The following is a 115343-nucleotide window of genomic DNA, read 5'->3' as shown; positions in this document are numbered from 1 at the left end:
GTATCATGTGCTGTTAAGTACAGGAGTCAGCGGATATATCCGCGAGGATAATGTAAAAGATTTAACGACCAAAACGGATGCGGGTTTAGCCAAAGTGACGGTTACTGCCCAAAATACCAATGTGCGTTCCGTTCCGTTAATTCAATCCAATGTTGATCCGGTAGCGAAAATGAATCCAGGCAACGAGGCTGTTGTTCTGGCCAAAGTGCCGCAGTCCAACGATTATGCTTGGGTAAGAGGGCCATTCACGTCAGCCCAGTTGGTTAAAACCCTGCAGGGTAAAACGACTTCTACTGTTCCATCTTCGATCTCAACGCTCGAAGTGACCAAGCGTGGGCCATCAGGAAGGGCACTTGAAGTTACAGCCAACGGCCAGCCCATGACGGTAAAATATGCAGATACATACCGCTCTGCTTTAGGTGGATTACCGAGTACTTTATTTGATATTGCAGGGACCGGAAGTTATACTGTATTAGGCGCTGACGGCAAAACAGCAAGCAAAACCGGCTCACAGGGTGCTGCTGTACTATCTGCCTCGGGCACAGGAACTTCATCCGGTAATGCTCTTGTGGTTATGAGTGGTGATGGTCAAGCTCGAGCTGTAACTCAGGGCCAAAGCTTCATGATCATCGGTCAGGGTAATGGGCACGGATTAGGTTTGTCCCAATGGGGTGCCAAAGGCATGGCTGATGAAGGGTATGATTACCAGGCAATATTGAAACACTATTATCAAAATGCGACTATTGTTAAGGAATGAATCTAATATGAATGTGAACTTATATGATTTTGAATTGCCGGAGCAATTAATTGCACAGACGCCACTGCTTGACCGCACGGCGTCCCGGTTGCTTACCTTAAATAAGGAAAGCGGTGAGGTTAACCATCACACGTTTCCTGATATTATCGACTTCCTTCAGCCTGGAGATACACTGGTGTTGAATGATACACGTGTTCTTCCAGCGCGTTTGTTCGGAACCAAAGAGGACACGGGGGCAAAGGCTGAAGTGCTTCTGCTCAAAAACGTGGAGGGCGATCGTTGGGAAGCTTTGGTTAAACCAGGCAAGAAGCTGAAAGCCGGTTCGGTTATCGTTTTTAGTGACGAGCTCAGGGCAGTCATTGATGAGGAAGGCGAAATGGGTGCGCGTTTGCTTACGTTCTCCTATGATGGGATTTTTCAAGAGATACTGGATCGTTTGGGTGAAATGCCGCTGCCTCCTTATATCAGAGAGACGCTGGACGACCGCGAAAGGTATCAAACGGTATATGCGAAACATGAAGGATCGGCCGCTGCCCCGACAGCAGGATTACATTTTACAGATGAATTGCTAAACCGGATTCGGGATAAAGGCGTTAATGTAGCTTTCATCACGCTTCACGTTGGACTCGGAACATTTCGGCCTATGTCAGTTGACAAAGTTGAAGAGCATGTCATGCATGAGGAATACTATTCTTTGTCTCAAGAGACGGCGGATCTAATTAATGAAACGAAAAAACGTGGCAACCGTATATTTGCTGTAGGAACGACAAGTTGTCGAACACTTGAAACGGTAGGAAGCAAGTTTGAAGACGGGCAGTTGCAAGAGAGCAGCGGCTGGACCAAAATCTTTATCTATCCGGGATATACTTTCAAAGTAATCGACGGGATGCTTACGAATTTTCATCTCCCCAAATCCACATTGGTCATGTTGGTCAGTGCGCTGGCGGGTAGAGAACAAATCATGCATGCATATGAGGAAGCAATTAAAGAACAATATCGTTTCTTCAGCTTTGGCGATGCCATGTTGATTTATTAAGATATGAAGGTATTACGATTAATTTTTAGAGGATGATTAAAACCAATGGCAGCAATTACGTACGAACATATCAAAACCTGTAAACAATCCGGAGCTCGTTTGGGACGTGTACATACACCTCACGGTATTATTGAGACACCAACCTTCATGCCTGTAGGAACACAGGCCACGGTGAAGACGATGAGTCCCGAAGAACTGAAAGAGATGGATGCACAGATTATTCTGAGCAATACTTACCATCTGTTCCTGAGACCTGGCCATGAAATTATTCGTCAGGCAGGCGGATTGCACAAATTTATGAACTGGGATCGCCCGATTTTGACTGACAGTGGCGGGTTCCAAGTGTTTTCTCTGAGTGAGATGCGCAAAATTACGGAGGAAGGCGTTAACTTCCGCTCCCATCTAAACGGAGATAAAAAATTCCTCTCGCCCGAAGTGGCAATGGAAATCCAGAATGCACTGGGCTCCGATATTATGATGGCATTTGATGAGTGCCCGCCTTATCCGGCTGAGTATGAATATGTGAAAAAATCACTTGAAAGAACGAGCCGCTGGGCAGAACGTTGTCTGGAAAGTCATGCTCGTCCCAATGATCAAGGGCTGTTTGCTATCGTACAGGGAGGCATGCATGAAGATCTTCGTCGCCAGAGCGCGGCAGATTTGACTTCCATGGATTTCCCGGGTTATGCTATTGGTGGACTGAGTGTTGGAGAACCGAAACATTTGATGTATGGTGTATTGGATTACACAATTCCTTTGTTGCCGTCCAATAAACCACGCTATCTAATGGGTGTTGGTTCACCCGATGCATTGATTGAGGGATCGATTCGCGGTGTGGATATGTTCGATTGTGTTCTGCCTACCCGAATTGCCCGTAACGGAACAACGATGACCAGCCAAGGACGTCTGGTAGTTCGTAATGCCAAGTTTGCAACTGATTTTGGGCCACTAGACCCTGAATGTGATTGCTATACTTGTCGTAACTATTCAAGAGCCTATTTGCGTCATTTAATCAAAGCGGATGAAACGTTTGGCTTACGTTTGACGACCATCCACAATCTTCATTTCTTGCAGAATTTGATGCGCAATGTGCGTAAAGCCATAATGGAAGATCGTTTGCTTGATTTCCGGGATGAATTTTTCGATCAATATGGTCTTCATGACAATGACAAAGGTTTCTGACCAGGTTTTTGCGGAACCGAAGTAACAAGCATTATCTGTACGTATAGTCGATAAGGGGGAATTTTACATGTTTCAGGCAATGACTGCATCAGCAACTCCAGCTGGCGGTGGAATTGTATCTTTGATTGTACCCTTGGTACTCATGGTTGCAATTTTTTACTTCTTGATGATTCGTCCACAGAACAAAAAACAGAAGCAACGTAATTCCATGTTAGGACAATTGAAAAAAGGCGATAAAATTGTTACAATCGGCGGTCTTCACGGAACGATTGCTGAAATCACGGATGATGTGGTTGTATTGCGTGTAAACGATGTTACTAAACTGACATTCGATCGTAATGCAATTAGCAGTGCAGTTGCACGTGAAACGGCTGAATAAATCATAGATGTTCAAAAAGCCTGTAAGGCTATGAGTACGTTTGCAGCGTATTTTTCACTATCAGAGAACTGGATCTCCATGGAGACCCGGTTCTCTTTTTCTTTTTCTCAAATAACCGTTACACCCCGATCTTCTATGATCTTCGTGTGTTGACTCCAAATATACCGCCTAGTGCAGAAATCAGAAATGCACTTGCAAGCTGCAGACTGTCTTTCCAATTGAACGAGGCGTCGAGTGCCAGAAACCCAATCAGCAATACAATAAGTCCGTAGACGATTCCGGTAATACCTCCGTGGTACCATCCTCGCTCACCTGACCTCTTGCCAGATACAAAGCCACCAACCAGCAAGGACAAGCCATGAACAACGTACGTATACAGGGAAAGATCCTGTTCCCGCATTCCGGTCATCCAGAGAAAGAAGGATAGAATCAGTGCGCCTAACATCATCCACACAAAAGCATGACAGAGGCCCGAAAGAATCGGGTTAGACATTCGAAATGAAACCATTCGGCGAATCAACTGCATGAAGCGACCCCCTTGTACAAGTTTGAAATTAATACAGTGTATGGTCAAGCCCTCTGACTTATGAACTGAATTTTCCATTAAATGAACGGATTATATTTGCATGAGCATGTGAGCTTCAGGCCAAAATAGGGATTACGCTTCAGGTACCTGTATAAAATTCAGATCCGAAGGAGGAACCCTGTTGTGAATTTCTCAGATGTCGGAGCACATATCTTTCGAACCATGCTCATGTACTTTATTGTCTATGGCTCAATTCGGATAATGGGTAAACGTGAGATCGGGAAGCTGTCCATGTTTGATCTGGTCGTATCCATCATGCTTGCAGAAATTGCGGCATTTGTCATTGAAGATATCAATAAACCGTTATTCCATGGTATTGTACCGATGCTGACGGTACTAGTAGTGCAGATTGCTATGGCATTTCTCAGTCTCAAAAGCCGCAAGCTTCGGTTAATGATTGATGGCAAGCCGACCGTGTTAATCTCCAAAGGGAAATTACATCGAGATGAAATGCGAAAGCAGCGTTACAATCTGGATGATCTGCTTCTACAGCTTCGCGAACAAAATGTAGACAGCATTGGAGATGTGGAATTTGCCATATTGGAGACCACAGGCAAGCTAACTGTTTTTCCGAAAGGTCAGAGTTCTTCGAGCGGCAACAGCGGCTCATCAGGATCTGGTTCGACAGGATCTAATTCCAAACAAAAAGCGGGAAAAAACAAAATAGAAGGGTTTGAAAATATCAAATATGAAGGGCTGCCATTGCCATTGATCATGGATGGCAAAGTTCAGGATCAAAACCTTGAGCTGATCCAAAAAACCAGATTTTGGCTTAAAAATCAGATTCAGCACAAAGGTATTATGGACTTTAAAGACGTGTTTATCTGTTCCATCGATCATAACGGAAAAATTTATGTAAGTTCCAAAGATGATAAAGATAACTGACGTTTAAGAACGGCGTTTAAACCAGGAACCAATAAAGGGCGCACGGGAAAGATCATGAAAATCAATCATTTTGGTCCAGCCCATAACAATGAAATAGACGATCAGACCAACAAGGGGCGCGAGAAGCATTCTGAGCCAAAATGGAAGCAAGGATGCAGTCTGTTCATAAATGACCAGAGTAGCGGCGCCCATGATGACCATACCAGTGCCTGTTTTGACCCAATCCATCATCTTGAAACGGAACTGTAACAGGCTGCGCACACTTCTTGCATGTAAAAGAGTAACGATCGTTGAATTCACACAAATGGCAATTACCGCTCCAAAAATACCGTATTCCGGCCGGGAGGCGAGTACCAAAATCAACGTAATTTTAATGACAGCACCAATAAATGTATTGAGTAGTGCCTTTCCTGGACGATCAAGTGCCTGAAGAGCCGCTTGAAGAGGAGCTTGAATGTAGATAAACAAAGCAAAAGGAGCCATGAGCTTAAGCATGCTTCCAATCGATGCATCATTATACAGAACAAGACACATCGGTTCGGCAAGCACATACATAAAAACAGAAAATGGAGCACCTGTTACGAGTGCTAGACGCAGAGCCTGATGCATCCGTTTATGTATGAGAGCACGGTCACCTTGCGCCGAGGCCTCAGACAATGAGGGGACAAGTGACGTGGCTAACGAGGAAGTTAAGGCTCCCGGCAGTAGAAGTAGAGGTATAATCATACCTTGTAATGCACCATACTGGGCCGTGGCGAGCCCTTTGGAGATACCTGCAATAGCTAGACTCTGTGCGGTTACAATCGTCTCAGCGAGATAGGAGAGGGAACCAACTAACCGCCCGGCAGTTACAGGTACGGAAATCGCGAGTAAACGACGAAGAAGTCCAGGTTCTGAGCCGGTTGAGTTTTTTGAAATAGCAGGTTTGGGTTCGATTGGAGATTCGAGTACGGGCAGATGTTGATCCATATATTTCTTCTGTCTGGCATAGTTCCACAATAATACGAGCATACCGATGAATTCACCAACAAGTGCTCCCAGCATGGCTCCTGCTGCAGCTTGGGCAATTCCTCGGGGCAAGAGGAGCCAGGAAAACCAGATCACACAGATAATACGAATGACCGTTTCTACGATTGATGAAACAGCCGTAGGCATCATGTTTTGCTTTCCCTGGAAATACCCTCTGTAGACTGCAGATACGGCGATGATGGCAATCATAGGGCTCATGCTGACAAACGTGTGATAGACTCTCTCATCGGTTAGAACATAACGGGTAACCCATGGAGCGAATATGATGCACAAAAACATAAACACAACGCCAAGGGTCAGTGTGAAGCTCAGGCTAATTTGCAGAATCCGTTGGGGTGAATAACGGTTGGCACCTGTATCCGCTTCGGCTACGAGTTTGGCTACGGCCAATGGAATACCGCCAGTGATCAATGTGACGAGTACGATGAAAAAGGGATAGCTCAGTTGGTAGATGCCAACACCTTCTGCACCGATAACTCGTGGCAGCACAATGCGCGGGATGAACCCGAGAATCCGATTAATAATGCCTGCGGCGAGCAGGATCATGGCTCCCTGGATAAAAGTTTGTTTCTTCAAGACTACCCCTCTTTCCCGGTTGGAGTACAGGTATTCATAAACGGGACAAAGCCGTCGTTCTTCATCCTATGCCAGTCCAATATCTTCTCATGACAACTTGGACACGATTAACAAAAAGATCCATCACCAGCAAGAAGGAATATGATCGGGTAAAGTCGAATGATGTAATATTGATGCCGCATAAAGGCTTGGATGTATGAAGGGAGGCTCCCCGTTGGAAGAAATGAATGATGTGGAGTTGGAACAGTCTATAGAGATGCTCTGCCGCAGCAAGGCAGAGGAATTAAGGCTTGTCGGTTACGAATATGTCACCAGCAAAGATGTCTGGAATTGCATCAGTCATAAATATGAAAAGCAGGGCATTCCACCGCTTCACCAACTGGTGAACGACATATTGTCACTGAAAGCAACAAGCTTTATGAACTTTATGACCGTGTCTGCATACCGGGGGTCCTCTTTCTAACGAAAGGGATCTTTTTTGTTGGAAATTGACTGCTTTTTACGGCATCGCTATAATAGGAATATTGAGAACGAAAGGGGATCTAGGAACGGCATGAAAAGAATCGTCAGTTTCATTTTGGTCGTGCTTGTGACCGCAGGAGTAATGTTGGGCACAAGTCCAGGGCTGCTCAAAAATATACGCTTGGGCCTTGATTTAAAAGGAGGCTACGAGATCTTATATGAAGCAGAGCCGCTGGAACAAGGACAACAAGTCACCAAAGCATCTTTGGTGCAAACAGCAAAAAGTCTGGAGAGCCGTGCCAATGCGCTCGGAACAAGCGAGCCGGAAGTAACAACTGAAGGAACGAACCGGATCCGCTTGAAGCTGGCCGGGGTTACCGACGAGGCTGAAGTCAGAGCGAAAATGAAAGAGCCTGCTGTCATGACCTTCCGCAGTAAAGCTGAGAATGACAAAGAAGGCGAATACACTAAAATCGAGCTTCGGGGAAATGAGTTCGTGGAGAATGGTGCCAAAGTGGTATTCAGCCAGTTGAACGCACCGATGATCGATATCCAGGTTAAAGACAAAGCCAAGTTTGCTGAAATCACCAAACGTTTGATTGGACAACCTTTGGCTATCTATCTGGATGATCAACTGCTATCCGCTCCAACCGTGCAGCAGCAGCTGAGTGATGGCTCTGCACAAATCACGGGTAACTACTCACGTGAGGAAGCCAATCAGCTTCGCGATACCATTAATTTGGGCGCTTTGCCGTTGAAACTGACAGAGAAGTACTCTCAAAGCGTTGGTGCAACGCTTGGTAAACTATCTCTGGACCAGACGATTAAAGCGGGATTAATTGGTTCCGTAATTATCCTGGTGTTCATGATTGGTCTGTACCGTATTCCGGGGATTATTGCGAGTTTTGCCCTAATTACACATACGTGGTTGGTACTTGCAATCTTCTATATGGGAGAATTCGTGCTTACCCTTCCGGGGATCGCGGCATTTATCCTGGGTATAGGGATGGCCGTGGATGCCAACATCATTACGTACGAGCGGATTAAGGAAGAAATGCGCAGTGGTAAGTCGATATTGTCTTCGGTTAAAGCAGGAGGTAAACATTCCTTCCGTACGATTATTGACTCTAACATTACAACCATCATTGCTGCAGCAGTTATGTTCTTCATGGGTACAGGTGCGGTTAAAGGTTTCGCACTGGTATTGATTTTTGACATCGTGACCAGCATTATCACGAATATTTTCTTCTCCCGCTTCCTGTTGACCCTGCTTGTGCGGGCTAACGTGTTGAAGAAGCCTAAGTACTTCGGAGTGAAGGAGAGTGAAATTCGTGCGCTTTAATTGGAATTTTGATTATATTAAAGGCAGTAAGATAGCCTATACCTTTTCCATCATTTTGACGATTGCAGGTATCATCAGCATTTTGGCTCTGGGATTGAATTATGCGGTAGATTTCCGTTCAGGTTCAAATGTTGATATTACGGTATCTAAAGCGATCACAACTGAACAAATTAAGCCCATCGTTAGTGATCTTGGTGTTGACACAAAAGATGTTCATATTACACCTGGTGCTGATCGGGTTAACGTTCGTTTCTCGAACGTACTGGATGAAAATCAGGAAAGCAAGTTTAAGCAAGAGTTCACCAAGCTGGATTCAACCGCTTCTTATGAAGTCAACACGGTTGATCCGGAGATGGCTAAAGAGCTTGAACGTAATGCCATATACGCGGTTCTTATCGCAAGTATCGGGATTATGATCTATGTAGCTATCCGATTTGAATGGCGGTTTGGTTTGGCTGCTGTCATTGCGCTCTTCCATGATGCATTTGTAGTTATTAGTGTGTTCTCGATCTTCCGACTGGAAGTGAATCTGACCTTCATTACGGCTGTACTGACCATTGTCGGATTCTCGATCAATGATACAATCGTTATCTTCGACCGGATTCGTGAGAATATGCGTTTTGCTAAAAAGACTTCGAAAGCCGATTTGCGTGAAGTAGTCAACCGCAGTTTGGCGCAAACGATGACACGTTCCCTGAATACAACATTCACCGTGTTTGTCGCTTCGCTCTGCTTGTTTATTTTTGGTGGAGAATCCATTCGCATGTTCTCACTTGCTATGGTCATCGGAACGTTGTTCGGTGCATATTCTTCGATCTACATCGCCGCTCCTTTGTGGCTGGCGCTCAAAGGTAAACAAACAGAGAAACCTAAAGCAGCTGTCAAAGCATCCAACTAAACATTGTATTGTCAAGCCGCGTCTGCTAGGCGCGGTTTTGCAACTTTAGGTAGAGTATTAAGGGGGGCATCGCCATGACCAGAGAACGTTTCCCTTCTGTTCACGCTGCCACGTGGAGCGGGATCGCCGGGAATTTGACACTTGCAGTAATCAAGGCTGGGTTCGGTTATATGGCAAACAGCAAATCGTTGCTTGCAGACGGCCTTCACTCTGCTTCAGAAGCTGCTTCTTCATTGTCCGGCCTCTTTCCCTCGAAGTCTGTACAAACAAAAAGAAAGGCTCGTAGGGAGCGGTCAAAGGAACATTCACGTATCGCGAGACCTGGAATTTCGGTATTATTATCTGTGCTCATCCTTATGGGAGGTTTGCAGATCGCCATCTCCGCTTTGAGTAGTCTGTCTGGAGATGAACCAGAATCGCTAGAGAAGTATACCCATGCACTTGTGGTAGCTTTTGCAGCATTGGCTGTGAAAGAAGCAATCTTTCAATATCAATACCGATATTTCCGTAAACGAAATCAATCGCAGGCTCTCGCTTATGCACAGCAACATCGTCGGGCACTTTACTGTTCACTTATCGTCTTAGTCGGTATTGTAGGTTCCATGACAGGAGAAACGATGGGGTGGAGTATTCTTCGATATATGGATCCCGCAGCTGCATTGATCGCTTCCTGTTTTGTGCTTCACAAAGGCTACAGAATGATTGTGGATACCGTATATGGTTCACTTGTTCAGGAACTGGAACAGGAAGAAGCACTTGACTTCAAAGAGACGGTGCAGCGTGTATATGGCATTATTACGATTGAACATCTGGTAGCACGTGAACAGGAACATGATGTTACGATTGAACTGGTCATTAGTGTGAACCCTAGAATTTCCGTGCTCGAGGCACAAGAGATTGCGAACCGGGCGAAGACACTTCTCTTAACTCGTTTCAGTCATGTGAAAGAAGTACAGATCCAGGCTGTACCTTATGATCCTGGATATCCTTATAAATCCAATCATGAACTGCCAGATCCTGAAGCGACATTAATTCAGTAATGAAGCTTGGTTCAGTAGATCAGGAAAGGAGCGTTATCATTGCTTTATTCGCAATACCGGTGGAACACACCGAATATCGATTTGGAGGCGGCTGCGGGACTCTCGCAGGCGCTTTCCGTTTCATCACTTGTTGGACGTTTGCTGGTCAGTCGGGGGGTTCATAATGAATCAGAGGCAGAACAATTTCTGCATCCTGATCTGAATCAGATGCATGATCCTTATCTGCTTCTAGGCATGAAAGAAGCTGTGCCCCGAATCCAGCAGGCTATTGAGCGTGAAGAACATATTTTAATATATGGGGACTACGATGCGGACGGAGTATCCAGTACATCTCTGATGATCCATCTGATGCGTTATCTCGGTGCTTCTTATGATATCTATATTCCTCATCGTTCCAATGAAGGCTACGGGTTACACAATCACGCCTTGGATTGGGCTCATCAACAAGGAGTCACGCTGGTGATTACGGTAGATACCGGAATCAGTGCGGTAGAGCAGATTGCTTATGCTGCAACACTGGGAATGGAAGTCATTGTGACGGATCATCATGAACCACCTGAAGTTTTGCCTGAGGCTTATACGCTCATTAATCCCAAGCTTCCGGACTGTCCTTACCCTTTTAAAGGGTTAGCTGGTGCGGGTGTAGCGCTGAAGCTGGCTCAGGCATTGATCGGAGAAGTGCCTGGAGAATGGATGGAAATTGCCGCTATTGGTACGGTTGCCGATTTGATGCCTTTGGAAGGCGAGAACCGGGTTATCGTCAGTTATGGTGTTGAGTCCATGCGAGGTACACGTCTGCCTGGTGTAAGTGCTCTGCTTGAAATTAGTGGTGTGGATCAAACTCAGGTCACCTCAATCAATATTGCCTTTGCAATGGCTCCGCGTATTAATGCAAGCGGACGTCTGGATCATGCCGGCCGAGCCGTATCGCTGCTTACAACCGAGGATCTGGATGAGGCACACACTCTGGCAGGCCAACTGGATTTGCTGAATCGTGAAAGGCAACAGGTTGTTGAGGGTATACTTCTGGAAGCGACAGCCCAGTTGGAGCAGAAAATCCAGCTTAATTCCGGAGCAGTGCCGGACGTCATCGTTTTGGCGGGAGAAGGCTGGAATGTTGGAGTTGTAGGTATCGTGGCTTCCAAGTTACTTGAACGGTATTATCGGCCAACGCTTATCCTGGGCATTGACCCGGAGAGCGGCGCTTGTAAAGGCTCAGCACGCTCCATAGAGGGGCTGGACATCTATGAGGCATTAACTGCTTGCAAACACACGATGGACCATTATGGTGGTCATCCAGCTGCAGCAGGAATGAGCCTTCATCGTGATCAACTTAAAGAGCTGGAAGCAGGATTGAATGAGTTTGCGGCATCCGTGCTGACAGAGGAGGACTTTGTGCCCCATCGTCTTGCAGATGACGAATGCAGAATCAGTGATGTACCATTGCAGGTTATTCAAGAGATCGATAGACTCCAGCCGTTTGGCATGAGTAATCCTTCTCCACGTTTTGTATTGCGCAATGTGACTGTAAAAGAAACACGAACGATGGGACGTGAAAAACGCCATCTAAAACTGGTTTTGGAGCAGGATGGTCAGCAATTGGAGACGGTCGCTTTTGGCAAGGGAGCTTTAGCTGAGTTTCTGCCTCCAGGCTCCATCATTGATGTTATGGGCGAGTTGTCCGTTAATGAGTGGAACGGGATGAGGAAACCACAATTAATGCTGCAGGACATCCAGGTTCCACATGCGCAAGTGTTTGATTTGCGAGGTAGTACGGAGCCTCTGAACGCGATGAAGCAGTTCTTGAGTTCGCTTGAAATACATCTACGATACAAGTCAGGCTCAATTGGTGCCATCGTTCGGAAAGAAACGAATGTTTCCGAGGGAAATTCATTGTATGAACCGTGCCTTTGGGTATATGATAGAAAGGTCGGTTTGTTTCCGTGCAATGCTGCCGCGCAGCATTATGGGCAGGAACAGGTCCGGACGTTATTTGTGTTTGATACGCCGGAAACCCCGGAACAACTTGATGCAATGCTGGCTTTATTCAGCGGAGCCGAGAATATCATCCTTCTGCACGGATCAGGCAACCGCCGAGATCGCCTTCAGATGCCCTCCAGAGAACTCTTCAAGCGTATTTATATGCTGGTGTCCAAATGGAGAGCTGAACCCGTGGAGGAACAAGAGATCACTCCTGTGCTCAGTCGTCAGTGTGGCTGCTCGCCGCGCATGATTACCATGATGTTGGATGTTTTTGAGGAGTTATCGTTCATTACCCGAGAAGCTGGAAAGATTGTGTTTGTGGATAACCCACCCAAGCGTGAGCTAACCGCTTCGCGTCGTTATCAGGCGCTGGAGAGCATGGCCGAGACAGAGCAGGTGATGCTGGATGCATCGACCCCTCAGCTGACACAATGGATGATATCCCGGATGAAGGGCGTATCTTAGATAGAAGTTGTGCTATTTATTTTAGGAGGAGATTATTTTGGATTTTAAAGATTATATTCGTGTCATTCCTGACTTTCCACAACCGGGAATCAGCTTCAAAGACATTACGACATTGTTGAAGGATGGAGAAATGTACCGCAAGGCGATCAATGAGCTGAAAGTAATGGTTTCGGATCTCAAAATTGACGTTATTGCCGGACCTGAAGCACGTGGATTCGTTGTGGGCGCTCCTCTGGCGTACGCTCTGGGTGTCGGTTTTGCTCCGATCCGTAAAAGCGGAAAATTGCCTGGAGAGACGATCGAAGTCGGTTATGATCTTGAATATGGCAAAGATACGCTTGCTATGCATACAGATGCGATCGAAAAAGGACAAAATGTCCTGATTGCGGATGATCTGCTGGCGACAGGCGGAACTATTGCTACCTCCATTAACCTGATTGAACAATTGGGTGGCAAGATTGTAGGTGCAGCATTCCTGATTGAGCTGTCTGATTTGAATGGACGTGCAAAATTGCCAGGAATTGATGTATTTACATTGATGAACTACTAGAATTCCGGCATTCATTGCTGTTAAATCACGTGAACTGGATCTCCCGTTTCCCGGGAAATAATATACAGCATTAACTATTTGCAAAAAAAAGCCTGTCTCTCAACCCGTAAAGGTTAGAGAGCAGGCTTTTTGCGTTGTACGATGTATAAAATGAAGAATGAATAAACATTGTTCGTTCAGACCGATCGGTAAGAAATCAATCCGGAGTTTTCTCGGTTAAAGGCTGTTTCTCCGTTTGATCATTCGACCAACCCAGTACTTCAAATAATTTAAACAACAAGCTCAGCAGAATTCCGACGATGGTTGCCAGAGCCATTCCCTTCAGATGAATACCATAAAACGTGATCTCAGTACCACTAAGTCCGATGACGAGTACAAGGGTAGTTAGCAACAGGTTGGTCGGTTTGGCAAAATCCACTTTCTGTTCGACCAGAATACGCAAACCGGATGCCGCAATAACTCCGAACAGAAGCAAAGATACACCACCCATAACCGGAACGGGAATGTTAGCTATAAGTGCCGAGAACGTACCTGAGAACGAAAGTACAATTGCGATAACGGCAGCGCCGCCAATAACATACGTCGAGTAAACCCGGGTCAGAGCCATAACACCAATATTTTCACCATAAGTTGTATTCGGTGTGGATCCTACAAAACCGGAAAGAATAGTTGAAACGCCGTTTCCGAGCAGGGAGCGATGCAGACCTGGGTCCTTGGACAGATCTTTGCCCACAATGCTGCTCGTTACAAGCAGATGTCCGATGTGCTCAACAATGACAACGAGTGCCACAGGCAAAATGGTGAATATGACAGACCAGTCAAATGTAGGTGTCGTTACGGTAGGCAGCGAGATAAAGTCAGCGTTCGCTATATTCTCGGTTTTTACCTCACCCATAAAGTATCCAAGCACGTAACCGGATACAATCCCGATTAGAATGTGAATGATCTTGGGGAACCCACGGAAGGTTACTGCACCAATAACAGTGATACCAAGAGTAACCATGGCTAAAATAATTGGTTTGGCTTGAGGTACCCAATCTGGGTTCTCAGCAGGGTTTGAATTGATCAGCCCAGCCATTCCGGCTGCTACAGGGACAAGCTCAAGACCGATTAGGGCAACAATGGCACCCATAACCGCTGGCGGGAAAACCACATTAATCCAGCCTGTTCCCGCATACTTGATGATGAGAGCTACAATGCAGAAAATAACTCCCGTTACGATGAACGCTCCAAGTGCCATGGAGTATCCGTTATCAGGGTGTGCGATTAACACAGAAGAAACAGGTGCGATAAAAGCAAAGCTTGACCCAAGATAGGCCGGAATCTTTCCTTTACACATGAGTATGTACAACAATGTTCCAATACCGTTCATAAGCAAGATCATACTTGGATCGACACCGAACAGGTTTGGCACGAGTACCGTACTGCCAAACATGGCGAACAAATGCTGGAGACTCAGCAGCGACCCTGAGCCAAGCGGCATTTTTTGATTAACCTGAATTTCACGTTGCAATGAATATTCATCTCCTTTTTTCCGAAACACAAATCTTCAATATAGTACAGAGTTTCTCTTCATTTAGCAATAACATTTTTCCACTAAGCATGGTGGAACCATTTTTATTTTGAGAATTGATCCTTCTATTTCGGCAAATAACGGTAATAATACATAGTAAATGAGGATGTTTTCCGACCTTTGTTGAATATCTGGCAACATCTTTGAGGAATGACACATATCGTATAAAAAAATTGGATATGTGCTCTTATTCGTCAGTAGTTGACGGGAAACGGGCGAAGCGTCATAATTATAGGAAATTACTTTTACGGGGAACCTGTGTTGATATTATGTCACGGGTTCCATTTTGTATAGAAAGGACACGGAACAGATCAGAATGGGCATAGAGCAATTACTCGAGAAGGCCGGGGCATATATCAAAGAACCCGATCTGGTGCGCATACGTGAAGCTTACGAATTTGCTGATCAGGCCCACCATGGACAGACGCGAAAATCGGGAGAACCGTATATTCTGCATCCGCTTGCGGTTGCCGATATTGTTGTAAACATGCAGATGGACACCATCTCCATAATTGCAGCGCTTCTTCATGATGTAGTAGAGGATACTACGGTTTCACTTGAAGAAATCCGCAATCATTTCGGCAATACGTGTGCCATGCTTGTTGACGGCTTGACGAAGCTGGAACGTATTCAGTTTCGCTCCAAGGAAGAACAGCAGAACGAGAACTACCGCAAAATGTTCATCGCCATGGCGCAGGACATCCGTGTCATCGTGATCAAATTGGCTGACCGTCTGCATAATATGCGGACACTCAAGTTTCAGTCGGAAGAAAGCCAGCGCCGGATTTCATATGAAACGTTGGAGATTTTCTGTCCGATTGCGAACCGTCTGGGTATCTCTGCGATCAAATGGGAAATGGAGGACATCGCCCTCCGTTATTTGAATCCGCAGCAATATTATCGTATTGCAAACCTGATGCACAAAAAGCGTGCGGAACGTGAGCAATATATTGATACGGTTATGGACGGTATTACGAGCAAGCTGGATGAGATGGGAATTCAGGCAGATCTGTCGGGTCGTCCTAAGCACATCTACAGCGTGTTCAAAAAAATGACAACGAAAAACAAACAGTTTAACGAGATTTATGATCTGCTTGCGATTCGTATTATTGTGGATAACATCAAGGATTGTTATGCTACCCTCGGAATTATACACACGTTATGGAAACCGATGCCTGGACGTTTCAAGGACTATATCGCGATGCCAAAGGCGAACATGTATCAATCGCTGCATACCACGGTCGTAGGTCCGAATGGGGAACCGACTGAAGTCCAAATCCGGACTTGGGATATGCACCGCACCGCTGAATTCGGTATTGCTGCCCACTGGGCCTACAAGGAAGGGGCTGCGAACGGAAACGGAAATAATTTTGAAGATAAAATTACGTTTTTCCGCGAGATTCTTGAACTTCAAAATGAAGCGCAGGATGCGTCTGAATTTGTAGAATCGCTTAAAATGGATTTCTTCTCGGATCTGGTGTTTGTATTCACGCCAAAAGGTGAAGTTATCGAATTGCCTACTGGATCTGTTCCATTGGATTTTGCATATAGAATCCATACAGAGGTGGGTAATCGGACGATTGGTGCCAAAGTAAATGGTCGTATCGTTCCACTCGATTATCATCTTAAGACAGGCGATATCATTGAAATTTTGACGTCCAAACATTCTTACGGACCGAGCCAGGACTGGCTTAAAATTGCTAAATCCTCTCACGCACGAGCGAAGATCAAGCAATGGTTCAAGAAGGAACGGCGGGAAGAAAACGTTGAAAAAGGACGCGACAGTTGTGAACGTGAACTCAAGCGCATGGGACTTGATCCATCTGCTTGGATGACGGACGATAAGTTGCAGGAAGCAGCCAAAAAGTATGCCTTCAATGATATTGAGGATATGCTCGCAGCTGTTGGATTCGGTGGTATTACGGCTGCACAGATCGTGACCAAAGCAACGGAGAAACTTCGCAAGGAGCAGGAAGAATCCAGCTTGCTTGAGCTGAACTCCGAAATGCGTGAGCTGAAGCCTGCACCTGAACGCAAAAACCGTCCGACGAATGGCATCCGTGTCAAAGGTATAGACAATTTGCTTGTACGTTTTGCGCGCTGCTGTAACCCTGTACCAGGGGATGCTATTATCGGGTATGTTACACGTGGACGTGGGGTTTCGGTGCATCGAACGGACTGTCCAAATATCCCGTCCAGTACGGATGGGGAAGAAGCAGCTCGCGTCATTGAAGTCGAGTGGGAAGAGAATATTGAAGCCAACTACAGTGTGGATATTGAGATTACGGGCCATGATCGCAACGGCTTGCTCAATGAAGTGCTTCAGGCTGTTTCGGAAAGTAAAACCAATATATCTGCCGTCACCGGACGTACAGATAAAAATAAATTAGCATTGGTGCATGTCACAATTCTGATTCGTAATACGGAGCATCTGCATTCGGTTGTGGAACGGATCAAACGAGTGAAAGATGTCTATTCTGTGCATCGAATTATGCAGTAAGGAGCCTGTAAGATGAGGGTGCTTGTACAACGCTGTAAAGAGGCTCAGGTGACCGTTGGAGAAGAACTGACGGGAAGAATTGAAGCCGGATTGATGTTGCTCGTGGGAATTACACATGAGGACACGGAGAAGGATGTCATATATTTGGCAGACAAAATCGCTGGACTTCGTATCTTTGAAGATGAGCAGGAAAAGATGAATCTCAGTCTGATTGATGTGGGCGGGGCTGTATTATCTGTATCACAATTTACATTGTACGGAGATTGTCGCAAAGGAAAACGCCCAAGCTTTGCAGCTGCAGCCAGACCTGAAGCGGCAGAATTGTTGTATGAAACGTTTAATCAGCTGTTACGTGATAAAGGAATTCAAGTGGAAACCGGGCGTTTCGGAGCGATGATGGATGTGACTTTCACGAATTGGGGACCGGTGACTTTAATGCTCGAAAGCCCTATTCGTCAAGAAACGCATGCATAATTGGTTGGGGAACAGGCCATAATGAGGGATAATTCGGTTCATTAACATAAGATGATCAAAGGAGTATCCCACCCATTATGCGCCAATCCGTCAAGGAAACACGTTCCCGAATAGAACCTTTGCTTCTGCCTGGAAACCTGTATGAGTCCCTTAAGCTTGCCCGCGCTGCTGCCGAGTGTACAACAACGGTTTGGGCCCTTCAGGATTCGGACAAAGGGGAGCAGAGCCGTCTTCCGCGTGACTGAGTGCTGACCATTTGGAATGAATGAAAAGTCTTGATTCGATCATCGAATCAGGGCTTTTTTTGTTATGGAACTTAACTGTAGCTGAATCAGATGGTCTGATCAAAGTCAAAATAATACAGGCTCGTCATGTTATAAACGGCTCTGGTTAGGGTAATAACAGAACGAGGCACGATGGCGTGCCAGGTTCAGTATTTATTACGGGCAATGAACAAGAAATGTACACCAACAATTTCTGCGAATACCCGATTTCAAGAAATTTCGAACACGGAAAGGAGAACATACGTTATGAGTAAAGTTGCTTTTTTATTGGCGAATGATTTTGAAGATTCGGAAATGCAGGTTCCATATGATGAGGTGAAAAAAGCCGGACACGACGTGGAAATTATCGGCTTGAAAGCAGGAGAGACGCTGAAAGGTAAAGGTGGTAAAGCCTCCTATACTTCGGACAAAGCGATCGCTGAGGTCTCGGCTTCGGATTACGACGCTGTTGTCATTCCTGGTGGATCTTCTCCTGAAAATTTGCGTACAGACGCACATATCCTGAAATTCGTAACGGAGATCAACAGTGCGAAGAAACCTATCGCGGCGATCTGCCACGGTCCGCAAATTCTGGCAAGTGCGAATCTGTTGAAAGGCCGTACGATTACAGCCTATCCTCCGCTCAAGGATGATATGGTGAACGCTGGGGCAGAATTCAAGGATCATGAAGCTGTTGTAGATGGAAATTATATTACATCCCGTACGCCTGCCGATGAACCGGCATTTGTCCGCGAGTTGTTAAAAGTCATTTAATGACTTGGGGCGGACCGTACGATAATGTGATTTCTGATTAAAATGAAGATTGAAGCTCAAAGCTTCTAAGTTTTCGTTACACCAAGCATTTATTCCGATAAAGGAGGGTTTGACATGACAAAACATATTCAGGCGTATTTTCGGACCGAGGACGAGGCAGAGGGGGCAAGAACCTCACTTCAGACGTTCCGTACAGAGCATTTGGAGGTAGGGCAACTGGATAGCGCGGTTGGCAGAGACAAACGGATTATGGTACCTCTGGTGCCTTATAACACAGCGGGTGGCGTAGGAACCAATGGAGCCATGGGAGTGGGTGCAGCACCTGGGGTTCCCGCCAGCGAAAATGTAATCCCGGTCGTCAGCAATGTGGATCGTGATACCGAGCGAGGTACCCGAGATAATGTTAATGGGGATGGCAATCTGTTGGATGCTGCGGATGTGTCCTCGACTGACTATGACGATCTGCATTATGTTTTGTCTGCCAAAGTAAGGGATGAGGATTATGAGGAAATCGTTCATAAACTTCGTTCCAACCAAGCTTATGTGGAAGAATTGAATTAATATGTAGTATGAAGCCCTTGCAGGGTCTGACTTCCATGTCAGGGCCATCTGCAGGGGCTTTTATAATGGAGAAAACAACAAATTATAAAGCGCTATCATTTTTGTAATATTACTGTAATATTAGTTACATAAGCCTTTAACATAGCCCGTTTATAATAACACACATGACCCCCTTTTTTTATATATCCTTTGAGCCTGCACACCGTGTGCAGGTTTTTTTTTTGAGATGAGAATTTGTATGTTTTGGATGAAGCTTACCCCTTATTTAAATTTTTTGCTAGAATAGAGAAATGGGTTAATGTATTTTAAAGCGCATTGTTTTCATAGTTGGGCTACATTGGACGGTAAATCAAGCTTCCAGCGATTGGGCTCAGGCAAATCCAATCCTATGATCGAGAGTATGAGGAATTCATCGCCAGAGTGATCGTTATATTCTAGATGAACATATACTCGCTGAAACGGCCCCGCGTTTATATAAGGGCGACAACCGTTTCTGCTTGATGCTAGAAATTGTAAGTTATATAGAATGCCTCGTTTGAGAAATGACACCTATAATGCTAAAGCAACAGTGTTCTCATGCGAATGGCTAGTGACAGATTTAAGGGGGAATTAGTTTTGAGTAAGGTTGGAAGAAATGATTTATGCCCGTGCGGAAGCGGGAAAAAATATAAGAAATGCTGTTTGGGCAAGGAGCCTTCTGCGGTAGAATCCATACTGGGGCTGATATCAACGGAGCAGCATGTCCAGGAAGCCTCGATTCAGCCTGAGAGCAAACTGACCTTGACCAAACTGAAAAAGATGGTGGAGCGCGAACTGAAATGGGAGCATCCGGCTCACGAACAGCTGGCCCTGCAGCTTATTGAGAACATGAGGAACCATTACGAGCGGGAGCTGATATTGGAAGCTCTGTTGCTATGGAATGGCTATTCCCGTCAGACCCGCCCTACTGTGAAGAAGACAGGCTCGTTCTTTGCTGCAATCGAGTACTTGCTGTCTGAGGAATACGGCTTCAATGTTTCGAAGGCTGAGCTGTCAGATAAATATGAGGTAACGACATCAACGATCTCCCGAAAGGTTAAGGAGATGTTCGAATACATCGAAGAATACGGCATGGGTGGAGAAACGGACGAGCTGATGATTCTGAACAGCCCAGGTACATCGAAGGACAAAGCGCAGGCTCTGCTACATAAGGCGATGGAAGCCAGTTCTTCCAAACGCAGAATACAGCTGGCGAAAACGGCCCTGGAGATGTATTCTGACAGCTCTGATGCGTATCGTATTCTGGCTGAGGAATCGGACAATGAGTCTGATGCACGAGCTTACCTCAAGGCCGGAATCGCTGCTGGCGAACGCGAATTGGGCGAACTGTTTTTTGAGAAGAACAAGGGGGACTTCTGGGCGCTTCATGAGACTCGTCCATATATCCGGATATGCAAAAGCTACGCCGAATCCTGCTGGTTTGGCGGAGATGCCAACGAAGCGGCACAAATCCTGGAGCATATTTTGGAGCTTAATACGGAAGACAATACCGGAGCGCGTTACCTGCTCGCTGCTGTGTATTTGTACAGCAACCAATTGGAGCAGGCAGAGCAACTGATGGAGAAGTATGGGAAAGATGACGCTGCAGCCGCCTTTGCCTATGACCAGATCATTCTGGAGTATAAGAAGAACGGAATCACCTCCCAGCTCAAAATGCTGTACCGTGTGGCCCGGGGTGTGAACAACCATGTGCCTGATTACCTGCTGGGTTTGAAGCAGCTGCCGTATAACCTCCCTGATTTTGTCGGAATGGGTAATTCCGACGAAGCGATTGAATACGTCATTATGCACTCCCGTTTATGGGCGAATGTGCCGGATCTGCTGAAGTGGATGCTGAAACAATAGAGATATAAGAAGGCAATAGAAGTTGGAATTCATTTGATGAGTCCAGCTTCTATTAGCCTTGATTTCTGTGTACTCCGCATTCCGTATGACGTGTGAATATTTTTTTCTAGTGCTATCTTTTTGTGTTAGCCCTTGACTTTAGCACTGCGGTTCATTACAATCAGAAAATAAATTAACTTTAAACGTTATATAATAACTTTAAACGATATAACTTGATGATTTGATGACGGGACCAAGTACTCCGTGCCCACATGAACAGAGAAGAATCCCTTGGCTGTAAGGATTCTCTTGATGAGCGGACGAATGACTTCCCCGAGAACAGACAGCGAACACATTAGATTTACATCTGATGGTTATTAGCTGGCCTGCGCAGGGCGTGCGTTATACGTAGAGCGGAATGATCTGTATGATCGGCTTGCCTGGAGCAACCTTAGATCATTACATGATCACCTGAACGGCGAAAGTGTCAGGGATTCCGGAATGTGGGTGGTACCACGGGTGAATGTGTAAACACAATCCCTCGTCCCTTTGTTTGCTGTTTATACAGCGACAGGGCGAGGGATTTTTTTGATATATAAGTTGATCCTAACATTTATACCATAACGGAGATTGCAGAACCAATCTGTAGAAGCGAAGCGTTCGGCTAAAAGCTTTCTGCAAGAAAGCTGCTTCGGAAGCATATGCTATCCCCGGATTTCCCCATTGAAAATTGAATTAAAAAATCTGGGGATAACAGCGATCGGAAGATGGTACTGCAATCGGAGTGGGCAGGTGTAACAGTCCTGGAACAACTTATTATACAGAGAAAAATAGATGCTGGAGGGATGAAAGATGGCTTTTCAAAAACCGACTGGAACGCAAGACTTGCTGCCTGGTGTTGTGGAAAAGTGGCAGTTCGTAGAGGAAAAAGCGCGTGATCTGTGTCGCCGTTATAATTACCGCGAGATTCGCACACCGATCTTCGAACAGACTTCTTTATTTGTACGTGGCGTTGGGGAAACAACCGATATTGTTGAAAAAGAAATGTACACCTTCAATGATAAAGGGGACCGCAGCATGACCCTTCGTCCGGAGGGGACAGCGGGTGTTGTCCGCGCTTATGTGGAAAATAAAATTTATGGCGAACCGGATGTGAGCAAGCTCTATTACATCGGTCCGATGTTCCGTTATGAACGTCCGCAAGCAGGTCGCCAGCGTCAGTTCCACCAGTTCGGTGTAGAAGCTATCGGAGCCCTTGATCCAGCGATTGATGCTGAAGTCATTGCGCTTGGGTATCAACTGTGTGTAGAACTGGGATTGAAAGATGTCAAAGTGGAGATCAACTCGGTGGGTAACCCAACTAGCCGTGCAGAATACCGCGAAAAATTGCTTGGATTCCTCAGACCGATGAAGGATAGCCTGTGCAAGGACTGCCAATCCCGGATGGAACGTAATCCATTGCGTGTGCTCGACTGCAAAGTTGATCAGGACAAATTCGTAGGGGCACCGTCCATACTGGATAGCCTGGATGAAGAATCATTGAACCACTTCGCCAAGCTGAAAGAGTATCTGGATGATTTCGGTGTAGATTATGCGGTGAACAATCGTCTGGTACGCGGATTGGATTACTACACATTGACTGCTTTTGAACTGAAAGCTCAAGGCATTGGCGCAATTGATACAGTCGGCGGTGGCGGCAGATACAACGGTCTCGTTGGAGATATCGGTGGACCGGATCAGCCTGGTATTGGTTTCGGTATTGGTCTGGAGCGTATTCAACTGATTCTGGAACACCAGAATATTGATGTTAGTTCCCTTGCTCCACTGGATGTATATTTTGTTGCTCTCGGTGAAGCTGCCGATCGTGAAGTCAACCGTCAGCTGTTTAAGCTTCGTCAATCGGGTCTGTCCGGCGAACGCGACTATCTCGGTCGCAAGATGAAAGCTCAGATGAAATCTGCTGACCGATTCAAAGCCCGTTACACTGCCATTCTGGGTGATGATGAGCTGGAACGCGGGGAAATTGCCCTGAAGTCCATGGATACAGGTGAACAACAAACGGTGAAGCTGGATGATCTGGTATCTGCTATACGCGGAAGTAAATAAGCACGAGTTTGAAACTGTAAAATAGCAACAATTGATCCGGCAAAATTACGGAGGTTCACCAATGTTTCCGATTAATCGGAAGTTGGAGAGCCAGAGGTAATAACATGCCATTTGAATAAAATCGTCTTCACGCAACCGCACTGTTGAAAAGCGGGCTCTGCCCGCCCATACAGAACGGAAATTCACATAAGAGGAGTTTGGTTATGAAAAGAAGTCATCATTGCGGCGCATTAACACCCGCACACATCGGTGAGACCGTAACATTGAACGGCTGGGTACAGACCCGCCGTGACCTGGGGGGCGTACTGTTTATCGATCTGCGTGACCGCAGCGGAATTGTACAAGTTGTTTTCAACCCGGCTTACTCTGGCGAAGCATTGCAAATCGCTGACAGAGTGCGGAGCGAGTACGTTATCGCAGTAACGGGTAAAGTGGTTAAACGTGACGAAGAGACAGTAAACAAAAACCTGCCTACAGGTGAAATCGAAGTGCAAATTACCGAGATTGAAGTACTGAACGCGGCAAAAACACCTCCATTCTTCATCGAAGATGGTGTGGAAGTCGACGAGTCGCTTCGTTTGAAATATCGTTACCTGGACTTGCGTCGTCCGGAAATGTTTGAAACATTGAAATTGCGTTCCAAAGCATCCAAAGTGTTCCGTGATTATCTGGATGGAGAAGAATTCGTTGAAGTAGAAACACCAATCCTCACCAAGAGCTCCCCGGAAGGTGCGCGTGATTACCTCGTACCAAGCCGTGTGCATGAAGGTGAATTCTTCGCCCTGCCACAATCACCGCAAATTTACAAACAATTGCTGATGGTCGGCGGACTTGAGCGTTACTATCAGATCGCTCGTTGTTTCCGTGATGAAGATTTGCGTGCGGACCGTCAACCGGAGTTCACCCAAGTCGACATCGAGACTTCCTTCCTGCAACAGGATGACCTGCTGCCAATGATGGAAGATCTGATGGCCAAATTGCTGCGTGAAACGAAAGGTATTGAGCTGGAACTGCCTTTCCAACGGATTACGTATGCAGATGCAATGGGTAAATACGGTTCAGACAAACCGGACCTGCGTTTTGGCATGGAACTGGTTGAAATGAACGATATCGTAGCTAACAGTGGTGTGAAAGTATTTGCTTCTGTCATCGAAAAAGGTGGAGAAGTGAAAGTTCTGAACGCCAAAGGCTGTGGTACATGGAGCCGTAAAGAAATCGATGACCTCGGACCATTCGCAGCGCGTTACGGTGCAAAAGGATTGGCATGGATTCAAGTCAAAGATGGCGAGTTCAAAGGGCCAATCGTGAAGTTCTTTACGCCAGAAGAGATCGAAGCAGTCAAAGAACGTACTGGCGCTGAAGAAGGCGACTTGTTGCTCTTCTCTGCTGACACCAAAAAAGTGGTTGCAGATGTACTGGGCGCACTTCGTCTGAAAATCGGTCGTCAACTGGGCCTGATTGATGACAGCAAATTCAAATTTGCATGGGTTGTGGACTTCCCATTGCTCGGGTACGATGAAGATGCGAAACGTTATGTAGCAGAACACCATCCGTTCACACGTCCTAAAGACGAAGATGTGCATCTTTTTGACACAGATCCGGGTGCTATTCGCGCTCAAGCCTATGACCTCGTTCTGAATGGTTATGAAGTGGGCGGCGGTTCGATGCGTATCTACAAACGTGATGTTCAAGAAAAAATGTTCGCTGCTCTGGGACTTTCTCCGGAAGTGGCCAACGAGAAATTCGGATATCTGCTCGAAGCATTTGAATATGGAACGCCACCACACGGCGGAATCGCTTTTGGTCTCGACCGTCTGGTGATGCTGCTGGCAGGTCGCACGAATCTGCGTGAAACGATTGCCTTCCCGAAAACGGCAAGTGCAACGGATCTGCTCATGAATGCACCTTCTGAAGTGGATAACTCCCAATTGGAACAACTTCACATCCGCGTAGCCCGTAAACCGGTGGCGGAAAAGAAATAAAGGAGGCATCGATTCTCAATGCTCCATCAATTTTCAAGAACAGAACTGGCAATTGGACCTGAAGGTCTGAACGCTTTGAAAAATAGTACAGTAGCTGTGCTCGGCATCGGCGGCGTGGGCGGTATTGCAGTGGAAGCTCTCGCCCGTAGCGGTGTTGGACGTATCATTCTGATTGATAAAGACGTGGTAGACATCACCAACATCAATCGTCAGATTCATGCTTTGACCACGACCGTTGGTCAGAAAAAAGCAGATCTGATGGTGGAGCGCGTGAAGCTCATCAATCCGGAGTGCGACGCGATTGCACTGAATATGTTTTACACGGAAGAAACGTATGAGGAATTGTTCAAGTATGAGCTGGATTATGTGTTGGATGCTTCCGACACGATCATTTACAAAATCCACCTTATCAAGGAATGCCTCAAACGGAAGATTCCGGTCATTTCCAGCATGGGTGCGGCAAACAAAATGGACCCGACGAAATTCCAGGTTGCGGACATTTCGAAAACGACCATGGACCCGATTGCTCGTGTTGTCCGTACGACACTTCGCAAAGACGGTATTAAAAAAGGTGTGAAAGTGGTCTTTTCAACCGAAAAGCCGCTCAAACCACGCGAAGATGTAACACAGAAAATCGTTCCTGAGAATGCGCCGGAAATTCGCAAGGCCAAACAGCCACCAGCGAGTAACGCCTTTGTTCCTCCGGTAGCCGGACTGATCATGGTCAGCGTGGCCGTCAAGGAACTGATCGAAATTGCAGAGAATAAGCAGCAGTAATCTGTTGTGAAGGAAAAGCGTAGGTGCCGACAAGGTACCTGCGCTTTTTTTTGCATGCGCAAACCTTAACAAATGTCAGGGTTACGTGATGTACTTCAATCCCAAAAGCGTGTATGATATGTGGTGCTGTGCGAAATGATGGTAACTGATAACTACATTTGTTCGGCTTACATAGAGAGAGGGGAACGGAACGAATGAAACAAGGATGGATGACCAGACAACTTGGCCTGGAGCCGGGAGACCAGTGGAAGAAGGAAATTGTGGCGGGGGCCATTTCCTATTTTGCCGTGGTGTATATCGTAATGGTCAATGCAACAATTCTGGCCGATGCCGGAATGCCGCTACAGGCGGCAATGGTGGGTACACTGCTGACGTCCATCGCAGGTTGTTTGCTGATGGCATTTGGCGGTAAGTCGCCGATTATCGTTGTACCTGGCATGGGTATCAATGCATTTTTCACCTACACACTCGTACATTCGATGAAATTGAGCTGGCAGGAAGCCTTGGCGGTTGTATCTGTCACCGGTGTGCTGTTTGCGGTCGTAGCCTTTACATCGTTATATAAAATAATTAGTGAGGCCATTCCGAAAAACCTGCAGCATGGCATTACGGTGGGGATTGGCCTGTTCCTGACGTTTATTGGTTTGCAAAAAAGCGGAATCGTCATCGCACACCAGACCACATTTGTGGCGATCGGACATTTTAATGATCCTGGAGTGATCACTGCCTGTGTCACTCTTGTGATCGCCTTGATTTTATTTATACGCAATGTACAAGGCGGGCTTCTGATCAGTATTTTGGCGGGAACTGGACTAGCTTATGTGCTTGGCGCTGTAAAACCAGGTGATCCGGTGTCTGCCACAGAAGCACTGCATCAATATGGTGGTTTGTTTGCCCAGCTTTCCTTTGCAAATCTGTTGGATCTATCGTTCTGGATTGCAGTATTTCTGTTGTTGCTGATCGTTGTATTTGAGAACATCGGCCTGATCACAGCCCAAACCCATCTTATTGGTCGCCCCCAAAGGTTTAAAGGCAGTTTGCGGGCGCTGTCGATCTCCAATATTTTTGCTGGAATTTTTGGCAGCAGCCCTACTGTAGCTGCGGCGGAGACAACAGCGGGCATAGCAGCAGGTGGGCGGACGGGCTTGACTCCACTGGTTACCGCAGTGCTGTTTGGTGCAACGTTCTTCTTTATTCCGCTGTTGGGTTATATTCCGGACAGTGCTATTGCACCGATTTTGATCATTATTGGCGGCTTGATGGTACAAAGTGTGAAGGATATGGATTTCAGTGATTTCACGGAAGCTTTTCCGGCTTTTCTGATCATGGTCATGATTCCATTTACGTATAGCATCGTGGACGGTATGGCATTTGGATTCATTGCGTATCCGGTGGCGAAGCTGGCGGCGGGTCAGGGCAAACAGGTGCCTAAAGTCATGTATGGCATTGCCATCCTGTTTTTGGCCAATTTCGTGCTGCATGGGATATTGTAAAAGACAGGAAACGTAATGTGGTTCGTACGATGATCTCTGGTGAACAAGGAGAGAACGGGGGAACGGAAATGGAAGAGCAACAACAGGCAGGTCAAGCTGAATCGAAAATAGGAAAAAAGGGATTCAAGGATTTTGTGAAGCTGATTGCTGCCACAAATCCACCGAAGCTTATTCTGATCATAGCGTTGATCCTGACACTTATTCAGACGACAGCCGGACTGATTGTTCCGCTGATGACCAAAGGCCTGATTGATGGGCTCACGATGTCTGCGCTGAACAAGTCCGTTATTTTCCTGCTGCTGGGGGCATTTGTTATTCAGGCCATCGCTTCAGGCATAAGCATCTATATGTTGAACTATGCAGGTCAACGGGTGGTTGCGACATTGCGAACGAAGCTGTGGAACAAGGTGTTATCCTTGCCGATGCCATATTTCGACCGGAATCGTACGGGTGATACGATGAGTCGAATCACGAATGATACAAGTCAGATTATGACGCTAATTGCGGATTATCTCGTTTCTTTTGTATCCAATATCGTTGCGGTTGTGGGCGGGGTAGCGTTGCTTTTCTATCTGGACTGGGTCATGTCACTCATTATTCTGAGTCTGGTGCCGCTAACGCTACTCATCCTGCTGCCTGTTGGTCGTAAAATGTACAAAATCTCCAAAAAGCAGCAGGACGAAATGGCAGGTCTTACTTCGGTGCTCAGCCAAGTCATTGGCGAGATTCGTTTGGTGAAAGCTTATGGTACGGAGAAACAGGAGGCGGAAGCAGGCGATTCCCGTATTGGGAAGATGTTTGCTTTTGGACTCCAGGAAGCGCGGATTTTGGCGTTGATTGGTCCACTCTTTACGTTTGTCATGACGGCTGTACTGGTTGTTATTCTGGGTGTTGGCGGCATGCGGGTAGCTTCTGGCTTGCTGTCTCCTGGTGAACTGGTCGCCTTCATTCTGTTGTTGTTCCAAGTGATTATGCCGATGGGGCAATTTACGACACTGTATTCACGTCTGCAAAAGGTTGTCGGTGCGACAGAACGCATTCAGGCCATTCTGGCACATGAAGAAGAACCTCGTCATAGCACAGCAATAGCTCCTAAGGGCAATGAGACAATTACATTTAACAACCTGCACTTCTCTTATGTAACAGGGGAAGAGGTACTGCATGGAATTAATCTGACCGTTCCGGCCCGTAAAGTGACGGCCATTGTTGGGCCAAGCGGCAGCGGGAAATCAACGCTATTCTCCCTGTTGGAACAGTTCTATCTTCCGGGGGCGGGCAGTATATCGTATGGTGGACAAGCTATAACGGATTATTCATTAGCCTCCTGGCGAAGCAAGATTGGATATGTATCACAGGAGAGCCCTCTGATGGCAGGCACAATTAAGGAAAACATGACATACGGGCTGGGCCGTGAGGCGAATATGGACGAAATTAGACAGGCGGCAGAAATGGCTTATTCCTCCGCTTTTATTGATAAATTGCCTCAGGGCTACGATACAGAAGTGGGAGAACGCGGAATCAAGCTCTCCGGTGGTCAACGTCAACGGATCGCTATTGCTCGTGCACTGCTGCGCAGCCCGGATATTCTGATGCTGGATGAAGCGACGTCCAGTCTGGACAGCACCTCGGAACATGAGGTACAGCAAGCCTTGTCCAATCTGATGGAAGGACGAACGACAGTTGTTATTGCACATCGATTGTCCACCGTTGTCGATTCTGATCAGATTGTTGTTCTGGAACAGGGACATGTGACGGGAACCGGAACACATGCGGAGCTAATTAGCAACCATCCGGTATACCGTGAACTGGCACAGAAACAGTTTGTGGCACAGGATGGGAAGCCGGATTCTGAGCCGGTATGATGTTAAAGGATGACCGTTGTTCATCTGTTCTTTGCGAACAGGAACAGCGGTTTCTTTCATTTTGCTATCCAGGCTACTGTAGCTTTTTATACATCAATATGATATAGTGGGTATCCTTTTGTGTCGTCAGTGATTGACTATGCAGAGCAAAACATATTCTTAGGAGGTAACTGAAACATGTCAGACAGCTTTCAAAGTGCCTATCAAGAAGAAGAGTACAGGTTAGAGCGAACGATGAAGGAAGTGGACAGTCAGCTGGAACGGCTGCAGAATATCCCGGTATACACCGGCCACGACTTCACAGAGCAAGTGCTGGAGGCCGGACGTGAAGAGCGCCGCACCGCCTTGTCCAAGAGCGCGCAGCAACCCTATTTCGGACGCTTGGATTTCGAAGAACAGGGCAGTGGTGCACGGAAACCGCTGTATATTGGCAAAATCGGCGTAGACCGCGAAGAGGTGGGAGAGCATCCGCTCGTCATCGATTGGCGTGCTCCTGTCGCAAGCCTGTTTTACTCATTTACCGGAGGGGAAGCCTCCGCAATGTATGAAGCCCCAGAGGGACTTATTGAGGGCCTGGTTTATCTGAAACGAAACGTTGTCATTCGGCAGCGTATATTGGAACGTGTGGCGGATACGTACAATCGGGACAGTGACCAGCCAGCCGTATCAGATGAATTCCTTGTGTATCGATTGGGTGAGAACAAGGACAACAAGCTTCGTGATATCGTATCCACCATTCAGGCGGAGCAGGATCAGATCATTCGTGCGGCGAGAAACACCGCATTGATCATTCAGGGTGTGGCCGGTTCGGGTAAAACAACCGTCGCACTGCATCGGCTTGCCTTTTTGCTATATCAATACAAGGAACAGGTATCAGCGGAGAAAATGGTTATTTTCGCACCCAACCACATGTTTCTGGATTACATATCAGATGTACTCCCAGAGCTCGGTGTAGGAGATATTCAGCAGCGTACATTCCCGGATTGGGCGATGAACTTACTGGGGTTAGACCTGCCTTTGGCAGACACGTCGGAGACTTTGAACACTTGGTTTGAAACGCCGGATGCACGTCCTGAACTCAATGATGATGTGCCTGGGCGTTATAAAGGCTCGATCCGCTTCATGGAACTGATTGGGGAGTGGCTATCCGGGATGGAAGAGGAATCCGTACCTGATATGGACTTCAGCCCATGGGATGGTGCAGTGCTCAGCAAAGCCGAGATTGAGAACTGGTTCGGGGATGAGTACAAACATTATCCGCTGGCGAAACGCAAAGAGCGGGTTATGGCGCGTATTCACCGCTGGATTGAGATGGAACTCAAGAAACCTTCCCCGGAAGCTGTTCGCAAAGAGCGTAAGAAGAAAGCGGCAACCCGTGAGAAGGCCTACGCCAAAAAATGGCCTCAATATGAACCGCTTACGCTGTACAAACAGCTGTTTAAGGTTGTTAAAGGCGGTTCGGTACCTGCCTCGCTCAGCGGGCTTATTCCCAAATTGGTGATGAAGCAAACGGCTGCAGATCTGAAGCAGGATATCATCCGTGAAGAGGATTTGCCTGCATTGGTGTACATTCATACCTTGGTTCATGATATTGAAGGCTCCGAGCGATTCGATCATGTCGTCATTGATGAAGCGCAGGACTTTTCTCCTTTTCATGTGGCGCTATTGGATCAGTTTGTCAAAGGGCATTCTTTCACCATACTGGGGGATCTGTCCCAAGGCATTCATGAGTACCGTGGTGTTCACGCGTGGGAAGAGATGAGTTCGCTGTTTCCCGAGGAACAGAATGCATACTTTGCATTGACTCGGAGTTATCGCTCGACAATGGAAATTATCGATTATGCCAATACGATTCTGGAGCGGGGCGTCAAAAGCGGTATTACGGCAATTCCTGTATTCCGGAGTGGTGATCCTGTACGGACATTGTCCTATGGGGTAGAAGGGCGCACAGCAAGCCTCGAACAGGCTCTGAAGCTCTTGACGGTCAAAGACTATCGCACAGTCTCTATTCTGACCCGTACCCTGCGTGAGGCAAAGGAGCTTCACCATGAACTCCAGGCCGCAGGCTGGGATCTGAACTTGATTGACGGCGGCAAAAAACAGTACACAGGCGGTCATTCCGTTTTACCTGTCTATTTGTCGAAAGGGTTGGAGTTTGATGCAGTTATCGTAGCGGATAGCGATGAGAAACACTATTTGCCCAATGCGGGTGATGCGAAGCTGTTGTACGTTGGCTGTACACGGGCATTGCACGAACTGTGGTTATTCCACGACGGCCCATTGCCAGACTATGCTGCTGCAACCCACAATCCGGAAGGCGAGTCTGTTGCCATTCAGGGTTGGCCTGACAGCGAGGCAGAGTGAAACCTTGTTGTTGAACATAGCATTAATATAGAAAGAGCATGGCGCTGTTAAAGCACCATGCTCTTTTTTGTACTTTTCAGATGAGTATTATTATCGAGTGGCTCACCTAAAGTTTCGCTGTTATTCTTCTGCTAGTTAACTTGCAGGTGTACGTTGGGTCAAACCCGGTTTATCCAAAGCTGAGTTATGACTGACGGGACGTCGGTTAACCAGGAAAATCCCCAGACAGATCATTACCCCACCTACACCCACAATCCAGCCGACATGCTCTTCCAACAAGACGAAGCTCGACAGCAGTCCAAACAGCGGTGCCAGAAAAAGAAAGGAACTGGTTTTGGCCGGATCTGTGTTCTGCAGCAAATAAAACCAGAGGGTGAACTGAATGATGGAACAGAAAATTGTCAGCCAAACCAGGACAACGATGGACGTTGTATTTACGATAAAATGAGGCTGCTCTGTAAACACACTCAGTAGAAGCAGTACTGCCCCTCCAGCGAGCATTTGGTAAGCGGTAAGTACAAATGTATCATGAGCAGCTCCCCAGCGCTTAATGAGCAACGTGGATACAGCAAAGGAGACAGCGCCGCCAAACCCAATCCATGTCCCAGGACTCAAGCTCAGATGGAATCCAAAGGTCAACGCCACTCCGACAAATCCGAGAATCACACCGGTCCACTGGCTAAAACGATAGGACACACCATATAGAGCAGCACTCAGGATGATGACAAGCAAAGGATTCGTAAACGTGATAATGGCGGATTCTCCCGAACTAATCCAGTTCATGCTGTAGTAGGCACATCCCATTACTCCCGCCGACTGGAACAGACCGATTACGGCGATTTGCATCCACTGTTTCCACCCCACAGGCATGGGACGTTTTCTGATGATCCACGCTAGTAATGCTCCTGCCAATATATAGCGAAGTCCCATTAACAAAAAGGGAGGAGCATACATCATACCGATTTTTCCTACGGGAAACGAGGTTCCCATGATGAGAGTTGTAACAAGGATCAGGAGCGTATATTTTAAAGGCTTCATCAGGATTCCTCCACTTCGCTTCCCATGCTCATAATCATAACGTCTGACCGCTATCTACTGTAATCAGTTGCCCGGTCATGGATGGTTGCTCCAACGCGGCGCATATCATATGTGCAATGTCTTCGCTTGCCGCTATTCGCTGCAACAATAATTCACCACCCAGACGATGCATTTGTTCTTCCTTTCCTGCCCACCATCGGGTTGCGACTGCACCCGGAATGATGGCGTTAACCCGAATATCGGGGGATAGCGAGTGTGCCAAAGACTTCGTCAAACCGTGTACTGCTGCTTTGGAAACTGCGTAAGGAAGGGAGGACCCAGATCCTGTGCTGCCAGCGATACTGCCAAGGTTAACGATTGCGCCTTGACCTGCCTGCTGCATTCCTTTCGCTACAGCTCGTGCGCAGTAAAACATGCCTTTAACATTAACGTCATATAGTTCATTCCATATGTCATCCGTTACGGATTCCAGATCCTTCATTGGGATATGATGCGTAATGCTGGCGTTATTTACGAGTGCGGTCACAGGGCCAACTTTATTAGTGATAAAGGCTACCATTTGACGAACCTCGACATCGAAACCCACATTAGCCTGAACTGCAAAAGCATGACCTCCCGCATTCAAAATATGTTGTACAGTCTCTTCGGCCTCATCCTGGGAACGGGAGTAATTGACGGCAACGGTTGCTCCACGACTAGCGAGCAGTATACTGGCAGCTCTGCCAATACCCGTACCGCCTCCGGTTACCAAAGCTACAGTGTTCGTCCAACTCATCATTATTAACACTCCTTATGTGAACTCAGCGAGTAGTAAGTTGCTGTGTTCTGATTACCCCGATTGTAGCTCGAAGCAGCTATACTGTATAATGATTGTTAATGGATTAGATATCATTTTAAATGATGTCAGAATGGATATCGTTTTATTTGGGAGGTTTACTATGGAAAGTGGGGATTTAAGGATATTTCAATGTGTCGCACAAGAAGGGAATCTAACCCGAGCTGCGGAGCGCCTCGGTTACGTGCAGTCCAATGTCACAGCAAGGATACGACATCTGGAATCCGAAGTAGGGACACTGCTGTTTATCCGTCATAATCGGGGGATGACGTTATCTCCAGCAGGTGAGATGCTGCTGACGTATGCGGATAAAATTGTAGGCCTGCTCGATGAGGCGGGTAAAGCGTTGAGCTCTACAATTGAACCTTCTGGGCCACTACGCATAGGCTCCACGCAAACTGCCGCAGCGGTACGTTTACCTGAGCTTTTTGCGAAATATTATAAACAGCATCCGGCTGTCTCCTTATCTTTGACTACAGGTAACTCCCAGGTGCTTATGGATCAGGTTATTGGGTATGAATTGGAAGGGGCGTTTATCGGTTGTTCATGTGATCACCCTGATATTGCTTCTACTCCCGTATTCGATGAAGAACTATTCGTTGTCTCCTCTGGTATGGGACCAGAAGATGAAGAACTCACCAGTAAACCGATTCTGGTCTACAGCATGGGATGTTCGTATCGTCAGATTTTGGAGGAATGGTTATCGGCTAGCGGTGTAACCCGTCCGGTCATTATGGAATTTGGAACCCTTGAAGCGATTATTAGCGGGGTTACATCCGGCATGGGAATTTCACTGTTACCCGAAATCGTCATTCGGCATCAGATCGAAAATGGATCACTGCGCAAGCACACACTCCCGGCAGGCATGAATCGGATGATGACTCATTTTATTACGCGCAAGGATGCTTTTGTCAGCAGTGCGCTTGGCGCATTTATGGGTATGCTGCCGCGGGAGTATGATATGATAGAGAATAGCGATTAATCAGAATTTAATAAGGAACAAGTAAAGGCAATCCGTTAAGGAAGTGATGAGCAATGGATTTATTTTCGTTTCAGCAAGATTCAGAACCTCAAGCAAGACTGCTCGCTGACCGCATGCGGCCAGAGCGTCTTGATGAATATATTGGGCAAGAACACATTATTGGACCGGGGAAATTGCTTCGGCGCGCTATCGAAGCGGATCAGATCTCGTCTATCTTGCTTTACGGGCCTCCAGGCTGTGGAAAGACGACACTGGCACATATTATTTCCCAGCATACCCAAGGACAGTTTGTCCGTCTGAATGCGGTGGATGCTTCTGTCAAAGATGTACGTGAAGTCATCGAGCAGGCGCAAACGAACAAGCAGTTGTACGGAACAAAAACCATTTTGTTCCTCGACGAAGTACACCGCTTTAATAGTTCACGTCAGGATGCACTGCTGCCTGCAGTAGAGAAGGGCACGATCATTTTTATCGGCGCAACGACAGAGAATCCCTTTCATTATGTGAATGGGGCCTTGATGAGCCGTTCCACGCTGTTTCAGCTGGAGTCTTTAAACAAAGAGCATTCCCTGATTGCGATGCGCCGGGCACTGACGGATGTGGATAAAGGTTTGGGATTCATGGATCTGCAGGCAGACGAGGAGGCATTGGAACATATTGCGACGATGGCAAATGGCGATATTCGGCGTGCGCTGAACGCCTTGGAACTTGCTGCACTGACTACACCGCCAGAGAAGGACGGCTCGATTCACATTACGCTTGATGTAGCTGAAGAATCTATTCGTCGTCCGATTGTGAAGGCAGATGAATCGACACAATATGATGTATTGTCAGCATTTCATAAAAGCATCCGGGGTTCCAGTGATGCAGCACTGTTCTGGTTTTTGTATGCGGTAGAGAAGCTGGGCATGGACCCGATGACGTTTATACGTCGTCTGATTGCAGCGAGCAGTGAAGATATTGGACTTGCGAATCCGCAAGCGATGACCCAGGCCATTGGGGCGCTGGATGCTTATCGCAATAATGGCTGGCCTGAAGCCAAGCTGAACATTGCCCAAGCGATCCTGTTTGCTGTTGAAAGTCCGAAGTCCAATGCGGTGTACACTGCGATCTCGAAAGCGATGAATGCCATTGATGAGGTGAAATCGGCTGAAGTCCCTCTTCATCTGAGGGATACCCATTATTCCGGTGCAGTGAAGCTGGGACATGAAGGTTACCAATACCCTCATAATTATCCGGGCCATTATGTGAAGCAGGAATATTTACCGAAACAGCTCTCACGCCGTATTTTCTATGAAGCAACGGAACAAGGCAATGAATCCAAGATTCGTCTAAACCAGCAGCGGCGCAGAGAGCTGTAAGATCCATGACCCGGGAGATGCTTGAACGATGAAAGAAATATTCTATATTGGAATCGGTGGAATTTTGGGTACATTATGCCGATATGGGATACAGTTATGGATGCCAGCAGCCAGTGAGGGCTTCCCTTGGGCAGTGCTGCTGATCAATGCCATTGGGAGCCTGTTTTTGGGTTGGTTCTTCACCATAGCTGTTCCAGGTAAAATAACGCCTCAACTTCGTCTTGCAATTGGTACGGGATTTACTGGGGCATTCACCACATTCTCCACCTTTACTCTCGATATGGTCTGTTTATCCGAGGGAGGAATGTGGGGGAAGGCTGTTATATACCTCGTTGTGAGTGTATTTGCAGGGTTATTGCTGTGTGCATTGGGGATTAAAGTTGGACAGCGAATGCTGAGTAAACCGACGCAGGATGGTGTTGCACCATGATCATCTGGATTGGACTTGCAGGAATGCTGGGTGCGGTGCTTCGCTACAGTTTGGGTCGATGGATATCCGGTTCGCTCGGAACGGCCTTCCCATGGGGGACATGGGTCATTAATATCAGTGGTTCTCTGTTACTTGGATTACTCTATGGCTGGCATAAGTCAGCTTCAATCCCGGAAGAAGTCTGGGTGATTTGGGGGACTGGATTTTGCGGAGCGTATACCACATTCTCTACATTTGGATATGAGACCCTTGGTTTGATGGGGCAGGAACGTTACTTAAGAGCATTTATATACGTCATCAGTTCGGTACTGCTGGGGGTTGCGGCTTCTTTTGCAGGAGTGTGGCTGGCTGCATAAGTGAAAATAATTATTTTTTTTGCAGGAAAAAGAAGGAAAAAAGCCATCCGTCATGGTATACATGAAAGATGGCTTTTGTTATAGGAATACACGGTATTATACAAAATCCATATGGGGATGGATTCATTTCTGTTATTGAATCTATTGCAGCGCCGGTACAGGCACTTTTTGAACCTGATCGATCGTTCCGCCGCCGAGACACACATCTCCATCATAAAACACAACGGCTTGACCTGGCGTGATCGCTTTTTGCTGTTGGTCAAACTGTACATCCACGCTGCCATCTTCTTGCCATGTCAGGGTTACACCCTGATCCGGCTGACGATAGCGGAATTTGGCGGTACAACGGAATGGTACGTTAGGCATGTGTGCTGCACCTGCGATCCAGTTTACACCTGTTGCAGTCAGACCGGTTGAATACAGGCTTGCATGTGCATCGCCTTGAACAACAAGCAGTTGATTTTTCTCCAAATCCTTGTCTGCCACGAACCAGGGTTCACCATTACCGGAACCGCCAATGCCGAGACCTTGACGTTGTCCAAGCGTATAGTACATCAGACCATCATGACGGCCCTTCACTTCTCCGGTTGCAATATCAACCATGTCTCCACCTTTGGCAGGAAGATAGTTGCTCAGGAACTCTTTGAAGTTGCGCTCGCCGATGAAGCAGACACCTGTGCTATCTTTTTTCTTCGCGGTGTATAGGCCAGCTGCTTCTGCAATCTTGCGCACTTCCGGTTTTGGAAGATGACCAATCGGGAACATGGCTTTGGACAGCTGGTTCTGATTCAGTGCATTGAGGAAGTACGTTTGGTCTTTGTTACTGTCCACACCGCGCAGCAGTTTGAACGTTCCATCTTCTTCAATGAGGCGAGCATAGTGGCCTGTAGCCACATAATCAGCGCCGAGATCCAGTGCTTTGTTCAGGAATTCGCCGAATTTGATCTCACGATTACACATGACATCAGGATTCGGAGTCCGACCCGACTTATATTCATCAAGGAAATAGGAAAATACTTTATCAAAGTACTCTTTCTCGAAGTTGACAGTGTAGTAAGGAATGCCGATCTGTTCGCAAACCCGGCGTACGTCCTCTGAATCTTCTTCAGCAGTACAGTGGCCGAACTCGTCCGTGTCATCCCAGTTTTTCATGAAAATGCCGATGACATCGTAACCCTGCTCCTTCAGCAGCAGTGCGGTGACGGAAGAATCGACACCTCCGGACATGCCAACGACGACCCGTGTATTTTCAATTGTTTTGGACATCGTTATCACCATTTCTCTATATAAATGTGTTTCGTTTCTTATTCTAGCATAACCGGACTCAAGTTACGATACACCCGGCCAACTTTGGATAGTGTCCACCACAGGCGCACATTTTGGAATTTCGTCAATCTTTTTTTTCCATAAAGCATGCAGATATGTTAACATTAGCTGAGGGTTATGATCGGAATACGGAGGATTAGAGGGACTAGGTCTGTATTTTTCATATCCCGCTGTGGCGGATCCTAGAAAGACGGTCTTGGACCACATCCTGTTATTTTATGTTTTACAACTTGTTTTTTCGAAAATTGAAAGAGGTGACTCCTTTGAAAATATCGACAAAGGGCCGTTATGGGCTCACAATCATGATGGAGCTGGCAGCCAGAACAGGCGAAGGCCCTACATCTTTGAAAAGTATTGCCGAGCGCAACCAGCTCTCGGAGCATTATCTGGAGCAATTGATCGCTCCCCTGCGTAATGCAGGACTGGTCAAGAGTATCCGTGGCGCCTACGGCGGTTACATTCTGGCAGGCGATCCTGCTACCGTAACGGCAGGGGATGTTATTCGTGTACTGGAAGGTCCAATCTCTCCAGTGGATTTCACGGAGGAAGATGATCCGGCGAAGCGCGATTTGTGGTTGCGCATCCGTGATGGCATTGCAGAAGTATTGGATTCAACAACGCTGAAGGATCTGATTACATTCCAGGATCAGGAGCAAAAAGACAGCTACATGTTCTATATCTAATATAGTTGATGATGAGCATCACAGACGACACACTAAAGCCCCCATATTTGGGGGCTTTAGCCGTGCAACAAGCTTCTTTAATGATTTGAAAATATGGAAGTCCAACATATAACGGGGTGAAATCAATGAAAAGAATATATTTGGATCACGCCGCATCGACACCTATGCACCCACAAGTCGCGGAAGCGATGATGAAAGTTATGACAGGGCAATATGGCAATGCATCAAGTATCCATGCCTTTGGGCGTGAAGCCAAACGGACCGTCAGTGGAGCAAGGGATGTCATTGCGGCGTCTTTGGGTTGTTTCCCAGATGAACTCGTATTTACCGGAGGCGGCACGGAAAGTGACAATCTGGCGATATTTGGCGCAGTTTCAGCGAGAAATGAACGGGGACGGCACATCATTACAACGGCCATTGAGCATCATGCGGTACTGCATACTTGTCAGGAGTTGGAGCGACAAGGCTATGACGTGACCTATTTGCCTGTAGATGAGTACGGAAGAATACGTTTGGAAGAGCTGAAAGATGCCATCCGGCCAGATACAGTGCTGATCACCATGATGTATGCCAATAATGAAGTGGGTACGATTCAGCCTATCCGCGAAATTGGTGAATTGGCCCGTCAACATGATATTTTGTTCCATACCGATGCAGTTCAGGCTCTTGGCACCCAGGAAATTTCCTGCAAGGAACTGCCTGTGGATCTGATCAGCTTCTCTGCTCATAAAATTAATGGTCCTCAAGGTGTGGGTACACTATATGTACGGCGCGGAATTGTGCTGGAAGCGAGATCTCATGGTGGCCTTCAGGAACGGCAGCGACGGGCGGGTACCGAGAATATAGCGGGTATCGCTGGTTTTGCGGAGGCGTTGAAAATATCAGGAGAACAAGCGGATGCGCGCCGTGAACATGATCTGGCATTGCGATCATTACTTCTGGAACAATTGGAGCAGCATGTAGGGTTGGAGCATTTCCACGTCAACGGACATCCGGAATATACGCTGCCCAATATCCTGAACATCAGCTTTCCGGAAGTTTCCACAGAGACGATGCTCATGAATCTGGATATGGAAGGCATCGCAGTTGCGAGCGGTTCGGCATGTACTTCCGGTTCCCTCGAAGTATCCCATGTACTCAAAGCGATGAAGCTGCCGGAGACATTTTTGCATTCCGCGATTCGTTTTAGCTGGGGGTTGGGTAATACTACGGAAGAAATCATGATAACCGCCGAAAAAATTGGAACCATTCTTGGGCGACTGCGTAATAGAGCCTAAGGGGCTCTTTGCACATGGAACAGAAGGAGGGAAGAAGTTCCATTTCATCGGTTGGATAGAAGCGGTTTTGATGATCGGCGTCTGATTGCCACTCATCAACTTTGGGCATACCTAGCAATAGCGCCGCGACTATTTAATGATAAGAAGATGAGGGGGACCCTGCGATGAAGCTTCAGGAAATGATCGGACTTGCCGTTTTTGACGTTGAGGATGGAAAGCAGGTCGGTAAAATCCAGGATTTCATTGTGAATGACGATTGGAAAATTGAAGGCATTGAACTTGAAAACAAAGGCCTGTTTACCAGTCATGTCAAAATCGTGCAGTGGCAAGATATCGTTGCCTACGGCGAAGATGCCGTCATGATCCGTAATCAACAGGCTGTCCGCAAAACGGGAGCCGACGACATAAAACACACGTACCTCCTCGGCCAGTCTAAATTGAAGGAGATGTCCGTGCTCACCGAAGAAGGTTTGCTGCTTGGACGTGTCTCTGATGTTTATTTTGACCAGGAGTTGGGAAATACAATAATAGGGATTGAAATTACGGACGGTTTTGTGTCCGATTTGATTGAGGGCCGCAAATGGCTGCCATGTACAAGCGATATGTCTATTGGGGAAAGTGCCATTATGGTGCCGCCGCTGAGTGAACAGCGCTTGGAAAATGCCATTCATTCTGTTAATGGATAGGTGAATGAATATGAAATGTCCAAACTGTAGTTCCAAAGATATTGGGAAAATCGGTTCCCACCAGTTTTATTGCTGGGGATGCTTTATCGAATTAACAGTGAACGGTGAGAAAATGTCCGTATACCAAGTGGAAGAAGATGGCACGCTCAGCTCCCTCGATGATCTGTTCTTCGGGGAAGAGCTGCCGCAAGACTTCCCTCATCTTCATGCTTCTTCTTAATAAGAAGCATAACTTCTTCTATATGCGGTTTCATGACAAAGACTGTCATTGAATGCTGTCATGAAATGATGACAGATGTATATAGTTGCGGTTACATAGTGGTTCAAGGGAACTTGTATGAATATATGCTAACCCGGATCACAAGATGCGTCTCCTTCGTTATGAAGGAGACGCTTTTTTTGTGTGTTAATAAATATTCCCTTCCTTACATATACTGACTTTCAGAGCCAGTCCAAAAGGGAGAGATGCAAGTGGAACAATTAACCAAAAACAAGCTGTTCCGTTATGCCATCTGGCTGCTACTCGGATTGATTATTCTATATTTTATATGGCTGCTGCGGCCATTACTGCTTCATATATATGGATTTTTGAAAACAGTGCTGGCACCATTTATCGTGGCCCTCATCATATCCTATGTTCTCAATCCGATTGTAAGCATGCTGGGAGGGCGCAAAGTCCCTCGAACCATTGCCGTGCTGTTAATCTATGCTTTTTTCCTCACCTGTATCGGGGTCATCTTGATGAATGTGATTCCAGTGTTGATTGAACAGTTGGAGGAACTGAACGAGCATATGCCTGAACTGTCAATGCGTGCTCAGAGTCTGATGAACAATATGGATCACAAATTGATGCCGCCAAGTGTGCGTACAGGTATGAACAGCTGGTTTTTCCAGATGGAGGATCGGCTGACCCAGGGGATCACGAAGCTGATGGATAATATCGGGACAACCATTAATGTGTTGTTCAACGTGTTTATCGTGCCATTTCTCATTTTCTATATGTTAAAAGATTTTGAGGTGTTCGAGCGTACGATTGTGGCGTACCTGCCCCGCTCACGGCGCAAGGCCATTGTTTCGGTTATGAAAGAGATTGACACGGCCTTGGGAAACTATATTCGCGGACAATTTATCGTCTGTGTGATTGTGGGCATCTTTGCCTACATTGGTTACATGGTCATTGATATGCCTTATGCACTGCTGCTCGCGAGCATTGTCGCTGTATTTAACATCGTGCCTTATTTGGGGCCGTTTCTTGGAGCTGCTCCTGCAGTGGTGATGGCGTCTACGGTATCGTTCAAAATGGTGCTTTTCGTTGTTATTGTGAACACACTGTGCCAGGTGCTGGAGAGCAACGTCATCTCCCCTCAGGTGGTAGGGCGGACTTTGCATTTACATCCGTTGTCGATTATCTTCGCGCTCCTTGTGGGAGGCGAACTGGCGGGCATAGTAGGTCTCATTCTAGCGGTGCCAGTTTTTGCTGTTCTGAAGGTCATTGTGCAGCACTTTTTTGCCTATTACATCAAAAGAAGAACGGACTAATCGTAGCAACAGTCTGGTCCTAAAGGGTGCGTTGACACCATATAGGCATATCGATATAATGGAGGGGTATGTTTAGAACAAGAAATCGATGATGAAATGAAGTACGCCGAGGTTCCTTTCCTCAGAGAATAGACTTCTTCGGATCAGATGTAATCTGAGCCCGATGGCTGGAAGAGTCTTGAAAGTTGAAGCGGCAGAAAGCTAATTTCGGAGTGCAGGACAACCCTGCCGGGAGCGACCGTTATTTCGCATCAACGAGGAGATTGTTTGTTTCATCTGCGGATGAACAGCAATAACCAGGGTGGTACCGCGATTACAATCGTCCCTGACTATCAGGGGCGTTTTTTGTGTTTATTTTTACTTGTTAACAACCCGGAGCGAATACGCACCGGACTATTATAATTAATTGGGGGCACTCCGTATGAAAGCCAGTGAAATCCGGTCCAAATGGATAGAGTTTTTTGCAAGTAAAGGTCACAAAATCGAGCCAAGCGCATCGCTTGTACCTCATAATGATCCATCCCTTCTGTGGATCAATGCGGGTATGGCACCGTTGAAACCGTATTTTGACGGTCGGGAGAAACCGGAGAATCCACGTCTTGCCAACTCCCAAAAATGTATTCGTACAAACGATATTGAAAATGTCGGTAAAACTCGCCGTCACCATACGTTCTTCGAAATGCTCGGTAACTTCTCCATCGGAGACTATTTCAAGGAAGAGACGATTACTTGGGCATGGGAATTTCTCACAAGCAAAGAATGGATCGGTTTTGATCCGGAACGTCTCTCCGTAACGGTATACCCGGAAGACGAAGAAGCTTTCAAACTGTGGAACGAAAAAGTAGGCTTGCCTGCTGAGCGTATCATCAAACTGGATGAGAACTTCTGGGATATCGGCGAAGGTCCGTGTGGACCTTGTACCGAAATCTTCTATGATCGCGGCGAAGCTTATGGCAACGACATGAATGATCCCGAGATGTATCCAGGCGGGGAAAATGAACGTTACCTCGAAGTATGGAACCTGGTATTCTCCCAGTTCAATCACAACAAGGACGGTAGCTATACACCGCTTCCGAACAAAAATATTGATACAGGCGCAGGTCTGGAACGCTTTGCATCCATTCTGCAAAATGTGGATTCCAACTTTGACACAGATCTGTTCCAACCAATGATTCAAAGAACAGCGGCTCTTGCCGGTGTGAAATATAATGACAGCGTAGAGATTGACGTTGCACTTAAAGTCATTGCCGACCACATTCGGACCGTTGCCTTTGCTGTGGGTGATGGCGTTCTGCCAAGTAATGAAGGACGCGGATATGTCATTCGCCGTTTGCTCCGCCGTGCCGTACGTTACGGAAAAGTACTGGGACTGGACCGTCCATTCCTATATGAACTGACAACGACTGTTGGTGAAGTGATGGGGATGTACTACCCGGAAGTCGTGGACAAACAGGAGTTTATCGCTAAAGTGATCAAAACCGAGGAAGAGCGTTTCCACGAAACACTCACAGATGGTCTGGCTATTCTTGCGGATATCAGCGGCACAGCCAAGTCCGAAGGACGTACGGTTATTAGCGGGCCTGAAGCATTCAAACTATATGATACGTACGGTTTCCCGTTTGACCTGACAGAAGATTATGCAGCAGAGCATGGTCTGACGGTAGATCGTGAAGGTTTTGATGCTTCGATGCAGAAGCAGCGTGAGCTGGGACGTGCAGGACGCCAAGAAAGCGAGAGCATGAAGGTTCAAGGCGGACCGCTTGCCGATCTTGCGGTTAAAAGCGAGTTTGTTGGTTATAATGACCTGTTGACGGAAGCAAAAGTGGTAGCCATCGTTGCTGGTGACGCACTGGTAGACTCCGTAAGCGAAGGACAGACATGCCAGGTCATCCTTGATAAGACTCCGTTCTATGCGGAAAGTGGCGGACAAGTGAGTGACCAGGGCTTGCTGCGCGGAGCCAGTGTAACGGCGAAAGTGCAAGGTCTGTTCAAAGCTCCGCTGGGACAACACGTACATCTGGTGACTGTAGAGTCCGGTGAACTGCGTGTGGGTGATGTGATTAAAGCTGAAGTGGATGCGTCCAAACGCGGCGATATTATCAAAAACCATACCGCAACTCATTTGCTGCACAAAGCGCTCAAAGATGTGCTCGGAACGCATGTCAATCAGGCAGGATCACTCGTAGAGCCTCAACGTCTGCGCTTTGACTTCTCGCACTTCGGCAGTATTACGCCGGAAGAATTAACAGAGATCGAGCGTCAGGTAAACGAACAGATCTGGAATCGTCTGAACGTAAACATTGAACTGAAAGCTATTGATGAAGCTAAAGAAATGGGTGCAATGGCACTGTTCGGTGAAAAATACGGCGATATCGTACGTGTGGTACAAGTCGGAGACTATAGTTTGGAACTTTGTGGTGGCTGTCACGTAAACAATACATCAGAGATTGGTATCTTCAAGCTGGTGAGCGAGAGCGGAATCGGCTCCGGCGTACGTCGGATCGAAGCTGTGACTGGCCGTGGCGCGTATCTGTATGTAGAAAGTCAGCTTGAATTGCTCAAACAATCCGCATCCCTGCTCAAAGCAAATGTGGCGGATGTTCCTAAACGCATTGAAGGTCTGAATCAGCAATTGAAAGAAGCTGCGAGAGAGACTGAATCACTGCAAAGCAAACTGAGTGCCATGGAAGCAGGCGCATTGACAGATCAAGTGGTACAAGCAGGAAATACACAATTGCTTGCAGCTCGTGTGGATGCTCCGAACATGGATGCACTGCGTACAGTGGCTGATGAATTGAAAGTAAAACTGCCTAATGCAGTACTCGTACTGGGTGCTCCATCTGACGGCAAAGTGAATTTTGTTGTAGCTGTCCCTGCTGAACAAGTAAAACAAGGGCTGCATGCAGGTAAAATCGTCAAGGAAGTTGCGGCAGTATGCGGCGGCGGAGGTGGCGGACGTCCTGATATGGCGCAAGCCGGCGGCAAGGATGCAAGCAAGCTGGATGAAGCGTTGAAACTGGCGGTTTCACTGGTTAGCGGGCATATTGCATAAATCCATTGAGCGGCTTTCAATCTTCAAAATATAAATCGAAATGGTTCTGTTCGTTTATATTTTGTACCCGAAAGCGAGTGGAATCGAATGATGCAATATGCTGAAGCCAGTAAAGGACAAGCAAAAAACACAATTGGCTTATCCTTTGTTTACTTGTGGCAGTCAGAATATGTTATTATATAAGCAGAAATCAATTCGGCAGGACATGGTCCCCATGTTCATGCAGGAGCGAGGTGTCATCAATGGACTCCATGGATAAGACGGTTAAATTTAATGTGAAAGCCGACGAGCAGGAAGCATCCTCCAAAGAGATTCTTCTCACGGTATATGATGCACTGGTGGATAAGGAGTATAATCCTATTAACCAGATTGTCGGGTATCTGATTTCTGGAGACCCCGCATACATCCCTCGTCACAACAATGCACGCAGTCTGGTCCGTAAAAAAGAGCGTGATGAGCTGATTGAAGAGCTTGTTCGTTCTTATCTGGCCAATCACCGGTAATGTACATCGCTTCCGCTGTGATGCAGCTATGCAGGCAGCGGGAAATGAACCGACAGAAGACAGCCTGAAGCTTGAGAAGGCGATTATTAATCGACCTAAGCAGGCTTGAGGATGGGAGAGCATGGATGAAAATATTAGGTTTGGACTATGGGGACCGAAGAATCGGAGTTGCCGCTAGTGACGCCTTCGGTTGGACTGCCCAGGGATTGGAAGTACTTGAACGCCGCCGGGATGAAGGTGAGTTCGTTCGTATTGCTGAACTTGTGCGTGAGCATGAGATTGGCGAGATCGTAGTCGGACTTCCCAAAAACATGAACGGCACCGTAGGGCCGCGTGGTGAAATATGCATCGCTTTTGCCGACCGCCTGCGGGGCGAACTGAATTTACCTGTTCACCTTTGGGATGAACGGCTGACAACTATGGCAGCAGAACGAACGCTGCTTGAAGCGGATGTCAGTCGCAAAAAACGCAAGCAGGTTGTGGACAAAATGGCCGCAAGCTTGATTTTGCAAAATTATTTGGATGCCAATAGTAAAAGGTGAGGGGGATCAACAATGGCTGAAGATCAACTGGGTATGGAAGAAGAATCGGAGATTATTTACATTGCGGATGACGAGGGTAATGAAGAGGAATTCGAAGTCATCATGAAATTCGAAGTGGACGGTTCGGAGGCCAAGTACATGATGGTTGCTCCGGTTGAACCCGAAGATGGAGAGACGGATGTTTATGCATTCCGTTATGAAGAAGAGGGCGACGATATTAAACTTTTCGTCATCCAAGATGATGCCGAATGGGATATCGTCGAGGAGACGTTTAATACATTTCTTGCAGAAGATGAAGAGGAAGCGAACTAAATGACAGAATACAGCCGCGAAGACTTGAAATGGACAGATTCGCTGCGTCTGGCTTTTGGTGCTCACGTTGAGCTGGAAGAAGAGAACGGTAAATCGCATCCGTATGACCTGTTGGCTGAGTTTGAAGTGAAGGGCCAACAGTATGCGGTGCTCCGCAGTTCATTACGTCCTTATGACGAAGTTGAACTTCTGCGGGTTTTACCGGGAAGTGAAGGCCAGATCATGCCGGAATTAGTTACGATTGACGATGATGATGAGTGGGAGAACATCTCTGAACTGTATGATGAGTGTACACTCCCGATTGACGAAGATTGATTGATCAGCTTCAAATTGAAGAAACCGGGAGGGCGGAGAAGTCCGCTCTTTTTGGTTGTGTAAAGGAGTTGTTTCTTTTTTGAAAGGGAAAGCAATAGTAGTCATACTGCTTATCATTGTAGTTCTTGCCGGAGGCGCAGGCGGTTACGTATGGAGTATGATGCGTCCCGTGGAAGCTTCTACAGAACCGGTCGTATTCGAGATTAAGAGCGGATCGGGAACTTCGAAAATCGCGGATCAGCTTCAAGAGGAAGGCCTCATTCGAAGCGGGTTAACATTTAAAGGGTATTTAAAGTGGAAAAAACTAGGTTCTAATTTCATGGCGGGTACATATTCTATGAATCCTGGCGTGACATATGATGAGATTGTTAGCAAGTTGAGTAGTGGCGAAGTTGTACCAGAGGAAATGGTGAAATTTACGATTCCGGAGGGTTATACCGTTCTGCAAATGGCGGGTAAGCTTTCTTATGAGCATGTCGTAGATCGAGATGAATTCATCAAGCTGGCTAATGATCCTTCGGCCTTTGATGTAGATATCGTCAAAAATATTCCAGTGGATGAAGAACTTCGCTACGTATTGGAAGGGTATCTGTTCCCGGAAACGTATGAGCTGAAAAAGGGAAGTTCCACGCATGATGTGATGCAACGGATGCTGGAAGAATTTCAGACCAAGATTAATTCCATTCCTGATTTGGAAGCCAAGCTCCAAGAGAAGAACCTTTCCCTGCATGAACTGCTGACCATTGCGTCACTGGTAGAGAAAGAAGTTGTAGTGGATGAGGAACGTGCTCTGGTTGCAGGTGTAATCTACAATCGGATTAATCAGGATATGAAGCTAGAGATTGATGCTACCGTGCAATATCTGCTCGACAAGCCGAAGGAGCGGTTGTTTTTCAAGGATCTAAAGGTGCAAAGTCCCTATAATACGTATCTGAATAAAGGCTTGCCACCAGGTCCAATTGCCAGTCCAAGTCTTCCGTCCATTGAGGCAGCGCTAAATCCGGAAGCTTCGGAGTATCTGTTCTATGTGACGAAAAAGGATGGCTCGTCTGGACATCTGTTTGCCAAAACGTATAAGGAACATCAGCAAAATATAGCCAAAAGTAAGGCTGCGCAATAAGCGGAGGGGATGTATATGAGTACGAAACATGAACTGCTCGTTACGGCGGCAAATGTGAAAGAGGCAGAGGTGCTGCTCCAAGCAGGAGCAGATGCTTTGTTAATTGGGGATGATCGCTTCGGCATGCGTCTTCCCGGCAGCTTCAGTGTGGAAGAAACAGCAGAGGTCGTTGCCGTTGCTGCGAAACATCAGGCTCGTGTATACGTGTCTATGAACAATCTGATGTCCAACGAGTTGCTAAAGGAATTACCTGAATACGTTCAAGGTCTGGGTAAAATCGGTGTTCATGGGGTGGAGTTCAACGATCCATCTGTGCTCGCCGCTATTAAGGAGCATGCTCCGCATATCCAGCTGCACTGGAACGCTGAGATGACATCGACCAACTATGCAACAGCCAACTACTGGGGGGCCAAAGGAGCGAGTCGTGTCGTACTTGCTCGGGAGCTGAATATGGATGAGCTGACAGAGATGGTTCCATTTCTGAAGGTGGAAGCTCAGGTTCAGGTACATGGCATGACGAACATTTATCATTCCAAACGGAGTCTGGTGCAAAGTTATATGTCCCATCAGGGGCGTCCTGTAGAGGGGTATTTGGGTAAAGAGCGTGGTTTATTTCTGATCGAGGCTGAACGCCGGGATGAGAAGTTCCCGATCTATGAAGACCTGAACGGAACTCATATCATGAGTTCGGAGGATATTTGTATTCTCGAAGATCTTCATCTGTTGATGGAGGCCGGGGTACACAGCTTCAAAATCGAAGGCATGTTAAAATCGATTGTGTATAACGAAGCTGTTGTACGTGCATACCGTATAGCTCTGGACAGTTATGCAGCTGATGCCGATGCTTATGCATTTTGTGAAGAATGGCTGGACGAGGTTCGTCAGTTGCAGGACCCTGAACGGGAATTGTCGTTTGGATTTTTCTATAAAGAACAGGTGTATTAATAGACGAGGTGAACAACATGGAAACAGTGGCGGTACAGCGGAAGTTCTCGGGTAAACGTAACCGTCTGGACAAACCGGAGCTGCTTGCTCCGGCGGGCAATCTGGAAAAACTTAAATTTGCAATCCATTATGGTGCGGATGCTGTGTATATCGGTGGACAGGCATACGGATTGCGTTCCAACGCGGATAACTTTAGCTTTGAAGAGATGCGTGAAGGTGTGGAATTTGCCAAAAAATATGGAGCTAAAGTTTTCGTGGCAACCAATATTTATGCGCATAATGAAGATATCGAAGGCATTCAAGCATATTTGCAACACTTGTATGATGCAGGAATTGCAGCTATTATCGTAGCAGATCCAGCAATTATTGAAGTGGCTCAGCGTGCCGTACCGGGTCTGGAAGTGCATTTGAGTACACAACAATCAACTCTGAACTGGCAAGCTGTGAAGTTCTGGAAGGATGAAGGCCTTCCACGCGTCGTTCTCGGACGTGAGACAAGCTTTGAAGAAATTGAAGAAATCAAGGCCAATGTGGATATCGAGATCGAAGCCTTTATTCATGGAGCGATGTGCTCGTCATATTCCGGACGTTGTGTGTTGTCCAACCATTTTACGGATCGGGACTCCAACCGGGGTGGCTGCTGCCAATCCTGCCGCTGGAAGTATGATCTCTTTGAAGATGCCCGGGAAGATACCGTGTGGGTCAGCGAAGAAGAAATGCAACTGCAGGCACCTGCACCATTCAAATTGGGAGAGAACCAGCTACCCCTATTTCAGGAGCAGGACAATTCTTTTTCCATGGGTTCGAAGGATCTGTGCATGATTGGGCATATTCCTGAGCTGATTGATGTTGGTGTGGATAGTTTCAAAATCGAAGGACGCATGAAGTCGATTCACTATGTGGCTACCGTGGTTAACGTATATCGTCAAGCTATTGATTCTTATATGGCTGACCCGGATAACTATGTATTGAAGCCTGAGTGGGTAGAGGAAATGAACAAGGCAGCGAATCGTCCACTGAATACCGGATTTTTCTATGATACACCGGATCATGAGGACCACATCTATGAACCGGAAGAAAAAGCGGTACCTTTTGACTTTGCTGGATTGGTGATGGACTATGATGCTGCTACAGGAATGGCGACCATTCAACAGCGCAATCATTTCAAACCTGGACAGGAAATCGAATTTTTCGGTCCGGGAGGCCACTTTTTCAAACAGGTGGTTGGGGAACTGCAGGATGAAGAAGGCAATGTGCTCAATGCAGCTCGTCACCCGTTACAGCGTGTAAAAATGAAGGTGGATCAACCTGTTTCCTACTTTGATATGATGAGAAAAAAGAAGTAGGTTCAAATGCCTAGTTTTTAACAAAATAATATTATGTTTTAACAATATAGTGTTATAAAATTTACAAATTTGACCTCCGTATATCGGTATATGGGGGTCTTTTTTTTATAGAAAAATAGGAAAAAAGTTGTAATAAATTTCGAAAAAACGAAAGGGGAAAGGAGAAAGCTGTCGAATACTACATATTTATAGGGGAGAGAAAGAAAAATCCAACAAGTAAATTACTGGCAGGTGAATGGGATTGGTTCAAAAGAAGCAGAAGGACAGTGGGGAAGAGTTGAAAATACCCGAGAAGGTTAAGCCCGAGAAGGTTCAGAAAGTAAAGAAAGAAAAAGTAATGAAAAGTAAGACAGGGGATACTTCAAGCAGAAAGGCTTTTAAATTAGACTCAGGTAATCTGAGGTCAGGGTGGAACAAGACCAAAAACCAGTTGAAGAAGCAAAACTGGAAAAATGTTGGGGGAACAGCGTTAGAGCAAATGAAGAAGGTCAATCCGATTAAATCGGTAGGTGTTAAACTGTTTTTGATCTTTTTTGTAGCAATTATGTTTTTTGTAGTCGGTTTAGGTCTATTATCCTACGCTAAAGCCAAGGATACGATTGAAAAAAATGCTTCTCGATCAAACCAGGAAACGATTGAACAGACCAAGCAAAAAATGGACATTATTTTGGAGCGGTTTGTAGATACATCCACACAAATTTTCTTTGATCCAGAAATGCAGTCATTGCTTCAGAAGATGTCTGATACGAATTTAACGGCGTACGATACGTTTATAAATTCAAGTTCGATCAACAAACAATTATCGAATATTGCATTTACGAATAAATCTATGGAAGCGATTTATCTTGTGCCGACAGACGAAACAAAGTCTACCATGGGCACAGGCAACAGCAGTTCTTCCATGGGCGACATCCGTAAAGAGAGCTGGTACAGCGAGTTGGTCCAAGCAGGCGGATATCGCTGGCTTCCAACGGAAGTCAAAGAGGACGGCGCCACACCAACGTTCCGAATTGCTCGTTCAATGAAGAACCTGCAAGGGACAACCCAGTCCTATGTGTTAATCATTGAATTGAAATTGGAGGTTCTGGAGCAGCAATTGAAATCGCTTGACTTGGGTGAAGGCGCAGTCCTCCAGCTCATTGCTCCGGACAACAAGGTTGTAGCTTCAACAATTGCTGATCGTACAGGGAAAGATACGGATTTGACCTTTGTTAAGGAGCTAACAGACAAATCCGGTAGTACCAATACAGAGTATACCGTGGATGGAAATTCGACCGATATGCTGGCAGTGTATAGTACTATGGATTCATCCGCTTGGAAATTGATCGGAATGGTCCCAACTTCTATGCTGGTGAAAGATGCCAAAGGCATTCTGACACTGACATTGTGGGTGGCACTCGTAGTTGCCGCTATTGCCATACTGATCGGTATTTGGATGGTTCGCATAATTGCTCGTCCAATGGGCAAATTGAAAGATCTGATGCAAGAAGGAGCAAAAGGTAATCTTAAAGTGCGTACACCATTTACCTCCAAGGATGAGATTGGTCAATTATCAGCGGCATTCAATCTCATGATGGAACAGATCACGAATTTGGTCGAACAAACCAACCGTTCTGCGCAAGAAGTGCTCGATACCGCTTCTGAGCTGAGCAGTGCATCCAAGAAAACAGCAGTCTCCGCTTCCGAGATTGCCGTAGCCACTGAAGAAATTGCAGGTGGAGCAAGTAGTCTGGCAACAGAAGCGGAGCGTGGAAATGAATTGACCGACAATATCTCCCGTCAGATGGAGAGTGTGGTCGCCGCAAATGAACAAATGGGTGATTCAGCCCGTCATGTAGAGAAATCCAGTCAGACAGGTACTCAGCATCTGAACCAGTTGATGACCAAAACACAGAAGACAGAAGAAATGATTGGTGCGTTGGTAAACAAGGTGGATTCCTTGAAAGAGAGCACATCCTCTGTTCTGAAGGTGCTTGACGTCATGCAGAATATTACCAAACAAACGAACATTCTCTCCTTGAATGCAACAATTGAAGCCGCTCGTGCCGGTACAGCTGGACGCGGATTCATGGTGGTAGCAAATGAGGTTCGTCAGTTGGCTGAACAATCCAGACAGTCCATTGATATGGTTGGCGACATTACCGACAAGATTATGACCGAAATGAATGAGACGGTAGATCAATTGTCTGCAGCTTATCCGTTATTCAAGGAACAGATGGATGCTGTTAAAGATACCAATGTAATATTTGCTTCAGTACAGCAACAAATGGGTGCTTTTGTTGAGAGTCTGAGCATGGTCACTGGTTCAATCGGAGATTTGAATCAATCTCAAGGGACGTTATCCGAAGCGATGAGTAATGTCAGTGCTGTAGCTGAACAATCTTCTGCAACGTCCCAGGAAGTTGCCTCCTTGAGCAGTGAACAACAAAATATCAGCAATCAACTGGTGAATTTGTCAGCAAAACTGGAGAATGTTTCGACAGAATTGAAAGATACATTGTCTCGCTTTACAGTATAATTCGAACCTATTTGATTCATTGAGAAGCCTGTCCCTTAAAGGGGCAGGTTTTCTTGTTGTTACCGGATAATTCCATTCTGAATGTAGAATACTATGCCAAAACGCTGAACGGGGTGGCCAGATGCATGTACAACTGAAACGGCGCATTTATATTGCATGTATTCTTCTTACGGGTTTATTCGCTTTGCTTATGATTCGTTTGGTTTGGATTCAGGGCATTCAAATCAACCGCACGATGCCTGGATTTCAACGTACTGTTCGTGAGATGTCCGTATTGCAGCGAGAACGAGGGGTTGTACTGGATACGGGACGAGGACATTTTACTGATTATAAGGGGCAACCCCTAACAGGCAAGCTGGAATGGGGATTGGTCCTTTTTCCGCATCCAGATCAAACAAGTCATTCATATCCATCTACAATGGCAAATTCGGAAGTTAAGGAATTGGCAGCTCTATTACATACCGATACGAAGTCGTTACAAAAGGAATGGAATCAAGGGAACGCACCCCATTTCTGGACAGCAGGTGCCAACCAGCCGATTACGTTGACCGAATCCCAGGTTGCCCGACTACGTATATTGAAGGCAGACGGCGCAAGTGTATATCCTCTCATGACACGTTATGGACAAGCCACTACGGGTATGCAATGGTTGGGTTATCTTGCTGAACAGCCTGGATTTCCGAACGCACAGTCGCGTCATAAGAATGAGGTGAAGCAGCCTTTTGCCATGAAATCTGGAGCAGCTGGGTTGGAAAGAACAATGGAACCTTTATTGATGGGCATTGGGCCGACCCTGTTAACACGTATGGTTACAGGTTCAGGAGAGGTTATTCCAGAATTACAGCCGCGTGTGATTGCACCATCAAATACACACTACCCATTGCGTGCGGAGACGACGATCAATATCGATGTGCAGCAAGGGATAGAGCAGATTGTGAAGAAGTCCGGAATGAAGGAAGGGGCTATCGTTGTGCTGGATGCAGCCAATGCAGACGTGCGTGCAATGGTTTCGGCACCGTTCTATAATCCGCAGCATGTAGACCCTAAACAAACGGCTTGGTCGAATCGTGCCGTGCAGGGGGCTGTACCGGGTTCCATATTCAAAATCGTTACAGCAGCGGCCGCGCTGGAATATCACGCAGTATCCAAAGGGGAGACTTTCCATTGTGGTGGCGAGTGGGGGAAATATGGTCTGTCCTGCTGGAAGGAGCATGGGCATGGGACATTGAATCTGGAGCAAGGGTTTGCCGAGTCCTGCAATATTGTATTTGCTGAAACTGCTCGTCGGCTCAGTATGGAGCAGTTGGAACGTACGGCAGATGCTTTGGGATTGGCACGTCCAGTTGGCTGGGAGGGAAAGCAAATCGCAGGAATGACGGTACTGCATCATTTTGATCATGAGGACGCAGGAAGAGTGAGACTGCCATCCGTCTCTCCTCAGGATGAAGGAGCCAAGGTACAGACGGCTATCGGTCAGCGGGACGTTCTGGTGACTCCATTACAAGCGGCTAATCTGATCGTTACGCTCTTGCATGATGGCAAGGTGAGTGCTCCACGCCTTGTTCAGCGTATCCGATATGCCGATGGCGATACGATGCTGGATATGCCGATGCATGATTCACCATCTTCGGCAGGACGGATCTCTCCAGCTACGGCGCATCAGCTGTTATCTTGGATGAAGAAGGTTGTCAGTGACGGAACGGGAAAATCCCTGCAACATGCACGGTGGCAGGTGGCAGGGAAGTCAGGCACAGCACAGGTACAGCAGCATGGAGAGAAACGTAACCATCAATGGTTTATCGGGTATGGACCTACGGAACAACCCAAATATGCTGTAGCTGTCCTTGTCCAAAACGTTGCTCCAAGCAGCCGTCATCAAGCAACGGCGATGTTCAGAAAAGTGATGGACTATTTGGCTGAATCCTCATGATTACCGGGAGGAGCAGGTTCTTGCACCGAAGGCTCAGTATTCATACCAGAGGTGGTGCTACCCGGTGTGTCCATCACTAATGGGGAGGATTCGAATTCATCCTTCGGCAAGTGAATCCATTGCTGGAGATATCCTTGTTGCAGTAGTTCTTTGAGCAGAATCAGCAGCACCGGAGACAATACCACACCGGCCAGACCAAAGACGGAGAGCGAGATCAGCATAAAAGAAAGCATCAAGTATGCGGAAGAGACTCCGATTGAATTACCCGATATTTTGGGCTCCAGCAGTTGGCGTGTCAGCATGGTTACAGCAAGGACTACAATTAAGCCAATCGCAAGGCTACTATTCCCCACAATGAACAGATACACAATCCACGGAATGAATATAACTGGAACACCCAGCAAAGGTACAAGGTCAAAAACGGCGCAGATGGCTGCGATGGTGAAGGCATTGGCAGTTCCAAGAATCAACAAGCCTGCATAAATCAATACAAAAGTAATCAGCATCATAATCATTTGGGCCTTCAAATACGAACGGATCGTCTTGAACACATGATTACGCATAAATTCAAGAGCCAGCTTCAACGTTTTTGGTGTTTTGGCCCGGGCAAATTTCCGCCAGGATTCAATCTCGATACTGAGAAAGAACGCGAGAATAATGGCAATCCCGAAATTAGTAATAAAGGAAGAAAATGAACTGAGAAAACCGATGACGATTTGTGCACCGCTGGTCACCCATTTGGACAGGAATCCGGTCAGTGTAGCAAAATAGTCACTAACCTTCTCGGTTATTCCGTCAGGTAAAGCATCGGACTTGTCCTGAATAAAATAAACCAGATTGGTGAATTCACGCTGGACCATCTCGATATAATAAGGAAAATTATCCTGCAAATTAGAAATTTGGGATACGATAATTAATCCCAATCCAAAAAAGGCAGCAACAATAACAGCAAGAAACAACAAAACCGAAATAGCGGCGCCCAAGGTTTTGGGCAATCCTTTGCGGTGCAGAAATCTTGCCAGGGGTTCGATCATCCAATACACTATAAATGAAAGAAAAACTGGCGCAGCCAATTGATATAATCGACTGAATCCGTACATGATAAAGTACACGGTTAATACGAGCAGCGCAATGTCAAAGACGGTGCGCCCATATTTTTTGTAAAGCGGCAGCATGGGCAGGGCTCCTTTGTTGGTCATTAAGGTAAAAATTAGGATGCATTTATTGTACACGATAGCTATCTTTTTGGGAAAAGAGGATTCAAGAAAAGGCTGAATTATGATAAAATTAAAGGCGGTTTATTTTGGTTAGTGCTATATTATGGCACGGTAATTCAGCAAGAGAAGCGGGGAGTTTGTAGCATGACAAATTTACTTCAGAGCATATTACTGTGGTTATTGTACATTTCATCGTTTTACGCCTTTATTCCGAGTTTAGTTAGCAGATTTTTCGGTTTTCGTGTGTTCAGGCGCGGGAGAAGTGAGACGGAGTTTTCCTTAACCTTTGATGATGGGCCGGACCCGGAATACACACCCAGATTGCTTGATTTACTACACCAGTATGGGGCAAAGGCAACGTTTTTTGTAGTCGGGGAGCATGCAGCCCGTCATCCCGAACTCATTCAGCGTATACATGAGGAAGGTCATCTTCTCGGAATTCATAATTATATTCACAAAACGAATTGGTTGATGCGGCCGCGTACGGTTCGAGATCAGATTCAACGAACAGGTCAGATTATTCAGGAGGTTACGGGGGTAAGAACTTGTTATTATCGTCCACCGTGGGGGATTATGAATCTGTTTGATTTTTTCAGTAAAAAAGATCGTCGGATTATTCTGTGGTCGTCCATGTTTGAGGACTGGAGAAGTAGTGTAGGCGTTGAGAAATTGACAGAACGAATGTTGAAGGAGCTAAGGGGCGGAGAGGTCATGTTGCTGCATGATCGAGGGACTACCCTCGGCGCTGATGCACACGCGCCGGAGCAGATGCTCCAGGCGCTCGAAGTCGTATTGCAGGAGGCAAACAGGCAGCAGTTGCACAGTGTACGCATCGATACGTTGATGGGAGGCGTTACGGTGAGCGAACCTAAAAGTACAAATCAACCACAAACACATTTATCACCTTGGAAACGGATGGTTGTTGCTTTGTGGCTAGGGTGGGAGAAGTTGTTTCATTGGGTATACCATCTGCATACAGCGTCACCGGAGGACCCATTGCTGCATTACCGCTCCCGCGTATATCATGGAGCATTGGTTGAAATGAATGACGGTCATGTGATTCGTAACGGAGATCCGGTTATTGAACTTCATTTTGATAATAAAAAGCTTTTCGATCTAGGTATGACTTCACGCTCAAGTATGCATCTGGCAATTCGCATGATTCGGGCCATGGAACAGCAACTTCCTGATTTGGCCCGGCAGGTCGCACTTGAACCTGAACTTCGTTCAGCCAAGGCTCTATACGGTGTGAGCATGATTAACCGGGGACCGGAGAAATTCGGGTTTACGGTTCGGGAGTTGGCTCCTGGGCCGTTCAGTTCTGCATCCAAAGTGTATCTGAAACTTCTGCTAAGCGTCATTCATCCGGCAGGAACGAAACGTCTGAAGCAGCGATCCGAACAATTGGTTCCAAAAATGATTGCCATGCCGCTTGACGTGTTGCTGGATCGATATGGTCAGCACGCATTGGTAGCTGCAACGGCGGAACAGTCCTCTGAGGAATTGTTGGTTCCTGAACAGGATCTTGTACCTGAACGAAACTGATTGCGAAATGAATAAAGAAAAGGGTTGCCCTTCGCCGAAGTCGGCTGAAGAGCAACCCTTTATTTATGTTTCCGATATAGAAATTCACCGGATATCTCATACTTGAACTAGATACTCAGTACGCCGCCGTTGCTTGCATTCGTTACCAGTTTGGAATAACGAGCGAGGTAACCGGTTTTTACTTTCGGTTCAAAGCCTTTCCAACCTGCGCGACGACGTTCGAATTCTTCGTCACTGATATGCAATTCGATGATGCGGTTGTTCAGATCAAGTTCAATGATGTCTCCTTCTTCAACAAAAGCGATTGGACCGCCTTCAGCAGCTTCTGGAGAGATATGTCCGATACTGATTCCGCGGGATGCGCCAGAGAAGCGTCCGTCGGTGATCAGACCTACTTTGGCACCAAGGCCCATACCTACGATTTGGGAAGTAGGAGCGAGCATCTCAGGCATACCTGGTCCGCCTTTTGGTCCTTCATAACGGATAACGACAACATGTCCTTCTTTTACCTTGCCGTTTGCAATGCCTTCGAGCGCTTGTTCCTGGGAATCGAAGCAAATAGCAGGACCTTTGTGATATCCACCAACCGAAGCGTCAACAGCACCAACCTTGATGATGGCGCCTTGTGGTGCAAGGTTACCAAACAATACAGCCAAGCCGCCTTTTTCGGAATGCGGGTTATCCAGGTGGTGGATGACATTGGTATCTTGGATTTCCTGACCTTCAACGTTCTCACGGATCGTTTTACCTGTTACCGTGATACAGTCGCCATGAATTGCACCTGGTTTCTTGAGCAATTCGTTCAGAACTGCACTTACGCCACCCGCATTGTGAACGTCTTCGATGTGAAGATCGGAAGCAGGTGCCAATTTGGCCAAGTGAGGAACGCGGTTAGCAACTTCATTGATTCGCTCGATTGGATACTCGATGCCTGCTTCATGAGCCAGTGCCAATGTATGAAGTACCGTATTCGTGGAACCACCCATAGCCATATCCAGTGCAAAAGCATTGTCGATGGCTTCTACAGTAACGATATCGCGTGGTTTCAGATCCAATTTGATGAGTTCCATCAGTTGTTTAGCGGATTGTTTAACAAACTCACGACGCTCAGGAGCAACAGCCAGGATGGTTCCGTTACCTGGCATAGCCAGTCCCATCGCTTCAGCCAGACAGTTCATGGAGTTCGCAGTGAACATACCGGAGCATGATCCACATGTTGGACAGCCGAACTGTTCAAGTTCAAGCAAGCTCTTATCATCGATTTTACCAGCTTGATAAGCACCTACGCCTTCAAAAACGGAGGTCAAGGACAGAGCTTTACCATTGCTGTCACGACCTGCCTTCATTGGACCGCCGCTGACAAACACGGTAGGGATATTACAGCGGAGTGCGCCCATCATCATACCTGGTGTGATTTTGTCACAGTTCGGGATACATACCATGCCGTCGAACCAGTGTGCAGATACAACGGTTTCCACGGAATCCGCAATAATGTCACGGCTTGGCAGCGAGTAACGCATACCAATGTGTCCCATGGCGATTCCGTCGTCAACTCCGATGGTGTTGAATTCGAATGGAACGCCACCGGCTTCACGAATAGCTTCCTTTACAATTTTACCGAATTCCTGCAGGTGGACATGGCCGGGCACGATATCGATGTAAGAGTTACAAACGGCAATAAATGGTTTGCCAAAGTCCTCTTCTTTAACGCCCGCTGCGCGGAGCAAACTGCGGTGCGGTGCACGGTCAAAACCTTTTTTGATCATATCGGAACGCATCTTCTTGGCTGACATGGTGTATTTCCCCCCAAATTTATAATATTGAGCAACATGAATGGAAATATAAATGGCAGTGCATCTGTCGTTTAATTTCATCCGTACTCTAAAAAAATTGACCAGTGATACTGGTTTCGAGCTTCCCGTAGTTTGTGAAGTTCTTTGCTGCTTTAAACCCGTGAACAACCCGGTTTTTCTATAGAGTCTATCACAACCGTCGTCATAATTCTACAATTCAATAGAAAGAAGCTTCAATCCATTAGTGGAATGAAGCTTTCTTGATTTGATGCACTGCATCAGGTGATCTTTCACCGCTACCTATGGGGATAGGCTAACTGCTCCCGCCTTTGCGGCCAATCTCCCGATAGAATTCTTTATTATGAGTTTCGGAAGTTGCTTCTCCACCCTTGCGTCCAATTTCCTTATAGAACTGAGAATCATGCGCATCTGAAGTCGCTTCTCCACCTTTTTTACCTATCATTTGGTAGAAGCTCCGATCATGCTTTTTGGATGTGGCCTTGCCACCTAATCTACCCGCTTCCTCGCGACTCATTTTGTGTTCAGACGACTGTGGACGTGCCATTACAAATCACTCCTTATATCATAAGTAGATTGTTGTAGCGCGTATTCCTACTTACCACAACATTTCCAGCCTGAAACAAGTCGATTTGAATGGAAAGGAGCAAGATTTCAGTTTATCTAAACCAAGATGCTGAACGTTTTAATACCCCCTGATGGTTGAAGTGAACGCGGGAAATATCGGGCTCAATGAGAGGCCGAAAGGCATGACGGACGGCTGGGTGGGCCAGCGTTATAGCGAACAGTAACGCAATGGAGACAATCACCGGAATGTACAAGCTGGTCTCCATATAGTTGTAAACCCCGGACCAGACCGCCAAGCGAACGAGAAATCCATGTAAAAGGAACACATACAGAGTGCGTCGTCCCAATTCAGTCAATCTGGATGTTAATGAAGGGACCCAGGCGAGAAATAATGCTCCTGATCCAATTTCAAGTGCATAGATTCCGAGGCGGTAAATTCCTGCAAACCACTCATGATGTCCAAGCTCTGCGTAAGTCATGCTTCCCAGTAACCAGCCTGGTGAAATGTTGAACCCTCCGAGTCCAATCCAACCAAGAAGAGCAGCAGATAACGTAGCTGCAATTCTTCGGCCCCAGCCGGATCGCAAATGGGAGCGGATGGACGCTCCGTAGTCATACCCGATAACAAAGAAAGGAAGGAACACAAACGTTCGGCTGAGGCTCAGCCAGAAACCATCAATGGGTAAATATCCGGCACATACTCCCAGCATCACGGCACCCAGTAATCTATAGATCGGCTTCCAGGAGAGTGTAAGACGAAGCAACAGCCGCCAGCAGAAATGACTTGCCAGAAACCAGAGCAATAGATAAGGTGAAAAGAAAGACAAACGCATATGCGGTGTGTGGAATACGGTGAAATCCATTACTGCATACAGAGACTGAAACAGAAGGTATTGTAATGCAATCTGCTTAAGCACGTTACGGCCAGATGTACCTTTGAGTGAATGTCTGGCGAAGTAGCCGGTTACCCATACAAACAGCGGCATGTGAAACGTATATATCCACAGAAACAGAGCCTCTGCTCCTGCAAAACGCGTAATGATTGGTTCGAGAGCATTGCCTGCTAGTACACAGACAATGAGCATGAAGCGCAAGTTGTAAAAAAAGGAATCCTGATCTTTGTGAATGATGGTCGGTTTGTTCATGTTGTAGCCCCCCTGATAACCCTTGGCGATTGCAATCTGCTTCTGTAATAAGGGTAATATGGATGTGTAACATTAATTGTGATATATTTCACAAGAGTAAGCGCTATCCTTTCTCAAAGCTGTGACAACAAAATGAACGCTCCGGGATTGACAACGGTTGCATAGAGGCTGACAATGGGGAAAGAAGATGAGAAATTGTACATATAAGGAGGGGAGAATTCATGTCGACGAATACCCGCCCTAGCCCTGAAATTGTTACGTTTGGCGAAAGCATGGGTTTGCTGACAGCAAAGGATACAAGAGGTCTCGAATATGCAGCGACATTAGACAAATCATTTGGCGGCGCAGAGAGTAATCTGGCTATTGGTGTATCCCGGCTTGGGCATACCAGCGGCTGGTTTGGCCGCCTGGGTAATGATCCGATCGGTAACATGATCTTGAAGGCAATTCGTGGTGAAGGTGTAGATGTATCCAGAGCAAGGATGAGCGACAAAGAGCCCACTGGTTTGATGATTCGTGAGAACGCTTCCGGGAAAGCTTCGGTGCACTATTATAGGAAGCTATCCGCTGCAAGTGCGATTACTCCTGAAGACCTGGACACGGATTATATTGCGGGTGCGCAAATCCTTCACGTTACAGGCATCACCGCAGCAATAAGCGCGTCGGGACTTGCTACTGTTGAAGCTGCTATACATATAGCTAAGCAGGCTGGTGTGAAAGTGAGTTTTGATCCGAATCTGCGTCTTAAACTGTGGTCAGCTGAAGAAGCGCGTCCTGTTCTGCTTCGTCTGGCTGAGCAAGCGGATTATTTCTTGCCGGGTCTGGACGAGATGAAACTTCTGTATAACGAAGAAGATGATCAAAAAGTCCTTGAGCGTTTGTCCGCTATGAATGCAGTCTGTATCGTGAAGGGCGGCCCTGATTTGACCTACGTATTGGTGAATGGTACCCTAACGGAAGTTCCGTACTTCAAGGCAGATCATGTCCTGGATACGGTTGGGGCAGGAGATGGATTCTGTGCGGGCTTTTTGTCCGGCCTTATTAAAGGATATTCTCCGCAGGAGGCGACCCGTCTCGGGAATTTGACCGGTTCCATGGTAATACAGGCTGTTGGCGATTGGGAGGCGCTCCCGACGTGGGAGCAGGTCGAGGCCAAGCTGAACAATGTAGCTCATGTTGAGCGCTAGTCGCTGCTGATATCATATATGTCTCATCTTCGTTCTTTAATGTAAGGCTTGTAATAGACAACCACATTGACAAGGGAGAGAATGAAATGAAGAAGCTTCAGCTGCTACAAAAAATAACGGACAGTGGGGTTGTTGCGGTTCTGCGTGCAGATTCTGCTGATCAGGTTATCGCCATGGCCGAACAAGCCATCGCGGGTGGCATCAAGATTATCGAGATTACGATGACGGTGCCTAGTGCCCTCAAAGCCATCGAGAAATTAAGCCGTGTATACCATTGGAACACACAAGATCCAGAGAAATTTGCCATTATTGGAGCTGGAACAGTACTTGAACCTCAGACAGCGCGTGCCGCGATTATGTCAGGTGCCGAGTTTGTTGTGGGTCCTTCCCTGAACCCGGACACTGTGAAAATCTGCAACCTGTACCGGATTCCGATTCTTCCAGGGGTGATGACCATTGCGGATGTTCAACGTGCATTGGAACTTGGCGTGGATATTGTGAAGTTGTTTCCCGGTAATCTCTACGATCCGTCCATTATCAAAACGATGAAGGGACCTATGCCACAAGCGAATTTCATGCCGACTGGTGGGGTGTCCTTGTCCAATCTAGGTGACTGGATTAAGGGAGGCGCCGTTGCTGTAGGTATTGGCTCGGACCTTACAGCGGAAGCAGTGAAGACGGGGGACTTGAGTCATGTTCGCCGCAAAGCGGAACAATATATGGATGCTTACCGCAAGGCCAAGGCTGAATAGCGATGAATGATGAAGAAGGGGAGCCTCAGGAATGAAGGCTCCCGTTCTGCAAGCCGCGGCACCTGCGGAAGTGCAGAAAGGTGATGAACGTTGAGAAACCGATATAATACAGGGCGCAAGAAGAGGGGCATCGGGAAATTCCTGCTCGTTCTTCTGGCGCTCATTGTCATTGGATGTGGGTTTGTAGCCTGGAAGCTGTTTACGCCTTATGGACCACAGGAGATGGCTCAGACAGCCATGGAAACTGCAAATCAGGTGACTGTAACTGAAAAAGACAACTGGATTGATTTTGTACCGGACAAATCTGTTGGGATGAGTGTTATTTTTTATCCAGGTGGATTGGTTAAACCGGAAAGTTATGCACCTCTTGCCCATGAACTTGCGGCAGCAGGACATCATACCATTATTGCAAAAATGCCTTTTAATCTGGCGGTAATCAAGCAGAATCTCGCAGATGATATTATTAAAGCCTATCCAGATGAACAATTTGTTATGGGAGGGCATTCTCTTGGTGGATCAATGGCAGCACGTTATGCTGCTTCCCATCCAGATGCACTTCAGGGCATCTTTTTCCTCGCATCTTATCCGGATGAAAAAGGCAGTGTGAAGTCACTGGGGATACCCGCGTTATCCATCTTGGGTACGAATGACGAAGTTGTGAATGCAACAAAGTATCAGAATGGTCGGGCATATTTGCCAGAAGATACGGTGTATTACACCATTGAAGGTGGTAACCATTCGCAGTTTGGTGACTATGGCCACCAGAGCGGTGACGGCGAAGCTGGGGTCAGTGAAGAGGAACAACTGTCTCAAACGGTTAAAACGACTGTGGGCTGGCTGGATACAATCAAGTAAGCTGCAATTTCAACGGTGAATGGAACGAATCCATAGCAGATGGGAACTGGGGGTGATACGTATGTCTATGCTTCAAATCCGTGGTAAGCAAGTTACCTGCCGAGGTATTCTTTTTGATAAGGATGGAACGCTGCTGGATTTCTTACAGCTATGGGGGCCGTGGGCGGAGTCTTTGCTGAATCAGTTGGAATCACAGCTGTCAGAGCTTGGTGCCTCGTTCACGGTGGAGCGTGAGCAAGTTCTCGGTACGGTCCGCAATCGCGAAGGTCAGCTGATCGGATATGATCTTCAAGGGCCATTAGCTATTGCCACGGTGGACGAGAGCAACGGTTTGCTTGCTGGGCAGTTGTATGCCGCAGGCATGCCGTGGAACGAAGCAATCACTACGATCCGCCATTTTTCCAGTGTCGCCATGGATGAGGTACGGCAGAGAAAAATGGCCGAACCACTGCCTGGATTAAATGCATTTTTGCAGAGCTGCCAGAAAGCATCGATTCCGATGGCAGTGGTCACTTCGGACAGCACAGCTGCTGCCGAGGAACATCTGGAGTGGATGGGAATCCGGTCATATTTTACATCGATTGTTGGCAGTGACCGGGTGACTCTGGGCAAACCGGATGGAGAGGCTGCGGTTCTGGCTTGCCGGGAATTACATATTCTTCCTGAGGAGGGTGTGGTGATCGGTGACAGCAATGGGGATATGCAGATGGGACGTAACGCAGGGGTGTCCTATAGAATTGGTTTCTGTCCAGAAATCCAGAGAAGCCACTATTTACATGACGCCAATGCAATTATCCAAAATTATGATGAGTTAAAAATCATCTCTGAATATTCTTCACAGGGGTGATCTCATAAAGGAGGAGAGAGGATGAACGCAACAGAACAACTGGCTGCCTGGATTAAGGAAAGTTCAAATATTGTTTTTTTCGGAGGGGCCGGAACTTCAACGGAAAGCGGGATTCCCGACTTCCGCTCTGCCGCTGGCTTATACCAGACAGAGCAGCATTCACCCTACCCACCGGAAGAGCTGCTGAGCCGACATTTTTTTGATCAGCATGCTGATATTTTTTATGATTTTTATCGAGGCAAAATGCTTCATCCCAATGCGATGCCCAACGGCTGCCATCGACTGCTCGCCAGATTGGAGCAGGAAGGAAAACTTCAGGCGGTTATCACGCAAAATATCGACGGGTTGCACCAGAAGGCTGGCAGCAGCAATGTCCTGGAGCTTCATGGTTCGATCCATCGAAACGCTTGTATGGATTGCAAGAGATTTTACGGGTTGGATGACATTATTACGGCAAAAGATACGGTTCCTCGTTGCACTGAATGTGGTGGCGTGATCAAGCCGGACGTCGTGCTGTATGAAGAAGAACTGGACCAGACGATATTATATCGTTCGGTTGACGCACTGTCCTCGGCAGATTTGCTGCTGGTTGGTGGAACTTCACTAACGGTGTATCCTGCCGCACAATTGATTACGTACTTTCAAGGGAAACACACGGTCTTGCTGAACGCTACACCTACGGCTTACGACAGGCGAGCTGATTTGCTGATTACAGACCCTATTGGTGAGGTAATGAATAAGGTGGACCAGCTTTTTGGTTAAACGTAAGTCGACATTGTCCGAATAACCGCATTCTCCGGCATACGGACCGGGAACTAGAGGCGGAACCTGGGGAAAGAAGGGATTCATGATGGTCTACGTAGCCAGCGATGCACGCTACGAAACAATGAAATACAACCGCGTTGGACGTTCAGGTTTGAAACTGCCAGCGATTTCACTTGGGTTATGGCATAATTTTGGTGGCATTAATAATGCGGAGAACGGCCGAAATATGATTACCCGTTCGTTTGATCTGGGCATTACGCATTTTGACCTTGCCAACAATTATGGTCCGCCGGCAGGTTCGGCAGAGCAGTTATTCGGTCAGGTATTGGCACAGGATCTGAAGCCATATCGAGATGAACTCGTCATCTCCACCAAAGCCGGGTACTATATGTGGCCTGGACCTTACGGTGAGTGGGGTTCTCGTAAAAACCTGGTTTCCAGTCTCAATCAGAGCTTGAAGCGCATGGGTCTCGATTACGTAGACATCTTTTATTCTCATCGTTATGATCCCGAAACACCTCTGGAAGAAACCATGATGGCGCTGGACCATATTGTTCGTTCCGGCAAAGCATTGTATGTCGGCATCTCCAACTATCCTGCAGAACAGACGAAGCAGGCGGCCGAGATTCTCAAAGGTCTGGGTACACCTCTGTTGATTCATCAACCCAAATATTCAATGCTGGATCGCTGGATTGAGGATGGGCTGCAGGATGTACTTGATGAGTATGGAACAGGCAGCATCGCTTTTTGTCCATTGGCACAAGGCGTGCTCACCAACAAATATCTGAACGGTATTCCAGAAGATTCACGTGCCAAGGGCCCGTCTGTGTTTCTGAATGAGAACAACATCTCGCCAGAGACATTGCGCAAAGTGCGTGCTCTGAACCAGATTGCAGCATCACGTGGTCAGAGTCTGGCCCAATTTGCTCTGGCCTGGGTATTGCGTGATGGCAAAGTAACCTCTGCGCTGATTGGTGCAAGTCGTCCTTCGCAGATTGAAGAGAATGTGGCTGCTCTCAGCCAGTTGGAATTCTCCTCAGAGGAATTGGAGCGTATTGAATCGATTCTTCGTCCGGAACCGGATCATAAATAAAGTTCAAAAGGTGCATCTTAGCCATAATGGCGGGATGCACCTTTTTTGTCTTTTATTATTTATGCTGACCTAGGCGATAGGAGATCCTACTTTTGATTACAGGATTATCGCTGGTTCGGTGGTACTTGGCGTGTCGCTTGATGCAAGGGCCTGTTAAGAATGTTCTCCCGGTACAGACTAGGGGCTTCCCCATGGAATCGCTTGAACTGTTTGGAGAAATACAGCGCATCTGGCAACCCCACGGAGGCCGATACCTGTTCAATGGACAGATCCGGACGTTCCCGCAGCAGCTGGCGCGATTTATCGATCCTTAGTTTAAGCAGGTAGGTAACTGGTGATAGTCCGGTTTCCTGTTTGAAAATGCGGGACAGGTAAGCACGGTTATAGCCAAGACTGGCCGACATTTGCTCAATCGAGACAGGGTAGGCATATTGAGTAGACATGTATTGAATCATCTGTTTTACAGTTCGTCGTATGGAAGATTCACCTGGTACTAAGGTTTGCCCCTGAGAAAGGTGATTTTGTGCCTCGGCTAGAATCATATATAACGTACCCAATGATGTAAAATGAGAGCTTTCTTTTCGCTCGGCAAAAGCCGTCTGCATCACGGATAACCAATCGGAAATACCGCAGGAAGGACCGGCATGAAAGACGGATTTTTCCGGACGGAAACCTGCTTCCTCTATATGCTTGGCAGTCTGGCTGCCGGTAAAGGCCATCCAGCGGTATTGCCAGGGATTCCGGGCATGGGATTGGTAGCTTACAAGCTGCCCTGGTTGAATAAGGAAACAATCTCCTGCGGATAGTTCGTAGGTATGTAGTTCAGTACGGAACGTACCGGCTCCTTTTTCTACATAATGCAATAGATAATAATCGTATAGCTTCGGGCCAAGGGCGTGACCGGGAAGGGTCTGGCTTGCCCCTGCAAAGAGGACATGCAATGCCCCTTTTTCATAATAAACAGGATTGGAGGCAACCGAGTAGCTGAGTGCTCCACTTTTGCCAGAGGTTTCCGGAATTTGTTTTATCGGATCCCCCGTTAGACCTTCCTTACGTTGTTCAGTCATGATGACATTCCTTTCCTTCCTGGATGTTCCATTCATTATACGTCGAAAGGTCACATTTATCCATATGGAACACACATGGTTGCATTTCAAGAGGAACCGCCTTCTTGTATAATAACATTAAGAAAACCAACAACATTGAGATGGGGTGCAGCAGCAATGAACATAAATGAATTGAAACAAAAGTTTATTGACAAGTACGGAGAGAGTGGAGCGGACATCCGTGTGTTCCATGCCCCTGGGCGGGTGAATCTGATCGGTGAGCACATTGACTATAACGGGGGGTACGTGCTTCCGGCAGCGCTTGAATTCGGTACCACTTTGATTATCCGTGAGCGTGAGGACAACAAGTTGCAGTTGGCTTCCACGAATATGTCCTATGAAGGAACGCTGGATACGCCCTCCATTGGCAAAGAGAAAACAGGGGAATGGACGGATTACCCGGTAGGCGTCATGGTTGAACTGCAAGGCAAAGGCATAAAAGTAAACAAAGGTTATGATTTCCTCTATCATGGAGAAATTCCGAACGGCGCAGGACTTTCCTCTTCCGCATCGCTGGAGGTTCTTACCGGGTTTGCTATCCAGTCGCTTGAAGGTGTGAATGATATTGATACGGTTCAACTTGCGCTGCTGTCCCAAAAGGCAGAGAACGAATTCGTTGGCGTCAACTGTGGCATCATGGACCAGTTCGCTGTAGCTAATGGAGCAGAGGATCATGCGATCCTGCTGATGTGTGACACCCTTGAATATGAAAAAGTGCCATTCCGTACCGGCGCCTACAAGCTGGTCATTGGTAACACGAACAAACGTCGGGGGTTGGTGGACTCGGCTTATAACGAACGTCGCTCCCAATGTGAGCAAGCACTTGCCATTTTGAAAGAACAACTGCCTGCACTGAACTATCTGGCGCAACTTACACCTGAACAATTCGTTACACTGCAGGATCACATCAAAGATGAGAAGGTAAGACAGCGTGCCCAGCACGTCGTGGAAGAGAATGCACGTGTACTTGCATCGGTGGATGCACTGCGTGATAACGATTTGGAAACCTTCGGCAAGCTGATGAATGCTTCTCATGAATCCCTTCGTTATCTATATGAAGTGAGCTGCGAAGAACTGGACGTGATGGTTGAAGAGGCTCAACGTATTCCAGGCACTCTGGGTGCTCGGATGACTGGTGCAGGATTCGGTGGATGTACGGTATCTCTTGTGCATGAAGACGATGTAGAGCGTTTTGTAAGCGAAGTTGGAGCGGCATATGAAGCACGTACCAGTCTCAAAGGCGAGTTCTATGTATGCGGAGTAGGCGATGGCGTTAAAGAATTGAAGGAGGCGAATTAAGATGGCGATTTTGGTGACAGGTGGAGCAGGATATATTGGTTCTCATACGGTAGCGGCTTTGTTGGAGCGTGGCGAAGAGGTAGTTGTACTGGATAACTTGCAGACAGGGCATCGTGAAGCTCTGCTGGGCGGAAAATTGTATGAAGGTGATCTGCGTGACAAGGAACTTCTGGCGAAGCTGTTCGCTGAGAACTCCATTGATGCAGTCATCCACTTTGCGGCTAACTCACTGGTTGGCGAGAGTATGAAAGATCCCGTGAAATACTATGACAACAACGTGTTTGGCACATTGTGCCTGCTGGAAGCGATGAATGCAGCGAATGTACGTCGCATCGTCTTCTCCTCCACGGCTGCTACTTATGGCGAGCCGGAGAAAGTACCGATTGAAGAGAGCGACCGCACAGAGCCTACGAACGTATATGGTGAAACCAAGCTGATGATGGAGCGCATGATGTCCTGGTTCGATAAAGTACAGGAGATCAAATACGTCTCCCTTCGTTACTTCAATGCTGCCGGAGCCCATGATAGCGGCAAAATCGGTGAAGATCACCAGCCGGAGAGTCATCTTATCCCACTCGTACTGCAAACGGCATTGAAACAACGTCCACACATCGCCGTGTTCGGTGACGACTACGCGACAGAAGACGGAACCTGTGTACGTGATTACATCCACGTAAGTGATCTGGCGGATGCGCATCTGCGGGCCGTAGATTATCTCCGTAAAGGGGAGAACAGCAACGTGTTCAACCTGGGCAACGGTCAAGGCTTCTCTGTTAAACAGGTTATTGAGACGGCTAAGAAAGTAACCGGACTGGATATTCCGGTTGTACAGGAACCACGTCGTGCGGGTGATCCAGCTGTACTGGTGGCTTCGTCTGCCAAAGCAAGATCCGTACTGGGTTGGAATCCAAAATGGACCAATCTGGAAGATGTCATTCAAAGCGCATGGAGCTGGCATCAGTCCCACCCTGACGGCTACGGAAAAAACTAGGAGGCGAACATCGATATGTCACAGACTCAACTTGCAGCAGGTGCCACAGAGCGGACACCGGAGCAGCAGGAAGCACTGCATGCCATTGAACGTCTGGTAGCATTTTCCTTGCAGAACAAATTGATTGAAGAAGCGGATCGGGATTACAGCCGTAATCTACTGCTAGAACAGTTTGGGTTCTCCGAGCCGTATGCTGGAGTATTGAACGAGACGGTGTTGGATGGACCCCAACCATTGCTGGATACGTTAATTGATTATGGGTTCACCATTGGACTTATTCCTGAAAATAGCGATACGTTCCGTGATTTGCTCGATGCAAAAATTATGGGTCAATTGATGGCACGTCCATCTGAGGTGGTGCGCGCATTCTGTCATACGGAGCAGACTGAAGGCATTGAGGCGGCTACCTCGCAATTTTATGAGCTTTCAATTCATTCCAACTACATTCGGATGGACCGTATCTCCAAGAATGTGTATTGGACACAGGATACAGCTTATGGAGATATGGAGATTACAATCAACCTGTCCAAGCCGGAGAAAAGTCCAAAGGAAATCGCGATGGCAAAGCTGCTTCCGCCTCCGGTATATCCGAAATGCCAACTTTGTCGTGAAAATGTGGGCTATGCGGGACGGGTCAACCACCCGGCCCGTCAAAACCTACGTGTCATTCCTTTGGAATTGAACGGCGAACCTTGGTTCTTCCAATACTCGCCATACGTGTACTACAACGAGCACTGCATTATTTTCCATCACGATCATGTGCCGATGAAATTAACCAAGGATACGCTGCGTAGGCTGCTGGCTTTCGTGGGGGAGTATCCGCATTACTTTATCGGTTCCAATGCCGATCTGCCCATCGTTGGCGGCTCCATCCTGACTCATGACCATTTCCAGGGTGGACGCCATACCTTTGCCATTCAAAATGCGAAGCCAGAGGCGGTATTCCGCCACGCTGGTTCACCGGGCCTTACGCTCAGTCTTGTGAAATGGCCAATGTCCGTACTGCGGCTGGCCTCACAGGATCCGGCGGAGTTGCTCGAAGCGGGGAATGCCGTTTATGAAGCATGGAAGGTGTACAGCGATTCTACGGTGGAGATTGAGGCCTTCAGTGAGGTTGACGGAGAACAGATTCCACACAATACAGTGACTCCAATCGTTCGTCGCAGTGCAGACGGAGGATATGAGATGGACCTCGTTCTGCGGAACAATCGTACGAATGATGAACATCCCGAAGGGATTTTCCATCCGCATCGTGAAATGCATCATTTGAAAAAAGAGAACATTGGACTCATCGAAGTGATGGGCCTTGCAATTCTGCCAGGTCGTTTGAAAGAAGAGCTGGACAGCATCGCGGATATTCTTGCTGGGGATACCAAACTTGCTGAGGCGGCCAAAGCTTCCGAACATGTGTTGAACAAACATCTGGGCTGGGCAGAAGAACTGATCGAACGTTTCGGTCCCAACCTGAACAAGGAGCAAGCTGTCGCGCTCGTGCAGCAGGAAGTAGGCCTGAAATTCGCCGAGATACTGGAGCATGCAGGTGTATACAAATATGATGAGGCAGGACGTCAAGCCTTCCGTCGTTTTGTAAGCAGCATGGGATACACCGAATAAACATGTATAACGAAGAACATCAGCCCTACAAGGGCTGGTGTTTTTAATTTGTTTGACATGTGCAGTTGTAACGGAATCGTGAAACCGCGGAACAGTTACATCTGTCCGCAGGAACTATTTGGGTATAATTATCCAACATATATAAGCTTGGCGTCCATTTCAGAGCCACAGGATGCTGCTTAAGACGGACTTACATGGACGACGTTGGTTGGTTCCAACCAGCGAAATGACCCGTACATACTTGCAAATCAACGGGTTGTTATAAAGTGAGTGGCTATCGATTTGTTTTTGTATAAACGGGGTACTATAATTGGAGTTGCACTAAAAAATTCTAAACTCCATTGGAGGCGACAATAGATATGAGATCATTTCAATTTTATAATCCAACCCGATTGATTTTCGGTAAAGGTCAGCTGGAAGCACTGAAAACCGAAGTACCGAAATACGGCAAACGGGTTCTGCTTGTATATGGTGGCGGCAGTATCAAACGCAGCGGTTTGTACGATCAGGTGATCGGTTTGCTGAAGGAAGTTGGAGCTGAGGTTACGGAGTTGGCTGGTGTAGAACCGAACCCACGTCTTTCGACGGTTCACAAAGGCGTAGACCTTTGCAAAACGAATAATATTGACCTGATCCTCGCTGTAGGCGGCGGCAGTGTACTGGACTGTGCCAAAGCGATTGCCGTAGGTGCTAAATATGACGGCGACATGTGGGACTTTGCTCAGCGCAAAGCCGTAGCACAGGATGCTCTTCCACTCGGAACCGTGCTGACAATGGCTGCAACTGGCTCGGAAATGAATGCCGGTTCGGTTATCACGAATCAGGATACACAGGAGAAGTTGGGCTGGGGCAGCGCGTATTCGTTCCCTGCGTTCTCAATTCTTGATCCGGTAAATACATATACCGTTCCTCTGGACCAAACGGTTTATGGCATGGTTGATATGATGTCCCACGTACTGGAGCATTACTTCCATCTGGATGCCAACACACCGGTTCAACTCGGATTCTGTGAGACGATTCTGCGCACAGTTATGGATGCAGCCCCTCGTTTGGTTGAAGACCTGGAGAACTATGAACTGCGTGAAACGATTCTGTACTGCGGAACGATGGCATTGAATGGTGTACTGAACATGGGTCTCGCTGGTGACTGGGCTACTCACAATATCGAACACGCGGTATCTGCAGTGTATGACATTCCGCATGGCGGAGGGCTCGCGATTCTGTTCCCGCATTGGATGAAGCATAATGTGGACGTCAATGTGGATCGTTTCAAACGTCTCGCGATCAATGTGTTCGAAGTTAATCCTGAAGGTAAATCGGACAAACAGATTGCTGAAGAAGGCATCGAAGCGTTGAGCAAATTCTGGACATCCATTGGTGCGCCTAACCGTCTGGCTGATTATGATATCGATGACAGCCAAATCGAAGTGATGGCTGACAAAGCCATGCTCTTCGGCCCATTTGGTAACTTCAAAAAATTGCAACGTGAAGACGTTGTATCTATCTACAAGGCTTCTCTATAAGAATAAAACATAAAAACACAGCGATGTGTTCTGGAACCGCACGTCTCCTTTAACGGAGATTTGCGGTTTTTTTGTTGTGAATAAGAGCGAATTGGAGAATGTTCCAGGAAATGGACCATTTTGCAACCAGAATAACCATTATCGGGTCTAGGAACCAAATGAGGAAAGATTTTGAAACATAACAGTGGGTTGCTACGTATTTATTTACATGAGGAATGCCCAGTTGGATGGAATTGCGGCAGAAGAGAGGAGGAACGGGGAATGGAGTCAATCTATTGGGGGTGTCTAATCGGAGGAGCCATATTTGCAGTCGTCAGCCTTGTGCTAGGTGACTTGATTGATGGCTTGCTGGACGGGGCCTTTGAATTGCCAGGCCTTGATTTTTTCAAACCTGTTGTGCTGGCTGGTTCCATAACAACCTTTGGCGGAGCCGGTATTATGCTGACACGTTATAGCTCGATAAGTGCGATTTCGGCACTGATACTATCCCTGCTTATAGGTATTGCTGCAGCCATGCTGGTATTCTTTGCATATATCAAGCCGATGCGTAACAGTGACGTTTCCATTGCGTTTTCCATGAAAGAGCTATCCGGGAAAATTGGAGAAATTACCATTCCGGTACCGGAAAAAGGTTTTGGTGAAGTCATGATCAAGATTGCTGCCGGTAATACGGTGCACACGGCATCCAGCTTTGAACATCGTCCCATTGCGGCGGGAGCGCGTGTTGTAGTTGTGGATGTAACCGAAGGCGTGCTGCGTGTGTCGGAATGGGATGAAGATGTACTTAAAGATGTTTAAGGTAGTTTAACCGTTAGCAGTGTAAGCACTCATGTATGAATAAGGGGAGAGATGTGGAATGAATAATCTGGATATGGATGTGTTGTTGGTTCCTGCAATTGTTGTCGGTGTAATTCTGATTCTTGGTTTGGCGTTCTGGGCGAGGTACAAAACGGTTGGGCCGGATGAAGCCATGATCGTTACGGGTTCATTCCTTGGAAGTAAAAATATTTCCGACGATGACTCCGGACGCAAAATTAAAATTGTTCGTGGAGGCGGCGCATTTATCTTGCCAGTATTCCAGCAGTCAGAGTTTATCTCACTGTTGTCCCATAAGCTGGACGTTTCCACACCGGAAGTATACACGGAACAAGGCGTACCGGTCATTGCCGATGGTGTCGCCATTATCAAGGTCGGAAGCTCAATAGAAGACGTGGCTACTGCAGCCGAGCAATTCATCGGTAAGCCGGTAGAATCGTTAAGAGGCGAAGCACAGGAAGTTCTGGAAGGGCATTTGCGGGCCATCCTCGGAACGATGACGGTGGAAGAAGTATACCGTAACCGCGATCGCTTCGCGCAAGAGGTTCAAGGTGTAGCTGCCAGGGATCTGAAAAAAATGGGACTGCAAATTGTCTCTTTTACCATCAAAGATGTTCGTGACAAACAAGGTTATCTGGATGCCCTCGGTAAACCGAGAATAGCAGCCGTCAAGCGTGATGCTGAAATTGCGGAAGCGGAAGCGATGAGGGATGCACGTATTCAGAAGGCCAATGCAGAAGAGCAAGGGCAAAAAGCCGAGTTGCTGCGTGATACGAATATCGCTGAAGCCGCAAAAGAGAAGGAACTGAAAGTAGCGACGTTTAAGCGGGATCAGGATACTGCTAAAGCAGAAGCGGATCAGGCTTACCATATCCACGAAGCGCGTGCGAGACAAACTGTGGTGGAGGAAGAAATGAAAGTTGAACTCGTTCGTAAAGAACGTGAGATTGATCTGCAAGAGAAAGAAATTATCGTACGTGAGAAGCAGTATGATGCTGAAGTGAAGAAAAAGGCAGAAGCGGATCGTTATGCGGTGGAGCAGGCTGCCGAAGCGGATAAAGCCAAAAGAATGCGTGAAGCCGATGCGGTACAGTACTCCATTGAAACGCATGCAAAAGCTACTGCGGAGCAGAAGCGTCTTGAAGGGCAGGCTATGGCGGATGCAGAACTCGCTAAAGGTACAGCGGATTCAGAGGTTATTCGTCTGAGAGGACTTGCAGAAGCGGAAGCGAAGGAAAAACTGGCCGAGGCGTTCCAAAAGTTCGGCGAAGCTGCCGTGCTCGATATCATCGTCAAAATGCTGCCTGAACTTGCTGGTAAAATTGCGGAGCCGATCTCTGCGATTGATAAACTGACTGTTGTGGACACAGGTAAAGGTGAAGGCGCCACTCGTGTAAGCAATTATGTAACTGAGCTCATGGCGACGGCCCCAGAGATGCTCAAAAGCGTTTCCGGCATTGATGTGGAGCAGTTAATTAAAGGTCTCACCAAACCTAAAACAACAGCACCGGTTGCTATCCAACAGAGTGAACCTGTAACGACTCCCTCTATAATCGATAAGATTGTGGAAAAAGCTGGAGTTGACGAGTAAGACAACGAATTATAAAGCAGTCATGCTCTATTGACCTTAAGGCGAATTTTTGTTACTTTTTAAGCGAGACGTCCGGCGCGGTATGCCCGCTTCCGGATGTCTTTTCTTTCTTACTAGGGTGTGACTGAATCACACCTAAGATGGTGTGAAAAAGAGGTGCAAATATTGAGTAGCCTGCAAGTAGCCAAAGCGCTAAATAATAATGTAATTATTGCACAGCATCCTGAACATGGAGAAGTTGTCGTGATTGGTAAAGGCATCGGCTTCAATCGGAAAACGAATGATATTATTCCACTGATGGCTGTGGAGAAGATGTTCATTTTGAGAAACCAGCAGGAGCAGGAGCAGTATAAACAGCTTCTTCCACAAGTGGATGAAGCATTGATCGAAATTATTAACGAAGTCATTACGTATATTGCAGAACGTACGGACGTTCCTTTAAACGAACATATTCATATCGCACTGACCGACCATATTTCTTTTGCATTAAAACGGAAAGAACAAGGGATTGTTATCCAGAATCCGTTTCTATATGAGACCCGTGAAATTTATCCTGACGAATATCGTATGGGTGAATATGCGGTTCGTTTGATTAAAGAAAAACTGGGCGTAGATCTAGGAATGGATGAAATCGGTTTTATTGCGCTTCACATCTACAGTGCCATGACCAACCAAAATATTTCCCAAGTTCGCGAGCACTCGCAATTGATAACTGATTTGGTGAGCCTGGTGTCCACCCAACTGGATTATTCGTTTGAGACTGAGTCACTGGATTATTCCCGGTTACTGACTCATCTTCGATTTGCCTTGGAGCGTGTCCGTCGGGGAGACAAAGTGGAAGAAATCCACAAATTGGATTCCCTGTTGAAGTTGGAATATCCTGAAATGTACTCGCTTGCATGGAAGCTAACGAAGGTGATGGAAAAAAGGTTGAATCTCCCAGTGTATCCTGCGGAAGTAGGTTATTTGACCATTCATTTGCAGCGCTTGAATCAAAGGAAAGAAGAAGAGAGTAAGTGAAAAAATTCCATCATTGGAATTCTGGTTCGACAAATTTCGTGTAAAGGCTTGCATCGTTTTTGAAGTGGTGCTACAATGGTCTCCGTAATCAAGCAACTGAATAAACACAAACGACGTGTTACTGATTCGATCAGGCATGAGTTATCTAGAGCGTGATTGTTCTTACCTTATACCGGGTATGCTATACCCGAAGGTTGGACCAATTTGCTTTGTTAACTCGTGCCTTTTTTGTTTTCCCTTGCTTGCTTCACAACATAAAAATTTAAAAGAAAGGGTGGATACGACGCAATGTTTAAAAAGCTTTTTGGTGTATTGCAAAGAGTAGGTAAAGCTCTCATGTTGCCCGTAGCGATTCTTCCAGCAGCAGGTTTGTTGCTCGGGATCGGTAACATGCTTGTAAATCCGGATTTTCTGCAATATGCTACAGCGCTAGATACCCCATGGGTAAGCTCGATCGCGACGATTATGATGAATGCGGGTCAGATCGTATTTGATAATCTGGCATTACTATTCGCTGTCGGTGTAGCCGTCGGGCTGGCCGGAGGCGAAGGTGTCGCAGGTCTTGCGGCCATCATCGGTTACCTGGTCATGAATGTGACTTTGGGTACGGCTGTTGGTGTTACGCCGGCCATGATCGGTGAAGTACCCGGTTATGCCAGCATCTTGGGTATCCCTACATTGAGTACTGGCGTGTTCGGAGGTATTATCATAGGTATTACCGCCGCGCTATGTTACAATCGATTTTTCAAAATCGAACTGCCGTCTTACCTCGGTTTCTTTGCAGGTAAACGTTTTGTCCCAATTATCACATCAGTCGTTTCCCTCTTAATCGGGTTGCTTCTGGTGATCATCTGGCCTCCAATTCAAAATGGGCTGAATGCTGTATCTCACTTCATGGTAGATACAAGTCCGACATTGTCGGCGTTCATTTTCGGAGTGGTAGAACGGTCACTTATTCCGTTCGGTCTGCATCACATTTTCTATTCACCATTCTGGTTTGAGTTCGGTGAATATGTGAACAAAGCTGGAGATGTCATTCGTGGAGACCAGCAAATCTTCTTCAATCAACTGCGTGATGGTGTGAACCTTACAGCGGGAACGTTCCAAGTTGGTAAATTCCCGTTCATGATGTTCGGTTTGCCAGCTGCGGCGCTTGCGATGTACCATGAAGCAAGACCGGAGCACAAAAAGTATGTTGCAGGGATCATGGGATCAGCTGCGCTGACTTCGTTCCTCACAGGGATTACAGAACCACTGGAGTTCTCATTCCTGTTTGTAGCGCCAATCCTGTTTGCAGTACACTGTATCTTTGCAGGTTTGTCTTTCATGACGATGCAAATTCTTGGAGTCAAAATCGGGATGACATTCTCCGGTGGATTCATTGACTTCCTGATCTTCGGGATTATCCCGAACCGCACGCCTTGGTGGGATGTTATCATCGTAGGTTTGATTCTTGCAGTGATCTACTATTTCGGATTCCGATTGATCATTCGCAAATTCAACCTGAAAACACCAGGTCGTGAAGAGGCAACTCCTGAAACTGCTTCGGGCGGTGGAGGCTCAAGTTCAACGGATGATCTACCTCACAATATTCTTGCTGCTTTCGGCGGGCAAGATAATATCAAACATCTGGATGCTTGCATTACTCGTTTGCGGATTGAAGTAAATGAGAAATCCAGTGTAAATAAAGATCGTTTGAAACAATTGGGTGCATCTGGCGTACTTGAAGTGGGTAATAATGTACAGGCCATCTTCGGTACACGTTCAGATACGATTAAATCTCAAATGCAGGATATCATTGCAGGACGGACACCGGCACCAGCTCCAGCAGCTGTGGCTAAGCCAGCTCCTGAACAGGAAAAGGCGCAAGATGAAGAAGGTGAACGTATTATTGCGGAAGACATCGTTATGCCAGTTAACGGCGAATTGATGGATATCACAAACGTTCCTGATCCGGTCTTTGCTGAGAAAATGACAGGCGATGGTTTTGCTGTTCTGCCTCATGATGGCAAGATTACTTCTCCTGTATATGGTAAGGTGTTTAACGTATTTCCAAGCAAACATGCCGTGGGCATTATGTCTGACGGAGGCAAGGAAGTACTTGTTCATATAGGTGTCAACACGGTGAAGCTGAAAGGTCAGGGCTTTAACGTGCTTGTGCAGGAAGGCGACCTGGTATCGGCAGGACAGCCGATTATGGAAGTGGATCTGGAGTATGTGAAAGCTAATGCTCCGTCGATCATCTCTCCGATCATTTTCACCAACCTGCCAGAAGGCTCGACAGTAACGCTTACGAAAAGTGGGTTACTGAAAATTGGCGATCAGCCGATTATTGAGATAAAATAAGAAGTGTTACGACGATGGCAAGCAAGTGTAAATATATGCAATGCCTAAACTAAATTATTGAAAGTGAGATGATTGTAATGCAACAAACATTCAGAATTACAGACGAAGATGGTATCCACGCACGTCCGGCGACAGCCCTGGTTAATACAGCAAACAAATTCAAAGGTGCAGAATCCTTCGCAGAAGCTAACGGTAAAAAAGTAACTTTGAAATCCATCCTGGGTGTACTTTCCCTTGGTCTGGAACAAGGCGACACCATCAACATCATCGTTGAAGGCGAAGGAGAAGCTGAAGCTCTTCAAGCTCTGACAGACGTTATGGTTAACGAAGGGCTGGGCGAAATTAATGCTTAATGTCTCTGGGATCGCGGCTTCGGCGGGTATTGCTATCGCCAAGGCGTTTATCTTGGAGCATCCCAATTACTCTGTAGAAAAACGCGAAATCAACGACGTTGACGCAGAGATCGCGAAACTGGACTCAGCTCTGGGCAAGTCCCAGGCTGAGCTTGAGGCGATCAAAGAGCGTACTTTACAAGAGCTTGGCGAGAAAAAAGCTGAGATTTTTGCTTCGCATTTGCTCATTCTGAATGACCCGGAACTGATTGATCCGGTTAAAGCGAAAATTGCAGATGATAAGATTAATGCGGAATTCGCATTGAACGAAACAGCAACGCAATTTATCGAAATGTTCGAAAATATGAAGAGTGCTTACCTGCAGGAACGTGCTGCGGATATGCGTGATGTAACCAAACGTGTGCTAAATCACTTGCTTGGTATCGAATTCATGAGTCCTGCTGAGATCAGTGAAGAAGTGATCGTGCTTGCGGAGGATCTTACGCCTTCCGACACGGCTCAACTGAACCGTCAATATGTTAAAGGCTTTGCAACCAATATTGGTGGACGTACTTCTCACTCTGCAATCATGGCTCGTTCGCTTGAAATTCCGGCTGTCGTTGGAACCAAGGACATTCTGGCTCAAGCGAAACAAGGTGACATGATTATCGTTGACGGTTTGGACGGTCACGTACTGGTTAATCCAACGGATGATGTTATTGCTGAGTATCGTTCCAAACAGGAGCAATACGATGCACAACGTGCCGAGTGGAGAAAACTGCGTGATGAGCCAACGGTAACGGTGGACAACGTTCATGTGGAACTGGCAGCCAACATTGGTACACCGAATGATGTTGCTGGTGTTCTGGAGAATGGCGGCGAGGCTGTAGGCCTGTACCGTACCGAGTTCCTGTACATGGGCAGAGACAAGCTTCCTTCCGAGGACATTCAGTATAATGCTTACAAGGCTGTACTGGAAAAAATGGAAGGTAAACCTGTTGTTGTTCGTACACTCGACATCGGTGGAGACAAAGAGCTTCCATATCTGGACCTGCCAAAAGAAATGAATCCATTCCTAGGTTTCCGCGCAGTTCGTCTGTGTCTGGACCGTCTGGACATTTTCCGTACTCAATTGCGTGCATTGCTGCGTGCAAGCGTACATGGTAACCTGCGTGTCATGTTCCCTATGATCGCAACACTTGGTGAATTCCGTGAAGCGAAAGCTGTCTTGCTCGAAGAGAAAGAGAAGCTGGTTGCTGAAGGTATTGCTGTTTCTGACAGCATTCAACTCGGAATCATGGTCGAAATTCCTTCGACTGCAGTTCTGGCGGATCAATTTGCCAAAGAAGTGGATTTCTTCAGTATCGGAACGAACGATCTGATTCAATACACGATGGCTGCTGACCGAATGAACGAACGAGTGGCATATCTGTACCAACCTTACAACCCAGCCATTTTACGTTTGGTTAAAATGGTTATCGATGCAGCGCATCGTGAAGGCAAATGGGTTGGCATGTGTGGTGAGATGGCCGGAGACGAAACAGCAATTCCATTGCTACTTGGTCTCGGACTGGATGAGTTCAGCATGAGCGCAACATCTATTCTGCCAGCTCGCAGTCAGATCACCAAGCTGTCCCGTGCAGACATGCAAGAACTTGCTGCCAAAGCACTGGATATGCAAACGGCTGAACAAGTCGTTGAATTGGTTCAAAGCATTTAAGCGTAATGTAATTTTACGGGGTTTCCACCCGATTTTAAGGGTTTCTTTTTCCGATAAAAAAGCTGCAGTCTTGCAGCGATTTTGCCGGTATCTGTTGTTACAGCAGATACCGGCTTTTTTTGTTTTGGGCCGATATCACTATTCTGCTGAGAAGTTACATTTTTCCGTTTGTATCTTGGTTGAAAATCATTATCATTAAGATATTCGAACAATTCAAACAATGGACATCATGCTGAGGGAGAAAGTAGGGCTACCATGAAGGTCAATGAAAAAAAGGCAGGCAAGATGCTTAAATATAGCAGTATCGATTCGTTTGAAGTGTCCTGGAATGGAGAAATTGTTCATGCAGCGACAGCGGAACACTTCGCTATTCTTTGTACAAGTGGCTCAGGAACTTTGGTATCGAACGAACACATATCCCGATTGAATGAAGGGGAAGTCTATTTGCTGGCTCCTGGACAGAGGTTCAAGCTGGCGGCAGATGAGCAGGCGTTAAAAGGCTGTATGGTCCGTTTCGAAGTATACGAATATGGCGGAGAACAGCAGATGACCGCTACCCATGCTTTCATGGAGGGTTTGTTTTGGTGCAAAGATCCGCATCAACTCGCGCTCTCTTGTGATCGATTGCTTCAACTGGAGGTCGCTGGTGACGAGGAACACTTCAATAGACAGGCCGCATTATACGGTTTGATGACTTCACTTGTTCAAGCGGAGGCCAAGCCGGAAAGCGTTGAGTCTACCGCTTCTGCGATTGCCCGTGTTGCCGATTATATGAATGAACATCTGGATCATGAATTAAAACGAGATGAATTGTCCAAGCTTGCTGGCCTGAGTCCAGGGTATTTTTCGTGGGCATTTCAGCAATATACAGGAAAGACCCCGACGGCCTATCTGATGGATGTCAGAATGAAACGGGCCAAGGAGCTCCTTTTGTCAGGTGATGGTGTAAAAGAGACCGCGGTCCGAGTCGGCTATGAAGATGAATTTTATTTTAGCCGCAGATTCAAACAGAAGATGGGACTTTCGCCTAATGCGTTTGTCAAAAGCCGCAGATATAGTATCGCAAGTGTCTCTGATCCAATCTCGGGCAGTTTACTGGCACTTGGCCTGCTTCCGAAAGCTGCTGCCTTTTATCCAAATCATGAATTATACAACCGAATGACTCGTCTACATTCTTATGAGCTGGGGGAAGGGCAGATCTGGCAAGAAAATGTGGATCGATTGCGTGCGTCGGAGCCGGAGCTTATTTTCTGCACTGACATTCTGGGCGAGCGGGCGCGAAAAGAGCTGGAGCAGATTGCGCCGACAGTTGCCATCCCTTGGTTATCCGCAGACTGGCGCGAGCAGCTTCGAATGATTGCAGAAGTCATGGAGCATCGGGCAGAGGCGGAGGTGTGGCTGTCAGAATATGATGGCAAGGCGGAAGCGGTCTACCGCAAAGTAAGACGTAACATCGGTGGAGCTACCGTCAACATATGGCGTATCACGGATTCGGAATATCGGATATATGGCAAACGCAATGCTGGCGCGGTCCTTTATGATGATTTTAGATTGGCAGCTACGCATCGTCTCGATGACATCAATGTTTTTGAATCGGTGACTAAAGAAGCTCTGGAAAAATACGACGCAGATATGCTGATTATCATGGTAGATTCCACACAGCAGGCGGCTCGGGAATGGAAGGCACTTCAGGCCAGTGAGCAGTGGCATCGTTTGACAGCGGTTCGGCATGGACATGTGTACGAGGTGGGGACAGAAAAATTGTTTGAGTATTCAGCTTGGTCGCATGATCGGGCGCTATCTTATTTTATGCGGTTATTTGGCTGACTAAAGTCCAGTTCACTCCGTTTATATATCCATGTTTAGCTGAAGCAATGAATGATATGATACGTATTGAGAAAGAAAATCATTATCAGTGTAAAGAGGAGGTGACATTCCATTTCTGGAAAGCCGCCTTGGAATCTAGAGCAATTGTTTAAAGCACCTCGATTATACCCGGTTTCCGAAGATCAACATACCGGCGTACATGCTTGCTTCTATGAGGGTGTGTCATATAAAGGTCGTGCTACTCGCATATTTGCCTACTGCGGCATCCCGCGTCCGGTCTCTCCTAACGAGGAAGTTCCCGCGGTAATTTTGGTTCACGGTGGGGCGGGAACAGCTTTTAGCAGTTGGGTGAAAGAATGGATGGCACGAGGGTATGCTGCGATAGCCATGGATCTGGAAGGGCATGTTCCATTCGGGGATGAGGAGCACACCGAACGGATGGAATGGCCTTCACATTCATGGAGTGGTCCTGAGAAACAGGGTGTATTTGCAGATTACGAACAGCCTGTTGAAGATCAATGGATGTATCATGCCGCAGCCGCTGTAATATTGGCTCATTCATTGCTCCGCTCTTTTCCGGGTGTAAACAAGCAGAGCATAGGTATAACAGGAATTTCATGGGGGGGCATCATCACAAGTTTGGTTGCGGGATTAGACACCAGGCTTTCTTTTGCCATGCCCGTTTATGGCTGTGGGTATCTGCATGAACCGGGTTCCTATTATGGGCTTAGCTTTGCATCCATGCGGGAGGTAGAGGCAGAACGTGTTCGTCTATTGTGGGATCCATCCACTTATCTGTCGGAAAGCCGCTTGCCGATGTTATGGCTTAACGGTAGTAATGATACCCATTTTCCGTTGACCATATTTAACAAGTCTTTTGAGCAGCATCTGGAGTGTCATCCAAACAACAACCATAGCAGACTAAGCCTTCATCCGGGTCTCGGGCATTCTTACAAGGAGGCATGGGCATGCGAGGAGGTCTTCGCTTTTGCGGATAGTATCGTTCAAGCGAAAACTGCGCTTGTTGAAATTTGTGAGGAGAAGCACGAGGACGGTTGGTTTGTCGTTCGGTATGATTCATGCCTTCCTGTCCTGGAGGCCAATCTTTATTGGTGTGTGGATGATCGCAATTGGAGAACCGCAAGATGGGAGTCCATTCCCGCTTCGTTGGATAGGGCGAACTGCAAAGCGCTCATACGTCTTCCACAGCATGGGAGTTCGTTTTTTATGAATCTAAGAAATGAAAAGGGCTGGATCACAAGCACACGTGTAATGAGAAATGAGAGAACGGCAGAAGACAAAATAACAGAATAATGAATGAATAAGGGGATCTGTAGAAAATGAAACAACGAAATCAACGCTACTTCACGTTAACAGCAGTTTTGCTTGCGGTGCTATTATTGATTGTGGCCTGTGGCAACAAAGAGAAGTCAGGTTCGTCTGAGGCAGAACCGACGAAACAGGAACAAGCGGCTTCGGAAGAGTCCCAAGATGCCACGTTTACATTTAAGGATACAAATGGTGAGCAGACATTACCACAAAAGCCAGAAAATATCGCTTCCACAGTGACATATTTGACGGATCACCTGATTGCACTTGGCATGACGCCACAAGCTACAGTGAAATCACAGAACGAAGATTTTCCGTTATATTTGAAGCCATTCTTGAATGATGTGGCTATCATCGGTGATCAAGGTAAGGTCAGTGTAGAGAAAATGCTCTCTCTTGGACCAGATCTGATTGTGACGGATACGAACAGCAAAGAGCAATACGAGAATTATGCCAAAATTGCTCCAACGGCCATGCTTGATAATGGATATGTGGCACCTGATTGGCAGACGGCATTTCGAGCTACCGCGGCGGCCTTTGGTCTGAACGAAAAGGCAGAAGAAGTGATAAAAACCTATGAAACGCATAAAGCTGAGGCGATCCAAAAAGTTCACGCCAAAGCAGAGGGTAAGACACTCATGGTATTGCGGATAAGAAATGATATTCGGTATTACGGAGACATGGACTACAAATGGCTTTATGATGATTTCGGTTTCTCCAGACCGGCTGTTTTCCCCGTGACAAGCGCTGAAAGTCGCTATGAAGTATTGTCTAATGAAAAGTTGCCAGAAATCGATCCGGATTACATTATCCTTATCAATGATAATGAAGAGATCTATAACAATCTGCAGACCTTGGGGATTTGGAAAAACATGAAGGCTGTTAAAAATAATCAGGTATTCCAGGTGGCTTCAGATTCGTGGTTTGGCGGGTATGGACCCAATGCGGCTACTTCCATGCTGGATGACCTGAATCGTTTGTTCGGCGAATGATGAATGACCGGATTCGTGAGGAACTGGGGAAGCACTTTAATCTTGTACAGGAACTGAATGGTGTACCCGTGGCATCGCTATGTGGAGAATCTATTGTTGATCCGGAGGCAATGAGAAGCTTTTTGTCCGCCTATCAACAGTTAATCGAGGGACAGGATCTAACGGTTGCCGCAGCCTATTTCACCAGTTGGTTCGGGGATGTGGCAGCTGCGCTGCAATATACCGTATCCGTCCATGATGCAGCTCCGAATTTTTCGCTAGCCAATCTGAGTATACATTTGATGAAGGAAACCGGGTATACACGAATTGCTTTTCAACTTGAGAACATGGATGTCACTCTCGCTCCGAAGGATTCGGAGGAAAGAACGGTCTGGCTTGAAGCAGAATTAAGACGTTTTTACAGTCAGACTGCACGTCCCCTCATGGAGTGTTTGTCCAAAGCTTCTGGGTTGCATGTCAGCATGTTGTGGGGGCAGTTGCCAACGGCTCTGCAAAACTACAGGGAGAATATTCATAATACGTATCAAGACGATGAAGCTCTCTTGCGTCAGTTTGCCGCTGATGAACTGGTGCTGCAAAATGGTCTGGAAGCTGATGTATTTGGTCTGGCCAAGAATCCGCTTCGTGTCAGGGTTCGGATGATTGATCATCCGCTGGAGCCTACGAAGAGACTTGCGATCAAAAACGTCTGTTGCTTGCAATATTTACGACAAGGTCGCTCCTATTGTTACACCTGTCCGCGATTGGGCAAGAAGGAACGGGCCAATTGGAAGCCCTAGACCGGAGAAGATAAAATAAAGCTGACAGGTTAATAAGCAATAAAGAAAACAGCCGCGCAGAAAGCAAAATGCGGCTGTTTTTGGCATTTATTAATGATTATCAACGACTGAATATGTTTTCATTAGTTTATTAGAGGTTAGCTTTTAACTGCAAGCACAGTTCAGTACAGGTTTACGGGCTGCTGTTGTTTCATCCAGACGGGTAACCGGTGTGCCGTAAGGGGCATTGAGTACCAGTTCAGGCGTTTCTTCTGCTTCCTTGGCAATGCGAATCATCGTATCGACAAACCCATCAAGGGTTTCTTTGCTCTCGGTTTCGGTTGGTTCGATCATGATGCACTCCTCGACGTTCAGCGGGAAGTACACGGTTGGCGGGTGATACCCAAAATCAAGCAATCGTTTGGCAACATCCAGTGTACGTACACCATACTGTTTCAACCCCCGGCCAGACATAACGAATTCATGTTTGCACACGCCTGGATACGGAATCTCGTAGTAAGGTGCGAGACGGGCCATCATGTAGTTGGCGTTGAGCACCGCACATTCAGATACCCGGCGTAAGCCTTCAGGTCCATAAGTACGAATGTAGGCATAGGCGCGGACCAGAATACCGAAGTTACCATAGTAAGCTTTGACCCGGCCAATGGATTGATCACCTTCGCGATCCAATGCATATATACCCTCATCATTTTTGATGACCATCGGTTTCGGCAGAAATGGAATCAAGCGGCTCTTCACACCAACCGGGCCGGCACCAGGTCCACCTCCGCCGTGCGGAGTACTCATCGTTTTATGCAAGTTCAGATGCACCACGTCGAAGCCCATATCGCCAGGTCGGGTGATGCCCATAATGGCATTGGAGTTGGCTCCATCGTAGTACAGCAAGCCACCTGCCTGATGCACAATGGAGGCAATCTCCTGAATGTCTTTTTCAAAGAGTCCGAGTGTATTCGGGTTAGTCAGCATGAGCGCTGCGGTGTCCGAACCAACAGCTGCGCGAAGTGCGTCCAGATCTACCAGACCGTCTGCGCGGGAAGGAATCGTTACCGTTTCGAAACCTGCTACGGTTGCACTTGCCGGGTTGGTCCCATGAGAAGAATCGGGTACGATGACTTTCGTACGCCGTTCACCACGACCTTCGTGGTAAGCACGGATCATCATGAGCCCGGTCCATTCGCCATGTGCACCAGCGGCCGGTTGCAGCGTAACGGCGTCCATCCCGGTAAGTCCGGCAAGGTCATTTTGCAACGTGTAGAGCAGTTCAAGTGCACCTTGAATGCTGGATTCATGCTGATATGGATGAATTTTGGCGAACCCGTTGTAACGGGCCACATCCTCATTAATCTTCGGATTATATTTCATCGTACAAGAGCCCAGCGGATAGAATCCGTTATCTATCCCGAAATTACGACGAGACAGGGCAGTGTAATGGCGAATGACGTCAACTTCAAAAACCTCAGGCAATGCTGCTGCTTCCGACCGAAGCATTTCCCGGGGAATCAGGGAATCCACAGCTTGACGGGGAACGTCGCATTCGGGCAACGAATAAGCGACCCGACCCGGACTGCTGAGTTCAAAAATCAACGATTGCTCCGGTGCTGGAGAGGCAGCCTGGTTAGTGTCTGTTGTGATAGTTTCAGGTTGGCCCGAAGTGGAGATAGAGGTTACCGTTTCCGATTGTCCTTGTGCTGATGTCGTCGTAGTTGTCTTTGTTGTCGTTTCCTGAGTCACAGCGATCCCTCCAATACACGTGCGAATTCGTCGATCTCTTCCTTGCTGCGTCGTTCAGTAACTGCAATCAGCATATGTCCGGCGAGCTCGGGATAATCACGGCCAAGTTCATACCCGCCAATGAAACCTGCATCGAGCAATTTCAGTTGCAGTGGTTCCACATTTGTTCCTTCAGGCAGTTGGATAACAAACTCATTGAACGTAGGAGCGGTAAACGTAAGAGAGACGCCTGGAATTGCGGTAAACGTATTAAGGGCATAATGGCTCTTTTGCAAATTCAAATCAGCGACGTCGATCATGCCTTGTTTACCCATAATGGACATATATACAGAGGCGCTCAGCGCGAGCAACGCCTGGTTGGAACAGATGTTGGACGTCGCCTTTTCACGGCGGATATGCTGTTCCCGTGCTTGCAGCGTGAGTACAAAACCACGCTTGCCGTTGCGGTCCGTTGTCTGGCCTACAATTCGGCCAGGAATTCGGCGCATATGAGCCTGGGATACGGCGAAGTATCCGCATGTTGGGCCGCCGAGTGAAGCGGCGATGCCAAGGGGCTGCGCGTCGCCAACGACGATGTCAGCACCCAGCTTGCCTGGGGCTTCCAGCAGACCCAGCGATAGCGGGTTGGCGCTGACCACGAGCAGGCTCTTGTGCGCATGCGCAAGGTCTGCGGCCTGTTTTACATTTTCCACGGCGCCGAAGAAGTTCGGGCTTTGAATCATGACGGCTGCGGTGTCATCGGACACGGCGGCTTGCAGGGCATCCCAGTCTGTTACACCATTTTGATATCCAATCTCAACAATCTCCAGATTGAGGCCGTGAGCATAAGCTTGCAATACCTGACGGGATTCGGGGTGCACGGTACGTGACACAATCAGTTGTTTGCGGCGGGTTGCCGCTGCGGCCAGATTGCCTGCTTCCGCAAATGCAGTTGCACCATCGTACATGCTGGCATTGGCTACAGCCATGCCTGTCAACTCACAGATGTAGGATTGAAACTCGAAAATCGCCTGCAATTCTCCTTGGCTGATCTCGGGTTGATAAGGTGTATAGGCTGTATAGAACTCGGAACGGGAGATGACATGATTAATGACGGAGGGAACGTGGTGATCATAAATGCCTGCACCCAGGAAACTGGCGTGTGTCTCGAAGTTGGCATTCGCTCCCGCTTGCTTCGACATATGACGTGTCAGTGCGTATTCATCCAGTTTGGAGGAAACAGGCAGTTCGCCCTGATAGCGAATCTCCTGTGGAATGTCATGGAACAGATCCTCAATCGTTTCCACGCCGATGGTTGCCAACATGGCACTCTGATCCTGCTCGGTCATGGGGATGTAGCGATGCTTGCTCATGCTTGATCAGCTCCTTGAGTAGGTGTCTTTGGCGCACGTGTCCGTTTATGAAAAGGGGTCTTCACGACCTCGGCTTTCAGTTTCTTGCCACGAATCTCAATCTCCAGCGGGGTACCCAGTGCAGCATATTTGCTGTCAATCAAGGCCAGCCCCAGATTACGTTTTAACGTAGGCGACTGGGTGCCTGTGGTTACTTCACCAATCTGTACGCCTTCGGCGTAAATGGGATAATGAGGACGAGGGATGCCGCGCTCCAGCACTTCGATGCCGACCAGCTTGCGGGCAGGCCCATCATTTTTTTGCTGCAACAAGGCTTCATGTCCGATAAACGGTCCTGCATTTAGCTTCACAAACATACTTACGCCAGCCTCCAGCGGTGAGATGGTTGCGGACAATTCCTGTCCATACAGGGGCAGCTTGGCTTCAAAGCGCAGCGTATCCCTGGCACCCAGTCCTGTCGGAACGAGTCCGTGACCTTCTCCCGCTTGCATCAATCCGTTCCAGACCTCAGCAGCTTGTTCCGCGGGAACGTAGAGCTCAAAGCCATCTTCACCCGTATATCCGGTGCGGGATAACAGCAATGAAACACCACATACCTTCGCATTTGCCACAAAGCGGAAAGGCTCAATCGAAGACACATCGGTGTCTGTCACCGCTCTGAGAATATCCACTGCCAGCGGACCTTGCAGAGCAAGCAGCGCCGTTTGATCCGAATCATTGGTCATCGTTACGCCTGGCGTCATGTGCTGTTGCAGCCATGCCCAGTCCTTGTCGATGTTGGAGGCGTTAACCACCAGCATATAATGCTGGTCTTTCAGTTTATAGATCAGCAGATCATCGACCACGCCGCCATCCGGATAACACATTAACGTGTATTGGGCCTGACCGGGAACGAGTGTTGTTACATCATTAGTGGTCATGTGCTGTAAAAAAGCTTCTGCGTGTTCACCTTGTACGGTGAATTCACCCATGTGAGATACATCAAATAATCCAGCACGTTCTCGCACCGCTTCGTGCTCTTTCTGAATTCCACTGAATTGTACCGGGAGCTCCCAGCCACCAAAATCAATGCATCGTACGCCTTCATATTGCTGATAGAGTGGAAAGAGTGGGGTTCTAAGCAAATCGGACATCCAATCACCTCGTCATGGGCCGTCAACCGGCCGAGTGTATAACCGTGGATCAATGAATCTGGCATCATATTTTATTATAAAAGTAAGGTAAGGACGCTATAGGCAGTGCCGCTCTATAACCTGTTTTCGTTTTTTTGGGAAAAAGGAAAAGGACAGGCCAAAGAATAGGCATGCCAGAAGCACGCTGTATTCTTAGGCTCTGTCCTTGGTACCTGAGAGTTACCCCGCCGCATGATGCAGCAGGTTTCCCCTTGGGTGATCATAACGCCCATACAGGGCGATTAGATGCTCTCCAGAGTTGCGTCCCGTAAAAGTCCTTTTGCCTGAGAGATTCACCTCCGCTTGTCGGTGGCTTACTCCTTCGGCGTTACCGCATGTACACCCTGATTCGGGTGTCAAGGGTAATCTCTCCCTTTACATTCATCCGCGGGTATTGCATAGACCAATTAAACACATTTACTACTCTCATTAAAGCCTGAATCGTCTATTGATGTCAAGAACGATATCATAGATATGAACAAAAAATCCGAATGAAATTTTTAATTAACATTAAAATGTTCGTATATTATAATGAGTACGCTTACTTTTCTAATATTCACCATTATATGTAGGGAGGGTCCATTTGAGTTACAGGCATATAAGGAAGAAAAACAAATAAATTGTGAGGTATCTTGACATTTGAATCGAAAATATCATACGCTATGTTCTGGGAAAAAGGTTAAGGTCAAAGAAACGCATGCACTCATTAATGAAAAGCGAGGCGGATATCGATGAGCGAATTGAAAAGTGATTTCCTGTACAGTGAAGAGCACGAATGGGTGCAGACCGTAGGGGAGGATACCGTACGTATTGGCATTACCGAGTTCGCGCAGCATCAGCTGGGTGACATTGTGTTTGTAGAATTGCCTGACCTTGAATCGGATGTAAAAGCGGAAGACGGCATTGGAACGATTGAATCCGTCAAAACCGTCTCGGATTTGTTTTCTCCTGTCAGTGGAACGATTATTGCTGTGAATGATGCATTGCAGGATTCCCCGGAGCTGGTTAACAACTCCCCATATGAGGAAGGCTGGATGATCGAGATTCGTGTTGAGGGCGACCTCACAGCAGCACTTTCCACATTGATGAACGCGGATGCGTATCGTAAACATACGGAATAATATTAAGGTACAAATTTCCGCTAGATACGGAGTTTCAGCTTAATGGAAAAGTTCGTTTAACGTAATAAAAATGAATCGATTGATTATAGATCCGGATGGTGATACAGCTCATTCGGAGAATACTTAGGCGCAATTGCCTCACCTGGGACAGGGTGAGGCAATTGCGCTTTTTTCGTTGTTAACAGACGAATGGGATGGAATGAATATCAATTAACGTGTTTCATCATTATTTCTAATTGAGATAGAAACAGCTCGTTCAAATAGAATAAATTTACAATTTCATTTGTCATTAAAATGGGGCATTTCGTGGGTATGATACATGAAAGGGAATAACAGGTTCCATTCCATATACAAGGTTCAAACATGGGACAATCCTTTAAATTTAAATCTTGTCATCAACGTTCATGACGGAAGTAGGTTTTCATTTCGTTGTAGAAGATACCGTTTTCATTTACGATATGGTTGTAAATTAAGATTTATTGAAGATTTGTACCTTTGTTCGTCTGGATCATCCTTGTCAAAATTCAGTGGAATTAAGGTTTAATATGTTGAGGAGGTTTTCAATATGAGTTCAGTGGACGCAAAGTCCGAAAAAAGCGGAGGAATACGGGTCGGCGTTCAGAAGTTTGGACGTTTCCTGAGTGGTATGGTTATGCCTAACATGGGTGCATTTATCGCCTGGGGTTTGATTACGGCATTGTTCATTCCAAAAGGATGGTTCCCTAACGCAGATTTTGCATTGCTGGTTGATCCAATGATCAAATATTTGCTGCCTTTGCTTATCGGTTACACAGGCGGTACCATGGTACACGGCCAACGTGGTGGTGTAGTCGGTGCAATAATGACCATCGGGGTTATTGTCGGCAGTGACATTCCAATGTTCCTTGGCGCTATGATTGCCGGACCATTGGGAGCTTGGGTCATTAAGAAATTTGACAAAGCTGTCGATGGCAAAATCAAATCAGGGTTTGAGATGCTGGTTAACAACTTCTCCGCTGGTATTATTGGTGGGATTTTGGCCCTTCTAGCCCTTAAAGGCATCGGGCCTTTCGTTGAAGCGATTAGCAAGGTGTTATCGGCTGGGGTAGAAGCTTTGATGAATGCTGGTCTTCTCCCGCTGGTCAACCTGATCATTGAGCCAGGAAAAGTATTATTCCTGAACAATGCCATCAACCATGGGATTCTGACACCGATTGGTACGGATCAAGCAAGAGAACTGGGGCAATCCGTATTATTCATGCTTGAATCCAACCCAGGACCTGGACTCGGCATTTTGCTGGCATACTGCTTCTTCGGTCGCGGATCAGCCAAATCTTCCGCTCCAGGTGCTGTAATCATTCATTTCTTTGGCGGGATTCACGAGATTTATTTCCCTTACATTCTGATGAGACCGATACTGATTCTGGCTGCGATGGCTGGTGGTGTGGCGGGTACATTAACCTTCATGCTGACAGGAGCTGGTTTGGTATCTGCACCGTCACCGGGAAGTATCATTGCCTACTCATTGTTAACGCCTAAGGGTGGATATCTTGGCATGTTTGCCGGGGTAGCCGTAGCTGCGGTCATCTCCTTCCTCGTGGCATCCATACTGCTCAAAACAGGTAAACAGAAGGATGACGAAGATCTGGATAGTGCTTCCAACCGCATGAAAGATATGAAAAATCAGGGCAAAACGGGCAACCTCACCGTTGATAAAGACAATCGTGAAGCTGACCGTGCAGCCGATATTGCTTCTTCGGCAGTAAAAACGGATATCAATAAAATTGTATTCTCCTGTGATGCAGGTATGGGTTCGAGTGCCATGGGTGCCTCGATTCTGCGGAAGAAAATGAAGGCAGCCGGTGTGGATGTCGCTGTAACCAACACGGCGATCAGTGAGATTCCACAAGATGCCGACATCGTCATCACACAGAAAACATTGACTGACCGGGCCAAATCCGTGGCTCCAAATGCAGAGCATATTTCCATCGATAACTTCCTGAAGAGTCCTGAATATGAGGCACTGGTGGAGCGCCTCAAATCCGACTCCTGATGAGTAATATTACAAGGAGACAGCGTGAGATCGTGGAGTTCCTGCTGGAGCATCCTCATGAGGTAACTGCTGGCGATATAGCTGTTGCGGTCAAAGTAAGCACTCGTACCGTACATCGAGAGTTGCAGATGATTGAACAATGGCTTGAGCCCCTTGGCATGAGATTGGAAAAAAAATCGGGAACCGGGGTTCGAATTGATCCCGGTTCCGATGATTTGGCCGTATTGCGTCAACAACTTGAGCTTAACGAATATGTGGAGTTTACGCCCGAAGAGCGTAAACTCTTCATGCTTTGTATTTTGCTGGATGAATCCGAGCCTGTGAAGCTGCTTGCATTGGCCTCAGATCTGAAGGTGACCGTGTCTACGGCAAGCAATGATCTGGACGATCTGGAACCACGCATTCAGCTGGCTGGATTGAAGCTGGTTCGCAGGCGTGGATATGGGGTCAAGATCAATGGAAGCGAGCTGGCTCATCGCATGGCTATTTCCGCGCTCGCTCTTGAATATCTGGATGAATCCGATTTGTTCGGTAGACAGGCGGAGCAGGGAGTTTCCAAAGTAAACAGCAAACTTCTGGAAATGATAGGGCATGAGGATGTACTTACGGTCGAAAATGCATTATGGCAGCCGGATATTGAGTGGTTGGAAAATATCCCGGAACGTCAATACATGAAGCTGCTGATCCAATTGTCTGTAGCGGTTGTGCGGATTCGCAAAGGTTTTGGCATAGGTCGGGGCACACAACAGGACAAAAATGACGTTGGAAATCCACTGCAAGATGAGCGGAAGGTGCCGGAATATTTGGCTTCACGGTTGTGCGGCGTTCTATCTGCCCAGCTTGGGCTGGAGTTTGTGGGCGAGGAGCAGGCTTATTTTCACAGGCTGCTGGTTGAAATCGAGCAATCGATTCATTCCTCGCGTCTGCTGCCCATAGACGATCTGGTCTTACTCGACATGGTTCGTTCCCTTACAGATCGGATGCAGGAGAAAACTCATTATTCGTTCCATGAGGATCGTCTGCTTCGTGAAGGTCTGATTGCCCATATGGAGCCGGTGCTGGAACGTATGGATGGGCGGCAGCTTATCCGTAATCCGTTGCTTCAGCAGATCCGCAAGGATTATGAATCACTGTTTGAGGATGTAAAGAAAGCCGTGCGAGAGGCTTGGCCCAATACGGATGTTCCGGATGAGGAGATCGGATTTTTGGTAATGCACTTCGGTGCTTCCATTGAACGGCTGAGGGTGCTGAAGCGTGAAATCAGGGCTGTCGTCGTCTGTACGAGTGGGATCGGATCTTCACGGATGTTATCGAGCCGTCTGTCCAAGGAAATTCCCGAAATTCGGATTGTGGACAGCGTGTCCTGGTATGAAGCCGCGCGTATCCCAAAGACGGAATATGATTTGGTTCTCTCTACTGTGGATCTGCCGATGGATAAACATCAATACTACAAGGTGAGCCCACTGCTGACGGCAGAAGAAAGTGAACGTTTAAGACATTTCATCAGGACAACGACGCTTCAGCGGGAACATAGTCCCCCACCTGAAGCAGACTCAAGGACAACAGGACGAATTTCCGATCCGGTTGGACTGGAAGCGACCCTGATTGAAATCGTACAGATAATCGGCAAGTTTCAGGTGTTCCCGCTGGATAATCAGGAGATCGGATTTTTAGAAACGGCTTACGCCATGTGCAGCGTTTTGCATCAATCCGGTGTATTGAATAATCCAGATGAGATTGCCAGGCTGCTGGAGGAGCGTGAAGCTGTTGGAAGTCAGAAGATTCCCGGAACTTCCCTCGCTCTGTTTCATACACGCAGTGATGGCATTCACAGTCCTTCAATTACGCTGTTCCAATTGACAGAGCCGCTTCTACGCACGCCGGAAGACCCGGCAGGTGTCAGCCATGTGCTCTTGATGCTTGGACCCAGACAGTTATCGAAGGAAAGTTTGGAGGTACTGAGTGAGATCAGTGCGCTATTGTTGCAGGAAGAAATGATTGCATTACTTGAAAAAGGCAACCGGGATGATCTTATTCATTACTTGTCCCAAGAACTTGCGGGATTTTACCGCAGCAAAACCGAAATTGGAGGTATTCAAACATGAGTGTGTTAACTAAAGATAAAGTCATCATGAATGCAACGGCTCAGGACAAATACGAAGCGATTCGTATGGCAGGTCAAATTTTGAAAGACGCGGGACATATCACCGCTGAATACATCGACAAAATGCTGGAGCGTGAAGAGATTGTCTCCACGTATGTCGGCAACGGACTTGCGATTCCACACGGCACGAAGGAATCCAAATCATTCATCCTGTCCACAGGCATTTCCGTCATTCAGTTCCCGCAAGGTGTTGATTTTGGGGAAGAAAAAGCGTATATGGTAATTGGTATCGCCGCTCAAGGTGGAGAACATATGGAGATCCTGACCAGCATCGCAGTCATCTGCGCCGAGGAAGAGAACATGGAAGCTTTGCGTCATGCTCAAACCGCTGAAGAAGTCATCACTATTTTGGAAAGTGAAATGGAACTATGAAGGCCCTTCACTTTGGAGCAGGTAATATTGGACGTGGCTTTATCGGTTTGATTCTGTCCCGTGCAGGCTACAATGTTGTTTTCTCCGACGTTAACCAGGAGCTGGTTAAGGCTCTAGAGCAGCGTGGAGAGTATACGGTTGAACTGGCTAACGAGGCCAAAGACCTGGAGACAGTTACCGGTGTGAGTGCAATCGATGGAACCAATCTGGATACCGTTGCTCAGAATGTTGCAGAAGCTGAACTGATCACAACTGCAGTGGGCGTGAACATTCTGAAACATATTGCTCCCGGTATTGCCAAAGGACTTACGTCCAGACTGGGAACGGGCGATGTCTTCCAACCCCTTCACATTATTGCCTGTGAAAATGCAATTGGAGCCAGCACTCAGCTGAAAGAACATGTATATGGCCTGCTTGATGAGCGGACTCGCCTGCTTGCGGATCAGTACGTGTATTTCCCGGACTCTGCCGTAGATCGGATTGTGCCGATTCAGCATCATGAAGATCCGTTGCATGTACAGGTAGAGCCTTTCTATGAATGGGTTGTTGACCGTTCACAAATGGCTCCTGCGTTCAAACCGGTTGAGGGCGTAATGTATGTGGATGATCTGGAGCCTTATATCGAACGGAAGCTGTTTACCGTAAATACGGGACACTGTATTGCCGCTTATATTGGATATGTGAACGGGTTTGATACAATTCAGAAGGCTATTGCCGATGAAAAAGTCAAATCCATCGTATATGGTGCCTTGCAGGAAACCGGAGCCGTTTTGGTGAAGCGTTTTGGATTCAATGCCGACGATCATCAGTTGTACATTGCCAAAATATTGGAACGGTTCGTTAACCCGCATCTGACGGATGAGGTAACTCGTGTAGGACGTTCTCCACTGCGGAAACTGTCCCCGAATGACCGTCTGGTTCGCCCAGCTCTCCAGGCTTACGAGTATGGAACGGAGACAACACTTTTGGCGATGGGTATGGCCGCTGCCTGCAAGTTTGACGTATCCGAAGACCCGGAAGCGGTGGAACTCCAGACTACGATCCAGCAAAAAGGGATTGAAGCAGCACTCAGCCAGTATACGTCCATGGATGAGAGTCATCCTGTACTGAAGCAGGCTGTAGCGCATTATCAACAAATGCAGAAGTAACGTTCTGTATTTCAATACAAAATAATATTGATTGAAGAAGAGCCTCACAGGGTTAACTGTGGGGCTCTTTATTTTGCTCTGTCTTCTTTTTATACGTATCCAGACATGCCTCGCAGATGCAGGACTTCCTGCGCTGGTCTGCCGGAATGGGGTCAAATACCCCTTCTGGGAACACAGCCCGGTTACACCAGCATTCTGAATGAGGACGACCAGCCGCATAGGAGCAGCCATTGGGCTCACCGCACAAAGGGCATATGAGAACTTCTGGAGTGACTTTCTTTGTATCCTGCTCAACAGACATACGAGTCTTCCTTCCCCGATAAATTTCTAACCACGAACGATCGATAGGTTTATTAAAGTATAGCAACTCAACCCATTATATCAATCCTGTGGTTATTCTTCAGGGGGCAATTCAATTTTCAGTCCTTCCACATGCTTGCGACTCATCAGTTTGCGTTTCTTTCGGTTCTCTTTGGACTCCAGCACAATGTCGAGGTCATAGTCACCCGGATATAGTTCATCTGCGGAGATGTGCAGAGTTAGACGTTTCTTATGAATTTTGACTTTACGTCCACGCAGCATGACTCCGATATTTCCGCGACTGTCCTCCACATCACATACGATGCCTGACTGGTTCAGATAAGCTGCATAGACGCGATCCCCTTTTCGGAATGCTTTGGCAGGGGGCGCGGGTTCTAATGTTTCAGGCCGATCAGCAGATTGCTTTCTAGTTCCAGTCTGTACGGACGGGCTGATAGGTTTTATCGTGTTCCTTGCTTCATTCAATTGTTCTTGTTCAACCGTGCTGTTTATTTGCGATGACGTTGAACTTACGTTAGGCACGGATGGAGAGGAGGTGGAAGAGACACTTTGCGAGACACCCTGATCTGAAATGAGCTTGGAGCGCTCAATAATACGCTGTGGCATACCCAATTTCAGTGCAATGGAATAGGCATAGCTGTCCCCGGCTTCTCCGATCCGCAATCGATAAAGAGGTTGAAGAGAGACCGTATCAAATTCCATTCTTGCATTCTCAAATCCAGGCGTGGATGCTGCAAAATGTTTGATTTCCCCAAAATGGGTTGTAGCGATAACGGTAGCTCCACGGCTGTGCAGCTCCTCCAGCATGGCGATCGAGAGTCCCACTCCCTCACCGGGATCGGTACCGGAGGCCATCTCGTCAATAAGCACAAGTGTCGATGAATCGGCTTGCTCCAGGATGCCAATCATGTTGCGAATATGTGCAGAAAAGGTACTGAGTGCTTGCTCCAGGCTCTGTCCATCGCCGATATCAACAGCAATTTCATGATACACGGCCATCTCGCCATCTTCAGCGACAGGCACAAGCAGACCAGATTGCATCATCAATGTGAGCAGACCCAATGTTTTGAGTGCAACCGTTTTGCCACCCGTATTCGGCCCGGTAATGATTAGCGAGGAATAAGTCTGACCAATCGCAAAATCAAGCGGAACCATGGATGCACCCATAAACGGATGGCGGGCATGATGAAGCCGAACACGTCCAATGGCATTGACGCTTACAGTTCGTCCGTCCATGGTCGCTGCATATTTCGCTTTGGCGAACAGGAAATCCAGAATCCCTACCGTTTCCGTATTTAACGAAATTTCACGATTATAAGACTCTGCCAAGGAGGTTAAGTCACCGAGAATTTTCATCTCCTCCCGTGATTCCTCGGCTTGCAGTGAAGACAGCTCCATTTGCAGACCTACTAATTCAGCAGGTTCAATATATACGGTTTGGCCACTTCCTGATTCATCCAGCACACTGCCTTTAACGTGTTTGCGGAATTCTTTCTTAATGGGCAGCACGGTTCTTCCACCACGCTGACTAATCACATTTTCCTGCATGATGGAGCGGTGTTTGCTTATTAGAGAATCCAGCTTGCGCTTCATGCGTTCCTCATTCACCGTCATTTTTTTACGAATACGTATCAGCTCCTTGCTCGCCTGATCCTGAATGCGTCCACTATGGATACAGCGTTCAATCTCGCTGAGCAGGGATTCCATCCATATCATGGATGAAGCGTAGCGACTAACTGTGGGGGCCACTTCGGATTTGCCCTCCATGTATTTCATAAGCTGTGCGCAGCTGCGCAGAAATTGGGCGAGATTGCTGAAATCACGTTCCGTAAATAAATAACCGGTGCCGAGCAGATCCATGATGGTCTCCATGCCATCCAGTGAAGGAATGGGCACACTGGCACCGTAACGAATCAAAGCAGCCGCTTCAGCGGCCTCTTCTAGCCGCATTTGAATCAGAGAAGCGTCGACCATTGGCTTCATGTCTCTTGCGTAACGTTTGCCCAAATAGGATAGGGCACAGGCTGCAACGTTTTTTTGAATTTGGGGATAACCCAGACTGGTTAACGTTTTTTCATTCATGCTTGATCTCTCCTTGGATATAAAATGGAATTTCGGTTAAAGCGATGGGACATATTCCCGGAAAACGCAAAAAGGGCGGAGAATGAACAAACGTCATTCTCCGCCCTTAACGTACGGGAAAGTAGGGCCCGTTATAGGTCTATACAAAAAAATCCACGCTGAACACAGCGCGGAAATAGACCCGGACACGTACAATCCCGGAGGCGATTTATGATATCCGCTGTTCTTAACTAAGTACAGGGTAATGGCGCATCATGAAATACACGTATGCCACAAGGCACAAGTGAATCGAAGGCCAAACTCCTGAATATGAAACTAGTTAGTTAAGAACGCTCACCGACATCAAAATCTCTCCTTTGATTGAGGAATATGCAACCAATATAAACTGGAAATTGCCTTGAAGTCAACCTTCAATAATAAATAGTGGACTTGAATAACAATGGGTTTTAAAATAACAATAGTAAATTAATCCAATGAAAGCGATATTATACATACGTTTTGCATTAGATCGGGTAGTGATTCCGAAATCGTTCTCGATCAAATAACGCAAAATGCACAAAGGAGGATGCTCTTTTTGCCTAAATACCTGCTGCGTTTGCTCTGTTTTACCATGATTCTCGGAGCCCTTCCGGTCATTGTTATTGGTTCAGTCTCCTATTCGATTGCTTCACGTGACATTGAACAGAAGGTCCGGGAGAGTAATTTGCAGATTCTGCATCAGACCCAAATGCGGGTAGAGCAAGTATTGCGCAGCCTGCAATTATCGTCCATCCAATATGTGAATTCTCCACTGGTATTACAAGCGATGAAAAAACCGCTGGACAGCAGCGAATTTCAGGAAATTCGTGATCTGACTTCCGGATTTAATAATCTGCAATCGGTTACTAATATCGATCAGGCCTATCTCGTGAATCTGGATGAAGACTGGGTCGTTTCGATGCGTTCCTTTGGAAAATTGGATGATTTCAGTATTCGGGACCGGATAGGCTCTTATTTGAAATATACAAACAGCCTGTTCTGGGTAACGCAAAATGTGAGTTCAACCAAAGAAAGTGTGCCGGTATCGGCGGGAGTTGGTGAAGCAACGCCAGAACACGCACCTACTCTTATTTCATCCGACAACGTGGTAAGCATGGTATTCAAGATTCCGATGATACCAACGAATGTGAAACCCAAGGGATTTTTGGTTATAGACATAGCCGATACAGAGCTAAGTACATTTCTAAGTCGAAATCCGAATTCAGGGGATATGTACGTCCTTGATCGGGAGCAAAAATATTTTCTCAACGATACAGAACAAGACGGGAAATACGACACGCTAAATCAGGAAATCCATGAAAAGGTACAAACGACAGGACAGTCGGAGGGTTTCTTCAGTGCAGAGGTCGAGGGAAGTCAGGTGGCAGTTAGCTACAGGCAGTCCCCACTCAATGGTTGGTTGTATGTATCCGTTGTATCGCTGAGTCAGATAACCGCCCAATCGCAGAAAATTGCATTGGTTACGGGAGTGGCTACATTAGTCATGTTATGTTTGACGGGATTAGTAGCCATCTACGGCAGTCGCAAGATGTATTCTCCCATTTCCAGACTTCTGCAGTTTACAAAAGGATTGGATTCTCCATTGGCTCCGTCTGGACGCCGTCAGGATGAATTTATATATATCGAAGAGCGATTATCGACCTTGTTCAGCTCGGAAAAGACGATGCGTGAGCAGATGAAGGGCCAGCATGTTCATTTGCAGGAATTTTTTATGACAAAACTGCTTACAGGCAAAATATCGGAAGATGACTTCAGATATCAGGGTCAGTTATACGATTTTCCAATCTCATGGTCCAGACTTGGGTTACTTACACTTCAGATCGATACCCTTGAAGGGACAAGGTATGAGGAGCAGGACCGGGATCTGCTGCTGTTTGCGTTAAACAATATGGTCGGTGAGCTGCTGCCCTCTGAGATTCGTTTCGCACCTGTCATGATTGATGACGCCCAGGTTACGGTGCTGGCATCCATGCTTGATGATGAAGTACAGCTAAAAGAGTGGATGCACACTCAAGCCGAATTGATCCGTGAGCGGGTCGTGACTTATCTGAATCTGCCTGTAAGTATCGGTATTAGTCGCTCTTACTCTGCAATAGGTGATTCACCAAGGGCTTACCAGGAGAGTCGTGAGGCGCTCCAAGGCAGGGTAAGTTTGGGCAGCCGTATTATTTTGCATTACGAGGATATTCAGCCGCGAGGTCAGACGGAGGCAGCGTTATATACACAGCTCAGGATGATTGAAGACCAGTTGGCTTCTGCACTCAAGCAAGGGGACGAGGAGAAAACCGATGCGTACTTTAAGCAATACCTTGGTCTGCTTGCAGACAAGAAGCTGCACTTCAGCGAATACCCCGTTATCATGGTTCAACTGTTGTCCCGTGTGTATCAGCTTGTACAGGAGCAGGGTGGGAATGTTGCGGAAGTGTTGGGCGAAAAGGCCTCTATGGCTCGACTACTCAAGTTATCCACATTGGATGAAATGACGAACTGGTTCCGCAAATGTTTATTTCACCCTGTCATTCGATTCTGGCGTGAACAGGAAGAATCTCAATATCTGAATATTGCCCGGCGCATGATTCGGCTGATCGAGGAGCGATATGATCGCGAATTGTCGCTGGAAGCTTGCGCAGAAGAACTGAATTTTCATCCAGTCTATCTGAGCCGTGTGTTCAAGAAGGAGGCTGGTGTGAACTTTACGGAATACCTTGCCGAATACCGGATGGAAAAAGCCAAAACCTGGCTGCAGACGACCAACCTGAAAATATCGGAGATTGCCGAGAAACTCAATTACACCAACCCTACTGCTTTTATCCGTACATTTCGTAAAATTACGGGAACTACCCCCGGAAAATACCGGGAGCAGCAGCGATAAAAGCAACCTGCTCTGCCTGCCATGGCAGGCAGGTTTTTCTTTGTTTCAAGGTCAGCCTTTATTCTGCGTTTGCAGCAGAGTTAAGACAGGAATATCGGAGGTTAAATGTGGTTCATTCAGAGGAGCATTCCAGAATTACAAATGCCTTAAACCCTTGCTGCATAAGGGAACACAAGAAGCTAAAATGAGACGATAGCCAGTTACCCATTTATCCTCCACAATGAAGACATGAATTCAGGAAGTGATATTTTGTAATCGTTTCCAATGTGGGGAGGAAGACACTATGAAAGCCGAAACGGCGGCTCGAACACGACCCGCTACCCGCAGTGACAAAAACCTGCTGTGGAGGGACATCATCAAAAACCGGTGGCTTTATATTATGTTGATACCGGGCGTGCTCTACTTTGTTATTTTCAAATACATACCCATGTACGGCATTACGATGGCTTTTCAGGATTACACGCCTTATAAGGGCATTCTGGGCAGCGACTGGGTAGGGTTCAAGCACTTCCAGCGTTTCTTCGGGGAACCGCAGTTCTGGACTTTGTTCCGGAATACGTTTTTGCTAGCGATTTATAATATGGTGTTCTTCTTCCCGCTGCCAATTGTATTGGCACTCATGATGAATGAAGTTCGCCGTGAACGATTCAAACGCTTTGTACAGACGCTGGTATATGTTCCGCACTTTGTTTCCTGGGTTGTTGTGGTTGGTGTGTTCTACATGCTGTTCACAACCGAGGGCGGCGCTATTAACGAATTACTTTATAACCTGACGGGACAAAAAGTGGCTTTCCTGCTAGAGCCTGGCTGGTTTCGAACGATGATTGTTGGACAATCCATCTGGAAAGAGGTAGGTTGGGGCACGATTATTTTCCTGGCGGCACTCTCCGGTGTAGATACACAGCTCTATGAAGCTGCACGGATGGATGGTGCCAATCGCTGGCGTCAGACATGGCATATTACGTTGCCTGCCATCCGCAGTACAATCATTATTTTGCTCATTCTGCGTCTGGGTAACTTCCTGGATACAGGCTTTGAACAGATCTTCCTGATGCTCACGCCGACGAACCGGGATGTGGGTGAGGTATTTGATACCTACGTCTACACCAAAGGTCTCACACAGGCACAGTACAGTTATAGTGCTGCTGTTGGTTTGTTCAAGTCGGTGGTCGGACTGGCACTTGTACTGGGTGCCAACACGATGGCCAAAAAATTCGGGGAGGAAGGCGTCTACTAACGCTTGCAGCAGACGTTCTTCACCAGACAGGAGTGAACATTAAGATGCAACAGGATAAAACGTGGGGCAACCGGATCTTTGATATCCTCAATCATGGTTTTCTACTTTTGATCGGAATCGTGACCGTTATCCCGTTCATTTATATTTTGGCCGTCTCGTTTACGAGTCCGCATGAAGTGGCTAAGGGAGGATTCATTCTTTTTCCGAAAGAATTCTCCCTCGCTGCTTACCGTTACATTTTCTCTACAGACACATTGATTCGCAGTCTGGGTGTATCCATCTATATCACCGTAATCGGAACACTGCTTAACCTGTTGTTCACGTCGCTTATGGCGTATCCGCTCTCCAGAAGATACTTGCGTGGACGCCAGCCGATCTTGCTGGGTGTACTGTTCACCATGCTGTTCAGCGGTGGGATGATTCCAACCTACTTTGTCGTAAAATCATTGCACCTGACGGATACATTATGGTCTTTGATGCTGCCTACAGCGATTAGTGCGTTCAACCTGATCGTACTTAAGAACTTCTTCCAAGCCATTCCGGATGAACTGGAGGATGCCGCCAAAATCGATGGATGTAACGATGTGGGCGTATTGTTCCGTATTGTTCTGCCTTTGTCGATGCCAGCAATGGCTACATTCTCTCTCTTTTATGCGGTGGCTCACTGGAACAGCTTCTTCAACGCCGTAATCTATATCAACGATAGTGAAAAGTGGCCTGTGCAGGTATGGCTACGTGAAATTGTCATCTTGGCTCAGAGCCGGATCGGTGATACCAGTATCGAAGAGACCGAGATTCAGCCGCTTACCATTCGAATGGCCGTTATCGTGTTCTCCACGATTCCAATCATGCTGGTGTATCCATTCCTGCAAAAACACTTTGCCAAAGGAGTGATGCTGGGATCGGTAAAAGGTTGAAATTGCGCATGGTTGTAAATCAGAACGGGTTCATGACTGTATAAAAAAGGGGAGGTTTTCGTTTAATGAAAGCAACAAAAAAGAAAGCCATAGCTGTCTTGAGCACACTGGCATTGGTAACAGGCCTGCTGGCAGGATGCGGATCGGAGGAAGGTCAGGCTGCCGAGGGCGGAGTGCAGAACGTGTCCATTGCAATAGCACAGGTGGGCGACGTACCGAGCAAAGGCAATGAGGTCCAGCAAAAGATTGAGGCGTATACGAACACCAAACTGGACATTCAGTGGATTCCGGCTTCGGCTTACAATGACAAAATCAATGTCATGATTGCATCCAGCGATATGCCCAAAATTGTGAAAGTACAGTATAACCCAACCGTAACCAGTGCGATGCGTAACGATGTATTCTGGGAAGTTGGACCTTTGCTGAAGGATTATAAAAATCTGTCTGCACAGAACGAGCGTTTCTTTGACAATATCAAGGTGGAAGGCAAAATCTACGGGGTACCCGTATTCTCTGATATTGCCCGTGCAACGGTGATTTACCGTAAAGACTGGTTTGATAAGTTGAATCTCAAGGTACCAACGACACCGGATGAATGGTATGAAACGATCAAGACGCTGGCGACCTCCGATCCGGATGGAGATGGTCAGGATAATACGTTTGGATTGATGCTTTTCAAAAAGTATAACGAGGATCAATATTCCTTCACTACACGTCTTGGCGTAAGTTTTGGTGCACCAAACAAGTGGAAGGTAGAAGATGACGGCAGTTTTACGCCGGAATTCATGACACCGGAATATATGCAGGTGCTGGATTTGCTGAAACGTTTGTATAGCGAGAAACTGCTGAATCAGGACTTTGCCGTATTTGACTCCACAGAAGCGGAGAAGAAATATGATACAGGTGTTGTCGGCATGCGTATCGGTGTCGCCCAGAACGGAAAGAGCCAACAAGAGCGTCTTTCTAAGAATGACCCGGATGGCGTAGTAGACATTGCAGGTTTGCTTGGTGTGAGTGGCGACCGTGTGGCGGGGCAGACGGGTAACTCCGGTATTCTGGCCTTCCCGAAAGCGACGGTGAAATCGGAAGACGAGCTGAAAAACCTGTTGTCTTTCCTGGATAAATTGATGGACCCGGAGATGGCAACGCTGCTGATGCGCGGTATTGAAGACAAACATTATAAGAAGGCTGGCGAGGACCAGGTGGAGATGAGCGACTTCGATGCATTCCAGCGTGAAGTGAAGCCATATCGTGATAACTTGCCTTACGTAGAAGGTTACAACGTACCGAAATTGAAAGATACCGAACTCGGTGAGAAGGGTACGGAACTTGCCAAAGAGCTGGCCGAACACGCTGTGCCAAACCCTGCATTAACCTTGTATTCGTCTACTTATGGCGACCGTGGGGCAGATCTGGATCAGATGATTGCAGATGCGCAGACCAAATATATTATGGGCAAAATCGATGAAAATGGCTGGAAACAGGAGATCGAGAATTGGGGCAATGCGGGCGGTACCAAAATTCGTGAGGAATATGCCGAAGACTACAAAAAACAGGCTAAATAAAAAGCCGGAAGCGGAGGAACATCATGAAAGAAACCCTGCAATTCACACCGGTACGGATGGCTGAACAGTTCATGGAAAGTTATCGCAATCATGAGTTGTACCCTACCTGGCATTATGAAAATGGTTGTCTACTGAAAGCGCTGGAAGAGCTGTACACCCATACCGGAGAACAGAAATATTTCGATTACATTCATGAACTAATGGATAACTTCATTCAAGAGGATGGCTCGATTCGCTCCTATGCGGTAGAGGAATATAACCTAGACCAGATTAACCAGGGGAAATCGCTGTTCCTGTTGCTGGACAAAACGGGTGAAGAAAAGTACCGTAAAGCCGCGGATTTGCTCATGGTACAGCTTAAGGGACAGCCTCGTACGAGTGAAGGCGGATTCTGGCACAAGAAGGTCTACCCGTTTCAGATGTGGCTGGATGGGCTGTATATGGCCACGCCGTTCCTGACGCAATATGGTGCGGTTACTGGCGAGGAGAAGTGGTTTGACAAGGCGGCATTACAGCTACTGCTGGTGGAGAAACGTACACGTGATCCACGCAGCGGTCTACTGTACCATGCCTGGGATGAGAGCAGGGAACAGCGCTGGAGCTCGGGAGAAACCGGATGCTCTCCGCATGTATGGAGCCGGGCGATGGGCTGGTATGTGATGGCGGTAGTGGATACATTGGATCATCTGCCTGTAGATCATGAGCAGCGGGGTCAGATTGTGGGGATTTTCGAACGTGTAGCGAATGCACTTGTACATGTACAGGACCAACAGTCCGGGTTATGGCCTCATTTGCTCGATCAGCCGGGGCGTGAGCGTAATTATTTGGAGGCTTCGGGAACCTCAATGTTTGTGTATGCACTTGCGAAGGGCGTACGTAAGGGTTATCTGAGTGGCAAGTTTAAAGCTATCGCAGAAAAGGGGTATCAGGGTCTGCTGCTGCATCTGCTGCAAACGGACCGTGAAGGTGTATTGTCCCTGACGCAGTGTAACGGCGGAGCAGGGTTGGGGGGGACCCCGTATCGTGACGGGTCATACGAGTATTATGTAACTGAATCCATTCGGATTAATGATCCGAAATCGGTTGCTCCATTTATTTTGGCAGGAGTGGAGATAGAACTGGCGACACGCTAGTTCTTTTCTTCAGACTTATTTATGATAGCGCATTCATGGGGCGTTTTGCATCAATCCAAGGAGCGACTTCAAATCAGCACAATATAGATCGGAACGGTTCAGTCCGTCTATATTGTGTACCCGTAGCGATTTAATCAAATGAGGCAAAATGTGAACAATTTGGTTAACCAAAGGAGAGATGGTTCATGAGTCCAAAAGGTCGGATGTCCCGTTTAGGCGGATTGGTCGTGGTTGGTGCAATGTCCGCCGGGCTGCTTGCAGGCTGTGGGGGAGAAAAAGCGCCTGCGGCAGGGGAAGGCAAGCTTCCCATTTCGATTTCTTTGATGCAGGTTGGTGATGTGCCGGCCAAGGAGAATGGGATTGAACAAAAGATTGAGGAATATACGAATACGGATGTCAGTGTACAGTGGATTCCGCAGTCTGCTTTTGATGATAAAGTTAATGTCATGGTAGCTTCGGGCGAGATGCCGACCATCATGCGTGTGAATTATGTACCCACAACATTTAACGCAGCCAAAACGGGGCTGTTCTGGGAAATTGGACCCTATCTGAAGGATTATAAGAACCTGTCTGCCCAATCCGAGGCTTATTTTGACAATATCAAGATCGAAGGAAAGGTCTACGGGGTACCCAACTTCCGCGATATTGGGCGTACAGCCATGGTGTACCGCAAGGACTGGTTCGACAAGCTTAAGCTGGATGTACCAAAAACGCTGGATGACTGGTACGAAGTGATGCGCTCCATTCGCAAGGATGATCCTGATGGTAACGGCAAGGAAGATACGTATGGAACGGTACTATTCAAAAAGTACAACGAAGGAGTATCCTCTCCGCTGACACGGATCGCCGTAAGTATTGGTGGGGTGAACAAGTGGGGTGTGGACGATGCGGGTAAACTTACCCCTGAATTCCTGACCACAGAATATGTGGACACGATGAAGCTGTTCAAGCGTCTGTTCAGTGAGGGATTGATCAACAGTGACTTCCCAGCGCTGGACCCTTCTGATGCGGACAAAAAAATCGACTCCGGTCTTGTAGCTATGAAGCTGAACGGTGTTGCTCAGAACGGAAAGTCGTTTCAACAGCGGCTGACACCAAACGTGCCTGATGGCGAGATTGATGTGGCTCCGTTCCAAGGACCGGATGGCATTCGAATTGCCGGGGAACCAGGGAACTATGGCATGCTTGTCATTCCCAAAGCTTCCGTACCGGACGAAGAACAGTTAAAACAGGTGCTGACGTTCCTGGATCAACTGATGGACGAACCACTGAGTACGCTTCAGCTGCGTGGTCTGGAAGACGTGCACTATACGAAGACTTCGGATGGCAAAACCGAGTTCAAGGACTTCGACGGGTATCAGCGTGAAGTGAAGCCTTATCGTGACAATCTGCTAAGCATTGAAGGATATAACGTGCCTGAACTTGTCGATGTACCAATCGGTATGAAGGGCACGAAGATGGCACGTGAGAATGAGCAGTATGCCATTCCAAATCCGGCGCTGACCTTGTCTTCTGCCATCTATACTGAGCGAGGCCAGGAGCTGGACCAGATGATCTGGGATGCACAGACCAAATACATTATGGGCAAAATCGATGATGCTGGATGGGAGCAGGAAGTGGCGAACTGGAGAAAATCCGGTGGCGAACAGCTCATTTCCGAATTTGAAGCGTCTTATGCCCAGCTAAACGGGAAGTAATTTGAAGAACAAGCTGTGTTTTGCGTGAAATGACGTGAAGCATGGCTTGTTTTTTATGTTCTTTTTCATCCCTAAGATTATGGTTAAGTGACAGAACGGGTATAAAAGGTAAGGAGCATTTGTTCACATTCATTTTATTGCTCATCGAGAGGGGAATATACAGCATGATTGATGACCATCACAAGTTAGACGTATTAAACGTATTAGATACATACCAAGGAAGAGATCTGGGTGTCACGATGGAACCACAAGCCTGTGGTTTCAAAGTGTGGGCGCCTACCGCAAAGCAGGTAGATGTGCTGTTATCCCCGCCTTCAACAGGGGGAAGTCCCAGTGAACAGAAGAATCAGGATGAACAGAAAGAAATACCAATGAACAAACAGGATCAGGGCATCTGGTCCCTGAAGCTCGAAGGTGAGTGGAACGGTTATCGTTATATGTACAGGGTAACCTTTGATGACGGAAGACAGGAGATTGCGGTTGACCCCTATGCACGGGCTGTGACCGTGAATGGAGAAATGGGAGTCATCGTCAGGCTCGAACAGACCGACCCGAATGGCTGGAATGAGGATATTCGTCCAGAACTGGCGAGCCCGGTAGATGCGGTCTTATATGAGCTGCATGTGCGCGATTTCTCGATCCATGAGTCATCCGGCATGAGGCACAAAGGAAAGTATCTTGCTTTTACCGAGACAGGTTTGCACGATTCAAACGGGAATACACTGGGGATCGATCATTTGGCTGAGCTGGGAATTACTCATGTACATCTGCTACCGGTTTTTGATTTTGCGACAGTGGACGAATCGAAGGAAGATGATCGGACTTCCGATTGCTCACGTTATAACTGGGGATATGATCCGCTCCACTACAACGTTCCAGAAGGTTCTTATGCATCCCGTGCAGATGAGCCGGAGACAAGAATTCGAGAGTTCAAATTGATGGTACTCGCCCTTCATGAGAAGGGGATCGGAGTCATTATGGATGTGGTGTACAATCATACGTTTGATACGGCAGCCAGTTCATTTGAGAAGCTTGTTCCAGGATATTACTACCGTCAGAACCCGGATGGCACGTACAGCAATGGATCTGGTACAGGCAATGAAGTGGCTACGGAGCGACCGATGGTGCGCAAATTCATTATCGACTCCGTACGATACTGGGCAGAGGAATACCATGTGGACGGGTTTCGTTTTGACCTGATGGGTCTGATGGACACTGCAACGATGAAAGAGCTCGCAGCAGAACTGCATGCCAAAGTTTCTCCGTCCATCCTCTTATACGGTGAACCCTGGGGAGCGTTGGAATCACCCCTTGGGGATCGAATGACACTTAAGGGAGCACAGCGTAAAGCCGGATTTGCTGTATTTAACGATAACCTCCGTGGAACGATCAAAGGCGATAGTGATGGAACGGGAACCGGATTTGCTACTGGAGCGGAGGGAAAGGAAGATGATATATGGACAGGCGTACGGGGAGCCATTACCGATTTTACGGATAACCCATCTGAAACAATTAATTATGTAACCGTACATGATAATCTCAACCTGTGGGACAAAGTCGCCCAGACACAAGGATTGCACGATACACTGGGATTTATCACATATAGTGAGGATGGTCGTGTGAAAGGCAGCGCCAACGTGGAAGAGGCTGTACAGCAGGCGAAGCCGTATTTGCACGTTGACCCGGATCGTATACTGGAGAACGAAACGGTCCGGCGTTGTCTACTTGCTAATGGCATCGTATTGACTTCCCAGGGGGTTCCTTTGCTTGCGGCTGGAGATGAATTTCTGCGAAGTAAATATGGTGATGCCAACAGTCATGAGAGTGGGGATTCAGTCAATGCCATTCGGTGGGAGCAAAAGCAGCAGTTTAAACCTGTTCATGATTATTATCGTGGTCTGATCCGTCTTCGGCGCGAGCATCCTGCTTTTCGTCTTCGCACCCGGGAAGAGATTGAGCACCATGTTCGATTGCTTGAAAAAGGAAAAGGGTTGTTGGCCTATGAACTGGCAGGAACGGCTGTCGGAGATTCATGGGGACGGATAATCGTTATATATAATGCTTCCAAAGAAACCCGTACAACCTCCGTTCCTTCAGGTACATGGAATGTGGTCGTAGAGCAGGGGCAGGCTGGTACTGAGACGCTGCGTACGGCCAAGGACGGTCAGGTCAGCATTCCCGCTATATCCATGACGGTTATGTATTCAGGTGAATGAACGTTATTGCACCCTTTCTCCATTGTGGGACGAGGGTGTTTTGTTTTCTCCCGCCTTTTTTTCATCAGGACAGGTACAAATGCTGTCAATCTATGGCGCTTGTTTACATATGCTGTATCTTGAAAGCGATTGCTATGTAGATTTGCATCATATTCAATATGCTAATTGAAAGCCTCTGCTCAACCGATATGTTGAGTACAGACAACCCCGGGTTGACAAATGACGTCTCGCTCCGTAACATCGGGACAACACGAAATCAATGGATATAAAGGCGGTGGGAACGATGCCGGAATGGACATCTTTTCGTTATGAAGGCAACGATCTTGGCTTAACATATACGCGTAGAGCAAGCACATTTAAGCTGTGGGCACCTACAGCTCAGCAGGTTTCTATACTCATTTTTGATGATGAGGGACATTATGATGCAAGTGGTAAAGTAACCGAACATGATGACGGACAGCAACGGTCGATGACCCGTGACCCGGATGGAATATGGAGTGTACAGCTTGAAGGGGATTGGGCCGGACATTATTATATGTATCACATTACGCATGATGATCAGCATATTGCAGTGGCACCCGATCCTTACGCTCGTGCTGTATCGGCGAACGGACAGCGAACAGCCATAATTGATCTGGATACAACCAATCCTGTGGACTGGGAAGAGGATGTGAAGCCCGTATTTCTACGTCCGGCAGATGCAGTTCTATATGAATTACATGTGCGTGACTTCTCCTCCGACCCCCATGCCGATATTCCGTATAAGGGCAAATATTTGGCATTTACAGCTTCCGGGTTGACGGACAGAGGCGGCAACTCCATCGGTGTAGATCATCTTGTCGAACTCGGCATCACGCATGTGCATCTTCTGCCTGTAGCGGATTATCAGACGGTGGATGAATTGGCATCGACAACGGACGCCGGTTCGAATGCCAAATTGCCATACAACTGGGGGTATGATCCGCAGCACTATAACGTGCCGGAGGGTTCCTATGCCACCAATCCACGTGATCCTGCGGTTCGAATTCGGGAGTTCAAGGCTCTCATTCATTCCTTGCACCGACAAGGCATTCGTGTCGTGCTTGATGTGGTTTATAACCATACGTACAGCGTGGATGATGGACCTTTTGAACGAATTGTACCAAGTTATTATTATCGTTACCGTGAGGACGGCACATTGAGCAATGGCTCGGGTGTAGGCAATGAACTGGCTACGGAGCGCCCCATGGTGCGAAAATATATTTTGGACTCTCTCCTGTATTGGGCAGAGGAATATCATGTGGACGGGTTTCGATTCGACCTCATGGGTCTGATTGATACAGACACGATGAACGAAGTGACCCGTGAGCTGAGAGAACAGATTGATTCGGCTTTTCTGATCTACGGGGAGCCGTGGACAGGTGGAGATTCACCTCTGGATCGGAAAACGTTAAAAGGAACACAGCGCGGTCAGGGATTTTCCGTTTTTAACGATCATTTCCGCAGTGCCATCAAAGGGGATAGTGATAGTATCGGCAAAGGTTTTGTTACAGGAGCAGACGGTAGGGAGTACGAAATTGCCATGGGTGTAGCTGGAGCGCTGGATGATTTCACATCTTCACCGGTGGAATCCGTCAATTATGTAACAGCACATGATAATCTCAACCTGTGGGACAAAATCGCAACAACGATGTACCTCAGGCATGATCTCGGTTACCCGGTATGGAGAGACGGGCAGCCCGTAGAAGGAGGCAGTGCGGAATCGGCGGTTAAAGCGGCGGACCCTTATCGTTATGTCAATGCGGATGATGTACTTGATCATGAGATGGTCCGTCGTTCCTTGCTCTCAACAGGGATTCTACTTACCTCACAGGGGATTCCATTTCTCCATGCAGGGGATGAGATGCTGAGATCCAAAGCAGGAGATCACAATAGTTATCGCAGCGGGGACGCCGTGAATACGATCACTTGGGCTAACAAAGCTCGATTCAGACCTGTTTTTGACTATTATCGCGGCCTGATTCATCTGCGCCGCACACATCCGGCTTTTCGTATGATTAACGCCGAGCAGGTAAGGAGTCACCTTCGCATGATGCGAGCAGAAGGAAATGTGGTTGCATTTACACTGGATCACGGAGCGAATCAGGATACCTGGAATCAGATCGTGGTGATTTACAACGGTACAGGTCAGCAGCAGCAAGTGAGTCTGCCGGAGGGTGACTGGCATATCGTGGTGAATGATCACCAGGCAGGTACAGATCTCATTGAGACGGTGAGCGGAACCGCAATGGTAGAACGATGGTCACTGATGGTAATGTACGACACGGAGTATGCTGGCGGTGCTGAACCCGCTGTGATTGAGATTCATTCGCCGCGTCTTGTGTACAGTGTCGGAGAGATTGCCGGTTTGCGAGCATCGGTCAGAGACCGTTTTGGTAATGTGGTGGAGAACGCATCTGTGAACTGGAGCTCTTCGAACCCACAGATTATTGCGATTCAATCCGATGGGACAATTCATACGGGGGAGACCGGAGAAGCCACGATTAGCGTCCAATGTGGCACGATTACCACAGAGTGTACGCTGCAGGTTGATTACCTCCATCCGGAACGAATTGAAATTATCGGGGAATCCGTGATGTACACAACACGTGTCAGTCGATTCCGCGCCTTGGTTCTGGATCAATTCGGCCAGCCTTTGCAAGGTATGAATATACGGTGGAGCTCATCTCATCTGGAGCATGCAGCGGTCAGTACAGCAGGCATTGTGCGTGCTTTAACACCAGGATCTACCCAGATTATCGCGGAAGCTGGAGGAATTCAGGCATCGCTGAATATCAAAATCCACAAACCAATTTCGCGAATAGTGACTCTCCGATATGAACGGGAAGATCAGCATTATGAGGGATGGGATGTCTGGGTATGGGGCACAGGCATGGAGGATGGAGCGGTCTCCTTTGAGCGAGTAGGCAATGCAGCAGAAGCCCGTTTTCGGGTGGCTGCAGGACTGCATCATCTGGGCTTAATCATTCGTCTGAATGAATGGGAAGCCAAAGATACCTGCGGAGATCGTTATGTTGATATCGGTCCTGAAGACGGAGATGTGCACATTATCGTTCAGAGTGGGTCGGATCAGATGCAGGTTATCCGTGAAAGTGATGTAGAGGATGATCGTAACAGCGCTTAGCTGGCCAGGTTATAACTTCATACAAATGGTTGAAAAATATAGGCTTAACAAGCGGTCGGAAGGTATTCCGGCTGCTTTTTTGTTCATCAGAAAGAAACATTTTCACCCGAAAAATAAAAAAAACTGTACATGTTAGTGTTTGAGATGGTCTTTCATTGGGGTAAATATAGATATGGCCCCAGATTCGGCCACGCACGAAAAGGCCATTCTGGTCTAAGAGAGAAGCTTATCGCTTCCTAACAAATATAAAGTAAGGATCCCTTGAAGGAGGATGTTCAATCATGAAATCCAACGGAAAAATGGCTCAACTTACGGCAACACCAAGAACTGAAAAGAAAGGTGCAGCATTGCGCCTGTTAAGACAAGGCGGACGTGTTCCGGCTGTCGTTTATGGCCCGGGATTAGAAGGTGCCGCGATACATGTAGATGAAAAAGAAGTGCTGAAAGTAGCACGTACAGGTCGCTCCGAGATGTTCAACCTCAATCTTGAGGGTGGCAAAACGGTTCCAGTGCTGATCAAGGATCAGCAGGAACGTAACGGACGTCTGCTGCACGTGGACTTCCTGCAAATTTCGAAGAACAAGCCGATCAGCGTTAGTGTATCGATCGACTTCCAAGGTACCGCAGCCGGCTCCAAGGCAGGCGGTGTGTTCCAGACACAGGAAACTCAACTGGAGGTCGAAGGACTTCCGGCTGATCTGCCAACCTCCATTGAGGTGGATGTTAGCGGACTGGAAATTGGTGATCGTTTGACAGCTGGAGATATCAAGCTCGAAAAAGGTCTGACTCTGGTGACGTCAGGTGATTCCATCATCGCTTCCGTGATGCCGCCACAAGCGGCTGAGGAAGAGCCTACGGCTTCTGCTGATGAAGCAGCACCGGCAGCACCAGAAGAACCAGCTAAAGAAGAATAGGGAGTCAGAATATTTATTATTCTGTATCTCAACCAAGCCCGGTCATCACGACCGGGCTTTTTTATATTGGAAATGGACAAGTGGAGTCGCTGGAGATGCGCGATGATGAATGTCGTTTTGACTTATGACAGATGGCTACATAGTCGAGCTATTCGGTATGATAACGTT

Annotated in this window: 93 protein-coding genes and 1 riboswitch (1 of these 94 only partly in view); of the genes, 77 read left to right on the top strand and 16 right to left on the bottom strand. The window is 47.3% G+C overall.

Annotation, left to right across the window (positions count from 1 at the left end):
- From BUA17_RS20325 to yajC, 4 genes are all read left to right on the top strand, one after another.
- Positions 1 to 757: the 3' portion of a SpoIID/LytB domain-containing protein gene (locus BUA17_RS20325; RefSeq protein ID WP_072734774.1), read on the top strand. Its footprint begins 1331 nt before the window's first position; only the last 757 of its 2088 coding nucleotides appear in the window; its start codon lies beyond the left edge, outside the window; its stop codon occupies positions 755 to 757.
- A gap of 7 nt (positions 758 to 764) precedes the next feature.
- Positions 765 to 1793, top strand: coding sequence for a tRNA preQ1(34) S-adenosylmethionine ribosyltransferase-isomerase QueA (gene queA, locus BUA17_RS20320; RefSeq protein WP_072734773.1), 1029 nt, complete (start codon positions 765 to 767; stop codon positions 1791 to 1793).
- A gap of 45 nt (positions 1794 to 1838) precedes the next feature.
- Entirely contained in the window at positions 1839 to 2975 is a 1137-nt protein-coding gene (tgt, locus tag BUA17_RS20315) for a tRNA guanosine(34) transglycosylase Tgt (protein ID WP_064635839.1), read from the top strand.
- A 67-nt stretch (positions 2976 to 3042) separates the two neighbouring features.
- Positions 3043 to 3354 (top strand): preprotein translocase subunit YajC, encoded by a 312-nt coding sequence (gene yajC, locus BUA17_RS20310; protein WP_072734772.1) that lies wholly within the window; start codon positions 3043 to 3045, stop codon positions 3352 to 3354.
- 133 nt (positions 3355 to 3487) lie between these two features.
- Here the strand turns inward: yajC and BUA17_RS20305 are convergent, their stop codons facing one another.
- Positions 3488 to 3880, bottom strand: coding sequence for a TIGR04086 family membrane protein (locus BUA17_RS20305; RefSeq protein WP_053779103.1), 393 nt, complete (start codon positions 3878 to 3880; stop codon positions 3488 to 3490).
- Between the two features lie 222 nt (positions 3881 to 4102).
- Between BUA17_RS20305 and BUA17_RS20300 the strand changes: the two genes are divergently transcribed.
- Entirely contained in the window at positions 4103 to 4825 is a 723-nt protein-coding gene (locus tag BUA17_RS20300) for a YetF domain-containing protein (protein ID WP_072734816.1), read from the top strand.
- 3 nt (positions 4826 to 4828) lie between these two features.
- Here the strand turns inward: BUA17_RS20300 and spoVB are convergent, their stop codons facing one another.
- On the bottom strand, positions 4829 to 6430 hold the full coding sequence (gene spoVB, locus BUA17_RS20295) for a stage V sporulation protein B (RefSeq protein WP_063567707.1): 1602 nt from the start codon (positions 6428 to 6430) through the stop codon (positions 4829 to 4831).
- A gap of 223 nt (positions 6431 to 6653) precedes the next feature.
- Between spoVB and BUA17_RS20290 the strand changes: the two genes are divergently transcribed.
- From BUA17_RS20290 to BUA17_RS20265, 6 genes are all read left to right on the top strand, one after another.
- On the top strand, positions 6654 to 6893 hold the full coding sequence (locus BUA17_RS20290; protein WP_175383441.1) for a post-transcriptional regulator: 240 nt from the start codon (positions 6654 to 6656) through the stop codon (positions 6891 to 6893).
- 90 nt (positions 6894 to 6983) lie between these two features.
- A complete protein-coding gene (gene secD, locus BUA17_RS20285; protein ID WP_072734771.1) occupies positions 6984 to 8234 on the top strand; it encodes a protein translocase subunit SecD in 1251 nt (416 codons plus the stop codon).
- On the top strand, positions 8224 to 9132 hold the full coding sequence (gene secF, locus BUA17_RS20280) for a protein translocase subunit SecF (RefSeq protein WP_064635842.1): 909 nt from the start codon (positions 8224 to 8226) through the stop codon (positions 9130 to 9132). The genes secD and secF overlap by 11 nt, the downstream gene beginning before the upstream one ends.
- Before the next feature lie 74 nt (positions 9133 to 9206).
- The gene (locus BUA17_RS20275) at positions 9207 to 10172 is read left to right on the top strand and encodes a cation diffusion facilitator family transporter (protein WP_063567708.1); all 966 of its coding nucleotides are present in this window, start codon (positions 9207 to 9209) and stop codon (positions 10170 to 10172) included.
- A 39-nt stretch (positions 10173 to 10211) separates the two neighbouring features.
- Positions 10212 to 12620, top strand: a complete 2409-nt coding sequence (gene recJ, locus BUA17_RS20270; RefSeq protein ID WP_072734770.1) for a single-stranded-DNA-specific exonuclease RecJ — start codon at positions 10212 to 10214, stop codon at positions 12618 to 12620.
- Between the two features lie 37 nt (positions 12621 to 12657).
- Positions 12658 to 13170: an adenine phosphoribosyltransferase gene (locus BUA17_RS20265; RefSeq protein ID WP_024633046.1), complete on the top strand. Its 513-nt coding sequence runs from the start codon at positions 12658 to 12660 to the stop codon at positions 13168 to 13170.
- 196 nt (positions 13171 to 13366) lie between these two features.
- Here the strand turns inward: BUA17_RS20265 and uraA are convergent, their stop codons facing one another.
- Entirely contained in the window at positions 13367 to 14683 is a 1317-nt protein-coding gene (gene uraA / locus BUA17_RS20260; RefSeq protein ID WP_063567710.1) for a uracil permease, read from the bottom strand.
- Between the two features lie 376 nt (positions 14684 to 15059).
- On the opposite strand from uraA, the gene BUA17_RS20255 reads away from it, so the two are divergent.
- From BUA17_RS20255 to BUA17_RS20205, 12 genes are all read left to right on the top strand, one after another.
- On the top strand, positions 15060 to 17243 hold the full coding sequence (locus BUA17_RS20255) for a RelA/SpoT family protein (protein ID WP_063567711.1): 2184 nt from the start codon (positions 15060 to 15062) through the stop codon (positions 17241 to 17243).
- 12 nt (positions 17244 to 17255) lie between these two features.
- Positions 17256 to 17717 (top strand): D-aminoacyl-tRNA deacylase, encoded by a 462-nt coding sequence (dtd, locus tag BUA17_RS20250; RefSeq protein WP_072734769.1) that lies wholly within the window; start codon positions 17256 to 17258, stop codon positions 17715 to 17717.
- A gap of 77 nt (positions 17718 to 17794) precedes the next feature.
- Entirely contained in the window at positions 17795 to 17962 is a 168-nt protein-coding gene (locus tag BUA17_RS31290; protein WP_157258400.1) for a hypothetical protein, read from the top strand.
- A gap of 285 nt (positions 17963 to 18247) precedes the next feature.
- A complete protein-coding gene (locus BUA17_RS20245) occupies positions 18248 to 18754 on the top strand; it encodes a type 1 glutamine amidotransferase domain-containing protein (protein WP_072734768.1) in 507 nt (168 codons plus the stop codon).
- A 114-nt stretch (positions 18755 to 18868) separates the two neighbouring features.
- Positions 18869 to 19315, top strand: coding sequence for a hypothetical protein (locus tag BUA17_RS20240; RefSeq protein ID WP_072734767.1), 447 nt, complete (start codon positions 18869 to 18871; stop codon positions 19313 to 19315).
- Positions 19316 to 19930: 615 nt separating this feature from the next.
- Positions 19931 to 21199: an SEC-C metal-binding domain-containing protein gene (locus tag BUA17_RS20235; RefSeq protein WP_072734766.1), complete on the top strand. Its 1269-nt coding sequence runs from the start codon at positions 19931 to 19933 to the stop codon at positions 21197 to 21199.
- 831 nt (positions 21200 to 22030) lie between these two features.
- Positions 22031 to 23284: a histidine--tRNA ligase gene (gene hisS / locus BUA17_RS20230; RefSeq protein WP_072734765.1), complete on the top strand. Its 1254-nt coding sequence runs from the start codon at positions 22031 to 22033 to the stop codon at positions 23282 to 23284.
- 203 nt (positions 23285 to 23487) lie between these two features.
- On the top strand, positions 23488 to 25266 hold the full coding sequence (gene aspS / locus BUA17_RS20225) for an aspartate--tRNA ligase (RefSeq protein WP_072734764.1): 1779 nt from the start codon (positions 23488 to 23490) through the stop codon (positions 25264 to 25266).
- Between the two features lie 18 nt (positions 25267 to 25284).
- On the top strand, positions 25285 to 26043 hold the full coding sequence (locus BUA17_RS20220) for a tRNA threonylcarbamoyladenosine dehydratase (protein ID WP_024633055.1): 759 nt from the start codon (positions 25285 to 25287) through the stop codon (positions 26041 to 26043).
- 194 nt (positions 26044 to 26237) lie between these two features.
- The gene (locus BUA17_RS20215; protein ID WP_072734763.1) at positions 26238 to 27536 is read left to right on the top strand and encodes an NCS2 family permease; all 1299 of its coding nucleotides are present in this window, start codon (positions 26238 to 26240) and stop codon (positions 27534 to 27536) included.
- A 68-nt stretch (positions 27537 to 27604) separates the two neighbouring features.
- Positions 27605 to 29398, top strand: a complete 1794-nt coding sequence (locus BUA17_RS20210) for an ABC transporter ATP-binding protein (RefSeq protein WP_072734815.1) — start codon at positions 27605 to 27607, stop codon at positions 29396 to 29398.
- A 177-nt stretch (positions 29399 to 29575) separates the two neighbouring features.
- Complete coding sequence (locus BUA17_RS20205) at positions 29576 to 31762, top strand: HelD family protein (protein ID WP_072734762.1); 2187 nt, start codon at positions 29576 to 29578, stop codon at positions 31760 to 31762.
- A gap of 135 nt (positions 31763 to 31897) precedes the next feature.
- On the opposite strand, the gene BUA17_RS20200 is transcribed toward BUA17_RS20205, so the two are convergent.
- Both BUA17_RS20200 and BUA17_RS20195 read right to left on the bottom strand, forming a co-directional pair.
- Positions 31898 to 32800: a DMT family transporter gene (locus tag BUA17_RS20200; protein WP_063566840.1), complete on the bottom strand. Its 903-nt coding sequence runs from the start codon at positions 32798 to 32800 to the stop codon at positions 31898 to 31900.
- 34 nt (positions 32801 to 32834) lie between these two features.
- Entirely contained in the window at positions 32835 to 33575 is a 741-nt protein-coding gene (locus tag BUA17_RS20195) for an SDR family NAD(P)-dependent oxidoreductase (protein WP_072734814.1), read from the bottom strand.
- 163 nt (positions 33576 to 33738) lie between these two features.
- Between BUA17_RS20195 and BUA17_RS20190 the strand changes: the two genes are divergently transcribed.
- From BUA17_RS20190 to crcB (BUA17_RS20175), 4 genes are read left to right on the top strand one after another with little or no spacing between them, the layout of a single operon-like run.
- Complete coding sequence (locus tag BUA17_RS20190) at positions 33739 to 34617, top strand: LysR family transcriptional regulator (protein WP_072734761.1); 879 nt, start codon at positions 33739 to 33741, stop codon at positions 34615 to 34617.
- A 53-nt stretch (positions 34618 to 34670) separates the two neighbouring features.
- Complete coding sequence (locus BUA17_RS20185; protein ID WP_072734760.1) at positions 34671 to 35978, top strand: replication-associated recombination protein A; 1308 nt, start codon at positions 34671 to 34673, stop codon at positions 35976 to 35978.
- Between the two features lie 28 nt (positions 35979 to 36006).
- On the top strand, positions 36007 to 36408 hold the full coding sequence (gene crcB / locus BUA17_RS20180) for a fluoride efflux transporter CrcB (protein ID WP_072734759.1): 402 nt from the start codon (positions 36007 to 36009) through the stop codon (positions 36406 to 36408).
- Positions 36405 to 36764 carry a fluoride efflux transporter CrcB gene (gene crcB / locus BUA17_RS20175; RefSeq protein ID WP_063566844.1) on the top strand — a complete coding sequence of 120 codons (360 nt, stop codon included), beginning with the start codon at positions 36405 to 36407 and terminating at the stop codon, positions 36762 to 36764. Before crcB (BUA17_RS20180) ends, crcB (BUA17_RS20175) begins: the two co-directional genes overlap by 4 nt.
- A gap of 141 nt (positions 36765 to 36905) precedes the next feature.
- Here the strand turns inward: crcB (BUA17_RS20175) and mnmA are convergent, their stop codons facing one another.
- Positions 36906 to 38030: a tRNA 2-thiouridine(34) synthase MnmA gene (gene mnmA / locus BUA17_RS20170; RefSeq protein WP_064635858.1), complete on the bottom strand. Its 1125-nt coding sequence runs from the start codon at positions 38028 to 38030 to the stop codon at positions 36906 to 36908.
- Between the two features lie 323 nt (positions 38031 to 38353).
- Between mnmA and BUA17_RS20165 the strand changes: the two genes are divergently transcribed.
- The 15 genes from BUA17_RS20165 (at position 38354) to BUA17_RS20095 (ending at position 54858) form a co-directional block, all read left to right on the top strand.
- Positions 38354 to 38773 carry a cysteine metabolism transcriptional regulator CymR gene (locus BUA17_RS20165; RefSeq protein ID WP_063566846.1) on the top strand — a complete coding sequence of 140 codons (420 nt, stop codon included), beginning with the start codon at positions 38354 to 38356 and terminating at the stop codon, positions 38771 to 38773.
- A gap of 125 nt (positions 38774 to 38898) precedes the next feature.
- A complete protein-coding gene (locus tag BUA17_RS20160; protein ID WP_072734758.1) occupies positions 38899 to 40050 on the top strand; it encodes a cysteine desulfurase family protein in 1152 nt (383 codons plus the stop codon).
- A 164-nt stretch (positions 40051 to 40214) separates the two neighbouring features.
- Positions 40215 to 40736: a PRC-barrel domain-containing protein gene (locus BUA17_RS20155; RefSeq protein ID WP_024633069.1), complete on the top strand. Its 522-nt coding sequence runs from the start codon at positions 40215 to 40217 to the stop codon at positions 40734 to 40736.
- A 10-nt stretch (positions 40737 to 40746) separates the two neighbouring features.
- Positions 40747 to 40956, top strand: coding sequence for a hypothetical protein (locus BUA17_RS20150; RefSeq protein WP_024633070.1), 210 nt, complete (start codon positions 40747 to 40749; stop codon positions 40954 to 40956).
- Positions 40957 to 41207: 251 nt separating this feature from the next.
- The gene (locus BUA17_RS20145; protein WP_063566848.1) at positions 41208 to 42275 is read left to right on the top strand and encodes an AI-2E family transporter; all 1068 of its coding nucleotides are present in this window, start codon (positions 41208 to 41210) and stop codon (positions 42273 to 42275) included.
- A gap of 421 nt (positions 42276 to 42696) precedes the next feature.
- Entirely contained in the window at positions 42697 to 45327 is a 2631-nt protein-coding gene (gene alaS / locus BUA17_RS20140; RefSeq protein WP_072734757.1) for an alanine--tRNA ligase, read from the top strand.
- A 242-nt stretch (positions 45328 to 45569) separates the two neighbouring features.
- A complete protein-coding gene (locus tag BUA17_RS20135; RefSeq protein WP_024633073.1) occupies positions 45570 to 45830 on the top strand; it encodes an IreB family regulatory phosphoprotein in 261 nt (86 codons plus the stop codon).
- Positions 45831 to 45955: 125 nt separating this feature from the next.
- Positions 45956 to 46372: a Holliday junction resolvase RuvX gene (gene ruvX, locus BUA17_RS20130; protein ID WP_063566850.1), complete on the top strand. Its 417-nt coding sequence runs from the start codon at positions 45956 to 45958 to the stop codon at positions 46370 to 46372.
- A gap of 12 nt (positions 46373 to 46384) precedes the next feature.
- The gene (locus tag BUA17_RS20125) at positions 46385 to 46684 is read left to right on the top strand and encodes a DUF1292 domain-containing protein (protein WP_024633075.1); all 300 of its coding nucleotides are present in this window, start codon (positions 46385 to 46387) and stop codon (positions 46682 to 46684) included.
- The gene (locus BUA17_RS20120) at positions 46685 to 46999 is read left to right on the top strand and encodes a DUF1292 domain-containing protein (RefSeq protein ID WP_024633076.1); all 315 of its coding nucleotides are present in this window, start codon (positions 46685 to 46687) and stop codon (positions 46997 to 46999) included.
- Positions 47000 to 47078: 79 nt separating this feature from the next.
- A complete protein-coding gene (gene mltG / locus BUA17_RS20115; RefSeq protein WP_244552193.1) occupies positions 47079 to 48119 on the top strand; it encodes an endolytic transglycosylase MltG in 1041 nt (346 codons plus the stop codon).
- 15 nt (positions 48120 to 48134) lie between these two features.
- Positions 48135 to 49064, top strand: coding sequence for a peptidase U32 family protein (locus tag BUA17_RS20110; RefSeq protein WP_072734756.1), 930 nt, complete (start codon positions 48135 to 48137; stop codon positions 49062 to 49064).
- Positions 49065 to 49081: 17 nt separating this feature from the next.
- On the top strand, positions 49082 to 50410 hold the full coding sequence (locus BUA17_RS20105; protein ID WP_072734755.1) for a peptidase U32 family protein: 1329 nt from the start codon (positions 49082 to 49084) through the stop codon (positions 50408 to 50410).
- A 235-nt stretch (positions 50411 to 50645) separates the two neighbouring features.
- On the top strand, positions 50646 to 52928 hold the full coding sequence (locus tag BUA17_RS20100) for a methyl-accepting chemotaxis protein (RefSeq protein ID WP_063566853.1): 2283 nt from the start codon (positions 50646 to 50648) through the stop codon (positions 52926 to 52928).
- A gap of 121 nt (positions 52929 to 53049) precedes the next feature.
- Complete coding sequence (locus tag BUA17_RS20095) at positions 53050 to 54858, top strand: peptidoglycan D,D-transpeptidase FtsI family protein (protein WP_072734754.1); 1809 nt, start codon at positions 53050 to 53052, stop codon at positions 54856 to 54858.
- Here BUA17_RS20095 and BUA17_RS20090 read toward each other — a convergent pair.
- Positions 54837 to 56033: an AI-2E family transporter gene (locus BUA17_RS20090; RefSeq protein WP_063566855.1), complete on the bottom strand. Its 1197-nt coding sequence runs from the start codon at positions 56031 to 56033 to the stop codon at positions 54837 to 54839. The genes BUA17_RS20095 and BUA17_RS20090 overlap by 22 nt on opposite strands.
- Positions 56034 to 56219: 186 nt before the next feature.
- Here BUA17_RS20090 and BUA17_RS20085 point away from each other — a divergent pair, with 186 nt between their 5' ends.
- Positions 56220 to 57620, top strand: coding sequence for a polysaccharide deacetylase family protein (locus tag BUA17_RS20085; RefSeq protein ID WP_072734753.1), 1401 nt, complete (start codon positions 56220 to 56222; stop codon positions 57618 to 57620).
- Between the two features lie 107 nt (positions 57621 to 57727).
- On the opposite strand, the gene ilvD is transcribed toward BUA17_RS20085, so the two are convergent.
- The 3 genes from ilvD to BUA17_RS20070 all read right to left on the bottom strand — a co-directional run bounded on the left by ilvD (position 57728) and on the right by BUA17_RS20070 (position 61143).
- Positions 57728 to 59413 carry a dihydroxy-acid dehydratase gene (gene ilvD / locus BUA17_RS20080; protein ID WP_063566857.1) on the bottom strand — a complete coding sequence of 562 codons (1686 nt, stop codon included), beginning with the start codon at positions 59411 to 59413 and terminating at the stop codon, positions 57728 to 57730.
- Between the two features lie 313 nt (positions 59414 to 59726).
- Positions 59727 to 59978 carry a KGG domain-containing protein gene (locus tag BUA17_RS20075; RefSeq protein ID WP_072734752.1) on the bottom strand — a complete coding sequence of 84 codons (252 nt, stop codon included), beginning with the start codon at positions 59976 to 59978 and terminating at the stop codon, positions 59727 to 59729.
- A gap of 112 nt (positions 59979 to 60090) precedes the next feature.
- Complete coding sequence (locus BUA17_RS20070; protein WP_072734751.1) at positions 60091 to 61143, bottom strand: acyltransferase family protein; 1053 nt, start codon at positions 61141 to 61143, stop codon at positions 60091 to 60093.
- Positions 61144 to 61364: 221 nt separating this feature from the next.
- Between BUA17_RS20070 and BUA17_RS20065 the strand changes: the two genes are divergently transcribed.
- The 6 genes from BUA17_RS20065 to mgrA all read left to right on the top strand — a co-directional run bounded on the left by BUA17_RS20065 (position 61365) and on the right by mgrA (position 66642).
- Positions 61365 to 62330 carry a sugar kinase gene (locus BUA17_RS20065; protein ID WP_063566859.1) on the top strand — a complete coding sequence of 322 codons (966 nt, stop codon included), beginning with the start codon at positions 61365 to 61367 and terminating at the stop codon, positions 62328 to 62330.
- 86 nt (positions 62331 to 62416) lie between these two features.
- A complete protein-coding gene (locus BUA17_RS20060) occupies positions 62417 to 63082 on the top strand; it encodes a bifunctional 2-keto-4-hydroxyglutarate aldolase/2-keto-3-deoxy-6-phosphogluconate aldolase (RefSeq protein ID WP_063566860.1) in 666 nt (221 codons plus the stop codon).
- A 90-nt stretch (positions 63083 to 63172) separates the two neighbouring features.
- The gene (locus BUA17_RS20055; RefSeq protein WP_063566861.1) at positions 63173 to 63937 is read left to right on the top strand and encodes an alpha/beta fold hydrolase; all 765 of its coding nucleotides are present in this window, start codon (positions 63173 to 63175) and stop codon (positions 63935 to 63937) included.
- A 61-nt stretch (positions 63938 to 63998) separates the two neighbouring features.
- Positions 63999 to 64784, top strand: coding sequence for an HAD family hydrolase (locus tag BUA17_RS20050; RefSeq protein ID WP_072734750.1), 786 nt, complete (start codon positions 63999 to 64001; stop codon positions 64782 to 64784).
- A gap of 21 nt (positions 64785 to 64805) precedes the next feature.
- Positions 64806 to 65546 carry an NAD-dependent protein deacylase gene (locus BUA17_RS20045; RefSeq protein ID WP_063566863.1) on the top strand — a complete coding sequence of 247 codons (741 nt, stop codon included), beginning with the start codon at positions 64806 to 64808 and terminating at the stop codon, positions 65544 to 65546.
- An 88-nt stretch (positions 65547 to 65634) separates the two neighbouring features.
- Entirely contained in the window at positions 65635 to 66642 is a 1008-nt protein-coding gene (gene mgrA, locus BUA17_RS20040; RefSeq protein WP_063566864.1) for an L-glyceraldehyde 3-phosphate reductase, read from the top strand.
- Positions 66643 to 66746: 104 nt separating this feature from the next.
- Here mgrA and BUA17_RS20035 read toward each other — a convergent pair whose 3' ends face one another.
- Positions 66747 to 67709 (bottom strand): AraC family transcriptional regulator, encoded by a 963-nt coding sequence (locus tag BUA17_RS20035; RefSeq protein ID WP_063566865.1) that lies wholly within the window; start codon positions 67707 to 67709, stop codon positions 66747 to 66749.
- 156 nt (positions 67710 to 67865) lie between these two features.
- Here BUA17_RS20035 and BUA17_RS20030 point away from each other — a divergent pair, with 156 nt between their 5' ends.
- The 14 genes from BUA17_RS20030 (at position 67866) to BUA17_RS19960 (ending at position 85927) form a co-directional block, all read left to right on the top strand.
- Positions 67866 to 69047: a galactokinase gene (locus tag BUA17_RS20030; RefSeq protein ID WP_072734749.1), complete on the top strand. Its 1182-nt coding sequence runs from the start codon at positions 67866 to 67868 to the stop codon at positions 69045 to 69047.
- A 1-nt stretch (position 69048) separates the two neighbouring features.
- On the top strand, positions 69049 to 70038 hold the full coding sequence (gene galE / locus BUA17_RS20025) for a UDP-glucose 4-epimerase GalE (protein ID WP_064635876.1): 990 nt from the start codon (positions 69049 to 69051) through the stop codon (positions 70036 to 70038).
- Positions 70039 to 70053: 15 nt separating this feature from the next.
- On the top strand, positions 70054 to 71652 hold the full coding sequence (locus tag BUA17_RS20020; RefSeq protein ID WP_072734748.1) for a UDP-glucose--hexose-1-phosphate uridylyltransferase: 1599 nt from the start codon (positions 70054 to 70056) through the stop codon (positions 71650 to 71652).
- A gap of 359 nt (positions 71653 to 72011) precedes the next feature.
- Positions 72012 to 73175, top strand: coding sequence for an iron-containing alcohol dehydrogenase (locus tag BUA17_RS20015; protein ID WP_063566869.1), 1164 nt, complete (start codon positions 72012 to 72014; stop codon positions 73173 to 73175).
- Between the two features lie 261 nt (positions 73176 to 73436).
- Positions 73437 to 73973 carry an NfeD family membrane protein gene (locus BUA17_RS20010; protein ID WP_063566870.1) on the top strand — a complete coding sequence of 179 codons (537 nt, stop codon included), beginning with the start codon at positions 73437 to 73439 and terminating at the stop codon, positions 73971 to 73973.
- Positions 73974 to 74031: 58 nt separating this feature from the next.
- A complete protein-coding gene (locus BUA17_RS20005; RefSeq protein ID WP_064635880.1) occupies positions 74032 to 75582 on the top strand; it encodes a flotillin family protein in 1551 nt (516 codons plus the stop codon).
- Positions 75583 to 75747: 165 nt separating this feature from the next.
- Positions 75748 to 76602 carry a glucose PTS transporter transcription antiterminator GlcT gene (locus BUA17_RS20000; protein ID WP_063566872.1) on the top strand — a complete coding sequence of 285 codons (855 nt, stop codon included), beginning with the start codon at positions 75748 to 75750 and terminating at the stop codon, positions 76600 to 76602.
- Positions 76603 to 76890: 288 nt separating this feature from the next.
- On the top strand, positions 76891 to 78948 hold the full coding sequence (gene ptsG, locus BUA17_RS19995) for a glucose-specific PTS transporter subunit IIBC (RefSeq protein WP_072734747.1): 2058 nt from the start codon (positions 76891 to 76893) through the stop codon (positions 78946 to 78948).
- Positions 78949 to 79025: 77 nt separating this feature from the next.
- On the top strand, positions 79026 to 79301 hold the full coding sequence (locus BUA17_RS19990; RefSeq protein ID WP_024633102.1) for an HPr family phosphocarrier protein: 276 nt from the start codon (positions 79026 to 79028) through the stop codon (positions 79299 to 79301).
- The gene (gene ptsP / locus BUA17_RS19985) at positions 79294 to 81000 is read left to right on the top strand and encodes a phosphoenolpyruvate--protein phosphotransferase (RefSeq protein ID WP_072734746.1); all 1707 of its coding nucleotides are present in this window, start codon (positions 79294 to 79296) and stop codon (positions 80998 to 81000) included. Before BUA17_RS19990 ends, ptsP begins: the two co-directional genes overlap by 8 nt.
- A gap of 255 nt (positions 81001 to 81255) precedes the next feature.
- Positions 81256 to 82827 carry a helix-turn-helix domain-containing protein gene (locus BUA17_RS19975; RefSeq protein ID WP_072734744.1) on the top strand — a complete coding sequence of 524 codons (1572 nt, stop codon included), beginning with the start codon at positions 81256 to 81258 and terminating at the stop codon, positions 82825 to 82827.
- Positions 82828 to 82971: 144 nt separating this feature from the next.
- Positions 82972 to 84141, top strand: a complete 1170-nt coding sequence (locus BUA17_RS19970) for an alpha/beta hydrolase family protein (RefSeq protein ID WP_072734743.1) — start codon at positions 82972 to 82974, stop codon at positions 84139 to 84141.
- A gap of 26 nt (positions 84142 to 84167) precedes the next feature.
- Complete coding sequence (locus BUA17_RS19965) at positions 84168 to 85148, top strand: ABC transporter substrate-binding protein (protein WP_072734742.1); 981 nt, start codon at positions 84168 to 84170, stop codon at positions 85146 to 85148.
- The gene (locus BUA17_RS19960) at positions 85145 to 85927 is read left to right on the top strand and encodes a hypothetical protein (RefSeq protein ID WP_139295700.1); all 783 of its coding nucleotides are present in this window, start codon (positions 85145 to 85147) and stop codon (positions 85925 to 85927) included. Before BUA17_RS19965 ends, BUA17_RS19960 begins: the two co-directional genes overlap by 4 nt.
- A 144-nt stretch (positions 85928 to 86071) precedes the next feature.
- On the opposite strand, the gene gcvPB is transcribed toward BUA17_RS19960, so the two are convergent.
- From gcvPB to gcvT, 3 genes are all read right to left on the bottom strand, one after another.
- Positions 86072 to 87559: an aminomethyl-transferring glycine dehydrogenase subunit GcvPB gene (gene gcvPB / locus BUA17_RS19955; protein WP_072734812.1), complete on the bottom strand. Its 1488-nt coding sequence runs from the start codon at positions 87557 to 87559 to the stop codon at positions 86072 to 86074.
- Positions 87560 to 87654: 95 nt separating this feature from the next.
- Complete coding sequence (gene gcvPA / locus BUA17_RS19950) at positions 87655 to 89010, bottom strand: aminomethyl-transferring glycine dehydrogenase subunit GcvPA (protein WP_072734740.1); 1356 nt, start codon at positions 89008 to 89010, stop codon at positions 87655 to 87657.
- Entirely contained in the window at positions 89007 to 90143 is a 1137-nt protein-coding gene (gcvT, locus tag BUA17_RS19945; protein ID WP_072734739.1) for a glycine cleavage system aminomethyltransferase GcvT, read from the bottom strand. Before gcvT ends, gcvPA begins: the two co-directional genes overlap by 4 nt.
- 301 nt (positions 90144 to 90444) lie before the next feature.
- Positions 90445 to 90567: riboswitch (glycine riboswitch) on the bottom strand.
- Between the two features lie 346 nt (positions 90568 to 90913).
- On the opposite strand from gcvT, the gene gcvH reads away from it, so the two are divergent.
- The 5 genes from gcvH to BUA17_RS19920 all read left to right on the top strand — a co-directional run bounded on the left by gcvH (position 90914) and on the right by BUA17_RS19920 (position 97019).
- Positions 90914 to 91303 carry a glycine cleavage system protein GcvH gene (gcvH, locus tag BUA17_RS19940; RefSeq protein WP_063566882.1) on the top strand — a complete coding sequence of 130 codons (390 nt, stop codon included), beginning with the start codon at positions 90914 to 90916 and terminating at the stop codon, positions 91301 to 91303.
- Positions 91304 to 91868: 565 nt separating this feature from the next.
- Positions 91869 to 93335, top strand: a complete 1467-nt coding sequence (locus BUA17_RS19935; RefSeq protein WP_063566883.1) for a PTS mannitol transporter subunit IIBC — start codon at positions 91869 to 91871, stop codon at positions 93333 to 93335.
- Positions 93335 to 95440, top strand: a complete 2106-nt coding sequence (locus BUA17_RS19930) for a BglG family transcription antiterminator (protein ID WP_072734738.1) — start codon at positions 93335 to 93337, stop codon at positions 95438 to 95440. Before BUA17_RS19935 ends, BUA17_RS19930 begins: the two co-directional genes overlap by 1 nt.
- Positions 95437 to 95871, top strand: a complete 435-nt coding sequence (locus BUA17_RS19925; RefSeq protein WP_024633110.1) for a PTS mannitol transporter subunit IIA — start codon at positions 95437 to 95439, stop codon at positions 95869 to 95871. Before BUA17_RS19930 ends, BUA17_RS19925 begins: the two co-directional genes overlap by 4 nt.
- On the top strand, positions 95868 to 97019 hold the full coding sequence (locus tag BUA17_RS19920; RefSeq protein WP_063566885.1) for a mannitol-1-phosphate 5-dehydrogenase: 1152 nt from the start codon (positions 95868 to 95870) through the stop codon (positions 97017 to 97019). Before BUA17_RS19925 ends, BUA17_RS19920 begins: the two co-directional genes overlap by 4 nt.
- A 52-nt stretch (positions 97020 to 97071) precedes the next feature.
- Here the strand turns inward: BUA17_RS19920 and BUA17_RS19915 are convergent, their stop codons facing one another.
- Both BUA17_RS19915 and BUA17_RS19910 read right to left on the bottom strand, forming a co-directional pair.
- Positions 97072 to 97320: a cysteine-rich CWC family protein gene (locus BUA17_RS19915; RefSeq protein WP_072734737.1), complete on the bottom strand. Its 249-nt coding sequence runs from the start codon at positions 97318 to 97320 to the stop codon at positions 97072 to 97074.
- A 92-nt stretch (positions 97321 to 97412) separates the two neighbouring features.
- A complete protein-coding gene (locus tag BUA17_RS19910) occupies positions 97413 to 99422 on the bottom strand; it encodes an endonuclease MutS2 (RefSeq protein WP_072734736.1) in 2010 nt (669 codons plus the stop codon).
- Positions 99423 to 99996: 574 nt separating this feature from the next.
- Between BUA17_RS19910 and BUA17_RS19905 the strand changes: the two genes are divergently transcribed.
- From BUA17_RS19905 to BUA17_RS19865, 9 genes are all read left to right on the top strand, one after another.
- Positions 99997 to 102333 carry a helix-turn-helix domain-containing protein gene (locus BUA17_RS19905; RefSeq protein ID WP_170867894.1) on the top strand — a complete coding sequence of 779 codons (2337 nt, stop codon included), beginning with the start codon at positions 99997 to 99999 and terminating at the stop codon, positions 102331 to 102333.
- 283 nt (positions 102334 to 102616) lie between these two features.
- On the top strand, positions 102617 to 103570 hold the full coding sequence (locus BUA17_RS19900; RefSeq protein WP_063566889.1) for an ABC transporter permease: 954 nt from the start codon (positions 102617 to 102619) through the stop codon (positions 103568 to 103570).
- A gap of 44 nt (positions 103571 to 103614) precedes the next feature.
- Positions 103615 to 104487, top strand: coding sequence for a carbohydrate ABC transporter permease (locus BUA17_RS19895; RefSeq protein WP_024633116.1), 873 nt, complete (start codon positions 103615 to 103617; stop codon positions 104485 to 104487).
- A gap of 65 nt (positions 104488 to 104552) precedes the next feature.
- Positions 104553 to 106052 (top strand): extracellular solute-binding protein, encoded by a 1500-nt coding sequence (locus BUA17_RS19890; RefSeq protein ID WP_072734734.1) that lies wholly within the window; start codon positions 104553 to 104555, stop codon positions 106050 to 106052.
- A gap of 23 nt (positions 106053 to 106075) precedes the next feature.
- Positions 106076 to 107185 (top strand): glycoside hydrolase family 88/105 protein, encoded by a 1110-nt coding sequence (locus tag BUA17_RS19885; RefSeq protein WP_072734733.1) that lies wholly within the window; start codon positions 106076 to 106078, stop codon positions 107183 to 107185.
- A 185-nt stretch (positions 107186 to 107370) separates the two neighbouring features.
- Positions 107371 to 108882 (top strand): extracellular solute-binding protein, encoded by a 1512-nt coding sequence (locus BUA17_RS19880; RefSeq protein WP_083584781.1) that lies wholly within the window; start codon positions 107371 to 107373, stop codon positions 108880 to 108882.
- Positions 108883 to 109046: 164 nt separating this feature from the next.
- Positions 109047 to 111098: a type I pullulanase gene (gene pulA, locus BUA17_RS19875; RefSeq protein ID WP_072734732.1), complete on the top strand. Its 2052-nt coding sequence runs from the start codon at positions 109047 to 109049 to the stop codon at positions 111096 to 111098.
- 283 nt (positions 111099 to 111381) lie between these two features.
- Positions 111382 to 114261 (top strand): type I pullulanase, encoded by a 2880-nt coding sequence (pulA, locus tag BUA17_RS19870; RefSeq protein WP_072734731.1) that lies wholly within the window; start codon positions 111382 to 111384, stop codon positions 114259 to 114261.
- A 281-nt stretch (positions 114262 to 114542) separates the two neighbouring features.
- Entirely contained in the window at positions 114543 to 115175 is a 633-nt protein-coding gene (locus tag BUA17_RS19865) for a 50S ribosomal protein L25 (RefSeq protein WP_063566894.1), read from the top strand.
- The last annotated feature ends 168 nt before the right edge of the window (positions 115176 to 115343 follow it).

This window comes from Paenibacillus sp. ov031, from assembly GCF_900143165.1.
GTDB classification, from domain to species: Bacteria; Bacillota; Bacilli; order Paenibacillales; family Paenibacillaceae; genus Paenibacillus; species Paenibacillus marchantiae.
Note: the sequence above shows the minus strand (reverse complement) of the source record. Positions and strands in the feature narration are given on the sequence as shown.

What these genes read in the sequence shown, in the direction of transcription:
- queA (WP_072734773.1), top strand. Translation starts at nt 765, where the DNA reads ATGAATGTGAACTTATATGATTTTGAATTGCCGGAGCAATTAATTGCA.
- tgt (WP_064635839.1), top strand. Translation starts at nt 1,839, where the DNA reads ATGGCAGCAATTACGTACGAACATATCAAAACCTGTAAACAATCCGGA.
- yajC (WP_072734772.1), top strand. Translation starts at nt 3,043, where the DNA reads ATGTTTCAGGCAATGACTGCATCAGCAACTCCAGCTGGCGGTGGAATT.
- BUA17_RS20305 (WP_053779103.1), bottom strand. Translation starts at nt 3,880, where the DNA reads ATGCAGTTGATTCGCCGAATGGTTTCATTTCGAATGTCTAACCCGATT.
- BUA17_RS20300 (WP_072734816.1), top strand. Translation starts at nt 4,103, where the DNA reads ATGCTCATGTACTTTATTGTCTATGGCTCAATTCGGATAATGGGTAAA.
- BUA17_RS20290 (WP_175383441.1), top strand. Translation starts at nt 6,654, where the DNA reads ATGAATGATGTGGAGTTGGAACAGTCTATAGAGATGCTCTGCCGCAGC.
- secD (WP_072734771.1), top strand. Translation starts at nt 6,984, where the DNA reads ATGAAAAGAATCGTCAGTTTCATTTTGGTCGTGCTTGTGACCGCAGGA.
- BUA17_RS20275 (WP_063567708.1), top strand. Translation starts at nt 9,207, where the DNA reads ATGACCAGAGAACGTTTCCCTTCTGTTCACGCTGCCACGTGGAGCGGG.
- BUA17_RS20255 (WP_063567711.1), top strand. Translation starts at nt 15,060, where the DNA reads ATGGGCATAGAGCAATTACTCGAGAAGGCCGGGGCATATATCAAAGAA.
- dtd (WP_072734769.1), top strand. Translation starts at nt 17,256, where the DNA reads ATGAGGGTGCTTGTACAACGCTGTAAAGAGGCTCAGGTGACCGTTGGA.
- BUA17_RS31290 (WP_157258400.1), top strand. Translation starts at nt 17,795, where the DNA reads ATGCGCCAATCCGTCAAGGAAACACGTTCCCGAATAGAACCTTTGCTT.
- BUA17_RS20245 (WP_072734768.1), top strand. Translation starts at nt 18,248, where the DNA reads ATGAGTAAAGTTGCTTTTTTATTGGCGAATGATTTTGAAGATTCGGAA.
- BUA17_RS20240 (WP_072734767.1), top strand. Translation starts at nt 18,869, where the DNA reads ATGACAAAACATATTCAGGCGTATTTTCGGACCGAGGACGAGGCAGAG.
- hisS (WP_072734765.1), top strand. Translation starts at nt 22,031, where the DNA reads ATGGCTTTTCAAAAACCGACTGGAACGCAAGACTTGCTGCCTGGTGTT.
- aspS (WP_072734764.1), top strand. Translation starts at nt 23,488, where the DNA reads ATGAAAAGAAGTCATCATTGCGGCGCATTAACACCCGCACACATCGGT.
- BUA17_RS20220 (WP_024633055.1), top strand. Translation starts at nt 25,285, where the DNA reads ATGCTCCATCAATTTTCAAGAACAGAACTGGCAATTGGACCTGAAGGT.
- BUA17_RS20215 (WP_072734763.1), top strand. Translation starts at nt 26,238, where the DNA reads ATGAAACAAGGATGGATGACCAGACAACTTGGCCTGGAGCCGGGAGAC.
- BUA17_RS20210 (WP_072734815.1), top strand. Translation starts at nt 27,605, where the DNA reads ATGGAAGAGCAACAACAGGCAGGTCAAGCTGAATCGAAAATAGGAAAA.
- BUA17_RS20205 (WP_072734762.1), top strand. Translation starts at nt 29,576, where the DNA reads ATGTCAGACAGCTTTCAAAGTGCCTATCAAGAAGAAGAGTACAGGTTA.
- BUA17_RS20200 (WP_063566840.1), bottom strand. Translation starts at nt 32,800, where the DNA reads ATGAAGCCTTTAAAATATACGCTCCTGATCCTTGTTACAACTCTCATC.
- BUA17_RS20195 (WP_072734814.1), bottom strand. Translation starts at nt 33,575, where the DNA reads ATGAGTTGGACGAACACTGTAGCTTTGGTAACCGGAGGCGGTACGGGT.
- BUA17_RS20190 (WP_072734761.1), top strand. Translation starts at nt 33,739, where the DNA reads ATGGAAAGTGGGGATTTAAGGATATTTCAATGTGTCGCACAAGAAGGG.
- BUA17_RS20185 (WP_072734760.1), top strand. Translation starts at nt 34,671, where the DNA reads ATGGATTTATTTTCGTTTCAGCAAGATTCAGAACCTCAAGCAAGACTG.
- crcB (WP_072734759.1), top strand. Translation starts at nt 36,007, where the DNA reads ATGAAAGAAATATTCTATATTGGAATCGGTGGAATTTTGGGTACATTA.
- crcB (WP_063566844.1), top strand. Translation starts at nt 36,405, where the DNA reads ATGATCATCTGGATTGGACTTGCAGGAATGCTGGGTGCGGTGCTTCGC.
- mnmA (WP_064635858.1), bottom strand. Translation starts at nt 38,030, where the DNA reads ATGTCCAAAACAATTGAAAATACACGGGTCGTCGTTGGCATGTCCGGA.
- BUA17_RS20160 (WP_072734758.1), top strand. Translation starts at nt 38,899, where the DNA reads ATGAAAAGAATATATTTGGATCACGCCGCATCGACACCTATGCACCCA.
- BUA17_RS20155 (WP_024633069.1), top strand. Translation starts at nt 40,215, where the DNA reads ATGAAGCTTCAGGAAATGATCGGACTTGCCGTTTTTGACGTTGAGGAT.
- BUA17_RS20150 (WP_024633070.1), top strand. Translation starts at nt 40,747, where the DNA reads ATGAAATGTCCAAACTGTAGTTCCAAAGATATTGGGAAAATCGGTTCC.
- alaS (WP_072734757.1), top strand. Translation starts at nt 42,697, where the DNA reads ATGAAAGCCAGTGAAATCCGGTCCAAATGGATAGAGTTTTTTGCAAGT.
- BUA17_RS20135 (WP_024633073.1), top strand. Translation starts at nt 45,570, where the DNA reads ATGGACTCCATGGATAAGACGGTTAAATTTAATGTGAAAGCCGACGAG.
- ruvX (WP_063566850.1), top strand. Translation starts at nt 45,956, where the DNA reads ATGAAAATATTAGGTTTGGACTATGGGGACCGAAGAATCGGAGTTGCC.
- BUA17_RS20125 (WP_024633075.1), top strand. Translation starts at nt 46,385, where the DNA reads ATGGCTGAAGATCAACTGGGTATGGAAGAAGAATCGGAGATTATTTAC.
- BUA17_RS20120 (WP_024633076.1), top strand. Translation starts at nt 46,685, where the DNA reads ATGACAGAATACAGCCGCGAAGACTTGAAATGGACAGATTCGCTGCGT.
- BUA17_RS20110 (WP_072734756.1), top strand. Translation starts at nt 48,135, where the DNA reads ATGAGTACGAAACATGAACTGCTCGTTACGGCGGCAAATGTGAAAGAG.
- BUA17_RS20105 (WP_072734755.1), top strand. Translation starts at nt 49,082, where the DNA reads ATGGAAACAGTGGCGGTACAGCGGAAGTTCTCGGGTAAACGTAACCGT.
- BUA17_RS20100 (WP_063566853.1), top strand. Translation starts at nt 50,646, where the DNA reads ATGGGATTGGTTCAAAAGAAGCAGAAGGACAGTGGGGAAGAGTTGAAA.
- BUA17_RS20095 (WP_072734754.1), top strand. Translation starts at nt 53,050, where the DNA reads ATGCATGTACAACTGAAACGGCGCATTTATATTGCATGTATTCTTCTT.
- BUA17_RS20090 (WP_063566855.1), bottom strand. Translation starts at nt 56,033, where the DNA reads ATGCTGCCGCTTTACAAAAAATATGGGCGCACCGTCTTTGACATTGCG.
- BUA17_RS20085 (WP_072734753.1), top strand. Translation starts at nt 56,220, where the DNA reads ATGACAAATTTACTTCAGAGCATATTACTGTGGTTATTGTACATTTCA.
- ilvD (WP_063566857.1), bottom strand. Translation starts at nt 59,413, where the DNA reads ATGTCAGCCAAGAAGATGCGTTCCGATATGATCAAAAAAGGTTTTGAC.
- BUA17_RS20075 (WP_072734752.1), bottom strand. Translation starts at nt 59,978, where the DNA reads ATGGCACGTCCACAGTCGTCTGAACACAAAATGAGTCGCGAGGAAGCG.
- BUA17_RS20070 (WP_072734751.1), bottom strand. Translation starts at nt 61,143, where the DNA reads ATGAACAAACCGACCATCATTCACAAAGATCAGGATTCCTTTTTTTAC.
- BUA17_RS20065 (WP_063566859.1), top strand. Translation starts at nt 61,365, where the DNA reads ATGTCGACGAATACCCGCCCTAGCCCTGAAATTGTTACGTTTGGCGAA.
- BUA17_RS20060 (WP_063566860.1), top strand. Translation starts at nt 62,417, where the DNA reads ATGAAGAAGCTTCAGCTGCTACAAAAAATAACGGACAGTGGGGTTGTT.
- BUA17_RS20050 (WP_072734750.1), top strand. Translation starts at nt 63,999, where the DNA reads ATGTCTATGCTTCAAATCCGTGGTAAGCAAGTTACCTGCCGAGGTATT.
- BUA17_RS20045 (WP_063566863.1), top strand. Translation starts at nt 64,806, where the DNA reads ATGAACGCAACAGAACAACTGGCTGCCTGGATTAAGGAAAGTTCAAAT.
- mgrA (WP_063566864.1), top strand. Translation starts at nt 65,635, where the DNA reads ATGGTCTACGTAGCCAGCGATGCACGCTACGAAACAATGAAATACAAC.
- BUA17_RS20035 (WP_063566865.1), bottom strand. Translation starts at nt 67,709, where the DNA reads ATGACTGAACAACGTAAGGAAGGTCTAACGGGGGATCCGATAAAACAA.
- BUA17_RS20030 (WP_072734749.1), top strand. Translation starts at nt 67,866, where the DNA reads ATGAACATAAATGAATTGAAACAAAAGTTTATTGACAAGTACGGAGAG.
- galE (WP_064635876.1), top strand. Translation starts at nt 69,049, where the DNA reads ATGGCGATTTTGGTGACAGGTGGAGCAGGATATATTGGTTCTCATACG.
- BUA17_RS20020 (WP_072734748.1), top strand. Translation starts at nt 70,054, where the DNA reads ATGTCACAGACTCAACTTGCAGCAGGTGCCACAGAGCGGACACCGGAG.
- BUA17_RS20015 (WP_063566869.1), top strand. Translation starts at nt 72,012, where the DNA reads ATGAGATCATTTCAATTTTATAATCCAACCCGATTGATTTTCGGTAAA.
- BUA17_RS20010 (WP_063566870.1), top strand. Translation starts at nt 73,437, where the DNA reads ATGGAGTCAATCTATTGGGGGTGTCTAATCGGAGGAGCCATATTTGCA.
- BUA17_RS20005 (WP_064635880.1), top strand. Translation starts at nt 74,032, where the DNA reads ATGAATAATCTGGATATGGATGTGTTGTTGGTTCCTGCAATTGTTGTC.
- ptsG (WP_072734747.1), top strand. Translation starts at nt 76,891, where the DNA reads ATGTTTAAAAAGCTTTTTGGTGTATTGCAAAGAGTAGGTAAAGCTCTC.
- BUA17_RS19990 (WP_024633102.1), top strand. Translation starts at nt 79,026, where the DNA reads ATGCAACAAACATTCAGAATTACAGACGAAGATGGTATCCACGCACGT.
- ptsP (WP_072734746.1), top strand. Translation starts at nt 79,294, where the DNA reads ATGCTTAATGTCTCTGGGATCGCGGCTTCGGCGGGTATTGCTATCGCC.
- BUA17_RS19975 (WP_072734744.1), top strand. Translation starts at nt 81,256, where the DNA reads ATGAAGGTCAATGAAAAAAAGGCAGGCAAGATGCTTAAATATAGCAGT.
- BUA17_RS19965 (WP_072734742.1), top strand. Translation starts at nt 84,168, where the DNA reads ATGAAACAACGAAATCAACGCTACTTCACGTTAACAGCAGTTTTGCTT.
- BUA17_RS19960 (WP_139295700.1), top strand. Translation starts at nt 85,145, where the DNA reads ATGATGAATGACCGGATTCGTGAGGAACTGGGGAAGCACTTTAATCTT.
- gcvPA (WP_072734740.1), bottom strand. Translation starts at nt 89,010, where the DNA reads ATGAGCAAGCATCGCTACATCCCCATGACCGAGCAGGATCAGAGTGCC.
- gcvT (WP_072734739.1), bottom strand. Translation starts at nt 90,143, where the DNA reads ATGTCCGATTTGCTTAGAACCCCACTCTTTCCACTCTATCAGCAATAT.
- gcvH (WP_063566882.1), top strand. Translation starts at nt 90,914, where the DNA reads ATGAGCGAATTGAAAAGTGATTTCCTGTACAGTGAAGAGCACGAATGG.
- BUA17_RS19935 (WP_063566883.1), top strand. Translation starts at nt 91,869, where the DNA reads ATGAGTTCAGTGGACGCAAAGTCCGAAAAAAGCGGAGGAATACGGGTC.
- BUA17_RS19930 (WP_072734738.1), top strand. Translation starts at nt 93,335, where the DNA reads ATGAGTAATATTACAAGGAGACAGCGTGAGATCGTGGAGTTCCTGCTG.
- BUA17_RS19925 (WP_024633110.1), top strand. Translation starts at nt 95,437, where the DNA reads ATGAGTGTGTTAACTAAAGATAAAGTCATCATGAATGCAACGGCTCAG.
- BUA17_RS19920 (WP_063566885.1), top strand. Translation starts at nt 95,868, where the DNA reads ATGAAGGCCCTTCACTTTGGAGCAGGTAATATTGGACGTGGCTTTATC.
- BUA17_RS19915 (WP_072734737.1), bottom strand. Translation starts at nt 97,320, where the DNA reads ATGTCTGTTGAGCAGGATACAAAGAAAGTCACTCCAGAAGTTCTCATA.
- BUA17_RS19910 (WP_072734736.1), bottom strand. Translation starts at nt 99,422, where the DNA reads ATGAATGAAAAAACGTTAACCAGTCTGGGTTATCCCCAAATTCAAAAA.
- BUA17_RS19900 (WP_063566889.1), top strand. Translation starts at nt 102,617, where the DNA reads ATGAAAGCCGAAACGGCGGCTCGAACACGACCCGCTACCCGCAGTGAC.
- BUA17_RS19895 (WP_024633116.1), top strand. Translation starts at nt 103,615, where the DNA reads ATGCAACAGGATAAAACGTGGGGCAACCGGATCTTTGATATCCTCAAT.
- BUA17_RS19890 (WP_072734734.1), top strand. Translation starts at nt 104,553, where the DNA reads ATGAAAGCAACAAAAAAGAAAGCCATAGCTGTCTTGAGCACACTGGCA.
- BUA17_RS19885 (WP_072734733.1), top strand. Translation starts at nt 106,076, where the DNA reads ATGAAAGAAACCCTGCAATTCACACCGGTACGGATGGCTGAACAGTTC.
- BUA17_RS19880 (WP_083584781.1), top strand. Translation starts at nt 107,371, where the DNA reads ATGAGTCCAAAAGGTCGGATGTCCCGTTTAGGCGGATTGGTCGTGGTT.
- pulA (WP_072734732.1), top strand. Translation starts at nt 109,047, where the DNA reads ATGATTGATGACCATCACAAGTTAGACGTATTAAACGTATTAGATACA.
- pulA (WP_072734731.1), top strand. Translation starts at nt 111,382, where the DNA reads ATGCCGGAATGGACATCTTTTCGTTATGAAGGCAACGATCTTGGCTTA.
- BUA17_RS19865 (WP_063566894.1), top strand. Translation starts at nt 114,543, where the DNA reads ATGAAATCCAACGGAAAAATGGCTCAACTTACGGCAACACCAAGAACT.